The organism is Microtetraspora fusca (assembly GCF_001570365.1).
GTDB lineage: Bacteria > Actinomycetota > Actinomycetes > Streptosporangiales > Streptosporangiaceae > Microtetraspora > Microtetraspora fusca.
This window is the reverse complement of the sequence record NZ_BBYK01000046.1, coordinates 170,818-275,004: the sequence shown is the minus strand read 5'-3', so window position 1 is coordinate 275,004 and position 104,187 is coordinate 170,818. Positions and strand designations below refer to the sequence as shown.

Here is a 104,187-nt window from a genome sequence, read left to right as displayed (position 1 = left end):
CCCACACCCCCCACGCCCCGAACCCCCCGCGCACCGCGTACGTCTGAGAGGGGCCGGTCGTGACCGGCGCCCCCGCGGTCAAGGCGATCAACCTCGTCAAGATCTACCAGTCCGGGGGCGTGCCGGTTCCGGCCGTTCGCGGCATCGACATGCAGGTCGAGAGCGGGGAGTTCGTCGCCATCATGGGCCCGTCGGGTTCGGGCAAGTCCACTCTCGTCCACATGCTCGGCGGGCTCGACGTCCGTACGAGCGGGGAGATCTGGCTCGACGGCACCCGCGCCGACACCCTCTCCGAGAGCGGGTGGGCGATGCTGCGGCGGCAGAAGGTCGGCTTCGTCTTCCAGTTCTTCAACCTGGTCGCCAACATGACCGTCGCCGACAACGTCGAGCTGCCCGCGCTGCTGGGCGGGGCCTCTCCCCGCCAGGCCCGGGAACGGCGCGAGTACCTCCTCGGTGAACTGGGGCTCACCGAGCGGGCCTCGGCCGCTCCCGCGCAGCTCTCCGGCGGCGAGCAGCAGCGGGTCGCGCTGGCCCGCGCGCTGGCCAACCAGCCCCGGCTGCTCCTCGCCGACGAGCCCACCGGCAACCTGGACAGCCGCAACACCAAGGACGTGCTGCGCCTGCTGTCCGACGTGCACAGGAAGGGCCAGACGATCGTCCTCGTCACCCACGACGCGCGGGTGGCCAGCATGGCCGACCGGGTGGTCAGCCTCCTGGACGGCGAGATCGTCGACGACGGCGCCCTGCCCAGGACGCGCCGCCGCCCGATGGGCACGGTCGGCGACGTCGTCGAGCTGCGAGGCTGAGGCGTGCGGGCGGAGCTGCGCTGGATCCGCGCCGACCTGCGGGCCCGCCGGGGGCAGGCGCTGCTCACGATCCTCACCGTCGCCGGGATCGTCACCGCGCTCGTCACCGCGGCCACCCTGCTCGAAGACGGCACGAACCCCTGGCGCGGCCTCTTCACCCGGGGGAACGGCGCGCACATCTGGATCCACACCAAGGACACCCCCGACGTCGGCGCCCTGCGGTCGCTGGACGGCGTCACCGACCTCGCCGGGCCGTACCGGAGCGCGCCGGCGACCCTGGCCGCGCACGGGCGCAAGGTGCCCATCGCCCTGCAGGAGACGCCCGCCGCGTTCCAGTCCGTGGCGCGCCCGCTGCTGCGCGAGGGGCGCTGGCTCGACGTGCGCGACCCGGACGCGGTCGTGGTCGAGCGGTCGTTCGCGCGCGAGCTGGGGCTGCGCCCCGGCAGTCCGTTCCCGGTCACCGGTCTGAACGGCGCCTCGCACGCCTTGGTGGTGGCCGGCCTGGCCGAGAGCGGCGACCAGGGCTTCTACCCCGACTGGGCTCCGGGCCTGGTCTGGACGCTGGCCGGGACGCTCAACGTGGTCGAGCCCGCCGCCGGTCGCACCGAGAGCGTCGTCGGGTTACGGCTCGCCGACCCCGACGACACCGACCTCGTCGTGCAGCGGGCGGTCACCGTGCTGGACAACCAGGTGCAGCGGGTGTCCACCTGGCGCGAGGTGCGGGCCTCGATGGAGCTCGACAACCGGCTGCTCGGCCTGCTGCTCGCGCTGTTCGGCGCCGCGGGCCTGGTCGCCGCGGCCCTCGCCCTCGCCAACGCCACCGGCGGCCGGGTGCTCGGCCAGGTGCGCGACATCGCCACGCTGAAGTCGCTCGGGTTCACCCGGCGCCAGGTGACCTTGACCCTGGTCGCCGAAAACGGCGTCCTCGGCCTGCTCGGGATCGTGCTCGGGCTGGTCGCCGGCCGGCTGATCACCGTGTACGCGCTGCCGGACACCGTGGTCGTCCCGCTCTCGCCCGGGCCGTTCGCCGCGATCGCCCTCGGCACGGGGCTGGTGGTCCTGGGCTCGGTCTGGGTGCCCGCCTGGGGCGGCGGCCGGACGCCGCCGATCCCCGCCGCGCCGGCCGCGCCTCCGGGCGGCCACCTGTCCCGGCTGGCCCGGGTGGCCCTGCTCGTACGGCTGCCGCCCGCGCTGGTGCTCGGCGCGCGGGACGCGTTCACGCGGCGGACGCCGGCGGTGCTGACGGTGTGCGGGGTGGCCATCCCGATGATGATGATCGCCATCGGGCTCGGCTGCTGGGCGACGCTCGACGACTTCATCCGGCATCCCGAGCGGGTCGGCCAGGCGGCCGCGCTGACCGCACGCCCGGGAGACCTGGCGGCGGACGAGGCGCTGCGTCGGGCCACGGCCGACCCTGACGTGGCGGCGGTCTATCCCGGAGCCGAGCCGGACGCGCTCGTGCCGTGGCAGACCAGGACGGTGCGCACCCGGGCGCTCGGCCGGTCCGCCGACCCCTATCCGTTCCCCGTCGTGGAGGGCCGGATCTACCGGGACCAGGGCGAGGCGGTGGCCGGGCAGGGCCTGCTCGACCTGCTCGGCGTCCACATCGGCGACCGGGTGCGGATGACGATCGGCGGCACCCCGCTGATCGTCAGGATCGTCGGCCGGGTCGTGGAGCCGGAGCACGACGGCGAGGTGCTGTCGTTCGGCCTGGACAGCCTGGCGCCCAAGGACGCGGTGCCGCAGTTCTACAGCATCGTGCTGCGCGACGGCGCCGACCCCGCCGAGGTGCGGACGCGGCTGCTCGGCATGTCGCTGGAGGTCTCCCCGGTGGTGAACCCGGCCGATCGGCTGGCGATCATCAGGGTGATCATCATCGCGCTGGTCGCCGTGCTGGCGCTGATCGGCCTGGCGAACCTGCTGACCGCGAGCGCGCTCGGCCTGCGCGACCACGCGCCGGATCTCGCGGTGCTCAAGGCGATGGGGCTCACCCCGCGTCAGGTCATGGCGACACTGATGACCGGCACCGGCCTGCTCGCCGTCAGCGGCGTGGTCATCGGCACTGCGGCGGGCGCGCCGCTCGCGGCCGTGCTGATCGATCTGGAGGGCCGGGAGAGCGGGGTCGGGGCAGGGATCGGCCGCGCCCCCACAGCCGGGATGCTCGCCGCCTCCGTGCTGGTCGCGGTGGGCGCGTCCCTGCTCGTCACGCTGATCCCGGCCCGCCGGGCGGCGCGCGCCCGGGTGCCGCACAGCGCACGCTGACAGTCCGTACGGCCCGGCGGACGCGTCGCGGAAGGCGACGATCAAGGGGATTGCAAGGGGTCCGTCGCAGACTGCGCCCAACGCAGCCTGAGAGGATCTTTCCGATGGCCATCCCCCGCGCCCGATCCGGCGGCCCGACCGCCGGCGCAGCCGTCCCTCCGCAGTTCTCCGCCGGCCGTCGGAGACGGCGAAAGGTGACGCGAGCCGCACTCGCCCTGGTCCTTCCGATCGCGGCCGCATCCATGATCAACGGCGGGGTCGCGGAAGCCGCGGCCCCGCAGTGGCGGGTCGTCCCGGGCACCGCCCTCGGGCCGCACGGCAGCGGCCTGGTGGAGGTGGCCGCGACCGGCCCGCGGGACGCCTGGGCCGTGGGGTACGCATGCACGGTGGAGAAGCACGTGCCGTGTCCGGCGATCGCCCGCTGGAACGGCGTGCAGTGGAAGAACGCGACCATGCCCGCCTACCGCTATCCGGCCGGGTACGACACGGACATCTACACGTTCGACGCCGTCAGCGCGGCGTCCCGAGACGACGTGTGGGTGGTGGGCAACGGAAGCAGGGTGCGGGTCGGGCACTGGAACGGCGGAAGCTGGCGCATGTACCAGCCGTTCGGCTTGGCCGAGAACTACCGACTGTCCGACGTCGAGGTCGCTCGGGAACGGGTGTGGTTCGCCGGGACCACCAACGACGACCGCGGCATCATCCTGAGCTGGAACGGGCGCACGGGCTTCACCAGCGAGTCCATCCAGAACGGCGGCTTCGCCGCGGTGTCGGCCCGCAGCAGGACCGGAGAGACCTGGGCGGTCGGTCACTCGCTGAACACCGACGGGCCCCTCGTCGTACGGGGAACCGGGAAAGCCGGTGCGATGGACTGGAGGGCGATCTCCGTCCCGGCGACACCCGAGGGCAGTCTCACCCAGGTCTGGCCGGTCAGTGCCGACGACGTCTGGGCGATCGGCCACATCGGCCCCGGTGCCCGCGCTGATCTCACGATGTCGCAGCCGCTCGTGCTCCACTACGACGGCAGGTCGTGGAGCCGGGTGCCTCTCCCGGTGAAGAAGGGCCGCCTCACCGGCATCACCGCCGACGCGTCCGGAGGCATCTGGGTGGCCGGCATCGACGCGTCCCACCCGAAGCAACCCCTCTTCCTGCGGCAGTCGCGGGGCCGATGGACCGCGACGTACGGCCCCGACTTCCGCTTCGGCGAGGTGTACTCGGTGTCCATCACCCGGATCCCCGGCTCGAACGGCATGTGGGCCGTCGGCCGCAACGGCGATGGCGACAGGGACGGGGAGAAGACGACCATCCTCCGGTACGGCTGATCACCTGACCCCCGGCCGACCGCGCGGGCGGCCGGCCGGGGCCATGCGCAGCCGGGCCCGCGAAGGGGTCCCGGCTGCGCCTCACGTCCGTCCGGAGACGGCCGTCAGGGGCGGATCGAGAACCAGTAGAACCCGTGGCCCGGCAGGGTCAGCAGGTACGGCAGCTCGCCGATGACGGGGAAGGGGACCCCGCCGCGGCACTCGACCGGAGTCATGCCGGCGAACCTGCGCAGGTCGAGCTCGACCGGCTGCGGATGCTTGGACAGGTTGTTGACGCACAGCATCCGGTCCTCGCCCTCCTCACGGAGGAAGGCCAGCACGGCCGGGTTCGGCGACCACAGCTCGATGTAGTCGCCGGTGCCGAACACCGGGTGCTCCCGCCTGATCTGCAGCATCCGCCGGGTGAAGTGGAGCAGCGACGACTCGCTCTTGAGCTGCGCCTCCACGTTGACCGACTGGTACCCGTAGATCGGGTCCATCACGACGGGAAGGTACAGCCGGCCCGGGTCCGCCTGGGAGAAACCGGCGTTGCGGTCCGGGCTCCACTGCATCGGCGTGCGGACCGAGTCGCGGTCCTCCAGCCAGATGTTGTCGCCCATGCCGATCTCGTCGCCGTAGTACATGACCGGCGAGCCCGGCATGCTCAGCAGCAGCGCGGTGAACAACTCGATCTGGTCCCGGTCGTTCTCCAGTAGCGGGGCCAGCCGGCGCCGGATGCCGAGGTAGGCCCGCATCCGCGGGTCCTTGGCGTACTCGGCGTGCATGTAGTCGCGCTCTTCCTCGGTGACCGTCTCGAGCGTCAGCTCGTCGTGGTTGCGGAGGAAGATGCCCCACTGGGCGTTCTCCGGCAGCTTCGGCGTGCGCGACATGATCTCCGAGATGGGCTCCCGGTTCTCCCGGCGCACGGCCATGAAGATGCGCGGCATCAGCGGGAAGTGGAAGGCCATGTGGCACTCGTCGCCGCCGGTCGTCGGGTCGCCGAAGTACTCGACCACGTCCTCGGGCCAGCCGTTCGCCTCGGCGAGCAGCACCCGGTCCGGGTAGAGCCGGTCCACCTCGGCCCGCACCCGCTTGAGGTACGCGTGCGTCTCGGGCAGGCCCGAGCAGGAGGTGCCGTCACGCTCGAAGAGGTACGGCACGGCGTCCAGCCGGAACCCGTCCACGCCCAGGTCGAGCCAGAAGCGGAGCACCTCCAGCATGGCGTCCTGCACGGCCGGGTTGTCGTAGTTGAGGTCCGGCTGGTGGTGGAAGAACCGGTGCCAGTAGTACTGGCCGCGCACCGGGTCGTACGTCCAGTTGGACTCCTCGGCGCCGATGAAGATGATCGGCGCGTCGGGGTAGCGCGTCGGGTCGTCGGACCAGACGTAGAAGTCGCCGAAGGGCCCCTCCGGGTCGTGCCGGGACGCCTGGAACCACGGGTGCTTGTCGCTGGTGTGGTTCATGACGAGGTCGGTGATGACGCGGAGGCCGCGTTCGTGGGCGGCCTCGATCATCTTGATGAAGTCACTGAGATCGCCGAACTCCGGAAGGATCTTCAGGTAGTCCGAGATGTCGTATCCGCCGTCGCGCAGTGGGGACTCGTACAGCGGCAGCAGCCAGAGGCAGTCGATGCCCAGCCACTTGAGGTAGTCCATCTTTTCGATGAGCCCGCGCAGGTCGCCGGTGCCGTCGCCGTTCGAGTCGGCGAAGCCGCGGACCAGCGCCTCGTAGAAGACCGCCCGTTTGTACCAATGGGGGTCCTGGGAGGTGAAGTCCTCAATCTCCGGGGTGGGCATGAGGGTGCCGCCACCGGGAGCCTCGCGAGCCGGCACGGGGGCGTGGCGGCTCGTGGACCCAGCGGTCGGCTGTGAAGCCGGGATGAGGTTGCTGGGCGCCGTGACCTGGGGGGACAGGTCGGCGGCAGCCTCGGAAACGGGTTCCGGGCATGGCGAAGCAGCGTTCATCTGGTCTCGCTTGATGAAGAAGGGGTGGGGGTGGCCTGGTCACACTCCGCAGCTGTATGCCAGCTCATGCCATATACATAACAAGAAACTACCACCCGCCCGGGTTTGACAAGGAGTCGTTACCCCGCCCTGACAAGTGCTTTTCGTCTGTTGCCGTCTGATCGCGGACAGTGATCCCGTCGCCGCCCGGCAGAGTCGTGCGCGGGCGACGGCGAGGCCGCCGGAACGGTGCCAGCGGCGGACGAGACGTCGAGGTGTGGGGCGGGTCAGCCGAGGCTCCCCGCCCACGGCGGCGTGAGGTCGCCGAGGACGTCCTCGTAGTCGGCCAGCCAGGCGCCGAACAGCACCAGGCCGCGCAGCCAGAACCGGGAGTTCCACGAGCCGAACGACGCCAGCGCGTCCGGCCCCTCGGCCACGACGTCCAGCATCTGCGGCGACATCAGGCCGGGGATCGTCGCGGCCCTCAGCAGCATCCGGTGGTTCCACTCCCGGGCGACCGGGCCGTTCGAGCGCAGCGGCACCCGGCGGTGCGGGAGCGCGCCGTTGGTGGACGGCAGCGTCGCGACCTTGGGATTGGCCGCCCGCAGGATCTCCCGGTAGAACTTGCCCCCCTCCTTGCGGGTGACGGGCACCGAGAGGGCCGCGTCGAAGAACTCCGGGTGCAGGAACGGGAACACCGGCGTGGCCTCGGGGCCCACCAGATTGACCGGGGAGCGGGCGATGCCCCGGGCGGTGCGCGTGTGCAGCACGCTGAGCGGCAACTCGGAACGGTGGCCGTGCAGCATCGAGGTCGCCCGGGTGAAGGCCGCGCGGACCCTGCCGTCCATCCAGCCGAGCGCGGCCTCGCCGAGAACAGGCATGTGCGGCTCGCCGGTCGCCAGCGCGGCCAGGAGCGCCTCGCGGCGGGAGGCGCCGGTCCCGGCGTCCACCGCGTCGGCGGTGATGAGGAAGTTCTTCATCAGCGGGCCGCCGGCCAGGCCGTCCACCACCGGCCGCCCCGCCGCGTGGACCTCGCGGGCGAAGGGGGAGTACCAGGCGTGGTGGCTGGTCAGGTACTCCAGCCGCCGAGCCGCCCACAGCGCCTCTTTCGGGTATTTCTCGGGATATTGCGGGATGATTCGGTGCGGCAGGCCGAGTTCCCGGGTGATGTAGCGCGCGAAGTCGATGTCGTTGTCCAGCCCGTCGTCCGGGCTGGTCGTCCACGACTCGACGTCCATGTTCCTGGCCACTGCGACGCTCGCCAGCAGCCGCGAGTCGTACCCGCCGCTCACCGGGACCAGCACGCGGTCGTACGGCTTGAGCGCGTCGTGCAGCAACTCGACCAGGTCGCCGCCGGTCACGCCTCGGTCGAACGGCTCCTCGCGCACCCAGCGCGGCGCCCGCCGGTCCACCCGCATCCGCCGGTCGGTCCGGGACCAGATCAGCGCGGACGCCCCCGGCAGCCGCTTGACCTCCAGGTAGGGGGTGTCCTCAAGCAGCGGGTAGGTCAGCTTGAGAATGGCGGCCCAGGCGTCCCAGTTCACCTCGTACGGCGTGCGCGCCAGGGCGAGCAGCGGCTCGATCAGGCCCGCGAAGTAGATCGCGTCGCCGTCGGCCAGGTAGTAGACGTCGTCCAGGCCGAAGGCCCCCGTGTGCAGGATCACCTCGTCCGGCTCGTCGATCAGGCCGGGCGTCTCGTAGGTCTCGGCCACGGACAGCCAGCCCGGTCGCGCCCCCGTCCCGGCGGGCACGCCCGATTCTCCGGGACTCGCCGGCAGGCGGCCACCCCAGGCGAAGGCGGCGTGGCCGGAATCGCCCGCCTGGCCCCGCTCCTGAACGTCCGCCGCGTCTGTCCCCGTGCCCGTGCCGTACGGGCGGATGGGCGCGGAGGTGAGGAGGGCCGCGTCCGGCGTCCGGTGGACCAGCCGCACGGCCGGGCCCGAGCGGGCCAGCGCGTCCAGCCTGGCCGGGTCGAAGGGCCCGATGGCACCACACACGTACGGCCTGGCCTGGTATCGCGGCCACTCACCTTTGCGCACCGTTTGCCCTCCTTCTACTTCGACGGGAGAGTCTACGGATCCGGGCCACCACCCAACGACCCGCGAAAACCGCGAGGCCCGCTCGGCCGCCGCCCTCGCGAGCTCACCGCCCCACAGAGCACTCACCGGCACGGCCCGGAGTTTCGGCCCGGAAGGCAGCGTCTGCGTACCCGTGTGGAGGACGACCCCCACGACGAAGTCCTCACCCGGCCGGTCCGCCAGGTGGGATGGCCGGAGGCGTGTGGACAGATGGTCGCCGGGGGCGTGGAGAGATGGTCGCTGACTGTGTGGAGAATTCGTCGCCGGTGCGGTGGACGGTTCGTCGGCGGGCCTGGGCGGGGTGTACGGCCGGATTCGCGGGGTATGTCGTGGCGCTTCGCCGGTAAGTTTGTGGTCAGCGGGATCTTGGGAGCGGTGGAGAGCTTTGTGGCGGTTCGGGGAGCGGAGATCGATCCGAGTGATCTGCGAATATTGTGGCTCCCGCCTTTTCGGACTACCGCGGAGTGACCCATGAGCGAGACGAGCGACCTCGAGAGCGTCAGGCGCGCATTGGCGCAGGCCGTCGAGGAGGCCGCGGGGGCGGCGGAGCTGTCCCGGCTCCTCACCGAGTACGAGCGACGGCTCGACGAGGTGGCGCGCTCCGAGGCCGAGGCGCTGACGCGGATGCGCGAGGCCGAGGTGCGGGCGCGGAGGGCCGAACGGCAGAACACGCAGCTCGCCAAGCAACTGGCCGAGCAGCGCTACCAGACCGAGGTCGCCAACTGGAAGCTCGCCTCGGTGCAGGACAGCCGCTGGCTCAAGCTCGGCGACGCCCTGCACACCAAGAATCCCGGCACGGTGGCCCGGACCCTCAAGGAGCCGGTGAAGAAGCGGCCCGCGCCCAGGCGTTCCGAATTCAAGCCGGAGCTGCCGGACGTCGGTGAGCCGCCCGCGACGCCGGCCGCGCCCGACCCGCGCGCGCCGCAGGTCTCCGCGCCCATGGCCGACGGCTTCGAGGTGCCCAAAGGGCCGCTGGCCCGGCCGTACCTCACCGTGGCGGCGATCGTGGACCGGCAGACCGAGGCGCTGCTGCGCTACGAGTGGCGGCAGGTGACGAACTTCGGCCCCGAGAACTGGGCCGCGATGCTCGACCAGCACCAGCCGCACCTGCTCTTCGTCGAGTCCGTACAGCCCGGCCCGCGGCAGGGCAACGGCGGGCGCTGGCTGGAGGCCCTGGCCGGGGAGTCGCGGGCGCTGCGCGACCTCGCGGAGGCGTGCCGCAAGCGCGGCGTCAAGACGGTCTTCTGGCACTCCGGCGGCTCCGTCTCCCGCGGGGTCCCGGCCGCCGAGCACTTCGAGTACGTCCTGACGACGACCGAGGCCCGGGCGAGGGAATGGCGGGCCGCGCTGCGCCACGATCGCGTCGGCGTCCTCCCGCTGGCCGTCCAGCCGCGCATCCACAACCCGATGCCCGCGATCGGCGGGCGCACCTCCGACGTCTTCACGCTCGGCGCGGTGGCGCTGCCGGCGCCGCCCGCCGAGGAGAGCGAGCCGGATCAGGCCGACGCGGCGCCGCGGGCGGAGGCCGCCGAGCCCGTCCTGGGCGGCCGCGTCTGGCGGCCGCTCCCCGGGCAGGACGAGGACAAGACGTCCTACGACGACGTCCTGACCGCGTACCGGCGGGCCGGGCTGGTGGTCGCGGTGGCCGACGCGGACGCGCGGGTGGTCGCGGAGATCGCCGCCTGCGCCACGCCCGTGCTCAGGCTGGCCGCGGGCGTCAAGCCCGAGGTGACCGTGGCGCAGGCCGAGGCGCTGCTCGCGGACGCCGCGGGCCTCGAACGCGAGGCCCACCTGGGCTGGCGTCGGACCGTTCCCGTCACGCCACTGCTCGACCCGCTGTTCGACGTGGTCGGACTGCCCAACGTCCGTAACATCGGCACCGTCTCGGTCATCGCGGCCGTCCACGGCGCGGCCGAGCTGGAGCACCTCCTGGACCAGATCGCGCGCCAGGCCCACGTGCCGGGGCAGCTCGTCATCATGGCCGAGGGGCTGGACGCCGGGCTGGTCGAGAAGAGCGCCCGCCAGATCCTCACCCCGCTCCAGACCTCCGCCGAGGACGCCCCCGGGCTGTCGCTGCCGCAGGGCGTGGCCGTCCTCCAGGACCTCGTCGTACGGGTGCCGGACGCCCCGATGACGCGCGGCGCGGCGCTCGACCGGGCGCTGCGGCTGGCCGAGGGCGACTACGTCGCGGTCTTCGACCCCCGGGACGTGTACGGCCAGCACTACCTGTCCGACCTGATCCGCTACTTCGGCTCGACGGACGCCGAGATCGTCGGGAAGGCGTCGTTCTACGCGCACCTGCCCGAGGTGGGGGCCACCCTCCTGCGCCAGCCGGGCGCCGAGCACAGGTTCCTGCCCGAGATCGGCGGCGGGACCCTGCTGGGCCGCCGCCAGGCGCTCGCGGACCTCGGCTTCGCCGACGTCTCGGACGACTGGGACGAGACGCTCATGCGCCAGTGCCGGGCCGACGGGGTCCGGGTGTACTCGGCGGACCGGTACTCCTATGTCTGCGTGCGCGAGTCCGCCGTCGGCCGCCTGCTCGGCTCGGCCACGCTCCAGGGCTACTTCCCCGTCGAGCCCCTCGCCCTGATCTAGGTCGGCACTAGGCTGCCGGGGTGACTCCTGACCAGCTCGCCGAGCTTCTCGGTGCGCCGCCCGCGCCATGGGGATCGTGGGTGAGCGAGGCGGTCTACGGCTCGCCGGTCGCGTTCCGGGCCGCGTCGGGGCGGCCGCCGCGCGAGGTCGCCGAGGAGATCGCGGAACGGCTGCGTGAGCACCACGGGATCAAAGCGGTCACGGTACGGCCCGACGGGTTCCTGCTGATCACGGTGACGGCGCCGGGCGAGGTCGCGGGTGAGATCGTGCGGAAGGGGCCGCCGGAGATCCGCGAGCCCGCCGCGCTCGCCCCGGACTTCCCCCGTACGTGGGACAACCCCGGGTTCGTCGTCCGGTACGCGTACGCGCGGGCGGCGGCGGTACGGCGCTGGGCGCGCGATCTCGGCGTCCCCGAGGAGGGGTTCCGGCCCGAGGCGCTGGACGATCCGCACGACCGCGCCGTGCTGCGGCTGCTCGCCGAGCTGCCGAGCCGTACGGCGAGCCGCGACCCGGCGTGGGGGGCGTACGCCGGGCAACTCGCGCTCGCCTACCACGACGCGCACGAGCACTGCCCGGCCGTGCCGTGGGGAGACCGGCCCGCGAGCGACGTCCACACCGCGCGGCTCCGGCTGGCGACCGCCGTACGGACCGTACTGGCCGCGGTCGTGACGCCCGCTCTGCCCGAACGGCTGTGACGGCGTCGGGCGCCGGTCCACCCGTCCTTACACGGTCGTGCACCGCCGCCACGACCGAGGCCGGAGCGGAGGCGGTCGGGGAACACCGCAGGGGCGGGCGCTCCCGAGCCACGGAAAAGGAGGTCCACCATCTTCGGGGCTTTGCAACGAATTTTTCGTTGGAACGATGAAATCGCCGCATTTCATATGGTCGGCTGTCTCGCCTGTCGGTCATCCGTCTCGCCGTGCCGGTGGGGTCGGATAGCCTCGTTCGGGTGAGCCGATTCGCCCATTCCGCCGGTGACGGGCATGCCGAAGCGCTGCCCGAGGTACGTCCACCGCACACCCCCACTGATCTGAACACCCTCGACCCGGCGATCTGGACGCGAACGTCCGGCCGGATCGACGGTGCGATCACGATCGGCGGCGTCGACGTGCGTGATCTGGCGGCGCAGTACGGTACGCCCCTCTACGTCGTGGACGAGGAGGACTTCCGCTCCCGCTGCCGCGACTATCGTGGGGCGTTCGACGACGGCGAGGTCCACTACGCGGGCAAGGCGTTCCTGTGCAGGGAGATCGCCCGCTGGATCCAGCAGGAGGACCTCGGCCTCGACGTGTGCAGCGCGGGTGAGCTCGCGGTCGCGCTGAGCGTCGGCTTCCCGCCCGAGCGCATCACGATGCACGGCAACAACAAGTCGCTTGCCGAGCTGGAGCGGGCCGTCGACGTCGGGGTCGGCCACATCGTGGTCGACTCGTTCGAGGAGATCGCCCGGCTCGGGTTCCTCGCGGACAAGTACGGCACCCGCCCCAAGGTCATGATCCGGGTGACGGTGGGCGTCGAGGCCCACACGCACGAGTTCATCGCCACGGCGCACGACGACCAGAAGTTCGGCCTGTCGCTGAACAGCGGCGCGGCGGCGGAGGCGGTCCGGCGCATCCTGGCGCTGCCCCAGCTCGAACTGGTCGGTCTGCACTCCCACATCGGGTCCCAGATCACCGACACGGCCGGCTTCGAGGTGGCGGCGCGCCGCCTCGCCGCCCTGCTCGTCCAGGTGAAGGAGGAGCACGGCGTCGTCCTGCCCGAGCTGGACCTCGGCGGCGGCTACGGCATCCCGTACGTCCAGGGCGACGACGCCCTGGACGTGAAGGAGCTCGCGGACGGCCTGCGCGACATCGTCACCAAGGTGTGCGAGGCGGCCGGCCTGCCCATGCCGCGGCTGACCGTCGAGCCCGGCCGGTCCATCGCCGGGCTCGCCGGCGTGACGCTGTACGAGGTCGGCACGGTCAAGGACGTCGAAGGTCTGCGCACCTACGTCAGCGTCGACGGCGGCATGAGCGACAACATCCGCACTGCCCTGTACGGCGCGGACTACACCGCGGTGCTCGCCTCCCGCGAGAGCGAGGCCGAGCCGATGCTCTCCCGCCTCGTCGGCAAGCACTGCGAGAGCGGCGACATGGTCGTGCGTGACCTGTGGTTCCCCGCCGACCTCGCGCCGGGCGACCTGGTCGCCGTGGCCGGGACCGGCGCGTACTGCCGGTCGCTCGCCAACAACTACAACTACCTGCCCAAGCCGGCCGTCGTGGCGGTGGCCCACGGCCAGTCGCGCGTCATCGTGCGCCGGGAGACCGAGGACGACCTCCTGAGGGGACAACTGTGACCAAACCGCTGAAAATCGCGTTGCTGGGCTGCGGGGTCGTCGGCTCGCAGGTCGTCCGGCTCCTGCGCGAGCAGGAGAGCGACCTCGCCGCGCGCGTGGGCGCCCCGCTCGAACTCGCCGGGGTGGCGGTGCGCAAGCTCGGCCGCAAGCGCGACACCGACATCGACCCGGCCCTCCTCACCACGGACGCCGAGAGCCTGGTGACCCGTGACGACGTCGACATCGTGGTCGAGGTGATCGGCGGCATCGAGCCGGCCAGGTCGCTGATCCTGGCCGCGATGGCCTCGGGCAAGTCCGTGGTCACCGCGAACAAGGCGCTGCTCGCCGAGGACGGCGCGACCATCCACCGCGCCGCGCGCGAGAACGACGCCGACCTCTACTTCGAGGCCAGCGTCGCGGGGGCGATCCCGCTGCTGCGCCCGCTGCGGGAGTCGATGGCCGGTGACCGCGTCCAGCGGGTGCTCGGCATCGTGAACGGCACCACCAACTACATCCTCGACAAGATGGACTCCACCGGCGCGTCGTTCACCGACGCCCTGGAGGAGGCCCAGGCGCTCGGCTACGCCGAGGCCGACCCGACCGCCGACGTCGAGGGCTTCGACGCCGCGGCCAAGGCGGCGATCCTCGCGGGCATCGCCTTCCACAGCCGGGTCACCGCGGCGGATGTGCACCGCGAGGGCATCACCGAGATCACCGCGGCCGACGTCGCCTCGGCCAAGGCCATGGGATACGTCATCAAGCTGCTCGCCATCTGCGCGCGCTCCGAGGACGGCAGGTCCGTGGGCGTCCGGGTCCACCCCGCGATGATCCCGAGGTCGCACCCCCTCGCGGGCGTCCGCGAGGCGTACAACGCGGTCTTCGTGGAGGCCGAGTCGGCCGGGCGGCTGATGTTCTACGGCGCGGGCGCGGGCGGCGCGCCCACCGCCTCGGCGGTGCTCGGCGACATCGTCGCCGTCGCGCGCAACCGCATCGCGAACACCCGGGGCCCCGAGGAGTCCACGTACGCGGACCTGCGGGTGCACCCGATGGGCGAGAGCATCACGCGGTGCCACGTCTCCCTCGACGTGGCGGACAAGCCGGGCGTCCTCGCCAGGGTGGCCGACATCTTCGCCAAGCACGACGTCTCCATCCAGACCGTCCGCCAGGAGGGCAGGGGCGACGACGCCCAACTCGTCATCGTCACCCACCGCGCCACCGACGCCGCGCTCCAGGCGACGATCGAGAGCCTGCGTGAGATGGACACCGTCCGCGCGGTCGCCGGCGTGATGCGGGTCGAAGGCGACGAGGCCCCGTAACGAGGCTCCCTCGCATCTCCTGCCGCTCGTGCCTCACAATTCCGATATATCTGGGAATGTGAGGCACGAGGTGTGCCGGAAAGCCTGACGCGGCGGGGATGTGAGATGCGAAGAACACTCTGGGCGACACTCGCGCTGTCCGCTCTCGTCGTCCCGGTGTTCGCGGGGCAGGCCGCCCACGCGGCGTCCCGTCCCGCCGTCCAGGCCGCGAGCCGTCCCGCCGTCACGGCTGGGATCGCGGCCGCCGCCGTACCGGCGGCCAAGCCGACGGCGAAGCCCGGGAAGAGCCCCACGACGGTCGTCGCGCTCACCTTCGACGACGGCGACCGCAGCCATGCCATGGCCGCGAGGCTGCTGGAGAAACACGGGCTGCGCGGCACGTTCTACGTCAACAGCGGCGATCTCGGGACGCCGGGCAAGCTCTCCCGCCGCCAGGTGGCCGCGATCGCGAAGGCGGGCCACGAGATCGGCGGCCACACGGTGAACCACGAGCGGCTGACCGACCTCGACCCCGAGGAGCAGGCGGCGACGATCTGCGCCGATCGCCGCGCCCTCCTCGGAACGGGCCTCAGGGTGCGGACCTTCGCCTACCCGTACGGAGCGGTGGACGCGACCGCCCGGCAGGCCGCGCGGGACTGCGGCTACAACGCCGCGCGGACCATCGGCGGCATCGCCCAGCGGCCGTGCCGCGACTGCACCGTGGCCGAGCCCGCCCGGCCCGAGCGGGTCTACGAGATCCGCACGCCGGGATCGGTCCGCGAGAGCGCCACGCTGGCGGACCTGAAGGGCTACGTGATCCGCGCCGAACAGGGCGGCGGCGGCCTGCTCCCGCTGGCCTTCCACAAGGTGTGCGCGCGAGGATGCGGCACCTTCTCGGTCCGTACGGACGTGCTCGACCGGTTTCTGAGCTGGCTGGCCAAGCGCGAGCGCCACGGCACGGCCGTGCGCACGCTCGGGGACGTCACCGGGGGCCGGGTGCGTCCGGCACCCGCCGAGGTGCCCGGCGGGTGAATCCACGTCGGGAAGGTAGCCGTGCCGGATGTCAGGTCGATGGAGGTTCGCCGCGTTTGCGGAACAGGTGATCGGCCTTCCTGATCGCCCGGCGTACGACCGTCAGGTCGCGCTCGCGTCGCAGGCGGACCGCCTCGGCCCGCCACTGCTCGGCCTTGGCCCGCCACCGATCGGTGTCCCGGCGGCCCTTCGCGGCCTCCTTGCGCAGCGTGGCGGCCTCCTTCTCCAGCGCCGCCAGACGTGACCGCAGCCGCCCTCCGTCGACCTTGCGCTGGACGGCCAGCGCCTTCCAGTGGGCCGCTTCCGTGTTGCGGCTGCTCCGGGGCGGCCGGACGGCCGGGTCGAGCCGGGCGAAGCCCCACGTCTCGCCGTCGAGCCACTCCACGCCGAAGGTCTCGTGGATCACGTCGTCGACGTGCTCGCCGTCCTTGACCAGGCGGAGCGCCCGTGCCACGGACGAGGTCCGCTCCAGGCGGGCGCTGAGCACGCCGCCCCCGTCCTCGTCCAGGGCCACGCACAGCAGCCCGAGATCGTGCTCCTCGGCGTACCGGACCAGCCGGTCCACGGTGTCGGCGGCGACGCTCCAGCCGGGCGGGCAGACCAGCCGGAACGGCGCGGGAGTCGCCGTCGCGGGGGCGGAGGCGGCGAACCCGACCCGTCCGTCGTGCGCGTAGCGGCCGCGGACGAGCCGCAGGTCGAGCAGCGGGTCGTCCAGCGGCGCCCGCCGCCCGCCGTCCAGCGCGTCCCACGGGCCGGTGAGGGTGACCCGCACGTCCGGGAGCGTGCTGACGAGTGCGGCGTCCACGGTCCCCGCCACGCTCTCGTAGCCCGCCGTCGACGCGTCCACGAGCACCTCGACGTACGGCACGAGCCACTGCCGGCCGCCCTCGATCCGCAGGAAGCGCCGGTAGGGGATGCGGTCCGCGACGAACGGGGAGTTGTACCGGCGGACCTCGTCCCCGCGCCGCATGGCGGTCGGCGTGCCGAGATGCCAGCTCCGCGCCGCCCTGTCCGGCACGAACACCGCCCCCGCCTGGGTGAGGCGATATCCCAGCTCGGTGTCCTCGGCGAGGACCAGCGACGTGTCCAGCCCCCCGGCCGCGCGCAGCAACTCGGCGGGGAGCGAGGCCGTCGCCCCGACGTGGACGCGGTGCAGGACCGAGCTGGGCGCGTTCCTGAACCCGTCGTACCGGTCGACCAGTTCCTCCCACCAGTCGTGCGCCACGCTGGAGGGCAGGTCGAAGAGCGCGTCCTCGTGGCCCGCGGCCACCGTGTCGCGTACGTCCGGGGGAGCGGGCAGCCCGGCCGCCACGTCCGCGAACCGCAGCGTCCCGAGCACGACGAGGTAGTCGGCCAGGTGATGCCACCGCATGTGCGCCTCGACGTGCTCGCGGTACGGCACGATGTCGGCGTCGATGCGATGGATCACGTCGCCCTCGGCGAGTGCCACGGCCGTGTCGAGCGCCCAGGCGATGCCCCAGCCCCCGGGACGCGTGGGCACCACGCGGGTACAGCTCGGCGCGATCGCGGGCACCCGCAGCGGCGGGCCGCTGCCGTCGTCCACGACGATCACTTCCAGGAGGCGGTCGGGGTAGCTCTGCGCGGCCAGCGCCGCCAGGAGGAGATCCAGCTCCGCCTGGCAGTCGCGGGCCGGGACGACCACGCTGACGGTCAGGGAGGGCTCCCAGGCGCCCGGGGCGGGCGGCGCGAGCGCCGCATGGTCGTTCCGCCGGATCCGCGGGACGCCGCTCTCGGGGACGGTGTACGGGCTCATGGCGTGGCCTCCGGCGCTTCCATCAGGGCGCTCGGCCGGAAACCGCGCCACTGCCGCTTGTTCCGCCGGAGGAAGGTGCCGATCGGCTCGCGCCAGGTGTGCTGGGACGCCGGGCCGCGCCGCAGCACGTACCCGAGGCCCTGGGTGCGGTACACCTGCCCGCCCGCGCTCTGCACGGCGTGCTGGAACTGGGTGTCCACGGCGCGGGGGAGCGGGCGGAAGCCGCCGACCGCGTCGAACGCGGCCCGCTCGGTGAAGATCGTGCCGCCCGCCACGAAGTTGGTGATCTGCTCGGTGACCTGGTCGCGGCGTACGGTGACGTCGATCGACGCGAGGTAGACGAACTCCAGGGCCGCGCCCAGCACGTTCGCGCCGGTGTAGGAGTGGGCGAGCAGCAGGTCGGCCAGGAAATCCGGGCCGTACCAGTCGTCGTCATCCATCTTGAGCAGGAACGAGCCGGACGCGCGGGCCGCCGCCCGGTTGAGCAGCGCCCCGAACGCGAGCGACGCCGCACCCTCGACGACCGTGATCGGCCGCTCGAACGAGGCGACGGCCGGGGCCACGGACGGATGATCGCGCGGGATCCCGTGCAGGGCCAGAACGACCTCCAGCTCCGCGTCGCGCTGCCGGGCCGCCTGGCCGAGGGCGAAAGGCACCATTTCGGGGCGGCGGGTGGTCAGCAGCACGGACGTGAGCGGCCGCTGCCGGGCGGGGGCGCCGAGCCGCTCCCATCGGGCCTCGACGCCGTGGTCCCGGAGGGCGCGCCTGCGGAGCCGGATGCTGTGCTCCTCACGTCGCAGGTCGTCGTCCAAGTCCTCGGGCGTGGCCGCGCGGAGCAGCCCGATGAGCCCGTCGCCGAGCGCCCCGGCCCACGGAGGGATCTCGCCGGTCAGCATCGGCACGCCCGCCGCCGCCAGCGAGGCGACCACCCGTACGGCCGCGATCGGCCCCGTGTGGCCGTTCCGCCAGTCGATCCGCAGCCCGCGCAGCTGCCTGAGACGGGCGACGTCCGTGACGGTGACGCACCCCGACGCGGCGAAGCGGGTGAGCACCTTCCCGTCGTGGACGGCGTTCCAGCGGCCGTCGGCCAGTTCGAGGCGGCCGACGCCCAGCGTGGGCGTGGTGACGAAGCCCATCGGATTCACCGACCGGTCGTCCACCGGGGGAAGCAGCCGGACATCGTTCACATGTACGGCAGGCCGCCCGTTCGCGGCCTCCGTACCGGCACCCAGAGGCGCGGCGCCTCCGGGCTCGCCGAGGCGCTCCCAGCTCAGCTCCTCCAGGGCGGGGAGATCCACTACGGCCTCGTCCCCTTCCCAGGTGGGCAGGCCGTCCGGGAAGGAGGTGCGGAGCACCACGTCGCCGCCGGGAGCGCCGATACGTATGGGCAGAGGGCCGCCCGGCTCCACCGGGGACGCATTGGGGTCCCCAGGCCGCCAGTGGGCCGCGCCCGGCCCGGCCAGCGCCGCCACGGGGGCGGCGATGCCGTCGAGACGGTTCCCCGCGAACGCGCGGGCGGTCGCGGCCACGGTCCGCCCGGCCGGCGTGGCGGCGGAGAATCTCGCGTCCACCGCCCACGCGCCGCTCGCCGGCCGGTGAACCCTCAGCTCCGTGAGGGCCCGCCAGCGGTGGGCGGGCGTGAGCGACGGCGCGGGCGCCGGGTACCAGTAGGGGGTCTCGGCGGTGACCACGATCACCCGCTCGGCGCGGGGCAGCAGCGCGTGCATGGTCGCGGCCCGGCGCAGATCCGTCGGAGTGCGCGCGAGCACGAGGACCTCCGCCACCTCCTCGTCCGGCGACGGAGCCGCGGTTCCGTCCGGCGCGGGGCTCTCCGGAGACAGGGCGAGCCGGGGGTCGCCGTCGAGGTTCACGAGGTGTCGGACGCCCTTGGTGGCGAGGCTCTCCGGGGACTCCACTCCGACGCAGTACACGGCGACCCGCCGTCCCACGCCGCGCCGTACGGCCTCGCCGACGATCCGCTCGAACATCACCGCCGCCTGAACCTCCGGCCGCGAGCGGCGCCGACCGGCTCCGCGTCATGGGCGTGCCGGAGTTCGGCCTTCAGCCGGGCCACCTCGGCCCGCAGCCGCGTGGCTTCGGAGCGCCACCTGGCCGCGCTCGCCCGCCACTTGGCCGGGTCGCCGCCAACCGGCTCGGCGTCCTCGTCCCGTACGACGCCGAAATCCTCCGCCGCGACCCAGATCGACCCGTACATCTCGTCCACCAGCGCGTCCAGGACGCCGGGACCAGGGGAACGGCGAGCGGGGCCGGTGGCACGCGGCACGCGGTCAGGGGGAGCCGTTCTCGTCCCGCCGGCGACCAGCGCGGCGCGGGAGAACGCGGCGGTCCGTTCCAGCCGCAGCGCCGTCACCCCCGCCGGAGTCTCCTCCACGGCCGCCGACACGAGGCCGTACCCCCGGCGTTCGGCCAGCTCGACGAGCGACGCCAGGGAGTCGGGGCCGAGCACCCATCCGGCGGGACAGACGAGCCGGAACGGCGTGGGCGCGCAGCTCTCCGCCGCCGCCCGCGCGAAGCGCACCCTCGGCTCGTGCTCGTACAGGTTGTACGCGAGCCGGGTGTCGAGCATCGGCTCGTCGAGCGAGGCCCGGCGGCCCGGGGGCAGCTCGTCCCAGGGGCCGAGGAGCACCACCGAGGTGTCGGCCAGGGTCCCCGCCAGGGCGGCGTCCACACTGGCGCGCACCTGCTCGTACGTCGCGCCGTGCGCGTCGATCACCACCTCGACGTACGGCACCGCCCAGTGGCGGCGGGGATGACGGCGCAGCCACCGCAGGTCGGGGATCAGGTCGCCGAGGAACGACCAGTTGTGCTGGTGGACGTCGGCCTCCCGGCGCATGACCGTGGACGTGCCGAGGTGCCACGCCCGGGCCTCGGGGTCCGGGATGAAGACCGCTCCCTGCTGCGCGAGCCGATATCCGAGGTCGGTGTCCTCGGCCATGTTCAGCGACGTGTTCACGCCGCCCGCCGCCTTCAGCAGCCACGCGGTGACCGACGTCGTCGCGCCCGAGTGCAGCCGGTACGCCCCGGAGACCTCGTCGCGCAGCTCCCGGGTCGTGCCGAGCACCTCGGCGGTCCAGCTGTGCGGCCGCGCCCCCGCGAACGCCGCCGCGCCCTCGTACGTACCGGCGAAGACCGCCTCGGGCGAGGGCGGTGGCACGTCGTCGGCGACGAACCCCACACTCCCGTGGACCACGGCGTAACTCGCCAGGTGGTGCCACCGCATGTGCGCCTCGATGTGGTCCCGCGCGAGGATCATGTCGGAGTCGACCCAGTGGACGACGTCCCCGACCGCCGCCTCAGCGCCCGTCTGCCTGGCCCAGCCGCGTCCCCACCGGCCCTCGGGCACGCGTACGATCCGGGTCGCCTCGGGGGCGATGCGCGGGAGGCGCAGCGCCGGGGCGCTGCCGTCGTCGGCGACGACGACCTCCATCAGATCGCGGGGGTAGGTCTGCGCGGCGAGCCCGGCGAGCGTCCGGTCCAGCGCCTCCTGGCACTCGTACGCGGGGATGACGACGCTGACCGTCAGCCGGGGCTCCCAGGCGCCGAGCGCCGGGGGACGCAGAGTGCCGTAGTCGTTGCGCCGGACGCGTGGAGCACCCGGAGCGAGGGCGTCAAGAGCATCGACAGTCGGTCCGGCGTCAGGGGTGGGGGCATCAACGGCACCAACAGCACCAAATGGCATGTGCGGAACCGTCATGGCGTGCTGCGGGTGAGCGTCACGAGCCCCTTCTCGGCCTCGTGATCCACGGCTTCCAGGGGGAACTCGTCCAGCCAGCGCCGGACCGCCGCCCGCTCGTCGGCGCGGGCGGCGTCGTCGACGAGGATGCGCACGTCCTGCGTGCACCGGTCCAGCAGGGCGGGGACGGCCGGGTAGCGCGCCTGCGGTCCGGTCGCGCCCGGCGGGCCGTCCACGAGGAGCAGGCCGATCCCGTCGAGATCCCGCGTGGCGTCCTCGTCGTACCAGTTCCAGGACTCGGCGCCGTGCCGCCAGGGGCGCAGCGGGGCATGCCGCACCTCCACGATGTGGGACAGTCCGTGGGCGCGCACCAGGTCGCGGGAGAGCTCGAGATAGCGCTCGTCGTGCTCCAGGGAGACGACCCGGCCGCCGCCGTAACGTTCCACGGCGTAGCCGAGCCAGACGCTCGACGAGCCGCTGCCGCACTCGACGACCAGCCGGGGCCGGTGCTCGCAGATGTGCCCGACGAGCCGGCGGAGCAGGTCGGGCGAGGCGGCCCACCCTCTCAGCTCGGGCAGCGGCGCCCTCGGCTCGATCAGCGACCGGAGATCGACGTACGCCTCGACCTGGCGGTACCCCTGCCGGAACTCCCTGGTCAGGGCCTTCTCGACGCGATCCAGCCGAGTGCCGACGAGCGAGCCGACGCCGTCGACGGCCTTCTCGATCTCCTGCCGGGCGAGCGTCGCGTTGACACGGTCCTCCCCGAGCGAGGCGAGGATCGCGCGCAGGTCCTCCTCGCGGCGCGGGCCACGCGCCTCGGCCGCCGCCGTGACCTGCTCCAGCCGCCCGGCGACGTTCGCGAGGGCGTTCGCGGCCTTGGCGAGGGCGGCCTCCTGGCGCTTGACCCGGCCGTCGATGCGCAGCGCCTTCCCGTCCACACGGCGTACGGAGAGGGCGACGAGGAACATCAGGCCGGTCGCGCAGACGAGGAGGCCGAGGGTCAGTCCGGCGAGGATTTCGACGATCTCCAGCAGGATCAGCACGGTCAACGCCGCCAGCGTCAACGCGCCGACCGCCGCGGCGGCCACGATGAGCCGACGGGTGGTGGGCATTCGTTGTCTACCTCCGTGGTACGCCCCGACGGCTCGCCTGCGAGCGCGGGGCACCTCCCCGGATCTGCCCGCGCGCGGTGCCAGGAGGGCCTCGGCGGCGGTGCCGCCGCTCGCACGCGCGTCGCGCGCCCTCTCTCCCCGCCTCGTGGCGTGTCCGTCCGGATCCGCTCTCGGCGGCGGATCCGCGGAACAGTACCGAAATGGTCTACGGGACTGTTGCAGTCACGACTTCAGTGGAATTCTAATGATCACCGAACATTGCGGATTCTTCCGGCCTTCGGCGTATGTGTATGTTCTAGCGGTGCTTTGTAGGTAAACCATGGGTAATCCCTGAGAGTTTCCTGATAGGACGGTCATGACGAGCCCCCAGGGGTTCCTGAGCAGTGCGGATGCGGAGCCGGCGCAGGCCACATGGGACGGCGCCCGGTGGATGATCGCCGGGACGCCATTTCCCGAGGAATCGACCGGGGAGGCGGTGGCGCGGCTGCGCGCATTCCAGAGCGTGGGCCTCGCCTGGCCCGGCATCATTTCCCCCGACGCCGCCCCCTCGCCCGACGGCGATACGCCGTACGACGCCGACGCCCGCCGATCTCTCGACGCCGTGCTGGCGCTCGCGGCGGCCGGGGTGCCGCTGCACGCGGAGGCGGTCCCGCGGTGGCTCGCCGCCGAGGATCCCGCGCTGGCCGAGCTGCTCACCTCGGCCGGCTGGCTCGAACCGGAGACCGACACGTCCGGAGTCTCCGTGGCCCCGCTCCGCCGGGAGGAGCACAGCGTACGGCTCCGCCGCCACGCCCTCGCCGCCCGCCGTACGCGGCCGAGCGTCAGCGTGATCGTGGCCAGCAGACGGCCGTCGATGGCGGGGTGGGCGCTGTCCCAGATCGCCCGGCAGCGGCACGTGGACGTCGAGGTCGTCTTCGCCGCCCACGGCTACTCCGCCGACGTCGTACGGCGGGCCGCCAAGGGGCTGGACATCCCCGTCGAGGTGATCGAGGCGGACGGCGGCACGGTGTTCGGAGACGTGCTGAACGAGGCCGCGCGCCGGGCGAGCGGAGACCTCCTCGCCAAATGGGACGACGACGACTGGTACGGCCCCGAGCACCTCGCCGACCTCCTGCTCGCCCGCTCCTACTCGGGCGCGGACATCGTCGGCACGACGGCCGAGTTCTTCCATCTCGAACCGCTCAACCTCACCATCCGGCGCACCGACTACAAGAGTGAGGTCTGGAACCGGCACGTCGCGGGCGGCACCATCATGCTCGACCGCGCCGCGTTCACCGGTTTCCCCTCGGTGCCGCGCGCGGTGGACGAGGGGATGCTCACCGCGGCCGAGGCGGCGGGCGCCCGCATCTACCGCACGCACGGCCTCGGCTACATGCTCAGGCGCTCGACGGCCGACCGGCACACCTGGCGGCTGCCGCTCGCCCACTTCCTGAAAGTCGCGACCAACCAATGGCGGGGCGTGAGGCCCAGCCGCATCCTGGAGCCGGCTCATTGATCGAAACGCCCGTAAGCACCCCCCGCGTCAGAGGAAACGACTATTCCGTCCTGACACCCCCTGAGATCGGCTCCTGGACGCCCCGGCTGACGGTCAGCGTCGTCATCCCCGCGTACGGCGGGCAGGACAAGCTCGACCTCGTGCTCGCCGCGCTGGCCGTCCAGACCTATCCGGCGGAGCTGACCGAGGTCGTGGTCGTGGACAACGGCACCTCCCCGCCGCTGCGCCTCCCCGAGCCGAGGCCCGCCGGCACCCGGCTGATCAGATGCGAGACGCCGGGCCGGGCCGACGCCAGGAACGCCGGGCTCGCTGCGTCCGGCGGGGACGTCGTCCACTGGCTGGACTCCGACGTCGTGCTGGAACGGGACGCCGTCGAGGCGCAGATGCGCTGGCACCACCTCGCCCCCTACCTCTCCGTGACCGGATATCTGCGGTTCAGCGAGGCGCGGCCGCCCCAGCCCGCGGAGATCGCGGACGCCGCCGAGCTCGCCCCGTTCTTCGAACCCGCCGAGCCGCACTCCTGGATCGTCGACCTCGTCGGGCGCACGGACGGCCTGCGCGACGCGCGCCGGGCCTTCAGCCTGCACGTCGGGGGATCGACCTCGGTCAACCGGCGGCTGATCGAGATGACCGGTCCGATGGACACCGGCCTCATGCTGGGCCAGGACACCGAGATGGGATATCGCCTGGCCCAGGCGGGCGCGGTCTTCGTCCCCGAGCCCCGCTCCCGGGCCTACCACCTCGGCCCCACGATGCGGATGCGCGACATGGACCGGGTCACCCGGGTCAGCCACGCGTTCATCCCCGACCGCGTCCCGCAATATCGCTGGCTCCGCTCCCACCCCGGCCGCCAGTGGCTCGTGCCGTACGTCGAGGTCGTCGTGGACGGCGCGGACGCCTCCTACGAGGACGTGCGGGCCACGGTGGACACCGCCCTCGCCGGCACCGTCCCCGACGTGGGCGTGGTGGTGACCGGGGTGCCCGAGCCGGAGACCCGCGAACGGCGGGCGCCGCTGACCGACCCCTGCCTCGACCGCACGCTCGTCCACGGCCTGTACGCCCACGAGGCGCGCGTACGGTTCACCGCGTCGACCGCGCCCGCGCCGTTCCGGTTGCGCGTCCCGGCCGGGTGGGCGTTGGGGGAGGACACCCTGGCGACGCTCGTCGACCTGATCGAGGAGCGCGGGCTGGGCATGGTCGGCCTCCTCCTGTCCGAGGACGGCGAAGGCCCCGGGGGAGGGGTGACAGTCGCGCGCCTGGAGCGTACGGCGGCGTTCAACCGGGCGACCTTCGTCCAGGAGCCCGGAGCCGCCGGGGAAGCCGGACGGGCGGCCGACGCCGGGAGAGGCGGCGGGGAGACGGAGGCGCTGGACGACGCCGTGGCCGAGATGTTCGGCGCGGTGTGGATCGACGGGGCGCCCGTCGGCCTCCTCCCGGCGGAGCAGGCGCCGGTTCCCGTCGGACGGCGCAGCGCCTACCGGGCGAGGGCCGAGGCGCAGGCCGAGGCGGCCAAGCTCGCCAAGGAGGTCGAACGGCTGCGCGCCCAGGTGGGGAAGTGGCGCGACGAAGCCGCCAAGTGGCGCAAATCCACCGTGGAACTGCGCCGCGAGGTGGGCTCCCTCCGCAAGGAGGCCGCAACGTTACGCCGCAAGCGGAGCATCAAGGCCATCGTCCGCCGCGTGATCTACCGCTAGTCCGCTGCCCGCGACGTTCACCGGGACCGAGGGAGCGGAGCGGAAGGGAGCGAGGATCGGAGCGAAGGCCCGGCGAAGCGGGCTTCGCGAGGATCGGAGGTGCCTCCCGGCGAAGTGACCGACTCGGCCGAGGTTCGTGCAAATCCACTGGCGACCCCTGGCGGGATGGATCGAGCTCTCTGGCTGTCGCCGGCGACAGCCAGAGAAGACCACCCGGCGGCTCCGCCACGCATGGACACCCGCCGGAGCACTACGGACGAATCCGGTATCGGGTCCGGATGGCGGTGCGCAGCCGCCGGACCCACGAGCGCTTCCCTCGCGGGCGCCCGCCGCGCCCGCGCGCCTCGGTGAGACCCGCCATCGCCGACCTCATGTCCGTCTGAGGAGCCGCGGGCCGGGCGGGTGCGGCCGGCCGTTCCTGCGCCGAGGGCCAGAACGCCTCCGCCGGGCTGTGCCGTACGCCGTGAGTCTGCCGGATGACGTCCGAGAGGGGCTCGCCCGGGCGGGCCAGCAGCAGGGCCCGTCCCACGGCCTCGGTACGCTCCACGGTCGCGGTGCGGCCGTCCGGGAACGTGACGACGAGCATGCCGAGCCGCTCGTCGAGCACCGTCTTGACCATCCGCTCCAGCGTCTCCGGCGCGAGCGGGACGTCCACCGGCCCTGAGTAACGGAACGGCACCGGCGTCGCGCTCGGCGACACGTCCTCGGCCAGCCGTACCCGGGGGTCGTCGGCGAACCCGGTCCGCAGCATGCGCAGATCGAACCCGGGCGCGGTCAGCACCGGGTGGCGGCCGGAGGGCAGCGCCGACCACGGCGCCACCAGCGTGACGGCGACGTCGGGCAGCGACCCGTCGAGCGCCGCGTTCACCGCCGCGCGGGTGACCCGCTCGCTCGCCCCGGCCACGTCCAGGACCACCTCCACGTACGGCACGCGCCAGTGGCGGCCCCGCTCCTTGCGCAGGTCGCGGCGGAGCGGCACGCGATGGGCCAGGTAGGGCTCCACGGTCCGCACCGTCGCCCCGCGGTCGCGCCGCTGCGCGGGCAGGCCGAGATGGACGGCGCGGGCCGCGAGATCCGGCACGAAGACGGCGCCCGCCTGGGCCAGCCGGTACCCCAGCTCGGTGTCCTCGCCCCGCTGGACCTCCGCGTCGAAGCCGCCGACGTCAAGGAAGAGCGTCCGGTGGAGGGACAGCGTGGGGCCGGTGCAGACGTGGTACGGGTTCTTGCTGCCGCGCATCCCGTCCAGGCGGAGGATCGTCATCTCCGTCGTGCTGGGGATGGTCTTCTCGGGGTCGAACAGGTGCGTCAACGTGTCGCCGGCCACGGCCTCGTACACCTCGGCGGCCGTGACGGGGGTCTCCTCGATGAACCGCTTGCCGCCGATCGTGACGAGATAGTCGGTGAGGTGGTGCCAGCGCAGCAGCGCCTCAAGGTGATCGCGGTGGAGGACCATGTCGGCGTCGAGACGCTGCACGACGGTGCCGTCGGTGGCGGCGACGCCGGTGTTGACCGCGTGTCCCGGTCCCCAGCCGTCCGCGGTCGTGACGATCCGGGTGTTCTCGGGGCGCATCTCCGGTAATCGCAGCGGCGGGACGCTGCCGTCGTCCACGATGACGATCTCTGTCAGATGGGCGGGGTAGGTCTGCGCCGCGAGCGAGGCCAGGGTGAGATCGAGCCGGTGCTGGCCGCCGTACGCGGGGATGATCACGCTGACCGGCACTTCCGGATGCCAACCGCCGATCGGCGCGGGGACCAGGGGAGAATAGTCGTTGTGCCGGATCCTCGGCCGGACCTCGTCGCCCGCCACGTGCCCCTCCTCGGTTGTCACCTGTCGAGTCAAGTCAGGGGATCGACCCTAACGAAGCAAACTCCTAGTTCGCTGAGAGCGCGAAGCGCTGCTCGTCCCCATATATCGGCCTCGTGTCCGGAAATATGTCCATAAGCTGGACGGTGGATCCCGCAGGTAGAGCGGTTGGCCGTAAACTCGGTGGCCAATACCGCAGGTGGGCCCGTGTGGCGGAGCCCGCGTAGAAGGAGCGATCATGACCAGGGCTTGGCGTGGCCTCATCGAGGAGTACCGTGACCGGCTTCCGGTGACCACGACGACGCCCGTGGTCACCCTGCTCGAAGGCGGCACGCCGCTCGTGCCCGCCAGGCGCGTCTCCGAGATGACCGGCTGCGACGTCTATCTGAAGGTCGAGGGGCTCAACCCGACCGGCAGCTTCAAGGACCGCGGCATGACCATGGCCATCAGCAAGGCCGTGGAGGACGGCGCGCGGGCCGTGATCTGCGCCTCCACCGGCAACACCAGCGCCTCGGCCGCCGCCTACGCCGTACGCGCCGGGCTGACCTGCGCGGTGCTCGTGCCGCGCGGCAAGATCGCCATGGGCAAGCTGGCCCAGGCGCTCGTCCACGGGGCCCGGCTGCTCCAGGTCGAGGGCTCCTTCGACGACTGCCTCGACATGACGAGGAAGCTCGCGGAGAACTACCCCATCGCCCTGGTCAACTCGGTCAACCCGTACCGGCTGCAGGGGCAGAAGACCGCGGCGTTCGAGATCGTCGACACGCTGGGCGATGCCCCGGACGTCCACTGCATCCCCGTCGGCAACGCCGGCAACATCTCGGCGTACTGGATGGGGTACAAGGAGTACGCCGCGGACGGCGTCGCCACCAAGACCCCGCGGATGCTCGGCTTCCAGGCGAGCGGCGCCGCGCCCATCGTCGGCGGCGCCCCGGTCACCCACCCGCACACCATCGCCACCGCGATCAGGATCGGCAACCCCGCCTCCTGGAAGCTCGCCGAGGCGGCGCGGGACGAGTCCGGCGGCGACATCCAGGCAGTGACCGACCGCCAGATCGCGGCGGCGTACAAGCTGCTCGCGCAGAGCGAGGGCGTCTTCGTCGAGCTCGCGTCGGCGGCGAGCGTCGCGGGCCTGCTGCAGGCCCACGAGCAGGGGCTGCTGACCCCGGGCCAGCGGGTCGTCTGCACCGTGACCGGCAACGGCCTCAAGGACCCCGACTGGGCCATCTCCGGAGCGCCCGCCCCGGTGACGATCCCGGTCGACGCCTACGCGGCGGCCACCGCGCTCGAACTGGCCTGACCCCTGAGCGGTCGCGTGAACGGCGCCGGCCCCGCCCGCGCCGTTCCCGACCGCGTACGGCTCGCGTACCGCCTCAGGCGCCCGTGCGGCACGGCTCGTCCGTCGTGTCATGTCGGGCCGGGGCGTCACGTCGAGCCGGTCGCGGCACGGCCGCGTGCCGCGCGCCCTCCCCGTGGCGGCTGCCCGGGGACTCCATCTCACGAGGAGTTCGATGACAGGTAGCAGCAGCGTGGTCGTCCGGGTTCCGGCGACGAGCGCCAACCTCGGTCCCGGATACGACACCCTCGGCCTGGCGCTCGACCTGTACGACGAGGTCGAGGTCGCGCTCTCCGACGACGGCGTGACGGTCGAGGTCGAGGGACAGGGCGCCGGGGAGGTGGACCCGGGCGAGGGACACCTGATCGTCAAAACCATGCGGGCGACCTTCGACCGCATGGGCGTCCCACAGCCCTCCGGCGTCACACTCCGCTGCCGCAACCGCATCCCGCACGCGCGCGGCCTCGGCTCGTCCTCCGCCGCCATCTGCGCGGGCATCCTCGCCGCCAGGGCGCTCGCGCCGGCACTCTCCGGCACGGCCGGCGGCATTTCGGACGACGACGTGTTCGCGCTGGCCACCGAGTTGGAGGGCCATCCCGACAACGTGGCGCCGTGCCTGGCCGGAGGGCTCACCATCGCGTGGTCCGAGCGGTCCGGCACTCCGCGTATGGTGAAACTGCCCCTGCACGAGGACGTCCGGCCGGTCGTGTTGATCCCGCCCTTCCGGTCGTCCACGAAGGAGGCGCGCGGGCTGCTGCCGAAAGAGGTGCCGCATTCCGACGCCGCCGTCAACGCGGGGCGGGCGGCGCTGCTCGTCGCGGCGCTGACCCGGATGCCGGAGCCCGGCCTGCTTCTCGCCGCCACCGAGGACCGTCTTCACCAGGACTATCGCGCGCCTGCCATGCCGCAGACCGCCGACCTGGTGCGACGGCTGCGCACCGCGGGGGTTCCCGCGGTCGTCTCGGGAGCGGGTCCGACGGTCCTTGTCTTTTCGACATCGGACACCGAGGATTTGATCGCACCAGAAGTGGGTACGGACTGGCTCATCCAGCCCTTGAACGTCCACCTGCAGGGTGCGGGCGTTCAGTTTCCCGAGACACGCTGATGCCTCTTCGACCTCCAGGGAATAGCCGTGTGCGCTGGTGATGTTAGGCTGATAGCCGCACCAGGTGCCCCCATGTTGGGTGCGTGCTTGTCATTCGCACATCGCTGCACTTCGCTCCGCGTCCTTCGACGCGGGCAGGGCGATTTTCCCGAAACCGCTTCCTCCCGTTGCCCCGATCGGCGCGGCGAGAGGTGGGGTTCTCGGAGGCATGCGCGTTCGAACCACTTCGACATCTGGCAGTTCGCGATTCCGGAGCGTCACCAACACCTGAGATTCGCGAAGCCCGACCCGGTCTGTCCCGCCGGGTCGCACCACCGGGACACCAGGACGCACGAGTCCGGTGCCCGACCCCTGGGAAGGACCCTTAGTTGAGCGACACCACCGAACTCCTCTCCGACGGCCAGGCCGCCGGCGACACCCCCACCACTGCTCCGGCTCGACCGCGTCGTCGCTCCGGCACCGGCCTGGCCGGCATGGTGCTGCCCGAGCTGCAGGCCATGGCCACCGGGCTCGGCATCACCGGGATCGGGCGGATGCGCAAGAGCCAGCTCATCGCGGCCATCCAGGAGAAGCAGGGGGCGACGGGAGAGGCGCAGGCGGAGCCGAAGCCGGCCGCGGAAGCGCCGGCCGCCGTCGCCGAACGCCCCGCTCGCGGTCGCAGGGAACGTTCCCGCGCCACCGCGGCCGCGCCCGTGGCCGAGAGCCGCGAGGAGCAGCCCGCCGCCGAGCGCGTGGACAGCGCTCCCGCCGCGGCCCCCGCCGTCGCCGCCTCCAGCGCCGTCACCGCGAGCGCTCCCGCCGTCGCGGACGCCCCGGCGGTCACCGAGGCCCAGGGCGACGCCCAGAACGAGACGCGCGGCGAGAGCCGCGGCGAGCGCTCCGACCGCCGTGAGCGCCGCGGCCGTGGCGACCGGCGTGAGCGTTCCGACCGCTCCGGCGACCGCGAGAGCCGTACGGACCAGCGGGCCGCGGACGCGGGCGACGCCCAGACGCGTGGCCGTGACCAGCAGGGCCGCGACGGTCGCAGCGACAACCGTGGCGACCGCGCTGACCGTGGCGACCGCGCTGACCGTGGCGACCGCGCTGACCGTGGCGACCGCGCCGACCGTGGTGACCGCGCCGACCGTGGTGACCGCGCCGACCGTGGTGACCGCGGCGACCGTGGTGACAGCCGGGGCGACAGCCGTGGTGACCAGGGCGACGACGCCCGCGGCCGCCGCGGCAGGTTCCGCGAGCGCAACCGCCGTGGCCGCGACCGCTTCGACAGCAACGAGCCCGTGATCAGCGAGGACGACGTCCTCATCCCGATCGCCGGCATCCTGGACATCCTCGACAACTACGCGTTCGTCCGCACCAGCGGCTACCTGCCCGGCGCGAACGACGTGTACGTGTCGCTGGCGCAGATCCGCCGCAACGGCCTGCGCAAGGGAGACGTCATCACCGGCGCCGTCCGGCAGCCGCGCGACGGCGAGCGGCGCGAGAAGTTCAACGCGCTCGTCCGCCTCGACACGGTCAACGGCATGGAGCCGGAGCAGGCCCGGCAGCGGCCCGACTTCAACAAGCTCACGCCGCTCTACCCGCAGGAGCGCCTGCGCCTGGAGACCGAGCCGAACGTCCTCACCACGCGGATCATCGACCTGGTCTCGCCGATCGGCAAGGGCCAGCGCGGTCTGATCGTCTCGCCGCCGAAGGCCGGTAAGACGATGGTGCTGCAGTCGATCGCCAACGCGATCACCCGCAACAACCCCGAGTGCCACCTGATGGTCGTCCTGGTGGACGAGCGTCCGGAAGAGGTCACCGACATGCAGCGGTCGGTGAAGGGCGAGGTCATCCACTCGACCTTCGACCGTCCCGCCGAGGACCACACCACGGTCGCCGAGCTCGCCATCGAGCGGGCCAAGCGCCTGGTGGAGCTCGGTCACGACGTGGTCGTGCTGCTGGACTCGATCACCCGTCTGGGCCGCGCCTACAACCTGGCCGCGCCCGCGTCGGGCCGCATCCTGTCCGGTGGTGTGGACTCCACCGCGCTGTACCCGCCGAAGCGCTTCTTCGGCGCCGCCCGCAACATCGAGAACGGCGGCTCCCTGACGATCCTCGCCACGGCGCTGGTCGAGACCGGCTCCAAGATGGACGAGGTCATCTTCGAGGAGTTCAAGGGCACCGGAAACATGGAGCTCAAGCTCAACCGGTCCCTCGCCGACAAGCGGATCTTCCCCGCGGTGGACGTCGACGCGTCCGGCACCCGCAAGGAAGAGATCCTCATGTCGAAGGACGAGCTCCAGATCGTCTGGAAGCTGCGCCGGGTGCTCCACGCCCTCGACATGCAGCAGGCGCTCGAACTCCTCCTGGAGAAGATGCGCGAGACCAAGTCGAACGCCGAGTTCCTGCTCCAGGTGCAGAAGACGACGGTCAGCAACGACCGCGACTGAGTTCCTGTACGGCGAAACGCCCCGGGTGGTTCCGACCACCCGGGGCGTCTCCCTTTCCGGAGCGTCCCCCGACGCTGTGGTCGTGGGACGTGTCAGGAGAGCCGCGGCGAAGGGGCGGCCCGGCCGTCCTCCGCCGGAGGGGCGTCGTCGCCGGGCCCTCCGGCCCCGACAGGGGCGGTACCCGTTTCCGAGCCCGTGCGCCCGGCCGTGAGGAACTTGACGTCCTTCCGCTGCCCGAGGACCTCGCCCGCCTCGCCGTACGCGGTGACGGTGACGTCGGGGGAGTCGACGACCATGCCGCCCAAGCCGTCGTCTGGGCCGGGAACGGACGCGGCGGGCACCCGTCCGACGAAGAAGCCATTGTTCACCTGTGCGGCGGCGCGCCGACCGCCCGCCCAGTCGATCTCGACCCGGCGCACGTCGGATGTGACGCGTCCGGCGACGACACGGTAGCTGCCGCCGGATTGGTCGTCGTCCCGCATTGCGTGCGAATCGGTCTGCACCTCGTACGCGTCCACGGTGAGGGCCCCGGTCAGGCCCGCCTCCAGATCGCCGGGTGGGGCGTAACCCCAGTACGTGAACACCGGACGGTCGGCGAAGTTCGGGTTCTTCTGCGGCGTGCACAGGACGAATCCGGCGGTGCTGCCGACGAGTGCCGTCGATCCCACGTCGTCGCGATACTCCGCGAGGACGCGGAAATCGCCGACCTTGCCGTGCTCCGGGATGCGCTTACGGCTGTCCATTTCGTGCACGGGGCCACCCAAGGGCATGCAGTCGCGTATGAGCTTCACCTGCTCGGGGGTGTTGTCCGGCAGCTCGTGGACGCTCGCCGCGATGTCCTTGCCGCCGGACGCCGGCAGTACGACCCCGACCACGGAGGCCGCGGCGACCGCGAGCCCCGCGAGTGACCACGACAGGCGGCGCCGCCCCGACCGGACCAGTGCCCGTGAGGCGTAGACGTGCGCGTCCACCGGCCGGGCCTCCCGCGCCATGAGGTGGAGTTCCTGGGCGATCTTCTGCTCATCGAGATCCATGATCAGCTCTCCTGAGTTGCGGGGGCGCCGACCAGACCGCGGAGCCGGACGATCGCCTGGTGGGCCTGGCTGCGGACGGTTCCCACCGAGCAGCCCATGATCTTTGCGACCTCCGATTCCGGGAGGTCCTCGTAGTAGCGCAGCACCAGCACGGCGCGTTTGCGCGCGGGGAGGGCACGCATGGCCCGGGCGAGGGTGACGCGCGTGTCGATGTCCCCGCTGTGGTCGCCGATCGGCAGCTCGGGAAGGACGTCGGTGGCACGTTCACGCCCCCAGCGCGGACTTCGCCACCGGTCGACCTGCTCGTGGTACATGACCCGGCGTACGTACGCTTCGGGGTTGTCGCGGATCTTCCGCCACCGTCCCGCCGTCTTGGTCAACGCGGTCTGCAGCAGGTCCTCGGCCGCGTGCTGGTCGCCGGTCAGGAGGTACGCGAGCCGGATGAGGCTGTCCGACCGGCCGGCCACGAACTCCGTGAAATCGTCTCGTCTGCTGGGGTGCAAAGGTTCTCCTCGGGTCTCATCACTCATGGGGACGAGCGCGAGGTCCCGGTTCTATGGCGCCCTTCTCGTCGCCGGACGCGAAAAGGCCCGCACGGTGTGAACCGTGCGGGCCTTCCCTGGTGCTGTACGGCTTGCGCCAGGGGTTGGTGACGCGAGGCGTGCAGATCCCCTGAGCCGCTACTTGACCGTCACGAGCTTGTAGTTCGAGTAGGAGCCGTAGGTCGTGCTGGTGCCCGTGGCCGCCAGACGCCAGTAGCCGGTGTACTTCGGCTTGACGGTCTTGCTGAACTTACCGGTCGAGCTGGAGCCGACGTAGCCCACGAACGACCACTTCGAGGAGCCCTTCTTCTTGAAGTAGAGCTTCATGATCTTCTTCTTCCACGCGCCGGAGCCGCGGTAGACCTTGCCGGAGAGCTTGGTCGTCTTGCCCTTCTTCAGCGAGGTGGGCGAGGCGGTCAGCGTGATCTTCGAGCTGGCCTTGGAGGAGCCGGACTTCTTGACCTCGAAGCCCTTGACGAAGCTGTAGGTCTTCGAACCACGGGTGACCGTGATCTTCAGCTGCCAGGCGCCGGTCGAGGTGCTGTAGTCGAAGGAGGCCGAGTCGTGGTACGACTTGCCGTCCGACTCCATGCCGGTGCTGAGCGAGATGTAGTCGTCGTAGCTCTTGCTCTCCAGCCGGACGTCGGTGAGCTTCTCGTCGCCCGACTTCTCCAGCTCGAACGCGACGAAGACGTCGACGTCCTTGCCCGACTTCAGCGTGACGGGGTTCGGCGAAACGCTCGCCCCGTTGACCCGCGTCGCCGCCTTGACCTCGAAAGTCTCATCCTTGGTCACAGCGTCGCCACCATCGGGCTTTACCGTGACCCTCAAGGTCCACTTGCCAGTGGAGGTGGTCGGCTTGTCGCTCGACGAGACCGGAATGGTGCCCTTGACCTCAACAGGACTTGTCGGCGGCGTCGGGGCCGGCGTGCTGTTGGCCAGATCCGTCAGCTGAGTGACCGAGGCAGAATGACCCGCGCTGGTGGTCTGCTCTCCCTCCTTCCAGAACTCCGCCTTGATGGTCGGCGCCTTGTTGCCGACATAGGGGTCATTGACCTTGATCACGAAGGGAATCGTGTCGCTGCCGGTGGGCGGGATGAAGGCCACCGACGTGTCCACCTTGATGTCGGCGATGCCCAGTGCGCGAAGGGCGACGGCCGATACGGCGTTAGCGGGGGAGGCTACGGTGATGGCCGCACCGGTAGCGAAGAGTGCCGCCCCCGTTGCGGCTGCTACTGCAAGCCGCAGGCTCTTCCTCATGGATACCCCTAACATTGGTAAAATTGAGGGAAAAGTCGGGTTTGAACACCGGAGCCTAGTGGTGCCTGTGTGACTCGTCCACCCGGATGGTGAGGTTGCACCTCATTTACCGAGCCCTTTCCCGAACGTTCCACAATGTTGGGATATGGGCCATCACCTGGGAACTCGAGAGTTATCCACATCCTGAGAGGTCTCTGAGAGGCATTCCGACAAGCGCCGCAGAAACTGATCTTCGGCGTCGAAAGTGGCATAGGACACATCGCGACACGCCGATGGCGTCCCGCTTTCCGGCGCTTCCCGCGGAGTCTGGTCAGGCCGCCTACCAGAGGCCGTGACGCCCCCGGGAGGCGGGTCGGCGCGGCACGCCGACAGCCCGGAGGACGCCGCGTGTACAGGCGGGGAATAGCCGACGGCGTGGAGCGGTTTCACGATCTGGCACACTGGTAGCCGAACCGCAGCGGTACCGGTTCCCGCGCGCGCGTCCGTATGTGCCCGACGCGCGCAAGCCTGCACGGGCGATCCTGCAAGGTGAACAAGCGACCCGGCGACCGCGCCTAGCGTTAGGACTGAACAATGAAGCCCGAGATTCACCCGGACTACGTCGTCACCCAGGTGACCTGCACCTGCGGGAACAGCTTCACCACCCGCAGCACCGCCAAGAACGGCGTCATCCACGCCGACGTCTGCTCCGCCTGCCACCCGTTCTACACGGGCAAGCAGAAGATCCTCGACACGGGCGGCCGGGTGGCGCGCTTCGAGGCGCGCTTCGGGAAGAAGGCCCAGAAGGGCCAGTAGCTCTTCGCGGACGCCGGCTCGGACCGTCTCTTTCGATTTCGACAAGAGGCGTGCCCGGGTCGGCGTTCTTCGTGATGGAGGCCAAATCCCGAAAGCCGTACCCAAGGAAAGGATCGCGGTGAATCTCGACGAGATCATCAGTGAGTACGCGGATCTGGAGTTGAAGCTCGCCGATCCCTCCGTGCACGCCGACCAGGCCAAGGCGCGGACGTACGGCAAGCGCTACGCGACGCTCACGCCCATCGTCACGACGTACCGCGAGCTGGAGGGCGTCCGGGAGGACCTCGCGGCGGCGCGGGAACTGGCGGCGGAGGACTCGGCGTTCGCCGACGAGGCCACCGAGCTGGAGGGTCGCATCCCGGCGCTGGAGGAGCGGCTGACGCACCTCCTGGTCCCGCGCGACCCGAACGATGACAAGGACATCATCATGGAGATCAAGGCGGGTGAGGGCGGCCAGGAGTCGGCCCTGTTCGCCGGCGACCTCCTGCGGATGTACCTGCGATACGCCGAGCGCGTCGGATACAAGACCGAGATCATCGACGCCCAGCACTCCGACCTCGGCGGCTACAAGGACGTCACGGTCGCGATCAAGGGCAGAGAGGGCGTCTGGGCCCGCCTCAAGTTCGAAGGTGGCGTCCACCGCGTCCAGCGCGTCCCGGTGACCGAGTCCCAGGGCCGCATCCACACCTCGGCGGCGGGCGTGCTCGTCTACCCCGAGGCCGAAGAGGTGGACGTCCAGATCGACGCCAACGACCTGCGGATCGACGTCTTCCGGTCGAGCGGCCCCGGTGGCCAGAGCGTCAACACCACCGACTCCGCCGTCCGGATCACCCACGTCCCGACCGGCGTGGTCGTGTCCTGCCAGAACGAGAAGAGCCAGCTCCAGAACAAGGAGTCGGCGATGCGCATCCTGCGGGCCCGCCTGCTCGCGATGGCCCAGGAAGAGGCCGAGGCGGCGGCCATGGCCGAGCGCAAATCGCAGGTGCGTACGGTCGACCGTTCTGAGCGGATCCGTACTTACAACTTCCCTGAGAATCGCATTTCCGACCATCGGGTGGGCTTCAAGGCCTATAACCTCGACCAAGTCCTGGACGGGGATCTGGACGCGGTGATACAGGCATTGCTCGACGCCGAACTGGCGGAAAAGCTGGCTGCCCATTCGTAAGTGGACCGATGACCTTCCTGCTTGACGAGATCGCACTCGCCACCGCCCGGCTCGCCGAGGCGGGCGTGCCGTCACCGCGAACCGATGCCGAGGAGATCGCGGCCTTCGTGCACGGCGTGCCGCGCGGCAAGCTGCACACCGTCAAGGACGCGGACTTCGACGCCCTCTTCTGGGAGGGCATCGCGCGTAGGGAGGCCCGGGAGCCGCTGCAGCACATCACCGGCCGGGCCTACTTCCGCTACCTCTCGCTCGAAGTGGGCCCCGGTGTGTTCGTTCCTCGGCCCGAGACCGAGGTCGTGGCCGGCTGGGCGATCGACCGGCTGCGCGAGATGGACGTCGCCTCACCCGTCGTCGTCGACCTTGGCACGGGATCCGGCGCCATCGCGCTGTCGATCGCACAGGAGGTGGCGCTCGCCCAGGTCCACGCCGTCGAGATCGACCCCGTGGCGTACGGCTGGGCCAAGCGGAACATCCTGGAGCACGGCCAGGGTCGGACGACGCTGCATCCGGAGGACCTCACCGACTGCCTGCGGGAACTGAACGGCAAGGTCGATCTGGTGATCTCCAACCCGCCGTACATCCCGCCGGGAGCCGTCCCGCGCGACCCCGAGGTACGCGACTACGACCCGTCGCGCGCCCTGTACGGTTCCGGAGAGGACGGCCTCGACGAGGTCAGAGCGGTCGAACGCACGGCACGGCGGCTGCTGCGGCCGGGCGGGTTCGTCGCGGTCGAGCACGCCGACGAGCAGGGCAACGCCGTCTACTGGCTCTTCTCGGAGGACAACGGCTGGCGTGACGTACGGCTGCGCCAGGACCTCACGGGGCGGGACCGTTTCGTCACCGGGCGCCTCGGACAGGAGTGAGAGCCGTGCCGTACCTGAGAAGGAGATGGGACGCATGAGCAGTAGGCGCTATGACTGTGCGAAGCAGGGCGAGCGCACCTCCGGGCTGATCGACGCGGCGTCGGCCGTACGCGGGGGCGAACTGGTGGTGTTGCCGACGGACACGGTGTACGGCATCGGCGCCGACGCCTTCACCCCGTCGGCCGTGGCGGCGCTTCTGGAGGCCAAGGGACGCGGCCGCGACATGCCGGTCCCTGTGCTCGTCGGCACGGTACGCGCGGCGACCGCCCTGGTCGAGGACCTCGGTCCGTACGGACAGGACCTGGTGGACTCGTTCTGGCCCGGACCGCTGACGTTGATCTGCCGGGCCAACCGGTCGCTGTCGTGGGACCTCGGCGACACCAAGGGCACCGTCGCCGTGCGGATGCCGCTGCACGCCATCGCGCTCGACCTGCTCAAGGACACCGGCCCCATGGCGGTTTCCAGCGCCAACCGGTCCGGCGCCGCGCCCGCCACCACCGCCGAGGAGGCGGAGGCGCAGCTCGGAGACTCCGTCGCCGTCTATCTGGACGGCGGCAAGTGCGCCGACGACGTGCCCTCCACGATCGTGGACCTGACCAGCGCGGTGCCCCGGGTGCTACGCAAGGGTGCGCTCTCCGTGGAGAAGCTGCGCGGTGTGGTGAGCTACATCGCCACGGGGGATTGACTCAACACCAGCAAACCGGGTCAATCATGCCGTCTGGCTATCGAAGGCATGTCGGGCTAACGTCGCGGTTACGGTAAGTGCGCCGATGTCTTCGTGGAGGCGTGCCCATGCCCAAACTGGACGGGATGGACCCGAAGCTGGTCCGCGAACTGCTGGCCCACGTCAAGCAGGCCGCGAAGCAGATGGACGGCATCGAGGCCCAGGTCACGCGGCTCACGCGCGCCGCCGGCGTCGCCGTACAGACGACCCACCGTCCCGCCCAGGTGGCGGACGCCTGCGGCGCGATGGTGAAGGACGTCGCCGTACGGCTCGACCTCCTGGAGAAGAAGGAGAAGCAGTCGTCCGGGGCGGCCAGGCCGTCGTCGGCGTCCTCCGGTGCCGAGCGCGACATCACGAAACCGGCGGACGACCCCAAGGACGACACCGCCAAGAAGACGCCTACGGACAAGGACCCGCATTCCGGTAAGGGATCGGACTCGGCCAAGGGGGCCGACAACGGGCCCGATAAGGGCGCGCACGGCACATCCGATGATTCGCCGCACAAGAAGACAAAGTCTCCGGACCATGGCACGTCCAAGGGCACCGACGCCGAACCGGACATCACCCGACCGGCGGACGACCCCAAGGACGGCGCGGCCAAGGACCCCAGCCACGACTCCGGCAAGGAGACCGCCAAAGAGCACGGGAAAGCGTCCGGCAAGGAATCCGGGAAGGATGCCGGGCACGGATCCACCGGCAAGGAGACCGACGGTCGGGGGAGCGCCGACAATCCCGGCAAAGACCCCGGGAAGGCCAAGGAACACGCGCCGAAGACCGGCGGTTCCTCCGGCGGGGGCAAGACGGACGAAGAGCCCATCCGGGTGGACATCGCGTCAGAGGACGTCGCCCCGAAAGCCACCACCGCCGCCCCCGCCCCGAAGATCGCCGTCGACAACCCCCATCCGGACGCCGTCTACGACACCTGGAACGGCACCGACACCGGACACGCCTCCACCGGCACCGGAGGCGCGTCCAGCGGGACGACGGGTACCGGACATGCTTCGACCGGGACGGCCACCGGTGCGGGAAGCACCATCACGACCGCGGGTGCCGGCGACGTTTCGAGCGGCTCGGCAACAGGTGCCGGAGGTTCCTCTCCTGGTACGGCGGCTGGAGACGTCTCTGCCGGGACGACGACGGGTGCCGTCGATGCGTCCACCGGAACGACGGCAGGTGTCGGCCACGCTTCGACGGGCACAGCCGCCGGTGCCGCCGGGACGGGAAGCACCATCACGACGGCAGACGGCGGCTCCGTGGGGGCGGCAGGAGATGCGTCCGCGAGCGCGGCCGGCACCACCTCGACCGGCACCCCGGCGGCGGGTACGGCCTCCGCGGGCGCCGGCTCAGGAGGAATTCCGGTCGGCACGACCGACGGAGCGGCCACGAGCACGACAGGGGCCGTAACGTCCGGCAGCACCGCGACACATGCGCCCGGCGTGCCCCTCGGCGGTGCTGACGGCGCGTCCACCGCCGCATCCCCTGCGTACGGCGACGCCGGGGCCGGGGTGCACGCGGCCTCCTACGGCGAAACGGCGGCTGCCCCCGGCGCGGGGGTGTCGTCCGGCGGCATACCCGGTGTGGGGGGCGGTGGCGATGCGGGCGTCACGGCTACCGGCCAGGCCGGGGACGTGTCGGCCGGCACGTCCTCAAGCGCCCCAGCTGCCACAGGCGGCGGTGCGGGTGCGGCCTCGTCCGCGAGCGGTACAGGGGACGCCTGGGGGAGCTCGATCATCGGCACGACCGGGGAAGCGTCATCTGCCTCCTCCCCAGGGACAGCGACTACGGTCTCCGGTGATACCGGGACGGCGTCGCACGGCGTCCCGGCTACTACGGGCGCGGTGGCACACGGTGCCTACGGAGGGGACGGCGCATCGGCCGCCGGCGGCTCAGGCCTTTCGCGGGACGATTCCCTCATCATCGACACGCCGTGGAAGGACCATCCGGACGACATCGATCAGACCGTCGGGCGGCAGGTGATCGTCGTGGACGGCGTGAAGGTCGTCTCCACGCCCATGAACCACGTCGCCGACGCCGCTCTCACCTCGGTGGACGGCGGCGCGGCCCAGCCCACGACCGCGCACGTCACGGCCGGTGCCGCTACAGGAACCCCGGACACAGGCGCCGTCGGCGGCCCCGGCTCCGGGCACGCGCCGGATGCGGGTAGCGCTGGAACAGGGGCTACGACGACCGGAGCAGGCGCGGGGGCGGGCACGGTGACCACCGGAGCCGCGACCGGGACAGCCGGACACGCATCAGGAACCGGCACGACAGGCGCCCAAGGTTCCGGCGACCTCGGCTCCGGCGTTCATGGTTCAGGCGGCCAGGGATCGAGCGTTCACGCGTCGGGAACCGGCGGTGCGGCCATCCAAGGGGCCGACGGGTCAGGCGGCCACGGATCGGTCGCCCACGCATCGGGTGGCCACGGATCGGGAGCTCACGGATCGGGAGCTCACGGATCGGGAGCTCACGGGACCGGAACGCAGGGGAGCGGAGCTCACGGGGCGGGTGTTCATGCGGTAGGGGTTCACGCGGCGTCTGGCACGTCGCCCGGGCCGCACCCCGACGGCCCGCCGGGATTCGTCGAGCCCCTGGAGCCGACCCGGCAGAGCGTACGTCATCCGGGGTTGGCCCCCGGAGACCCTCTCGGAGATTACGTGGGAACGCCGGAGGACAACGTTACGGAAGATCCGTTCGCCACGGGTGGCGGTGACGCCGTTCACGGCACGCCGGACTCCGTGGACGCGGCGAGAGAGAAGGCCAAGGGAGGAAAGACGTGATCTATGGGGATCCGCCCGCGCCCACACCGCTCCAGGCGGGAGAGACGCCGCCCGCGCCGTCGGCCACGGATCTGCTCGCGCCCGGCGGCCAGCACACGACGTGGGTGTTCAACCCCGAATACCAGCGGCTCGTCGATCTCTGGCTCCAGGTTCTGCCGCTCATGGAACAGCTCACCGGATCTCTGGACAAGCCGTATCAGATGGCGCGGAGCACCGACGTCTGGGACGCGCCCGTGGCCAAGCGGTACGTGGACGACGTGGCCGAGTGGCGCAACCGGCTGGCGATGTACCGGCAGGCCGTGCTGACCGCCATCAGCGACCAGGCCGCCGACACGCCGCGGTGGATCCCCAGGGGCGTCGGCGCGCCGCCCGCGTTCTCCTGACACCTCGTCACCTGGACGGCGCCCACGTCGGCCCGTCTTCCCCAAGCCGGGCTGTCCCCACCAAAGCGGGTCACCAAAGCGGGTCACCAAAGCGGGCCCCCAGGCCGGTCGCCCTACCGTCTGTGGCCGTCGTCGCCCGCCCCGACGTGTATACGGACCCTGGCCTTGTCTCCGTCGATTTCGGTTCCGGCTTCATCGATCGAGGCCCGTCCTCACCCACTGCGGCGTTGTCTCCACCGGTCCGGGGACGTCTTCACCGACCGCGATGGTCGGCCGGTCTGGGCATGTCTTCGGTCTCCGTCGCCCCGGGTCCACCTTCGCCGATGTCAGCGATGGTGCCGGTGCACACGGTGGCCTCGGACGGAATGCGACGGGCCGGAGGGCGCTGGGGCGTCCAAGGTCACCGGGGAGAAACCAGGTGCGCGTAGACGATCACGTTGTTGAGGTAGTGCCCGCTTCCCTGGTCGAAGGTTCCACCACAAGTGATCAGTCGCAGACCTGGGAAATCCGTCATTCCGTACACTTTCCCCGTCGGAAAACGATCTTTTCGTACGCTTTCTAGGGAATCGACGCTAAATGTGGCCTGTGTCCCGTCCTGTCGGGACACCTTCACGGTGTCGCCCGGCCGCAGGTCGCCGAGGCGGAAAAAGACCCCCGGCCCCTGCTTCGAGTCCACGTGCCCGACGATCACGGCCGGTCCGGTCGCTCCCGGCGCGGGGCCGAGCCGGTACCAGCCCGCTTCGTCCACCCGGGAGAGTGGCGGCACCTCCAGCGTGCCGTCCGGGTTCTTGCCGAGCGTCATGAGGCCCGTACGCACGCCGATCCGCGGGATTTCCAGCCGTACCGGAGGCGAGGCGGGCATCGCCTTCGCGGTCGGCCTCGCCGGTTTGGCGGCCGTCGGCGCCGCCTCCGGGGTGGCCGCGCTCAGGGGCGGAGCGGGCGGCAGAGACGGGGCGGCGTCGGGGGAACAGCCGAGCGCGAACGCGGCGACGGACACGGTGACCAGGGCGAGAGCCGCGACTCCGCCCGCAAACCCGCGCCGCATCAAAATGCTCCGATTTGCAGCGTTTGCTGTGATTTAAGCAACACGACAGCGTTCTGTCCCATAGGCCACAAATATACCTTTAAGATCATATGGAACGGTCTATAGAGTTTGTTCGGGACGGTCAGTGATGGTTCGGGTGGGGACCCGGCGCGCCCCTCACCAAATACGGCGCCTCGGTGGCAGGGCGCGCGCGTACGGCGATCCCGGCCGGCATCGGGCCTCCTCGCGGGCGGACGGCGGCCGCGACCTGCCCCCGGTGGACATCTCCGAGATGCGGGTCATCGTGCTCGTCCCCGCGCACAACGAGGAAGACCAGATCGCGGAGACCATCCAGTCGCTCCACCTCCAGCAGCGCAAGCCCGACAAGGTCATAGTTGTCGCGGACAACTGCACCGACGCGACCGAGGAGATCGCCCGATCGTACGGCGCCGAGGTGATCAGGACGGTCGGCAACCGGCACAAGAAGGCGGGCGCGCTCAACCAGGTGCTGGAGGGACTGCTGCCGGACCTGGACGGTCGGCACGCGGTGCTCGTCATGGACGCGGACTCGGCGCTCCATCCCGGGTTCATCCACAATGCGGTCGCCAGGCTGGCGCCCGGGAAGCTGGCCGCGATCGGCGGCACGTTCACCGGAAAGCCCGGCGGCGGCCTCGTGGGCATGTTCCAGCGGAACGAGTACGCCCGCTACGCCCGGGACGTGCGCAGGCTTCAGGGGAAGGCCCTTGTGCTGACCGGTACGGCGACGCTGTTCCGCGCCCTCGCGCTCAAGGAGGTCGTGTCCGCCCGGCGCGCCGGCCGCCTGCCCGGACGCGACCGGGTGTACGACGTGCGCGTCCTGACCGAGGACAACGAGCTGACCCTGGCCCTCCTGCACCTGAGGTTCCGCATCCTCTGCCCCGCCGAGTGCACGCTCACCACAGAGGTCATGGAGACCTGGGCGGACCTCTTCAAGCAGCGTCTCCGGTGGAAACGTGGGGCGCTGGAGAACCTCACGGACTACGGCTGGACGCGGGTGACCCTGCCCTACTGGGGGCGCCAGCTCCTGTCGCTCGTCGGCATCATCGTGATCTTCGCCTATCTCGGCGCGACGACATGGTCGATCGTCGTCGCGGGCGGACTGGTGATTCATCCTCTCTGGCTGGCCATCACGGTCATCTTCATGATCGAGCGGGTCGTGACCGTCAGCAGCAGGGGCCCCAAGCAGATGGCGATCGCGAGCCTGCTGTTCGTCGAAATGGTTTTCGACGTATTCCTGCAGATCGCTCAGGCGAAAGCCTTCTGGGACGCCGCATGGCGTAGAGAAAGGAAATGGTAAATGTACAACAATCCCCCTATCGGTGGTGTTGCCGCCGGTTTCGGAGGCGGCGCGCTGTCGGCCCCCTTCGTCGGCTGGAACGCTTTCTGGATCGCGCTGGGCGCGTTTACGCTGGTCTCCGCGGCCGTCGCGATCAAGCGGATCATCCCGAAGCGGCAGTCGTGATCGCCGTTCGGTAATGGCCGACAGCGTGTTCACGTAAACGGCCGCCGCGGCGATCCCGCGGTGCTCTGCCGCAATTTCCCTGATATTCGGTAGAGCTTCCGTAAAGCCCGTTGAGGGCAGCCGTGGCGGCCATTTCCGGGCTTACATTGGGAGAACGGTCGTTCCTGCGATGTGAGCCCGGTCGATGAATGAGACGCACCCGTTCTACGGACCCGATTTCTCCCAACTGGCGCGGCAGGATCCCGAGGTCGCGCAACTGCTTCTGGACGAGCTCGCCCGGCTGCGCGGCGGGCTCCAGCTCATCGCGGGCGAGAACTTCACCTCGCCCGCCGTGATGGCGGCCCTCGGCTCCACGCTCACCAACAAGTACGCCGAGGGATACCCCGAACGGCGGTACTACGCCGGCTGCGAGGTGGTCGACCAGGCCGAGCGGCTCGCCGTCGACCGGGCCAGGCGGTTGTTCCGCGCCGATCACGTGAACGTCCAGCCCCATACCGGGGCCTCGGCCAACTTCGCCGCCTACGCCGCGCTGCTCAAGCCCGGCGACACCGTGCTCGCGATGGCGCTGCAGCACGGCGGCCACCTGACCCACGGGTCCAAGGCCAACTTCTCCGGCCGATGGTTCGACGTCGTCTCCTACGGCGTGCGCCGGGACAACGAGCTGATCGACTACGACGAGGTCCGCGACCTCGCGCTCAGGCACCGCCCCAAGCTGATCATCTGCGGCGCCGCGACCTACTCCCGGCTGATCGACTACGCGGCCTTCCGGGGGATCGCCGACGAGACCGGCGCCTGGCTGCTGGTGGACGCCGCGCACACGATCGGGCTGATGGCGGGGGAGGCCGTCCCGTCCGCGGTGCCGTACGCGGACGTGGTCACGTTCACCACCCACAAGACGCTGCGCGGGCCGCGCGGCGGCGGCATTCTCTGCACCGCCGAACTCGCGCAGCGGATCGACCGAGCGGTCTTCCCTTTCGCCCAGAGCGGCCCGCTGATGCACTCGGTGGCCGGGAAGGCGGTCGCGTTCGGAGAGGCGCTGCGGCCCGAGTTCCGCACGTACGCCGCGAGAGTCGTGGAGAACGCGGCTGCCTTCGCCGAGGCGGTCACCACCGAGGGGTTGCGTCCCGTCTCGGGCGGCACGGACACCCACCTGGTTCTGCTCGACGTACGCGGTGCCGGTGTGACGGGAGCGGAGGCGGAGGGCCGCTGCGAGGAGGCGGCGATCATCCTCAACCGCGGCGCCATCCCGTACGACCCGCAGCCGCCCACCGTCACCTCGGGCATCCGGATCGGCACGTCCTGTGTGACCACCCAGGGCATGGAGCCGGGGGAGATGAAAGAGATCGCCTCAGCAGTCGTGCAGGCCGTGTGCAAGCCTGGTGCTATAACGTCAGTGATCGAACGGGTAAGGGCGCTGACCGCCGCGCATCCGGCTTATCCCGGCGAATGAGGCGCTTCGCCGCCTTTTCCCGTCACAACTGGTCCGCCCAAGCGAGAAACTAGGTCCGTGCGCGAATATCTGCTCCTGGCGCTCGTCACGGCCGCGGTCACCTACCTGCTGGTGCCTCCGGTCCGGGTGTTCGCACTGCGCATCGGCGCGGCGCCCGAAGTGCGGGACCGGGACGTGCACACGGTGCCGATCCCGAGGCTGGGGGGCCTGGCGATGTTCGGCGGGATGGCCGCCGGACTGCTGCTCGCGACACACCTGCCCTACGTCGGAGGCGCGCTCGCCACGGGTCAGGCAGGGCAGACGGTGACCGCGCTTCTGGTGGCGGGCGGCGTGATCGTGCTGACCGGCTTCCTGGACGACTGGCTCGGCATGGACGCCCTGGTCAAACTGGGCGGCCAGATCGCGGCGGGCGGTCTGCTCGTCTATTTCGGGATGTACCTGCCCTGGCTGCCACTGCCCAAGGACATGGGCGGCTCGACCGGGCTCGACGCCAACCTGCGCACGATCATCACGATCATGATCGTGGTCATCGTGATCAACGCGGTCAACTTCGTGGACGGCCTGGACGGGCTCGCGGCGGGCATCGTGGGCATCGGGGCATTGGCGACGTTCGCGTACTCCATCGCGCTCTCGCAGAACAGCAGCGGGTCGCGCATCAACGTGACGGCGGCCATCGCGGCGATCCTGATCGGGATGTGCCTCGGCTTCCTGCCGCACAACTTCAACCCGGCCAAGATCTTCATGGGCGACACCGGGGCGATGCTGATCGGGATGCTCCTCGCCACCTCCCTGATCACGATCATCTCCTCGGTCGACTCGGGCGCCATCGACCGGATGAACAAGTTCCCGGTCGTGCTGCCGCTGCTGCTGCCGATCGCGGTGATGGTCCTGCCGTTACTGGACCTGGTCATGGCGGTGGTCCGCCGCACGTCCGCCGGCCTGTCGCCGTTCGCGCCCGACCGCGGCCACCTGCACCACCGGCTGCTCGACATCGGCCACTCGCAGCGCCGCAGCGTCCTGATCATGTACGGCTGGACGTTCCTGTTCTCGTTCACGCTGGTCGGCCTGTCGATCGGCGGCGTGCCGCTGATCCTGTTCCCGATCACCGTCGTGCTGGCGATCGCCGTGCTCATCCTGATGGCCTCGCCGCGGTGGCGCTCGCGCAAGGGCGGGCGCCGCGAGCGGCGGCGCGGCAAGGACGAGCCCGGGGCCGGCGGCGCGAGCCGGCCGGGCGGCCACTCCTCCGCGTTCGGCGCCGGCCCCTCCGATCCCGGTACGGCCGAGGCGAGCGCGACGAGGCGCGCCCGTGCCACCCCCCTCTGACCGCCGTACCGAACTCCTGATCGCCGCCGCGAACCGGCAGGTAAAGGCAGCCCCCGCTGAGCTTGTGATAGCTTTCACTAGCAGGGAGTTCCACATGCTGGAATCTCTCTGGAAGCAATCGCTCGCTTGACAACCGGTTCATGGAGTTCCGATGCAGGCCAACGACGTGCGCGTGCTCAAGGGCGCCGCCCTCCCCACCCTCGCGGTGGGCCTGGTCGCCGTGGTCGTCGCGGTGATTCTCGCCGGTGTTCAGGGCGCGATCGGCGCGCTCATAGGCATCGCCCTGGTCGCGGTCTTCTTCACCGTCGGCCTGGTCGCCGTCTCGTGGGCCGGTCGGATCTCGCCGCAGATGATGATGCTGGCCGCGATCGCGAGCTACGCGGTCAAGGTCCTGCTCATCATGGCCCTGCTGAAGGCGTTCGAGGACGCGACCGCCTTCAACCCGCGCGCCTTCGCGCTGACCGTCGTGGCGTGTACCGTTGCATGGACCGCGGGGGAGATGCGCGGCTTCATGAAGTTGAAGCTGCTTTACGTCGAGCCCGAGGCCGGAGTTTCCGGGCAGGGAAACCCGTGATCCGCGTCGCGGCGCAGTCCGATATGACTAGTCCGCTCCCTGCCTGCTATCGTCGTGCCCGCGATGAGCGAAATGAAGCGCAGCCCAGAAGAGGACGGCCGCGACTTCGCCAATGCCGCCTGGTCGATTCCCAGCTATCTGATCTCGGGAATGATTATCTGGGGCGGCTCCGGCTGGTTGCTGAGCCGTTGGACGGGCGTGCACGCTTTCATTCCCGCCGGCATCCTCATCGGGGTAGTGCTCGCGATCTACCTCGTCTACTTGAAGTACGGTCGCTGAACTCAGCCGACGGTCATCCCTCTGGGCAAGCCATCCTGATCCATCTCCACGTTGAAGGGAACGCCGCGTGAGCGCGCTGACGGTTCTCGCCGCCGACGAGTTCAAGGCCCCGGGGCTTGAACTGTTCGACTTCCCCCCGCTCTGGGACGGGGCGCCCTTCTGGCTGACGAAGCCGGTGCTGCTCGCGCTCCTGAGCTCGCTGGTCGTCATCGTCTTCTGCTGGTCGGCGTTCGCCAACCCCAAGCTGGTGCCGAGGGGCGTCCAGAACGTGGCCGAGATGGGCTACATGTTCGTGCGGGACCAGGTGGCCCGGCCGTTCCTGGGCAAGGACGCCGACCGCTACATGGGCCTGCTGCTCAGCCTCTTCTTCCTGGTCTGGATCTGGAACCTGATGGGCGTCATCCCCGTCCTGCAGTTCCCGGTCGCCTCACACATCGCCTTCCCCATCGTGCTGGCGGTGTCCGTCTACGTGTTGAAGATCTACCTGGGCATGAAGCACCAGGGCGGTCTCGGCTACTTCAAGAACATGATGTTCCCGCCCGGGCTGCCGAAGCCGATCTACTTCCTGCTGGCTCCGATCGAGTTCCTCTCGAACATGATCGTCGCCCCCTTCACGCACGCGGTGCGACTGTTCGCGAACATGTTCGCCGGTCACATCATTATCGCGTTCTTCAGCATGGTGGGCTTCTGGTTCCTCTTCGAGAAGCTGACCCCGCTCGGAGCGCCGGTGGGAGTGCTGGGTGTCCTCTTCACGATCGCCATGACTGGCTTCGAGTTGTTCATCCAGTTCCTGCAGGCCTTCCTGTTCGCGCTGCTCGCCGCCATGTACATCGGCGGCTCCCTGCACGCCGAGCACTAAGACCCCTTCCCGCCTAGTCCAGACCGGTGACACCCTGCACCGGCCGTCCAGTAAAGGAAAAGCAATGAGCGTTCTCGCTGAGGTCTCCGGCAACATCGGTTCGATCGGTTACGGCCTGGCGACCCTTGGCCCCGGCATCGGCGTCGGCCTCATCTTCGGCAACGGCCTTCAGGCCATCGCGCGCCAGCCGGAGGCCTACGGCCTGATCCGGCAGAACATGCTCCTCGGCTTCGTTCTGGTCGAGGCCCTCGCGCTGATCGGCCTCGTCGCGCCGTTCATCTACTGACGGAAGACCCCTGACGGAAGGCTGCATCCATGAAAGCGGCAGCTACGCTTCTCGCGGTTGAGGGCAACAGCCCGATCATGCCGCACCTGTACGAGCTCGTCGTCGGCGTCTTCGCGTTCCTTCTCGTCCTTGTTGTCGTCGGCAAGATCCTGACGCCGCGCATCCAGAAGACGCTGAACGAGCGCACGGAGGCGATCGAAGGCGGCATCAAGAAGGCCGAGGACGCCCAGGCCGAGGCCCAGCGCACGCTGGAGCAGTACCGCGCCCAGCTCGCCGAGGCCCGCCAGGAGGCGGCCCGGATGCGGGAAGAGGCGCGCGAGCAGGGCGCCCGGATCAAGGCCGAGCTCCGCGAGGAGGCGCAGGAAGAGGCGCGTCGCCTCATCCAGGCGGCTCACGCGCAGATCGAGGCCGACCGGCAGCAGGCCATGGCGCAGCTGCGCGGTGAGATCGGTCGCCTGTCCACCGAACTCGCCGGCCGCATCGTGGGTGAGTCCCTGGAGGACGAGGCCCGGCAGCGCCGTGTCGTCGACCGGTTCCTCGAGCAGCTCGAGGGAACGCAGGCGGTTCGCTGATGTCGCGGCGAACCCGACGCGCTGAGCGCGGCGAACGAGGGGCGGTGATCGGTCGATGAGAGGTCTGAGCAGGGCTTCGCTCGCCGAGGTCGAGGAGCGGTTCAACACTGTTGCCGGCTCCGCCGACCTCGGCACGCTCGCGGACGAGCTCATCGCGGTCGCCGGCCTGCTCGACCGCGAGCACGGCCTGCGCCGCAACCTTTCCGACCAGGCCCGCCCGGCCGCGCAGAAGGCCGACATCGTGCGGTCGCTGCTGTCGGACAAGGTGAGCACGGCCACGCTGGAGACCGTGGTCGCCGCCGTCGAGGCCAAGTGGTCCCGGCCGGGCGACCTGGCCGACGCGCTGGAGCGGCTCTCGGTGATCGCCGCTTCCGCCGAGGCCGAGGGCCAGGGCCGTCTCGACGACGTCGAGGACGAGCTCTTCCGCTTCGGCCGGATCCTCGCGGCCAACCCGGAACTGCGGCGCACGGTGAACGACGCCACCATTCCGGGCGACCGCAAGCGAGAGCTTCTGAACTCGCTGCTGTCCGGCAAGGTCGCGCCGACGAGTCTCCGGCTGGTCACGCAGCTCGCGGCACATCCGCGAGGACGTAGCCTGGAGTCGGGCCTCGACGAGTACGGCTTGACCGTCGCCCAGCAGCGGGAACGTCTGGTCGGCGTGGTGCGCAGCGCCATTCCGCTCGACGAGACCCAGAAGCAGCGTCTCGCCGCCTGGCTTCGTGCCACGTACGGACGTGATGTCCACCTGAACGTCGAGGTGGACCCCAAGGTGCTCGGTGGGTTCTCGATCCGGATCGGCGACGACCTGATCGACAGCACCATCGCAGGACGTATCGAAGAAGTACGCCGCCGGTTGGCCGGCTAGGCGAATAGGGAGACAGAAGAGAGATGGCGGAGCTTACGATCCGGCCGGACGAGATCCGGGACGCGCTTGAGCGCTTCGTCCAGGCGTACGAGCCGGAAGGTGCCGCGCGCGAGGAGATCGGGACCGTCGTCGACTGTGGCGACGGCATCGCCCATGTCTCCGGCCTGCCCTCGACGATGGCGAACGAGCTGCTCGAGTTCGAGGACGGCACGCGTGGCCTGGCACTGAACCTGGACGTCCGGGAGATCGGTGTCGTTATCCTGGGCGACTTCAGCAAGATCGAGGAAGGGCAGCAGGTCCGCCGTACCGGCGAGGTCCTCTCCGTTCCCGTCGGTGACAACTACCTCGGCCGCGTCGTCGATCCGCTGGGCAACCCGCTGGACGGCAAGGGCGCGATCGAGGCCGAGACCCTGCGCGCCCTGGAGCTGCAGGCCCCCTCGGTCGTGCAGCGCCAGCCGGTCAAGGAGCCCCTTGCCACCGGCATCAAGGCGATCGACGCCATGACCGCGATCGGCCGTGGCCAGCGCCAGCTGATCATCGGTGACCGTGGCACCGGCAAGACCGCGATCGCCGTTGACACGATCATCAACCAGAAGGAGAACTGGCTCTCCGGCGACCCGTCCCGGCAGGTCCGGTGCGTCTACGTCGCCGTCGGCCAGAAGGGCTCCACCATCGCCCAGGTGAAGGGCCGCCTCGAGGAGGCGGGCGCGATGGAGTACACCACCATCGTCGCCGCTCCGGCGTCCGACCCCGCGGGCTACAAGTACATCGCGCCCTACACGGGCTCGGCCATCGGCCAGCACTGGATGTACCAGGGCAAGCACGTCCTGATCATCTTCGACGACCTGACCAAGCAGGCCGACGCCTACCGCGCCGTCTCGCTGCTGCTGCGCCGTCCGCCGGGCCGCGAGGCGTACCCGGGTGACGTCTTCTACCTGCACTCGCGTCTGCTGGAGCGCTGCGCCAAGCTCTCCGACGACATGGGCGGCGGCTCGATGACCGGTCTGCCGATCATCGAGACCAAGGGCAACGACGTGTCGGCGTTCATCCCGACCAACGTCATCTCCATCACCGACGGCCAGGTCTTCCTCGAGACCGACCTGTTCAACGCCGGTGTCCGCCCCGCCATCAACGTCGGTGTGTCGGTCTCCCGAGTCGGTGGCTCGGCGCAGACCAAGGCCATGCGGAAGGTCGCCGGCACGCTCCGTCTGGCGCTCTCCCAGTACCGCGACCTGGAGGCGTTCGCCGCGTTCGCCTCCGACCTCGACGCCGCGTCCAAGGCGCAGCTCGAGCGCGGTCAGCGCCTGGTCGAGCTGCTCAAGCAGCCGCAGTACAGCCCCTTCCCGGTCGAGAAGGAGGTCGTCTCCATCTGGGCCGGCACCACCGGTGAGCTGGACGACGTCCCGGTCGAGGACATCCGCCGCTTCGAGGGCGAGTTCCTCGACTACCTCGCGAGCCAGCACAAGGGTGTGTTCGACGGCATCCGCGAGACCAAGGAGCTCTCGGACGACACGATCACGGTCCTCAAGGACGCGATCACCGAGTTCAAGAAGGGCTTCACGACCTCGTCCGGCGAGCTGCTGGTCAGGGACGTGCCGGTCGAGGCGCTCGAGGCCGGCGAGGTCGGCCAGGAGAAGATCGTCAAGCACGTCCGCAAGTCCGAGAAGAAGTAACTCATGGGTGCCCAGCTGAGATTGCTGCGGCGGCGGATCTCGTCGGTCAAGTCCACCGCGAAGATCACCCGTGCGCAGGAGCTCATCGCCTCGTCGCGCATCGTCAAGGCGCAGCAGCGCATGCAGGCGGCGGTGCCGTACGAGCAGGAGATCACGCGGGCGGTGTCCGGCGTCGTCAGCAACACGTCGAGCGTCGACCACCCGCTGACCGTCGAGAAGGAGCAGCCGCACAGCGCGGGCGTGCTGATCGTCACCAGCGACAGCGGGTTCTGCGGCGGCTTCAACGCCAACGTCCTGCGTGAGGCTGAGGCGCTGCGCGGGCTCCTTGAGGAGCGCGGCATCCGGGCCGTGCCGTTCGTCGTCGGCCGGAAGGGTGTCACCTGGCACACCTTCCGCAACCGCGAGATGGGCGGCCGCTGGGAGGGCTTCTCACGGAAGCCGTCGTACGCCGACGCCAAGACGATCGCCGACACGCTGATCGAGTCGTTCAAGGAGGAGAACGGGATCGACGAGATCCACATCGTCTCCACCGAGTTCGTCTCGATGCTCACGCAGAACGTCGTGGTCAAGCGGGTCCTGCCGCTGGAGGTCGTGGAGTCGGAGGCGGAGTCCGACGACGTCATCCCGCCGTACTTCGAGTTCGAGCCGAACGCCGCGGAGGTGCTCGACTCGCTGCTCCCGCGGTACGTGGAGTCGCGTATCTTCAGCGCCCTGCTCCAGTCGGCGGCCTCGGAGGAGGCCTCGCGCAGGCGGGCCATGAAGTCGGCGACCGACAACGCCAACGAGCTCATCCGCGTGTTCACCATGCAGATGAACCAGGCTCGGCAGGCTGAGATCACCCAGGAAATCAGCGAGATCGTCGGTGGCGCCAACGCGCTCGCTGACGCCGCAGCGGGGAAAGAGTGAGTAACCACAATGACTGTTGAGACCGCCGTGGCCACCGTTGGTCGCGTGGCGAGCGTCAAGGGTCCCGTCGTCGACGTGGAGTTCCCCGTCGAGGCGATGCCGGACATCTACAACGCGCTGAACGTCGATGTGACCATCGGCGGCGAAACCAAGACCCTCACCATGGAGGTCGCCCAGCACCTGGGTGACAACCTGGTCCGGGCCATCTCGATGCAGCCCACCGACGGCCTCGTTCGCGGCGCCGCGGTGACCGACTCCGGTGCGCCGATCTCGGTGCCGGTCGGCGACGTCGTCAAGGGCCACGTGTGGAACGCCCTCGGCGAGTCCCTCGACGTGCCGACCGCGTCGCTCCAGGTGACCGAGAAGTGGGGCATCCACCGTCCGTCCCCGGCGTTCGACCAGCTCGAGTCGCGCACCGAGATGCTGCCCACCGGCATCAAGGTCATCGACCTGCTCACGCCGTACGTCAAGGGCGGCAAGATCGGTCTGTTCGGCGGCGCGGGCGTCGGCAAGACCGTTCTGATCCAGGAGATGATCCGCCGCGTCGCGCTGAAGTTCTCGGGCACCTCGGTGTTCGCGGGCGTCGGCGAGCGCACCCGTGAGGGCAACGACCTCTGGCTGGAGATGGATGAGGCCGGCGTTCTCAAGGACACCGCCCTCGTCTTCGGCCAGATGGACGAGCCGCCGGGCACCCGTCTGCGGGTCGCGCTGTCCGCTCTGACCATGGCGGAGTACTTCCGCGACGTGCAGAAGCAGGACGTGCTGCTGTTCATCGACAACATCTTCCGGTTCACCCAGGCCGGTTCCGAGGTGTCCACCCTGCTCGGCCGTATGCCGTCCGCGGTGGGTTACCAGCCGACCCTGGCCGACGAGATGGGCGTTCTCCAGGAGCGCATCACCTCGACCCGCGGTCACTCGATCACCTCCATGCAGGCGATCTACGTTCCCGCGGACGACATCACCGACCCGGCGCCGCACAACGCGTTCGCGCACCTCGACGCCCAGACGGTGCTTTCGCGTCCGATCTCGGAGAAGGGCATCTACCCCGCGGTGGACCCGCTCGACTCCACCTCGCGGATCCTCGACCCGCAGGTCGTCGGCGACGAGCACTACGCGGTGGCCCAGGAGACCAAGCGAATCCTGCAGAAGTACAAGGAGCTGCAGGACATCATCGCCATCCTGGGTATCGACGAGCTCTCCGAAGAGGACCGGGTCACGGTCAACCGGGCCCGCCGCATCGAGCGGTTCCTCTCCCACCCGATGTACGCCGCCGAGGCGTTCACCGGCCAGCCGGGTGAGTTCGTGCCGCTGGACGAGACCATCGCCTCCTTCAAGGGCCTCTGCGCGGGTGAGTACGACCACCTGCCCGAGCAGGCGTTCTTCATGGTCGGCGGCATCGACCAGGCCATCGCGAAGGCGAAGGAACTCGAGCGCTAAGACGCCTCCGACGCCTGTACGGCTCCGCCTGAGCCGTACAGGCGTCTATCGAAAGGGAGCCCTGAAGTGGCAAAGCTTCGCGTTGGCGTCGTGTCGCCGGAACGTGAGATCTGGTCGGGCGAGGCCGACATGGTGATTGCGAAGACCGTGGACGGCGAGATCGGTATTATGCCGGGACACGCTCCCGTACTCGGGGTCCTCGTCGAGGGCGGTGTTCTTCGCGTCAAGCGCGGTGGCGAGAGCGATCTCGTCGCCGCGGTTCACGGCGGGTTCATCTCCGTCGCGAACAACGATGTGTCGATCCTGGCCGAGGCGGCCGAGCTCGGCTCCGAGGTCGACGTGGCCGCCGCGAGGGACGCGCTCCAGCGGGCGCAGTCCTCGATCGAGGCCGGTCAGGAGGACGCGGACATCCGTCTGGCGGCCAAGCGTGCCAGGGCCCGGCTGCGCGCAGCCGGGGAAGAGGTCTGATTCTTTTCTGAAGGAGGGCGGCGATGGCGGCGCTCGACGTTTTCGCTGGCGTTTCCCTTGTCGCTGCCCTCCTCGTCGTACGCGGTGTCGCCCTGGCCATGAGCCGGGGCAATGTCGTCTGCCGGGTACGCACGGGAAACCAGGGCTGGAAAGCCGGAGTAGCCCGCTACGCCGGGGGAGAGCTGCACTGGATCCCGTTCTTCGGACTCCGCCTGAGGCCGCGCCACGCGATTGCGAGGCGCGGCCTCACGGTTTCCCGGCGCAGACGCCTCGGCAGCGGCGAGGGGCCCGAAGGCTACTGGGCGGTCGAATGCTCCGCCGAACGCGGCCCGCTCGCCCTCGCCATGAGCGAGGACGCCCTCACCGGCTTCCTCGCCTGGCTCGAATCCGCCCCGCCCAGCGCCTACCTGGACGCGGCTTAGCATCTGCCGCGCCTTCGGCGCGGCAGGCTCGGGGCGCCCTCAGTCGATGTCTTCCCTCGTCTCTCGGGGCCTCGTCCCTCAGCCCGCTCGCTCCTCAGTCCAGACACCGCCGCGCCCGTGTCTATTTGCGCTCGCTCCGCTCGCGCGGGCTCGGGGCGCCCTCAGGCGATGTCTTCCCTCGTCGCTGTGTCTATTTGCGCTCGCTTCGCTCGCGCGGGCTCGGGGCGCTTTCAGTCGATGTCTTCCCTCGTCGCTCGGGGCTTCGTTCCTCAGCCCACTCGTTCCTCAGTCCAGACACCGCCGGGCCCCTCGCGGAGTCGCTCGTTCCTCGCTCCCCACTCGCTCCTCAGTCCAGACACCGCCGCGCCCCGAGCGTGATGGTTCGGCGCCGTAATGATTGACGGCGCTCGCGCGATTCAGCGCCGTGTGCTGCCGGGGGTCCAGAGGATCTCGTCGCCGCCGGCGGCGATCCGGCACAGGATGAACATCAGGTCCGACAGCCGGTTGAGGTATTTCGCGGTCAGCGGGTTCACGTCGTCGTGGGCCTCCAGGGCCGCCCAGGCGGACCGCTCGGCCCGGCGGACGATCGTACGGGCGAGGTGCAGGAGCGCGACGCCGGGGGTTCCGCCGGGCAGGATGAAGCTCCGTAGCGGCTTCAGATCCGCGTTGAACCGGTCACACTGCTCCTCCAGCCACGCGATGTAGGACTGCTCCACCCGCAGCGGGGGGTACTCCGGGTTCTCCTTGACGGGGGCGCACAGGTCGGCGCCGAGGTCGAAGAGCTCGTTCTGCACCCGCCGGAGGACGGCCGGGATGTCGTCGGGCAATGCGCCGATCGCCAGCGCGACGCCGATCGCGGCGTTGGCCTCCTCTACGTCGGCGTACGCCGCGAGCCGCGGATCGGTCTTGGACGTGCGGCTCATGTCTCCGAGGGCGGTGGTCCCGTCGTCGCCGGTCTTCGTGTAGATCTTGGAAAGAACGACCGGCTTGTCGTTGTCAGCACGCGTCATACGGGCCAGCGTAACGGTGCGCTCCTGGCGGCTCGGAGGCGCGATCCTCCGTCTCGGCCGACCTTCCCGTGACCGCGCTCTCGCGCCCGGACCCGACGCTCCCCGGCAGTTCGATCATGCCTGACCAGGGCCGACGAATTATCGGTATCGCTTACCGATGACCATACGGATTTCCACGCGGCGGCGCGGAGCCTAGCGTCTGGCGGCAACGAGGCGCGAAACGGTTCGCTCACCTCGTCGTCATGTTCTTTCACCCCCCAATTCCCCGTCTCGTCACCGCGTGACCCTCGGCCCGCGCCGGCAGGCGCGCGCTCAGCGGTGGCGGGCCCGGGGAATCCGCCGAAAGGAGCACGACAGCGTGAAGCGCTTACTCGCGGCCGCCGTCGGCGTGGCGACCGCCGCGTCGATGGCCCTGCTGGCCTCCCCGGCCAGCGCCGCCCCACCGGGCCCCTCGAAGGACCGGTTCAAGGCCCCCGAGCGGATCGCCGCGGACCCGGCGGCGATCGCCGCGGCGGATCCGGCATCGCTCGCCGCGGCGGTGGCGGACAAGGCCGTCGCCAGCGGAATCGACGACCTGAGAAGGGGACCCGATGAGGCGTACCGCCGCACGGCGGTGACACCGAGCGCGGGCGACATGTACTTCGTCGCCTACGAGCGCACGTACAAGGGACTGCCGGTGGTCGGCGGCGACGCGGTCGTCGTGACGGACGCGGCGGGGCACGTCCGCGACACCGTGGCGGCGACGGGACCGAACGCGGCTGACGTGCCGATCACCCCCAAGATCAGCGCCGCGCGGGCCGTCGACGTGGCGAAGTCCAGGCTGTCCCGCGTGGACGACTCCGCCGAGCCCCGCCTGGTCGTGCTGGCGTGGGGCGATCAGCCACGGCTCACGTGGGAGGCGACCGTCTCCGGCCTGGCCGGCGGCAAGCCCAGCGTCCAGCACGTCTTCGTGGACGCCCGGACCGGCGAGGTCGCCGACTCCTACGACCTGGTCCGCGAGGGCACCGGCAACGGCTACTACTACGGCCAGGTCACCATCGGCACGAGCGGCTCGGGCAGCTCGTACTCGATGACCGACACGAGCCGGCCCGGCATCCAGTGCGGCGGCCAGAACGGCTCGGCCTACACCGGCACGGACGACGCGTGGGGCAACGGCTCGGGCACCAACCTGGAGACGGCCTGCGTGGACACCCTCTACGCCGTCCAGCGCGAGTGGGACATGCTGCGCGACTGGCTGGGCCGCAACGGCATCAACGGCTCCGGCAGGGGCTTCCCCGCCCGGGTCGGGCTGAGCGACGTCAACGCGTACTGGAACGGCAGCTACACCAACTTCGGGCACAGCCAGGACAACGCGCGGCAGGCGACGACCATCGACGTCGTGGCGCACGAGTTCGGCCACGCGATCTTCCAGACGACGCCGGGCGGCGCGGGTTCGAGCAACGAGAACGGCGGGCTCAACGAGGCCACCGGCGACATCTTCGGCGCGCTGACCGAGCACTACGCGAACAACCCGAACGATCCGCCGGACTACCTGGTCGGCGAGAAGGTGAATCTCGTCGGCAACGGGCCGATCCGGAACATGTACAACCCGAGCGCGCTCGGCGACCCGAACTGCTACTCGTCCTCGATCCCGAGCACCGAGGTCCACTCGGCGGCCGGGCCGCTGAACCACTGGTTCTACCTGCTCGCCGAGGGCAGCAACCCCGGCGGCGGCAAGCCGTCCAGCCCGATCTGCTCCGGCGGGCCGTCGTCGGTGACCGGCGTCGGCATCCAGAACGCCGGAAAGATCTTCCTGGGCGCGCTGAACCGCAAGACGTCCACGTGGCGCTACACCGACGTCCGCGCCGCGTCCGTGGCGGCGGCCATCGAGTTGTTCGGCGCCAACAGCGCCGAGTGCAACACCACCAAGGCGGCGTGGAGCGCGATCAGCGTGGCGGCGGCGTCGAACGAGCCCGCCTGCGGCACGGCCACCAGCGACTTCTCGCTCACGCTCACCCCGACGTCGGGCGGCGCGCAGCCCGGCGGGCAGGCGACGGTCACGGTGAACACGCAGACCACCTCGGGCTCCGCCCAGACGGTCACCCTCTCCGCGTCCGGTCTGCCCAGCGGTACCACGGCGTCCTTCAACCCGTCGTCGGTGACCTCGGGCGGCTCCTCGACGCTGACGCTGTCCGTCGGATCCTCCACCGCGCAGGGCTCGTACCAGATCACGGTGACGGGAACCGGTTCGACCTCGCACAGCGCCACCTACAGCCTCCAGGTGGGGCAGGGGCCGGGCGGCAGTGAGCCGCCGGATGTCAGCGTCACCAACATCAAGAGCCATCTGACGCAGCTCCAGAGCATCGCCACGAGCAACGGCGGCAACCGCAGGTCCACCGGCAACGGCTACCTGCAGTCGGTGCAGTACATCGAGGACAAGCTGAAGGCCGCGGGCTACGCCGTGACCAGGCAGAGCTGCACCTCGCGCTGCACCAGCGGAGCCGGCCCGAACCTGATCGCCGACTGGCCGGGCGGTGACGAGAGCCAGGTCATCATGTCCGGCGCCCACCTCGACAGCGTCTCGGCCGGTCCCGGCATCAACGACAACGGTTCGGGTTCGGCCACCCTACTCGAGGTCGCGCTCACCCTGGCGAGCAAGAACCCGAGCCTGGCCAAGCACGTGCGGTTCGGCTGGTGGACCGACGAGGAGCAGGGCCTGAACGGCTCGGCCTTCTACGTCAACTCGCTCAGCTCCACGGAGCGGTCGAAGATCAAGGTCTACTACAACTACGACATGGTGGGCTCGCCCAACGGCGGCTACTTCATCAACAACATCACCACCACCGCGGCGCAGTACCTGAAGGAGTTCTACGACAAGCTGAACCTCCAGCCCGAGGAGAACACCGAGGGCGCCAACCGCTCCGACGACGCCTCCTTCCGGAACGCGGGCATCGCCAGCTCCGGCGTGGCGGCCGGCGCCAGCTACACCAAGACGGCGGCGCAGGCGGCCAAGTGGAGCGGCACGGCGGGCCGGGCGTACGACTCCTGCTACCACTCCTCGTGCGACACCACGAGCAACATCAACGACACCATCCTCGACCGGGCGGCCGACGCGGCCCTGTACGCGGTCTGGAAGCAGGCGGTCGGCACCGGAACGCCGCCGACGCGCGACTTCTTGATCTCCGCCAACCCGGCGTCCGGGACGGTGAAGGCGGGCGCGCAGGCCACCTCCACGATCGGCACGGCCACCACGGCGGGCACCGCGCAGACGGTGAACCTGTCCGCGAGCGGCCTGCCGACCGGGGCCTCGGCCTCGTTCAGCCCGCAGTCGGTGACCTCGGGCGGCTCGTCCACCCTGACGATCTCGACCTCGGCCACCACACCGGCCGGCTCGTACACCGTGACGGTGACGGGCACCGGCGAGACCGGCACCCGCACCGCCACGTACGCGCTGACCGTCCAGAGCACCACGGACGGCAGGACGTTCACCAACAACACGCGCGTCGCCATCCGGGACTGGTCGAACGCGCAGAGCACGATCACGTCCACGGCGTCGGGCGCGGCGGTGTCGCCGGTCAAGCTGTCCCTCACCATCAGTCACCCCTGTGCCGAGGACCTGGACATCTGGCTCCGCGGCCCCAACGGCACCTGGTATCTGGTGGACGCGTACGGCGGCACGACCTGCACCCCGTACGGCACCAGGACCTTCTCGGTCCCGGTGAACCAGAACGCGTCGGGCACGTGGGTGCTCGACATCGAGGACGTCTACCTGGGTGACCAGGGCTACCTGGACTCCTGGAGCATCACTCTCTGACCGCGACTAGGGAGTGTCAGACACGACCTAGTGGTCGGGCCCCGGCCGGTCGTCCGGCCGGGGCTCGCGCACGTCGTTGCGGGTGCGCACGCCGAGCTTCTGCAGCACCCGGGCGACGTGGGTGTCCACCGTGCGGCGGGACAGGAACAGCACCTCGGCGATCTCCCTGTTGGTACGGCCCAGGGCCACCAGCCTGGCCACCTCGGCCTCCCGAGGTGACAGGACGCCGCCGCCCGCCCTCCTGGTCCTGCGCGCCGGTCCGGCCGCGCCGATCTCCCGCAGCAGGCGGCGGCAGCGGGCCGCGTCGCGGGTGGCGTCGAGCGCCGCGTACCGCTCGGCCGCGCGGGCGACGAGCTTGGCGGCCTCCTCGCGCTCGCCGAGGCCGAGCCGGGCGCCCGCCTCCGCCTCCGCGGCCCGCGCGGCGGCGTGTGGGCGGGGCATCCCCTCGTAGGCCGACTTCGCCCGCGCGTAGTGTCCCGCCGCCTCGTCGCGCCGTCCCTCGTGCTCGGCCAGCGCGCCGCGGGCCAGGTCGAGGGCCGCGTGCGCGGATGGTGCGGTCCTGCCGTCGACGCCCGCAGCGAACTCGGACACCAGATCGGCGGCCTCGCCCGCGCGTCCGGCCCTGAGCAGCGCCGCCACCGCCTGTGGGGCGACCTGGTCGCCCCACACCCACAGGCCCTTGCGGCGCAGCCGGCCCACCGCCCACTCGGTTTCGGCCAGGGCGGCGTCCAGCGCGTCGCGGGTCAGATGCAGCTCGATCAGGCCGGCGGACGCCGGCGCGGTCACCGGCAGGTACCCGGAGTCGGGGTCGCGGACGCCCGTGGCGTCGAGCTGCTCCCCGGCCTCCTGCCATTCGCCCCTGGCCAGGGCGAGCATGCCGAGCGCCAGCCGCGCCTCCACCGCCAGCAGCGGCGCCTCCGCCGTCATCTCCACCGCCGCGACGGCGCGCTCCCGCAGCCCCTCCCACCGTCCGGTGAGCCAGTCGAGCCTGAGCGACGACATCTCCACCAGATAAACCGGGTAGAGCGCCCCGCTCTCGTCGGAGATCCTCCTGCTGCGCGCCGCGAACTTCTCGGCCGCGCCGTAGTGGCCGAGTGCCGTCGCCGCGTCGCACAGGTTCGAGTACGCCCGCGCCGCCTGCCTGCGAACCGCCGCAGAGGGATGGTTCTCCGGCAGCGCCGAGGCCATGGTGAACGCGTCGGGCGAGCCCACCAGCATGGCCATGGTGACCTTGTTGGCGTGGACGGCGGCGGCCAGCTCGGGGTCCTGGTCCTCGACGGACGACAGCAGCTTCTCCGCCTCGTCCATCCACGCCTTGTGGATGTCCAGCGGCTCGCCGCCCCACGCGGGCAGCCCGAGCAGGGCCAGGCCGCGGGCGGCCAGGTCGGGCCGGTCGTGCAGGTCGGGCAGCGCGGCCAGGATCTCCTGCCGTCCCGCCGGGTTCGCGCCGGCCTGGTTCGCCAGCAGCACGCCCAGATTGAGCCGCGCCTCGCCGCGGACGTGGCGGGACAGAAAGTCGTCCGACAGCAGGTGCCGCAGCAGCCGCACCACCCGCCGGTACGACAGGCCGACGGCGGCGATCCTGCTCAGTCGTAGTGCGAGTGGGCCGCGGGCGTCGCGTGGCAGCTTCCGGTCGGCCAGCATGCCTTCGAGCACCTCGACCGCGAGGGGCACGTCGCCGACGGCGGCGGCGTGGTCGGCGGCGGCCGCGCCGTGGCGCCGCCAGGCGTCCAGGTCGCCCGCGTGCCTGGCGTGGTAGGCGAGCCGCACCAGCGGCGGCGGGTCGAGCGCGGAGAGCGCGGCCATCGCCCGCCGGTGGATGGGCCGCCGGTCCGGCCCCGGGATCGCGTCGTAGGCGGCCTGCTGGGCGAGCGCGTGCCGGAAGCCGTACTGGCCGTCGGGGTGTTCGAGCAGGACGCCCGCCCGGAGCGCCTCCGACAGGCCGTTCTCGTGCGCGTCCGCGTCCGGTTCCTCCGCGCCGGCCACCGCGGCGAGCAGCGGTTCGTCGGCGGGCATCCGGAGTACGGCCGCCGCGCGGACGGCGCGCAGGGCGGCGGGGGAGAACCCGGCGAGCCGCTCGGCCATCGCCTCGCGCAGCAGCAGCGGCACGGGGATGCGGTCGAGTACCTCGGGCGCGTCCTCGCCGCCGGGTAGCCGGCCCGCGTCGTCGCGCAACGAGCGCACCACCTCCTCGATCACGAACGGCACTCCGGCGGTGCGCTCGTGCAGCCGGGCGGCGAACTCCTGCGGCACCGGGGCGCCGTCGAGCAGCGCGCTGGTAAGGCTCCGCACCGCCTCGACATCGAGCGGGGCCAGCGAGATCACCTCGCTGCGAACGCCGGGCCGGCGGCGGTAGGCGCGCCCGAACGGCAGGCCGGGCACGGGGAGGTCCTCCCTGCGGAAGGTCACCACCAGCGCCAGGCCCTCCGGTGGCTGGTCGGTGAGAAAGCGGAGCAGGTCCCGCGTGCCGTCATCGGCCCAGTGCAGGTCCTCGACGACGAGCGCGGCGGGTGCCGCGGCGGCGAGCAGCGCATGCACCGCCCGGAACAGCCGGTGCCGCTCGGCACGCGCGTCGTCGAGCGGCGGTGGCGAGGGGGCGGGCGGCAGGTGCCCGGTGAGCTCGGGCAGGTACCCGCGCAACGCCCCGGTCACGGGGTTGAGCCGGTCGCCGGCGGGCAGCGCGGCGGCGGCGTGGCGCAGCGCGTCGAACACCGGGCCGTACGGGAACGGCTCCCTGAGCTGCTGGCAGTGGCCGAGCAGCACGGTGCGGCGATCGGCGCGCAGCCGCTCGATCGCCGTGTGGACCAGGCGGGTCTTGCCGATGCCTGCCTCGCCCTGCACCAGGATCACCGCGGGCGGGCTGCCGACCGCTTGGAGGAGGGTCCGTAGCTGGGCGTCGCGGCCCACCGGGGCCAGGGAGGCAGGGCCGGTCATGGGCGGCTCCATAACAGCGCGGGTTTACTCCCCCTGTCGGAACTCAGTTATCCAATACCGATCAAGCATGGTCAACCCTCCGTATCTCCGGAAATCCGGTCGGTGCCGGATCCCGCGGAGTTGCGGCGTGATCCCGATCAGGCACTCGCAACCGTCGTCTTGACCGAGCGCCCGTGTGATGGATGACCGCTTTGTCGTCGGCGGACACGTCAAACGGGCCCGGCGCCATCGGATGACATATGTCATCCGGAAGGTCTGATATCGACGTCTTCAGGCGTCCGGTAGAGCGCGAAATGATCGGTCACATGTTGGAGACGCAGGAACTGCGCAAGACGTTCGGGACGGGCAAGGTCGCCCTGGACCGGGTGAGCTTCGCCGTACGGCCGGGCGAGATGTTCGGTTTCGTCGGCGCGAACGGCGCGGGCAAGACGACCACGATGCGGATCGTGATGGGCGTCATGCAGGCCGATTCCGGTGAGGTGCGCTGGAAGGGCGCTCCGCTGGGTTTCGCGGAGCGGCGGCGGTTCGGCTACATGCCGGAGGAACGCGGCCTGTACCAGAAGATGCGGGTCGCCGAGCAGATCGAGTACTTCGGGCGGCTGCACGGGCTGTCACCGGCTGCGGCCAGGAAGGCGACCGGTGACCTGGTGGAGCGGCTCGGGCTGACCGAGCGCACGAAAGACGCGGTCGAGTCGCTTTCGCTGGGCAACCAGCAGCGGGTGCAGCTCGCCGTGGCCCTGGTCCACGACCCCGACGTCCTCGTCCTGGACGAGCCGTTCTCCGGGCTCGACCCGCTGGCGGTGGACGCGCTGGCCGAGGCGCTGCGCGAGCGGGCGAGGAGCGGTGTACCGGTGATCTTCTCCAGTCACCAGCTCGAACTCGTGGAGCGCCTGTGCGACTCGGTCGGCATCATCTCCGCCGGGCGGATGGTGGCGAGCGGCACCGTGGACGAGCTGCGGGCCGCCGAGGGGCGCAAGCTGCGCGTGGTCGTCGCCGACCCCGAGCCGGGATGGGCGCAGGACCTGGCCGGCGAGCTGACCGTCGAGGGCGGTCGCGAGGTGCTGGTCACGCGGGACGACGACGATCAGCGTGTGCTGCGCGCCGCGATGCGCGCGGGACGGGTCGAGCACTTCGGGGTGGAGCGTCCGACGCTCACCGAGATCTTCAAGGAGGCGGTGGCGTGAGCGCATTGTTGCTGGTGGCCCGGCGTGAGATCCGGACCCAGGTGCGTTCGAAGGGGTTCATCGTCGGCCTCGTCATCACGGCGCTGCTGGTCGGGGCGGCCGCGTTCGCGCCGAAGATCGTGGGCGGCCCGGACTCGTACAAGGTGGGCGTGGTCGCCTCCCAGCGCCTGCAGATGTGGGGCGACACCAAGGTCGAGTGGCAGGACTACGCCGACGAGGACGCGGCCAGGCGGGCCGTGCTCGACGGCGACGTGGACGCGGCGCTCGTCGGCGGCACCAAGGTGCTGACCGACGGCGAGATCGACGACCAGCTCGGGCTGCTGCTGCAGAGCGCGCACCGCGAGGCCCAGATCGGCGCCGCCGGGGTCACGGTCACCCCGCTCGACATGCAGTCCGTCGGCGCCGACACGCGCTACCAGAAGACTCGCACCGGCATCGCGGTCGTGCTGGTGATCATTCTGTTCATGCTGGTCATCGGTACGCCGATGATGGTCGCGATGGGCGTGGTCGAGGAGAAGAGCAGCCGCATCGTCGAGATCCTGCTCACATCGGTGCGCCCCGCGCAGCTCCTCGGCGGAAAGATCCTGGGGCTGGGGGGCGTCGGCCTGATCAATCTGGTCGTCGCCATCGCGGCGGGGCTGGTCGGCGCGCTGGCCTCCGGGCTGGCGCTCGACTTTCCACCGGGGATGGCCGGGATCGTGGCCGGCGTGATCGTGTGGTTCGTCCTCGGCTACCTCTTCTTCGCGGCGTTCGCCGCCATGCTGGCGTCGCTCGTCTCGCGGCAGGAGGAGGTCGGCAACGTCCTGTCGCCGATGACCATGACCATGATGGCGACGTACGGTGTGGCCTTCTACTCGGTCACCGACCCCACCGGCACCGTGGCCACGATCGCGTCGTTCGTCCCGCCGTTCTCGTCGATGGTCATGCCGGTGCGGGCGGCCGCGGCCGAGATCCCCTTCTGGCAGGTGGCGGCCTCCGCCGTCCTGATGGCCGCCGCCGTCGCCGCGGTGGCGCTGCTGGCCGCGCGGATCTACGAGCGGGCCGTGCTGCGCACGGGCGCGCGGGTGCGGCTCCTTGACGTGGTCAAAGGCCGATAAAGTGGAGTAAATGGTGGTTGACGGGCTGAGACGCGCACGCAGGGTCGTCCGGTGGGTGCTGATCGGGACGCTGCTCCTCACCTGGTTCCTGGCCGTCCTGACCAGCGCCGGGGCGCTCGGTTTGGGGGTCCTGGCGTGGCAACGCGCCCTGCTCGCCGCCGCCGGGCTGGCGATGTTCAGCGTCGTCTTCGTCCGGATGACGGACGCGGTGCTCTCCCATGGCATCTCCCGGCGCGAGAGGGTGGTGTCGGGCGCCCTGGCGCTGGCCGTCATGGTGACCGGCGGCGCCCAGATGACGGGGTGGGGGTTCGTGCCGCTGGCGTGGCTGTCGATCGCCGCGGTCGGGGTGTCGCGGAAGTCCGCGGTGCTGCTCGGCGCCGGGACGGCCGTGGTGGTGACCCCGCCGGCCGTCTTCGCCACGCTGGCCGGCGGCGACCCCACCTTCGCCACGGATGTGCCGAGCACCGTCGGCGCGGTCGTGGGCGTGAGCTTCTACTACGTGGTGATGTGCGCGCTCTTCCCCTGGACCAACCGGCTCTGGGTGTGGATCTGGCGGCTCGCCGAGGAGGCGCACGCCGGGCGCGAGGCCCAGGCGCGACTGGCCGTCGCAGAGGAGCGGCTGCGGTTCGCCCGCGACCTGCACGACATGGTCGGCCACCAGCTCTCCGCCATCGCGGTCAAGAGCGAGCTCGCCGTACGGCTGTCCGCCGCCGACGCGGGCGCGGCCAAAGACGAGATGGCCGAGGTCCGCGGCCTGGCCCGTACGGCGTTGCGGGAGCTGCGGGAGACGGTGCGCGGCTATCGGCGGCTCGACCTGGGCGCCGAGCTGGCGACGGTGCGCGGCGTGCTGGAGGCGGCCGGGGTGACCTGCCGTCTGCATCTGCCGCACAGGGAGGTGCCCGAGGAGGTGGCACCGGTGTTCGCGTGGGTGATCCGCGAGGCGGCGACGAATGTGCTCCGGCACAGCTCGGCGTCGCGATGCGACATCACCGTGCGCCACTCGGAGGAGGAGGCGGTGCTGGAGGTGCGCAACGACGGCGTGGCCCGCCGGGCGGCGGAGGACGTCGGGAGCGGCCTGGCCGGGCTGGGCGAGCGCATGGCGGCGGTCGGGGGCACACTGGAGGCGCGGCCCACGGGATCGGGCGAGTTCGTCCTGCGCGCGGTCGCCCCGCTGCCCGTGGAGGTCGGGGCATGATCCGTGTCCTGCTCGCCGACGACGAGCGGCTCATCCGGCAGGCGATCGCCATGCTGCTCGGTCTGGAGGCCGACATCGAGGTCGTCGCCCAGGTCGGCAGGGGCGACCTGGTGGCCCAGGCCGTACGGGAGCACGAGCCGGACGTGCTGGTGCTGGACGTCGAGATGCCGGGGATGGACGGGTTGTCCGTGGCGGAGAGCATGCCCGGCCGGGCGATGCTGATCCTGACCAGCTTCGGGCGGCCCGGATACCTGAGGCGGGCGCTCGCGGCCGGGGTGCGCGGATTCGTGCCCAAGGACGCGTCGGCCGAGGAACTGGCCCGCGCCATCCGGAAGGTGCACGCGGGTGGCCGCTACCTCGATCCGGAGATGGCGGCCGCCGCGATGACCGCAGGGGAGAACCCGCTGACGGAGCGGGAGCGCGACGCGCTGGCCCTGGCGGCCAAGGGCGCGTCGGTGGCGCGGATCGCCGCCGAGCTGCACCTCACCGAGGGGACCGTCCGGAACTACCTGTCCAGCGCCATCGGCAAGCTGGGAGGGGGGAACCGCATCACCGCGATCCGCGCCGCTCAGGACATGGGGTGGATCTGAGGCCGTCCCCGGGCTCCTGTGCCGCGCTCGCCGGCGTCAGGGGTGGAACGAGCTGCGGAAGATGTGGATCGCCGCGGCGGTGAGCCGGTCCACGGAGGGAGCCGGGTCGCTCAGGACCCATTCGATGAGCAGCTCCGTGATGGCCCCGATCACGCCGAGCGAGAGCAGGTGGGGCTCCAGCGGGGGGCGGTGTCGTACGTCGTCGACCGCGCGCTCTATCACCTTGCTGAACTCCAGCACGGAGCGCTGCCGCGCGCTGCTGAGGACGTCGCCCGCGCGGCGGACCTCCACGTGCATCACGCGGGCGCGCCGGACATCCTTCGTCACAAACCGGACGTACTCGCCGATGCCGGCCACGATGCGGTCGTCCAGCGTAGGCGGCGCCTCCTCGATGGCCGCCGACACGGAGGCGAGCGTCTCCTCCACGCATCGGTCGTAGACCGCGCGCATGAGGTCGTCGCGCCCCGAGAAGCACTCGTAGAACGCGCGGTTGGAGATGCGAGCGGTCGCGCACAGCCGCTCGATCGTCGTGCCATGGAAGCCTGGGTTGGCGAACAGCGTGTATGCGGCCGTGATCAACCGCTCTCTTCGGTCGGCCAGCCGTTGTTCGGCCGACATCCCCCGGTATTCCCGTCCCACCACTACTTCACCTCGCGCCGTCAATGGCCCCCCAGGAGGAACCATTATGGACGCAAGATCCTTTATGCGAAAGTATCTATAAATTAGCGCTTTCGGCCGCCCGAAAGGAAGGTCATTTACTTGACAAGCCGGTCAAGTGGGGCCTGTATTCGATCTTGATTCGGCCTTTTACGGTAGGTAACCATGGCTAGATGAGGCCGCGGCCGAGCGCGGTGGTGACGGCCGCGGTGCGATCGGAGACGCCGAGTTTGGCGAAGACGCGGAGCAGGTGGGTCTTCACCGTCGCCTCACTGATGAACAGCTCGGTCCCGATCTCCGCGTTCGTCAGCCCGCGGGCGACGAGCGAGAGCACCTGCGCCTCGCGCGGCGACAGGGACTCCGCGACGGGCGCGCGCATGCGCGTGACGAGCTTCGTGGCGACGGACGGGGCCAGCACGGTCTCTCCCCGCACCGCCGACGCGACCGCGGCGAGCAGGTCGGCGCGGGAGATGTCCTTGAGCAGGTAGCCGGCCGCGCCCGCCTCGACCGCCCGCACGATGTCCTGGTCGGTCTCGTACGTCGTCAGCACGATCACCCGGCTCTCCGGGCGTTCCGCCAGGATGCGCCTGGTCGCGTCGACGCCGTCGCCCGACGGCATCCGCAGATCCATGAGGATGACGTCCGGCCGCAGCTCACGGGAGCGTACGACGGCCTCGTCGCCGGAGCCGGCCTCCCCGACCACGTCCACGCCGGGGTCGGACTCCAACATGCCGCGCAGGCCCTGGCGTACGACGGGGTGGTCGTCCACGATCATCAGGCGAACCACGGAAGGTCACTCTCCATCTCGGGAATCGGGCGGCGGCGCCGGCGAGGGCAGGGTGACGGTCAGGGTCGTCCCCGGTCTGGTGGCCGCGTCGGCCGCGGGGATCGCGTCGGTCATGGAGCCGGTCACGGTCAGCGCGCCGCCTTCCTGCTCGACGCGGCTCCGCATGGCGCGCAGGCCGTACCCCGAGGTCGGGCCGGGGCCGAGGCCGCACCCGTCGTCGCGGACCGTCAGCGTCACCTCGGCCACGCCGTACACGAGGCGGACCTGGACGGCCGACGCGGCGGCGTGCTTGCGGACGTTGGCCAGGGCCTCCTGCGCCGCCCGCACCAGCACCACCTCGGTGTTGGCCGGCAGCGCGCGCGAGACGCCCTCGACCGCGAAGGACGCCTGGAGGCCCAGCTCCTCGCCCAGCCGGGCGGTGAGCCGCCGCAGCGCCTCGTCCAGGGTGGAGCCGTCCAGCGGGGCCGGGCCGAGCGCCGCGACGAGGGCGCGCGCCTCCGCCAGGTTCTCCCTGGCGGTCTGTACGGCCAGCGCCAGATGCCGTGATCCCGGCGCCGGCCCCGGCTGCGCCTCGGCGGCCTGGATGAGCATGATGATGCTGGTGAACCCCTGGGCGAGGGTGTCGTGGATCTCCCGGGCCAGCCGTTCGCGCTCGGCCAGCGCGCCACGCTCGGCGGACAGGCGGGCGACCTCGGCGCGGCTGGCGGACAGCTCCTCGATGAGCCGCGCGCGTTCGGTGCTTTGGGTGATGATGCGGCTGATCCACGACCCGAGGACGGCGGCGAACGCGATGCCGATCAAGACGATGGAGACGAACCCGAGGTGCCCGGTCGTGCCGTACGCCGCCAGGAACATGGTCACGGGGCCGGCGTTCAGCGCCAGCAGTACCGCGACGGCGTATCGGTCACGCAGGAGCATGAACGCCTGCGGGCAGAGCGCGAACAGCCCCATGGTCGCCGAAGTCGTGATGATGGTGGCCGGGACGAAGGTCGCGATCATCACGCCCACATAGAGCAGGCCGCGGCGGTCGCGGGCGCCGCCGTCCCCGAGCGCTGGGCGGCCGAGGAGCAGATACCCGGCCGCGCAGCAGCCGAGCAGCGCGAGCGCGACCGTCCTGGCGGCCGGGGTCAGGTCGTGGTCCGCGAACACGAGCGCGATCGTGACGGCCAAGACCACGGAGTACAGCGTCTCCCAGCCGCGGAACGCCTTCCACGCGTGGCCGGCGCCGGGCTCGCCGTCCCCGGAGGGGGCGGCGACGCCCTCGGCGAGGGAGCGCCGGTTCCGGCGCCAGGCCGTGCTCATCCGTCGCGGCGGCCCTTCCAGCGGAAGGTCGTCAGGCACAGCACCAGACCCCCGATCACCCACGCGGCGAGGACCAGGGCCACCCGGTCCAGCTCGTACGACTTCGTCAGCTCAAGCGTGGCGCCGTCGTCCCCGAGGAACACCGCGCGGAACCCCTGGCACATCCACTTCAGCGGGAACACCGAGGCGACGTTGATCAGCCACTCGGGCATCTGGGTGAACGGGATGAAGACTCCCGAGATGAACTGCAGCACCACGAACGGCATGCTGATGACCGCGGCGGCGCTCTTGGCCGAGCGGGGGAGGCTGCTCGCCGCCGTGCCCAGCAGCGCCGCGGCGGTGACCCCGAGCACGAACACCCAGGCGAAGGTCACCCAGCTCGACACCTGGCCGGGCAGGTCCAGGTCGTACATCAGGACCCCGATGGCCAGCAGGATCGCGACCTCCAGGAACGCGATCACCAGCACGTTGATGATCTTGCCGATGAAGTAGGCGCTGCGCGGCATGGGCGTTCCGGCCAGCCGCTTCAGCGTGCCGTCGTCGCGGTCGCCCGCGATGCCGATGCCCAGATTCTGGAAGCCGGCGCCCATCACACCGGCCCCGATCAGCCCCGCCGTGTAGAGCTGCGAGACGGTGACCCCGGTCCCCTCCAGGCTGCCGGCGAAGATCGAACCGAACAGCATGAGCAGGATGATCGGGAAGGCGAAGGTGAACACGACGGCGTCCTTCTCGCGGAAGAACATCTTCGTCTCCACCATGCCCCGGGACAGGCCCAGCTTCAGGGCGGAGGGCATCGCGTGGGCGGGGGCCGCAGGGGGAGCGGTCTCGGTCAGGGTCTCATTCACGGCGTCACTCACTGATTCATTCACTGCGTCATTCACCGGGGGCCTCGATCAGCTTGAGGTAGACGTCTTCGAGCGTGGGACGGGCGACGGACAGGCCGGGGACCTCCCCGTCGTAGCGGCGGCTGAGCTCCAGGACCGTCTTGGTCGGCGTGTCCGTCTCGACCGAGCCCTCGTCCCAGCTCACGAGGGCCTTCGCGGTGGCCCGGCCGCCCAGCGTCGCGGGCTCGCCCTCGGCGACGATCAAGCCGCCCGCGATGACCGCGACCCGGTCGGCCAGCGCCTCGGCCTCGTCCAGGTAGTGGGTGGTCAGCACGATCGTGCTGCCCGTGTGCGCCAGCCCCGCGATCAGCTCCCAGAACTGCCGCCGGGCCTCGGGGTCGAAACCGGTGGTGGGCTCGTCCAGGAAGATCAGCTCCGGGTTGCCCAGGACGCCGAGGGCGACGTCCACCCGCCGCCGCTGCCCGCCGGAGAGCTGGCGGATCCGCTTGTTCGCGCTCTCGGAGAGCCCCACGGCGGCGATCACCTCGTCGGGGTCCCTCGGGTTCGGGTAGTAACCCGCGAAGTGGCGCACCGTCTCGCGCACGCTCAGCTCGGCGGCGTCGTTCGCGGTCTGCAGGACGATGCCGATGCGGGAGCGCCATTCCCGAGTAGGCCGGCCCGGGTCGACGCCGAGCACCGACACCTCGCCCGCGTCCCGCTTGCGGTACCCCTCCAGGATCTCGACGGTCGTCGACTTGCCCGCCCCGTTGGGGCCGAGAATGGCGAAGACCTCGCCCCGCCTGATGTCGAGGTCGATGCCCCTGACCGCCTGAACGTCGCCGTACCGCTTGGTCAGGCCGCGGACCTCAATGGCGTTTGTCATGCTGCAAGGATCTACCGGCGCTTTACGCCAGGACACCCCTGGTCGACTGAATCCCGGTGTCCACCGTTCGGTGGACACGCGGCCGTCAGAAGAGCGTGGGATTCTCCGGCTCGATGCCGCGGAGCGCGTCGTAGTCGAGGGTGACGCAGTCGATGCCGCGGTCGACGGCCAGCACGCGGGCCTGGGGCTTGATCTCCTGCGCCGCGAAGACGCCCTTGACCGGGGCGAGCAGCGGGTCGCGGTTGAGCAGCTCCAGATAGCGGGTCAGCTGCTCGACGCCGTCGATCTCGCCGCGGCGCTTGATCTCCACCGCCACCGTGCCGCCGAGGTGGTCGCGGCAGAGGATGTCCACCGGGCCGATGGCCGTCATGTACTCGCGGCGGATCAGCGTCCAGCCGTCGCCCAGTGTGGTGATGTGCTCGGCGAGCAGCTCCTGCAGGTGCGCCTCGACGCCGTCCTTCTGGAGCCCCGGATCGACGCCCAGCTCGTGGCTGGAGTCGTGCAGCACCTCCTCGATGGTGAGGATGAGCTTCTCGCCGGTCTTGCCGTGGGTCACGGTCCAGGTGCCGTCGTCCTCGCGCAGCTTGCACGGGGGGTTCATCCAGTTGAGCGGCTTGAACGCCCGGTCGTCGGCGTGGATGGAGACGCTGCCGTCCGCCTTGACCAAGATGAGGCGGGGCGCCATGGGCAGATGGGCCGTCAGCCTCCCCACGTAATCCACGCTGCACCGCGCGATGACCAGCCGCATAGCGGCCAACCCTACCGGTCGCGCCGCCTGCCCTCTGCCGGATCGGACCCCTCTGGGAGACTGACCCCATGGCGCAGACGTTTGAGACTGTCGGTGTGGTGGGACTCGGCACCATGGGCGCGGGGATCGCCGAGGTCTTCGCCCGTTCGGGCCGTCGAGTGATCGGTGTCGAGGCCGACGACGCGGCCCTGGAGCGCGGTCGCGGCCACCTGGAGCGCTCGACCGGCAAGGCCGTCGCCAAGGGCAAGCTCACTGAGGACGCGCAGCGCGAGATCCTCGGCCGGGTCACCCTCACCACCTCGCGTGAGGACCTGGCCGACGCCGACCTGGTGATCGAGGCGATCCCGGAGATCATGGAGTTCAAGCGCGGCCTGTTCGCCGACCTGGACCGCATCTGCAAGCCGTCCGCGGTGCTCGCCACCAACACCTCGTCGCTGTCGGTCACGGCGATCGCCGCCGGCACGTCGCGGCCCGGTCAGGTGATCGGGATGCACTTCTTCAACCCCGCCCCGGTGATGAAGCTGGTCGAAGTCGTCCACACCGTGGTCACCGACGACGGTCTCGCCGACGACGTCGCCGCGCTCGCCCGGAGCCTCGGCAAGACCCCGATCACGGCCGGCGACCGCGCCGGGTTCGTGGTCAACCGGCTGCTGCTCGGTTATCTCAACCACGCCTGCGCCCTGCTGGAGTCGGGCGTCGCCGGCCGCGACGACATCGACGCCGCCATGAAGCTGGGCGTCGGGCTGCCGATGGGGCCGTTCACGCTGCTCGACCTGATCGGCCTGGACACCTCCTACGAGGTGTGCGAGGTCCTGTTCCGCGAGACCCGCGACCGGCGGCACGCGCCCGCGCCCGTGCTGCGCGAGCTGGTCACCGCAGGGCTCCTCGGCCGCAAGACCGGCCGCGGGTTCTACTCCTACGGCGAAGCCGCCCCCGCCGCGCCGAAGGCCCGCCGGGCGGCCTCCGTGTCCACGGTCGGGATCGTCGGCGGCGGGCCGGACGCGGCGGCGCTCGCCACCGCCCTCGAGCGCGCCGGGTTCAAGCCCGTGGTCGCCGAGAGATCCGACCTGACCGCGGTCGGCGAGGCCGACGTGGTCCTCGCCCTGTCCGACCGCCCGGTCGTCGAGCTCGCCGTACGGCTGCCGCACCCCGAGCGGCTCGCCGGGCTGCACCTCGTGGGCGACGGCGTGGCCGAGGTCGCCTCCACCGTGCTGACCTCGCCGGAGACCGCCGCGGCCGTACACGACCTGGTGAAGATCCTCGACCGCACCCCGGTGATGTGCGGGGACCGGGCCGAGTTCGTCGTCAACGCCCTGCTGTACGCGTATCTCAACGACGCGGTCCGCATGCTGGAGTCGGGGTACGCCTCCGCGGGCGACATCGACACCGGGATGCGGCTCGGCTGCGGATATCCGGCGGGGCCGCTGGAGATGCTCGACGCCATCGGCCTGGAGGCGGTCAGGGACGGGCTGCGCGCCCTCTACGCGGAGTACCGCGAGCCGGCGTTCGCTCCCGTGCCGCTGCTCGACCAGCTCGTCACGGCCGGCGTGCGGAGCATCCGGGAATACGCCGGCTGACCGCTCGTTCTGACTGACATGACCCCCGTCGCGCCCTCTCCGCCCCCTGCCGTGCCGTACTCTTCCGTCCGTACGCGCCCCGAGTGGGTCGCGCGCGTCCGCGAGGAGGCCCCGTGAGCCCGCGCCGCGCACGCCGTTCCGACGGCTCCTCGCGCCGCTCAGGGCGTCCCGGGTACGGCGGACGCGGAGCCGAGGCCGACGAGGAGGGCCTGGGCTTCGCCGGACGGTTCGGCATCGGCCAGGTCGAGGAGTGGCCCGACGGCGAGTGGCAGGTGCGGCGCATCGTCGGCGGGGCGGCGGACAAGATCTACCGCTGCCCCGGCTGCGACCAGGAGATCAGGGTCGGGCTCGCGCACCTCGTCTCCTGGCCCAACTGGACCGGCGGCGAGAACGAGCGGCGCCACTGGCACACCGCCTGCTGGCGCAACCGGGTCAACCGCGGCCCCGGCCGCACCCGCTACTGACGGCCACGACCGTCGGCGGGTTGTCGCGGGCTTTTCAGAGGAACTGTGCAGGAGGTTTGGGGATGGTGGCGGAGATCCGGGCGTCGACGGTGCTGCCCGCGCGGCGGGAGGACATCGAGCTGCACACGGCCGACGGACTGACGCTGGTCGGCGAGATCGCGCTGCCCGAGGACAGGCCCCCCGCGGCCACGCTGGTCTGCCTGCATCCGCTGCCGACCCACGGCGGCATGATGGACAGCCACGTGCTGCGCAAGGCGTCGTACCGGCTGCCCGCGCTGGCCGACCTCGCGGTGCTGCGCTTCAACACCCGGGGCACCACCTCGGATCGCGGGACGTCCGAGGGCTCCTTCGGCCACGGTGAGGACGAGCGGTTCGACGTGGCGGCGGCCCTGGAGTACGCCGAGTTCCACGACCTGCCCCGCCCGTGGCTCGTCGGGTGGTCGTTCGGCACCGAGCTGGCGCTGAAGTGGGGCCGGGACCCGCTCGTCGAGGGCGCGATCCTGCTCTCGCCGCCGCTCCACCGTGCGACGGACGCCGACCTGGACGCCTGGGCGGAGTTCGGCCGGCCCCTGGTCGCGCTGGTGCCGGAGCACGACGACTACCTGCGGCCCGATGAGGCGCGTACGCGGTTCGCCCGGGTGCCGCAGGTCGAGGTGGTCGGCGTGGAGGGCGCCAAGCACCTGTGGGTGGGGGAGCCGTACGTGCGGATCGTGCTCGACGAGATCGTCAAGCGGGTGAACCCGGCCGCGGGCCCGCTGCCCACCGAGGTCTGACATCCGGGCCGGATGCCACCGTGGGTGCCGAAGCGGTATAAATCAGGAACAGTAGAGCTATGTTCTGTTCCAGTGGAGGCACCGTGCAGGCGTTCGATCTCTCGGGCAAGAAGGCGTTCGTCACGGGGGCGTCCCGCGGCATCGGCCGGGCCATCGCCCTCACGTTCGCCGAGGCGGGCGCGGACGTCGCGCTCGTCTCCCGCTCCGCCGAGAGCCTCGCCCAGGTGGCCAAGGAGATCGAGGACCGCGGGCGCTCGGCCCACGTGATCCCCTGCGACGTGACCGACCGCGACGCCGTGGCACCCGCCGTCCAGGCCGCGATCGAGGCGCTCGGCCACGTGGACGTCGTCGTCAACAACGCCGGAGGATCGAGCTTCCTCGCCGAGTTCAAGGACCTGCGGCTGACCGGCTGGGACAAGCTCATGCGGCTCAACCTGGACTCGGCGATGGCCGTCCTGCACGCGTTCGCCCCCCACCTGCTGGAGCGCGGCGGCGGGTCCGTCATCAACGTCGCCTCCGTCGCCGCCAAGGGCGCGCCGTTCCTCGCGCCGTACGGTGCGGCGAAGGCGGGGCTGGTCGCCCTCACCAAGACCCTCGCGGTCGAATGGGCGTCCCGCGGCGTACGGGTGAACGCGCTGTGCCCGGGCTGGACGGCGACCGACCTCAACCGCAACCTGTGGGAGGACGAGAACGCGAGCAAGGCCACCATCAGCGGCGTCCCGATGGGCCGCTGGGGGACCGCCGAGGAGATGGCCCAGCCCGCGCTGTTCCTCGCCGGCCCGGCGTCCGCGTACATGACCGGCCAGGTGCTCTTCGTCGACGGTGGCCAGACCGCGATGTCCTGACCGTTCGCTCTCGGCGGGTCGACCTTCCTAGAGGCCCGGACAACCGCGGGGTGGGGGGCTCGCCACGCCGTTCGTACGAGCGCGTGGCGAGGGGCCAACGGGTTCATTGACGGCGATCGCGGGTTACGTTGGCCAGATGCGGCTCTACTCGCGATCAGCCGGCTCCGGGACGCCTGTGGTCCTGCTCCACGCCTTCCCGCTCTCCTCGGCGATGTGGCAGGCGCAGCGTGAGGGGCTCGCGCGCGCCTGCACGGTGATCACTCCAGACCTGCGCGGCTTCGGCGGCTCACCCCTCGGAGACGACGCGCCCTCGCTCGACGTCATGGCCGACGACGTGGCGCGGCTCCTCGACAGCGAGGGGATCGAGCGCGCCGTGGTCGGCGGCCAGTCCATGGGCGGGTACGTCACGATGGCCTTCTGCCGTCGCCACGCCGACCGCCTGCTCGGCGTGATCCTCGCCGACACCAAGGCGGCCGCCGACCCCGCGCCCGCGAGGGAGAACCGCGAGCGGATCGCCGAGGCGGTCCTCCGGGACGGCCCGGCCATCCTCGTGGACGAGGTCCTGCCGCCGCAGCTCGGTGCCACGACCGCGCGGCGCAGGCCCATGGTGTCCGGCCGGGTACGCGGCCTCGTCCAGTCCGCGCCGCCTCCGGCCGTGGCGTGGGCGCAGCGCGCCATGGCGGCCCGCCCGGACTCCTTCGACACGCTCCGCGCCCTGACGGCGCCCGTGCTGGTCATCGTGGGCGACGAGGACGAACTGTCCCCGCGGGCCGATGCGGAGGCGATGGCCGGGGCCGTGCCCGACGGCAGGCTCGCCGTCGTCCCTGAGGCGGGCCATCTGTCCGCGATGGAGAATCCCGAGGCGTTCAACCACGCCGTCGCCGACTTCGTCCGTTCCCTGCCCTGAACGGGGAGACGCGGGAAACCGAGACGCACAAGGCGGAGGACGAGCTAAGCGGAGGGGGCGGACGAGGCGGACGGGGTCACCGTCCAGGCCTGCGTCCCCTCCCTCTGCTTTCCTCCCTCAGGAGCTCGCGGAGGCAATACTCCGCGTTGGCTCCATGTCGCTACCTTTGCGATGCGACACGACGATTGTGATACAAACATGTGACCTGATCCGGCCAATGACCGGAACATGCCACGGAGGTGCCACGTTGTGGGACGCCATCGGTTTGGACGTCCTGGAAGAACGGATCTACCGCCTGCTGCTCCGTGACCCCCGCTGCTCCGTCGAGGAGTGCGCGCGGCGGCTGGAGGCGTCGCCCGACGCGGTCCGCGCCTCGGTGGACCGGCTCATGGAGCTCGGCCTGCTGGAGTCGGCCGAACGGCGCGGCCTGCGCGCGGCCGACCCCAGGATCGGCCTCGGCGGGGCGATCCGCCGCCGCCGGGCCGAGCTCGACCGGCTCAGCCTGGTGGCCGACGAGCTGGCCGCCGACTTCCAGGAGGGGCTGCTGCGCGCCGACCCGGAACGGGTGATCGAGGTGGTCGAGGGCAGCGCCGCCGCGAGCCGCCGGGTGGGGGAGCTGCTGGCCGGCGCGTCCAAGGAGGTGCTCGCGCTGGACGCCCCGCCGTACGCCGCCTCCTCGGGGACGTCGATCAGCGCCGAGGAGTCCGCGCTGGCGCGGGGCGTGCGCTGTCGCGCGATCTACTCCTCCGCCGTGCTGGACCTGCCCGCCAAGCTCGATGAGATCCGGCAGATGATGAGCCTGGGCGAGCAGTCGCGGGTCCACGCCAACCTGCCGATCAAGCTGGTCCTCGTCGACGGCGCGACCGCCCTGCTGCCGCTCACCGGCAACGAGGAGGGCGTTCACTTCACCTCCGTCGTCGTACGGCACAGCGCCCTCACGGACGCCCTCGTCGCCCTGTTCGAGACGCTGTGGCGCGAGGCGGCCCCCCTGGCGGGGACGTCGTCCGTACCGGCTCTGGACGCGGTGGACCGGCAGATCCTGGAACTGCTCGCGGTGGGGATGAAGGACGAGGCGATCCTGCGGCACCTCGGCATCTCCGAGCGGACGCTGCGGCGCCGGATCGCCTCCCTGCTCGGCCGCCTGGGCGCCACCGGCCGCTTCCAGGCCGGCGTCCAAGCCGCCCGCCGCGGCTGGATCTGACGCCCCCACCCGAGCGCCCCGAGCCCGCGCGAGCGAAGCGAGGCAAATGAGCAGGGCCCGGCGGAGGTGATCCGCCGGGCCCTGCTCATGGTGTCGCTATAGCCGTCGCCTGCTCCCCCGTAAGCGCCGGTTGTTACTCCTGCCACCACTCGGCGTCGTCGTCGGCCTTGCTGCCGGCCTCGACGGGCTTGGAGACCGAGACCGGCTTGTCGGCGCTGGGTGCGGCCGACAGCGCGGGCTTGGCCGGGGAGGCCGCGACCGGCGCCGGCTCGGCGTCCATGCCCGGCAGCGGGGCGCCACCGAGGAGCTGCCGAAGCTGGGCGAGGTGGCTGGTGATGCTGTCGCGCTGGCGGGTCAGCTCGTCGACCTGGCGCTGCATGGCGGTGCGGGTGCGCTCGGCCTCGTTCTTGGCGTCGGTCACGATCGACTCGGCGCTGGACTTGGAGTCGGCCACGAGCTGGTCGGCGTTCTTCCGCGCGTTGGCGAGGAGCTGCTTGGCGTGCGCGTCGGCCTCGCGCCGGGTCTGCTCGGCCTGCTGGGTGGCCTTGCTGGCCCGCTGCTCGGCCGTCGCGGCGCGCTGCTCCGCCTCGGCGACGAGCTTCTGCGTGTTGGCCTGGGCGGTGGCGTGGCGCTCGGCCTCCTGCCGCTCGGCCTCCTCGCGCCGGGAGGCGAGCTGGATCTCGAACTCCGCCTCCTCCTGGGCCCGCTTGGCCTCGGACTCCTCCAGGACGCGCTGCGCCTGGGCGCGCATCTCGTCCGCCTGGCGCTTGGCGGTGGTGAGCACCTCGTCGCGCTCGCGCTTGGTGGAGGCCCGGAGCTGGGCGACCTCGCGCTCGGTGGTGGTGCGCAGCTTGGCGATCTCCCGCTCGGCGTCCGCCCGCTTCTCCGCGACCTCGTGGTCGGCGGTGGCCCGGACCTTCGCGACCTCGCGCTCGGTGGTCGAGGTCAGCTCGTCGGCCTCCCGCTTGGCGGTCGCGCGGATCTCCTCGGCGTCGCGCTCGGCCGTGCTCCGCATGTCCTCGGCCTCGCGGGCGGCGAGGGCGCGCTTCTCAGCGGCCTCGTTCTCGGCGGCGGCGCGCATGTCGGCGGCGTCCACCTTGGCCTGCGCCTTGATCTCGTTGGCCTCCGACCTGGCGGCCTGGACGAGCTCGGTGGCCTGTTCCTCGGCAAGACGAAGCAACTGCTCAATGCGGGCGCCGAGACCGGAATAGGTCGGACGCTCCTGCTCCTGCAACTGACGCTGCGAGTCGGAAAGCTCTCGCTGGAGCCCGCTCACCTGTTCACGCGCCTGACGCAGTTCTGTGTCGAGCGTCTTCAAGTGGTCGTGGACCTGGTGCCGGTCGTAGCCGCGGAGCACCACGTCGAATTCCCGAGAAGGGGCGTCTTCAAAGAAATTGTTGAGTTGGGCGTCGATGTCGGACTGCATGAGGCTCGATCCTGGGTTGTCGAGACGGCTACACGGGCCGGACGGGGGGTTCGGACAGCCGAGGCGGGGAGCCCATCCGGGTCCACGTCCGGTGGTACGCCAGCGTACTCCGGTACTGCCGCGTTGGCGGCCCCCTCCGACTTTATGCGCGACTTGTTACGTGTGAACCTTTCTTGCGTTCAGAGGGTCAATGCCGCGCCGTCTCGACCAGCTCCGTCAGGACTCCTCCCACGTCTTTCGGGTGGAGAAACGCGATTGACGCACCCATTGAACCGTGCCGCGGACGCTCGTCGATGAGTTTTATGCCCTTTGCGGCGATATCCTGCAGAGCTTGCGTGACATCGGCCACTCCATAGCCAATGTGGTGCACGCCCTCGCCGCGCTTCGCCAGGAACTTGCCGACGGCGGTGTCGGGGTGGAGCGGCTCCAGCAACTGCACGTACGACGCCCCGCTCGGCGCGTCGGTGACGTGCAGCATCGCCTCCTTGACGCCCTGCTCCTCGTTGACCTCCCGGCTCACGACGGTGAGCCCGAAGGTCGTCTCGTAGAACTCGATCTTCTCTTCGAGGTTGTGGCACGCGATGCCCACGTGGTCGATCCTGAGCAGCATTTCCTCACTCCTCCGCGTCGCGATCCGCGCTCTCGCCACTCTGCCAGGCCCGGAAGATGTGGGCGACCACCATGGCGATCACTCGGACACTCCTGGGTATCGTGACATCGTCGCCCAGATCCCGTGATGGAGGCCCCATCCAATGTCCGGTTCCGTGATCGTCGCAGGAGCTCGTACGCCCATCGGGCGCTTGCTCGGTTCGCTCGCCGGCCTGTCCGGCGCAGACCTCGGCGGCATCGCCATCAAGGCGGCGCTGGAGCGCGCAGGCGTCGCCCCCTCAGACGTGCAGTATGTGATCATGGGGCAGGTGCTCCAGGCGGGCGCCGGCCAGCTCCCGTCCCGGCAGGCCGCGGTCAGGGCGGGCATCCCCATGGCCGTCCCGTCGCTGACGATCAACAAGGTGTGCCTGTCCGGGCTCGACGCCATCGCGCTGGCCGACCAGCTCATCCGGGCCGGCGAGTTCGACATCGTCGTCGCCGGCGGCATGGAGTCCATGACCAACGCGCCGCACCTGCTGCCCGGCCTGCGCAAGGGCGTCAAGTACGGCCCGGCCGGCGTCGTCGACTCCATGGCCTACGACGGGCTCACCGACGCGTTCGACCAGCTCGCCATGGGCGAGTCCACCGAGCGGCACAACGCCAGGTTCGGCATCACCCGCGAGGAGCAGGACGAGTTCTCCGCCCGCTCGCACCAGCTCGCGGCCAAGGCCACCAAGACCGGCGTCTTCGAGGACGAGATCGTGCCGGTCACCCTCCCGGGCCGCAAGGGCGCGGAGCCCATCGTGTTCTCGGCCGACGAGGGCATCCGCGGCGACACCACGGCCGAGACGCTCGCCGGGCTGCGGCCCGCCTTCGCCAAGGACGGCACCATCACGGCGGCCTCCGCCTCCCAGATCTCCGACGGCGCCGTCGCGGTCGTCGTCATGTCCCGGGCGAAGGCCGAGGAGCTCGGCCTGGAGTGGCTGGCCGAGATCGGCGCGCACGGCAACGTCGCCGGTCCGGACAACTCGCTGCAGTCCCAGCCCGCCAACGCGATCAAGCACGCGCTGGCCAAGGAGGGCCTGACCGCCGACGACCTCGACCTCATCGAGATCAACGAGGCGTTCGCCCAGGTCGTGCTCCAGTCCGTCAAGGAGCTCGATGTCCCGCTGGACAAGGTCAACGTCAACGGCGGCGGCATCGCCCTCGGCCACCCGATCGGCGCGTCCGGCGCGCGGATCGTGCTGACGCTGGCCCACGAGCTGAAGCGGCGCGGCGGCGGCGTGGGCGCGGCCGGCCTGTGCGGAGGCGGCGGCCAGGGCGACGCCCTGATCGTCCGGGTGCCCTCCCGCGGCTGATCCGCCAGCTTTCCGCCGCCTCTCCGTGTCCGCCTCTCCGTGTCCGCCTCGCGGCCCGGCGCGCGCCGTACGCGCCGCCGGGCCGGCCTGAGATCGCGTGTCTAGGCTTGAACCGCGGGCGGCGAGCGATGCGGAGGTCTGATGGACATTGGGACGCTCGTGGCGGACGCGCGGCGCGGGCGGCCGCGGGCGGTCGCCCGGCTGATCACGCTGGTCGAGAACGCCGCCGCGACTCCGGGCGGCGACGAGCGGCTGCGCGAGGTGATGGCGGCGTTCGCCACCGCGTCCGGCCCCGAGGCCGAGGGCGGCCGCAGGCCGTACGGCGCGCGCGTGATCGGGCTGACCGGCTCTCCGGGCGTGGGGAAGTCGACCTCGACCGGGATGCTCATCCGGGCGTTCCGCAGGCGCGGCCGGCGGGTGGGCGTCCTGGCCGTGGACCCGTCCAGCCCGTTCACCGGCGGCGCGCTGCTCGGCGACCGGGTGCGGATGCAGGAGCACGCGACCGACCCCGAGGTCTTCATCCGGAGCATGGCGAGCCGCGGCCACCTCGGAGGGCTCGCCTGGGCCACCCCGCAGGCCCTGCGGGTGCTGGACGCCGCCGGGTGTGACGTCATCCTGGTCGAGACCGTCGGCGTCGGCCAGGCCGAGGTGGACGTGGCCCGGCTGGCCGACACCACCGTCGTCCTGCTCGCGCCGGGGATGGGCGACGGCATCCAGGCGGCCAAGGCCGGCATTCTCGAGGTCGCCGACGTGTTCGTCGTCAACAAGGCCGACCGCGACGGCGCCCAGGCCCTGGTCCGCGATCTGCGGAGCACGGTCGCGCCTCTGCGCGGGCCATGGCGGCCGCCGATCGTCTCCACGGTGGCCTCGAAGGGCGAGGGGGCCGACGACCTGCTCGCCGCGCTCGACAAGCACGCCGCGTACCTCGACGAGTCGGGGGAGCTGCGCCGCCGCCGGCTGGCCCGCGCGCGGGACGAGATCGAGACCATCGCGCTGGCGCGGCTGCGCGCCCGGTTCGCGCCCGAGGGCCGCGAACGGCGGCTCGACCGCCTCGCGGAACGCCTGCTGGCGGCCGAGACCGACCCCTACACCGCCGCCGACGAGCTGCTCGCCGACCTCGGCTGAGCCGTCCGGCGGCGTCAGGGCTCGGAGGAGTACTGGATCATGACGTCGGTGAAGCCGAGCGTCCGCAGCATGCCCTCCAGCATCGACCGGGTGTTCTCGTCGGCCCGTGCGCGCAGGTCGCTGGACGCGGCCGCTTCGGCGATCTTCTTCTCGGCCAGCACGTACAGCTCCTGCTGGTTCTGCGGCGAGGACGAGAGGAAGTCCGACACGCGGTCGAGCAGGCCGCGCTGCTGGGCGAACACGTACGACCGCTTGTTGTCCAGGTTGGGCTTCTCCAACTGGGCGTGCGGGAGCCGTACGGTGACCGAGGTGCGGTCGGGTGAGACGGTGATGGCGTTCTTGGCGAGCGCGCCGAAGTCCACGTAGGCGTCGACGTTCCCCGCGCCCACGAAGAGGGTTCTGGTGCCTTTGATGGCGTCGGGCAGGAAGGCGGCGTCCTTCTCCAGATCGACGACGACCTGGAAGTTCCCGGTGGCGGCCTCGAACCGGCTCAGGTTCTGGATCGACCGCAGCAGCACGGGGCCGCTGCGGTCGACGGTGCGCTCGCCGAACGGGTCGAGCCAGGAGAGGGCGAGCCGCGCGCCGACGACGAGGATCAGCACGGCGAAGAGAAGCCCGGCGAGCAGTCGCCAGCCGCGCCGGGAGCGCCGGGCCGGGGGTTCTGGGGCCGGCGAACCCTGGGGGGCTTGAGTCTGGCGGTTCACGGAGGGAATCTTCCCGTGATCGGCCATGTCTCACCTTCGCGCTGCATGTAGTGATAACGCGGGGTTCAGTGGGCGCCGGAGGGCTGCCGGGCCGTCTCGTCCGCCTCGGGAGTGGGGGTCTCGCGGCGCGACGGAGCGGTGTCCTCGTGCTCGTACGGGGGGTTCATGGGGTAGCTGGGGGCGGCGGGGGCGTCCCGGCGGACGTCTCCGCCGAAGTAGCGGCTCTGCAGCCGGCAGGTGGCGAAGTCCGTGTAGAACATCCGCAGCCAGTCGCGGCGCTGCGTCTCGGTCAGCCGGGCGAACCAGGCGGCGGCGTGCCGGTGCTCGGGCAGCGGACCCGAGGGCAGCGGCTCGTCGCGCAGCCAGGCGAGGACGATCGCGCGGTATCCGTCGGCCGGGGAGCCGGGGCACGGCCGGGCCAGCCTCTCGACGAACTCGGACGCCGCCCGGTCCGCGTACCCGGGGTCGAGGTCGTCGACGTGGATGGGCACGATGCCCTGGCCGGCCTCCTCGGTTTCGGAGCGCGTCCGCTGCTCGACCCGGTTGAACGCGGCGGGAGTGCCGGCCAGGCGGGCCGCGATCGTGGTGAACGTGCTGCCCAGCTCGCCGAGCCCGCCGCGCATCCCCGGATGCACGCACACGACGATCGGCCACTCCTGGCAGGTGTAGGCGATGTTCTCGCTCGCCGAGACCGCCTGCGGCTCGCTCAGCAACCGGGCCACCCCCGTGCCCGCGGCGAGCAGCGCGATCATCGCCGCGGCCAGCGCGAGCGCCTGCCGGGTGATCAGTGCCGCCCATCCCAGCAGGATCGCGATGGTGATGCCGACCAGCCACAGGGCCTGGTCGGTGAGCGTCGCCGCCGGCATCATCCGCAGCGCGTCGTACGGATCGCGCACCGCCGGCGCCAGCCGGTCGGCCCAGGGCGCGCCGCCGGCGAGCCACGTGAACAGCGCGTACGTGCCGAAACCGGCGATCAGCGGCGCGAGGGCGACGGGGGCCACCCAGCCGACCACCCAGCCCGCGACCACATAAAGGGAGAGGCCGGCGGCCCCCATGGCGACCCCGCCGGGTAGCGGGCCGTCGCCCTCCCCGGTGATCAGGGCGCGGATGGTGAGCACGGTCATGGTGGCGGCGAAGGAGCCCACCACGACCATGAGGATCGCGAGCGGCGGCCGCACCGCCTGCCACGTGGTGAGCGCGCGCAGGCGGTCGGCGCGGCGGCGGCGCGCCGCGACCCACGCGGCGAAGGCCGCGGCGACCGGACCGGTCAGCCGGAGCGACCCGATGACCGCGACCACGATGTTGTCCCAGTCCATGACGCCCGGAATGAGGACGCTCCACGCGCTGACGAGCCCAAGCACGAGCAGCACGGCCAGAAGCACGACCGCGCCCTGCTTGAGTTCCTCGCGTGAAACGCCTCTCCGGCTATCCACGGCCGGGCGCGGCCCCCGGCCACGCCCACGGCCGTGCGCGGCGCGACTTCCGCGCCGTCACATGCTTGTTGCCCATCGAACAAACCCCCCGTGCGGGTGGGCGGCGGCGCGGACCGCGCCGGTCCCCGTGGCGCTGGTCGCAGGGCGTGCCCGCCGTGGCCTGCCGGCTAGCAGACTTGGCTCGCGTTGCCCTCCGGGTTTGCCGCCGCCTCACCTTTTGACGTGGCAACCATAACGGAGCGTGATGTTTGACGCCGGAGTTCTGGGGTCAAGGAATCAATTTGGTTACACAGCGTACGCAGCGCAAACGGGACTAAGGTCGCGCTAACGTATCGCTGTGTTCATCTCGAAGCCGCTCAACCTGCCGTTCGACCCCATTGAAAGGGCCGCCGAGAGCTGGCGAGCGAACTTCGGGCCGTCCTCCGCGATGGCCGCCGTAACTTCGATCATGAGAGCCCACCAGATACTCCTGGCGCAACTGGACGCGCTGCTCAAGCCGTACGATTTGACCTTTGCGCGCTACGAGGCGCTGGTGCTGCTCACGTTCAGCAAGGCGGGCTCGCTGCCGCTCTCCAAGATCGGCGAACGGCTCATGGTGCATCCGACGAGCGTGACCAACACGGTGGACCGGCTGGAGCGGGCCGGGCTCGTGCGCCGGATGCGCAACCCGCGCGACGGGCGCGGCGTGCTCGCCGAGATCACCGACAGGGGCCGCGATGTCGTGCGGCTCGCCACCGCCGACCTGATGGCCGCCGACTTCGGCCTCGCGATGTACGGCGAGAAGGAACTGGGCGAGATGTTCGACGTGCTGCGGACGCTCAGGGTCGCCGCCGGGGACTTCGCCGACTGAGGGCTCGGCCGGCGCCGGACGGCCTCCCGGCCCCGACGCGCCGGCGGACCGTGCGGTCCGCCGGCGGTCAGAAGAGGGACGCGGTCTATCGGCGGACGGCGTTCAGGGCGTCGACGATGCCCTTGCCGTAGAAGCCGTTGCCGCCCGTGCCGCCCTCGCACGTGTGCGTGACGGTCACGGTCGAGCCGGACGGCAGGTGCCGCGTGTAGGTGAGCGCCGCCGGGTTCGGGCACGCCATGGGCGTGGCCGTCCCGAGCAGGATCTGCTCCACGGCGGCGGGGTCCATGGCCAGACGGCCCGGGTGCCGGGTGCTGGGCCTGCCGTACTTGCTGACGATCAGGGCGGCGACGCCGGCGGCGCGCGGCGAGGCCATCGACGTGCCCTGGAGGTACTGGTAGTAGCCGCAGGTGGAGCCCTTGCAGTCCTTCACCACGTAGGGGACGGTCGGCTCGCCGTTCTGGTCGATCTCGCCGTTGGCGACGGCGAGCGCCTTCGGGTACGCGGCGAGGGTCGCCTTGCCGATGTCGCGCGTGTTGTCGGGCGTGTCGTACACGTCGCCGCCCGGGGAGGCGACGTCCACGAAGCCGTTGCCGTAGTTGGAGTAGTACGCCTTCCGCTTGCTGACGCCGGTCGACGAGACCGAGATCACGTGGGCGCCCTGGCCGGGCATCGACTTGCAGCTGGTCGGCGTGATCGTGCGGGGGTACGGCGCCCGGCCGGGCACGCTCACGAAGTCCGGGCTGGTCGTGTCGACGTTGGTCTTGGTGTAGTCCATCGCCTCGTTGCCCGCCGCGCTGACCAGGGTCACGCCCTTGTTGTGGGCGTAGTCGAGCGCCCGCTGGGTCGCCTTGATGACGGTGGCCTGCTCGAGCTGGTTCTCGGGGGAGTCGGCCGGGTTGTCCACGCAGTTGAACAGCCACGGGTCGACGTAGTAGCTCATGTTGACCACGTTGATGCCGATATCGCCCGCGTAGGTGAGCGCGTCCACGGTCGGCTGCAGGAAGAAGTAGCCGGAGTCCTGACCGGCCCGGATGTTCACGATCGTGACATTGGGGGCCACGCCCGAGACGCCGAGCTTGTTGATCGGGGACGCGATCGACGACGCGACGTGCGTGCCGTGGCCGTCGCCGTCCACGTCCACGGGGTCGACGCAGGAGGCCACCTCGCAGGGGCCGTCCACCTCGTTGCCGTCGGCGTCCGTGGGGATGTCGACGGTGAAGTTGCGGCTCAGCGCCTTGTTGAAGTTGGGGGCGATGTCCGGGTGGGTGCCGTCCACTCCGGTGTCGATGATGCCGACGAGCACCCGCTTGTCGCCGCGCTCGTACTTGTGCGCCTCGTTCGCGTGGATCTGGTCGAGGTCCCACTGCAGGTCGCTGAGCGGCTCGTTCGTGGGCTTCTTGCCCCTCTTGGCGTGTGCGGCGTCGGCCCTGCCCTCCTTCTCGACCGCCTTGGACCGGATGGCCTTGCCGACGCCCGGCTGGACCTTGGCGGTCTTGGGCGCGACGCCGATGGCGCGGTTGCGCGCCACCCCTTCGATCGCGGAACTGCCCCTGATCGCGGCGACGAATCCGTTGTTGGTCGTGGTGACCGTCGCCACGCCCACCGCCTCGTTGACCTTCACGATGGAGCCGCCGGCGGCCTCGATCGCCTTCTGGGCGTCGGCCGCGTTCGTGCCTTCCTTGTAGAGGACGACGTACTCGGTCTGCCCGGCCGGCTCGGCCGTGGTGCGCACCGCCTGTGCCGGCGACGCCAGAGCGGCCGCGGCGAGTGCCGCGGCCGCGGCGACGACAATGACGCGCTTCACATCCACCTCCTGTGTGGACATCAACCATGCGCGTCTCATGTTTCGGTATTGACGGCCCCTGTCATAGATCCGTGCTGATTTGCAGCCAAGGTGTGATCTTTGGCGCTGCCGTTACCCAGCGGTCGGTGCTATGGCGGGATTTAGTAGGACGTCCTAGTATTTTTCTGATGGGGGTGGGGACATGAACGCGGACGAGATCGAGGCCGGACGCGCCCGCTGGCAGGCGCGGTACGACGCGGCGATGGCACGCGGCCCCCGGAAGGAGCACCGGACGCTGTCCGGGCTGGAAGTGGCGCCCGTCTACGGGCCGGAGGGCGACGACCCCAGGTTCGAGCGCGTCGGCTGGCCGGGGGAGTACCCCTACACCCGAGGTCTGTACGCCACCGGATACCGGGGGCGCCCCTGGACGATCCGGCAGTTCGCCGGGTTCGGCAACGCGCGCCAGACCAACGAGCGCTACAAGATGATCCTCCGCAACGGCGGGGGCGGCCTCTCCGTGGCCTTCGACATGCCGACCCTGATGGGCCGCGACTCCGACGACCCACACGCCCTCGGTGAGGTGGGCCACTGCGGGGTCGCCGTCGACTCCGCGGCCGACATGGACGTGCTCTTCGACGGCATCCCGCTGGGCGAGGTGACCACCTCGATGACGATCAGCGGCCCCGCCGTACCGATCTTCTGCATGTACCTGGTCGCGGCCGAGCGCCAGGGCGTCCCCGCAGCGCGGCTGAACGGGACGCTGCAGACCGACATCTTCAAGGAGTACATCGCGCAGAAGGAGTGGCTGTTCCCGCCCCAGCCCCACCTGCGGCTGATCGGCGACCTGATGGAGTACTGCGTGGCCGAGATCCCGGCGTACAAGCCGCTGTCGGTCTCCGGCTACCACATCAGGGAGGCCGGGGCGACGGCCGCGCAGGAGCTGGCCTTCACGCTCGCCGACGGCTTCGGATACGTCGAGCTCGGGCTCTCGCGCGGGCTCGACGTGGACGTCTTCGCCCCCGGGCTGTCGTTCTTCTTCGACGCGCACATCGACTTCTTCGAGGAGATCGCGAAGTTCCGGGCCGCGCGCCGCATCTGGGCCCGCTGGATGCGCGACGTGTACGGCGCCCGCACAGAGAAGGCCCGGTGGCTGCGGTTCCACACCCAGACGGCCGGCGTCTCGCTCACCGCCCAGCAGCCGGACAACAACATCGTCCGTACGGCGATCGAGGCGCTCGCCGCGGTCCTCGGCGGCACCAACTCGCTGCACACGAACGCGCTGGACGAGGTGCTCGCGCTGCCCTCGGAGAAGGCCGCCGAGATCGCGCTGCGCACCCAGCAGGTGATCATGGAGGAGACCGAGGTCGTCAACGTCGTCGATCCGCTGGGCGGCTCGTGGTACGTGGAGGCGCTCACCGACCGCCTGGAGGCCGAAGCCGAGGCCATCTTCACGAAAATTCGGGATATGGGCGGCGACGGCACGATGACGTCCGGCATCCTGCGCGGGATCGAGGACGGCTGGTTCACGACCGAGATCGCCGAGTCCGCCTTCGACTACCAGCGCAAGCTGGAGAAGGGCGACAAGAAGATCGTCGGCGTGAACTGCCACACGTCCACGGTCGAGCAGCCGCTGGAGATCCTGCGGATCAGCCACGAGGTCGAGCGGGAGCAGCACCGCACCCTCGCGGCCCGCCGTGCCGTACGCGACCGGGCCGCCCTGGACGGCGCTCTCGCCGCCCTCGTCGCCGCCGCCCGGTCGGACCGGAACGTGATCCCGCCCATGCTGGACGCCGTACGGGCCGAGGCCACGCTCGGTGAGATCTGCGACGCCCTCCGGGAGGAATGGGGCACCTACTCCGAGCCCGCCCGCTTCTGACGCGGTTCCCGCCGCCCGCGACAGAGCCGTCGTGGGGCAGTTCAGCGCTGGGCGGAGCCGCCGGGCGCGGCGAGGGACCCGGGTTGGCATGGAACAGCCGCGCGCGTACGGCAGGATTGGACTTATGGCAGCGGACTTCACACGACCTGGATCGCTCTACGGCGCCGTGGACCTCGGCGCGCGCAAGCAGGCTCTGGAAGCGCAGGCGCGGCGTGAGGCCGCCGCGCGTAACCCGGACGCGGCGGCGGCCACCGTCGTCGAGGTCACCGCGGCGACCTTCACCGCCGACGTCGTCGAACGCTCGATGAGCGTTCCCGTGATCGTCGAGGCCACCGTGCCACGCGCCGAGCAGGTCCAGCAGTTCAGCCAGACGCTGGAGAAGCTGGCGGCGGAGGCGGGCGGCGCGTGGATCCTGGCCCGCGCGGACGTCGAGGCCAGCCCGGAGCTGGCGCAGGCGCTGCGGATGCGCGCCGTGCCGACCGTTTATCTGGCCGTCCAGGGGCAGCTCATGCCCCTGTTCGAGGGCCCGCTCCCCGAGGCGCAGCTGCGTCAGGCGCTCACCCAGGTGTTCGAGCAGCTCGGCGTCGAGCTGGCCGCCCCGGGCGGGGCGGAGGAGCCGGCGGAGCCGCCGCTCGACCCGGACCTGGCCGCCGCGGACGACGCGGTGGAGAAGGGCGACCTGGACGCCGCCCAGGCCGCGTTCGAGCGGCTCCTCGCCCGGGAGCCCGGAAACCCGGAGGCGAAGATCGGTCTCGCGGGCGTGGGGCTGGTGCGCCGCACGCAGGGCCTCGACCCGGCGGACGTGCTGGGCCGGGCCGCCGAGCAGCCCGGCGACGTCGCCCTCCAGACGCAGGCGGCCGACCTGGAGATGCTGGCCGGCGACGTGGACGCCGCCTTCGACCGGCTCGTCGGCGTCGTACGGCGCAGCGCCGGAGACGACCGGGACCGGGTCAGGACGCACCTGCTCGGCCTGTTCGACACGCTGCCCGCCGACGACCCGTCCGTCTCCAAGGCGCGGCGCAACCTGGCGAGCGCGCTCTTCTGACCCACGGGCGGCCCGTGCCGACTCCGGCACGGGCCGAGAGCGGCGGCACCGCGCAGGCCGCATCGAGCGGCCTGCGCCGAACGCGTGCTACGCGCGTGTCCAACGCGGCCCTGTCGCGAGCAGGTCCTGCTGTCCGGACGTGACCCCGGCCGGGACGCTCCGCGCGGAAGTCTTCGCCGCGACGATTCCGCGACGTCGTGTCTTCTGAGAAGCAGATGCATTCCGCCGGGAGCTGTAATGTGTGGGCACTGGTGCGTCCCCGGCGCCGTCACGGACCGACAACGTCACGGTCTCCGGAGACGCGCATGCGCAGACAGCACATGACAACAGGAGCGTATTCACGTGGCCACCGTGCCGAGCGTCTCGTACTCGATCACCGTTCGTCTTGAGGTGCCGGCAGGCGGCAAGGCCGTCAGTCTCCTCACCCACGCGGTGGAGAGCGCCGGTGGTGTGATCACCGCGCTCGACGTCAGCACGGCCGGTCACGAGAAGCTCCGCATCGACGTGACCTGCGCCGCGAGGGACACCGATCACGCACAGGCCCTCGTCGACGCCCTCGGCACGGTCGAGGACGTCGCCATTCACAAGGTGTCCGACCGCACCTTCCTCATGCACCTCGGCGGCAAGATCGAGATGCAGTCGAAGGTCCCGCTGCGCAACCGCGACGAGCTCTCCATGGCGTACACGCCGGGTGTGGCGCGGGTCAGCATGGCCATCGCGCGCAACCCCGAGGACGCCCGCCGGCTCACCATCAAGCGCAACTCGGTGGCCGTGGTCACCGACGGCTCGGCCGTCCTCGGCCTCGGCAACATCGGCCCGGCCGCGGCGCTGCCGGTGATGGAGGGCAAGGCGGCGCTGTTCAAGCGGTTCGCGGGCATCGACGCCTGGCCGCTCTGCCTCGACACCCAGGACGTCGACGAGATCGTGCGCACCGTCCAGCTGATCGCCCCCGGCTTCGGCGGCATCAACCTGGAGGACATCTCCGCGCCGCGCTGCTTCGAGGTCGAGCGTCGGCTGCGTGAGCTCCTCGACATCCCGGTCTTCCACGACGACCAGCACGGCACCGCGATCTGCGTGCTCGCCGCGCTGACCAACGCGCTCAAGGTGGTCGGCAAGGAGATCGGCGACGTCCGCGTCACGCTCGCCGGAGCGGGTGCGGCCGGGACGGCGGTGCTGCGCCTGCTGCTCGCCGGCGGCGTGCGCCACGTGGTGGTCTGCGACTACCTCGGCGCCGTCCACAAGGGGCGCGACGACCTCGACGAGTCGCTGCGCTGGATCGCCGAGCACACCAACGCCGAGGGATACAGCGGCGACCTGCGCGGCGCGGTCAAGGGCGCCGACGTCTTCGTCGGCGTCTCCGCCCCCGGCATCCTCACCGGTGACGACATCGCGTCCATGGCCGAGGGCTCCGTGGTCTTCGCGCTCGCCAACCCCGAGCCGGAGGTCTCGCCCGACGACGCCCGGGAGCACGCGGCCGTGGTGGCGACCGGCAGGTCCGACTACCCGAACCAGATCAACAACGTGCTGGCCTTCCCCGGCGTCTTCCGCGGCCTGCTCGACGCCCAGGCCAACGTGGTCACCCCGGAGATGCTGCTCGCCGCCGCGAAGGCGCTCGCCGCCGTCGTGACGGACGAGGAGCTCGGCCCCAACTACATCATCCCGAGCGTCTTCCACCCCGACGTGGCGGGCGCGGTCGCCGCCGCCGTGCGGGAGTCGGCGGGCGGGCGGGCCCGCGGTTTCACGGAGGCCTGACCGGCTCCCGGCGGATCCGGCTCCCGGCGGGCACCGGATCCGCCGGGAAAGGCGAAGACGATGCCCGGGGCGGCGTGCGTGATTCCCGTCTTCTCCCTCATGATGGAGGGTATGGCGGAAGGGATCTACGTCGGCCGGCTGCTCGTCGCGACGCCACTGCTGGAAGACCCCAACTTCCGGCGCAGCGTCGTCCTCATCCTCGAGCACGACGAGAGCGGTGGGTCGCTCGGCGTCGTGCTCAACCGCCCGAGCGAGATCTCGGTGACGCAGGTGCTCCCTTCGTGGGACGCGCTGGTGACCGGTCCCTCCGTGCTCTTCGAGGGCGGCCCGGTGCAGACCGACAGCGCGCTGGCGCTGGCCGCGGTGCAGAGCGGCGGCGAGCCGCTGGGCTGGCGCCGGCTGCAGTCGGGCCGGTCGCCCGCGTACCGGCTGGGCACCGTCGATCTCGACGCGCCGCCCGAGATCCTCGCCGGTGAGATCTCGCAGATGCGCATCTTCGCGGGGTACGCGGGCTGGACGGCGGGCCAGCTGCGCAACGAGGTCGAGGAAGGAGCCTGGTATGTCATCGACTCCGAGCCGGGCGACACCTTCCACTCCGACCCGACGGCGCTCTGGCGTGCCGTGCTGCGCCGCCAGCAGGGGGAGCTCTCCTTCGTGGCGACCTATCCCGACGACCCCGAACTGAACTGACCGCCGAGCCGTATTGGTGAACGCGCCAAGGCCGGGCGCGCGGGGAGCGCGCCCGGCGGATGGCCCGCTGGGTCAGGCGGCGGTGCAGCTGAGGGACGGCGTGCCGTTCGGGCCGTTCCACGAGCCGAGGAAGCCGAACGTCGTGCTCGCCCCGGCGCCCAGGCCGCCGTTGTAGCTCACGTTCTTCGCGGTCACGCCCGACCCGCTCGATGCGATCGTCGCGTTCCAGGACTGCGTCACGGTCTGGCCGTCGGCGTAGGTCCACTTCACGGTCCAGCCGCTGATCGCGGCGCCGCCCGCGGTCACCGTGACCTCGCCCTGGAAGCCGCCCTGCCACTGCCCGACCACGGTGTAGGTCGCGGAGCACGACTTCACGCCGGCGCTCGGAGAGGTCGACGGGCTCGGGGACGGTGAGGGGCTGGGGGAGCTCGACAGGCTCGCCGAGGGGGAGGGGCCGGGCGTGGCGCCGCTGTAGATCGTGGCCTCCTTCGCCGTCTCCCTGATGCCGTTCGCGCCGTTGAACAGGCGCTGTCCCCAGGAGGTGAGCTGGTTGACGTTGAAGTTCGTCACCTGGTCGAGGTACTCGACGCCGCCGCCGTTGCCGCTCCACGACCAGCCGAGGTAGCCGATGCCGCGCGCCTGTGCCTGCGCCATGATCGTGTCCTCGTCGGGGTCGCCGTCGGAGTGCAGGTTGCCGAACTCACCGATCACCAGCGGCAGCCCGGCCGTCTGGAACGCCTGCAGGTACGCGGTGATCTTGGCCGCCGTGTCGAAGGCGCCGTACATGTGGATGGAGAAGACGGTGTTCTTCTGCGGGTCGGCGGCGAAGACGGTCGCGGCGGTGTCCCGCATGACGAAGCCCCAGTCCTGGCCCCAGTGGGGCGCGTCGACCATGAGCATGTGCTGGAAGCCCGCCGCGCGCATCCGGCCGATCGCGTTGGACGTCGCGGCGGTCCACGCGGAGACGTTGTTGTTGCCGTACGGCTCGTTGCCGATGTTGATGATGACGTGGTTCTCCTGGCCGGTCAGGACGCTCTTGAGGCCGATCCAGTAGTCGACGGCCTGGTCCAGCGTGTAGGCGCCGCCCTGCTCGCCGTACCCGGTGGTGTCGTGGTTCTCCAGCACACAGATCAGCCGGTTCTGCTTGCAGAGGGCGATGACGTTGGAGACGTCGTTCGCGCTGTTGGCGGTCCATCGGCCGCCGCTCAGGACCACCCGTACGGTGTTGGCGCCGAGCGACTTGATCCCGGCGAAGGAGCCGGTCTGGTTCGGATACCACGTGTGGGCGTGGCTGGTGCCGCGCATGATGAACTGGCTGCCGCCGGCCTCGTAGATCTTCCCGCCGCTCACCCGGAGGCCCGCCGCGGCCTGCGCGGGCGCGGTGAAGGAGAGCAGCGAGATCAGGAGTGCGGCCAGGGCGGCGGCCGCGGCGGCGAATCGTTTACTCATGACCCACCTTCGGTCGTGTCCTATGGGAGCGCTCCCAGGACGATAGGCGCGGCCCCTGCGCCCGTACAGGCGACGCGGGGCCGAGGCCGGGACGACCGGAGGCTGACCAGCGGGATCGGGGCGGCCGCCGATGAACCGTACATTGATCGAATTCGGCTGAGGGGCGAGCCGGGACCGGGGGCCTTCGAGCGCCCGCTCAGCGGTCCCAGCCGGGACGCAGGCAGCGTTCGGCGATGGCGATGGTCCGCTCCATGCGTTCGAGCAGGGGCGCGGGATCATCCGGGCCGTGTTCCAGGCAGACCCGGTTGATCGTGGTGAGGACCGAGACCACGAACTGGGTGTGCAGGTCGTCCACGTCGGTGCCGCGACGGCGCGCCACCTCCTCGGTCAACCGCCGCTCGCTCTGCGCGATCATGCACATCTGGCCGGCGATCAGGGATGGGGTCTCCTTCATGAGCCGCCGCACCTTGACGAAGCGGTCGGCCTCGGCGGGGTCGCCGTCACGCACTGTGGCCAGGGTGGTGCGCATCGCCCGCATCACCGCCTGGTACGGTGACTCGTCCCCCGGCCGGGCGGCGAGCTCGCTCTCGAAGATCTCCTGGCCGTCGCGGCACGGGGAGAGTGCGACCTCCTCCTTGGAGGCGAAGTAGCGGAAGAAGGTCCGCGGCGAGACGTCCACGGCGGCCGCGATCTGGTCGACCGTCGTTATGTCGTACCCCTCTGCTAGGAACAGGTCGAGGGCGGCGTCGATCAGCGCGATCCGGGTCTTCTGCTTCTTGCGTTCCCGCAGACCCACGGTTGTCATCTTCACGAAACCCTCGCTTCATACTCTGTCAGATGGCACCATATGCCGGAAAAAAGCGTTTGTCATTTGTCATGGGGTGACATAAGTTACTCCGGTTGTCTTCTCTGGAATGGGGGATCTCGATCATGGCTCAGGTGTTAGCCGTACAACCAGACGCGCCCGCGGGGCGCGGCAAAGGCCATCCGTGGATGACGCTGCTCGCGGTCTCGCTGGGCGTCATCATGGTGATGCTCGACGGCACCGTGGTCTCGATCGCCAACCCCGTGATCCAGGCGGAACTGAAGGCGTCGCTCTCCGACCTCCAGTGGGTCACCAGTGGCTATCTGCTCGCGCTGGCGGTCTTCCTCATCACCGCCGGCAAGCTTGGCGACCTCTTCGGCCACAAGCGGGTCTTTCTGATCGGCGTGGCCGGCTTCGCGTTGACGTCGCTGGCGATCGGCCTCAGCGGCTCGGTCGGCGCGCTGATCGCGCTCCGCGTGCTGCAGGGCCTCTTCGGCGCGATGCTGCAGCCCGCCGCGCTCGCGCTGCTGCGCAGCGCCTTCCCGGGTGAGAAGCTCAACATGGCGATGGGCGCGTGGGGGGCGATCATCGGTCTGTCCAGCGCCGGCGGTCCGATCATCGGTGGCCTGCTCGTGGAGAACGTGAGCTGGCAGTCGGTCTTCTTCATCAACGTGCCCGTCGGCGTCGTCGCGCTCGCCGCCGGTCTGTGGGTGCTTCAGGAGAGCAAGGCGCAGACGCTGTCGCGGGTCGACTGGCTGGGCGTCGTGCTGCTGTCCGGCACGATGTTCTCGCTGGTGTGGTCGATCATCAAGGCCCCCGATTGGGGCTGGGGCGACCCCTGGACCATCGGGTTCCTCGCGGCCACCGTGGTGATCGGCGGGATCTTCCTGTTCTGGCAGTCCCGCGCGCCGGAGCCCCTGCTGCCGCTCAGCCTGTTCCGCAACATCTCGGTCTCCATCGGCACCGGTCTGATGATCATGGTGGCGTTCTCGATGTTCGGCGCCATGTTCTTCCTCACGTTCTTCTTCCAGGGCGTGCACGGGCTGTCCCCGATGGACTCCGGTCTGCGGATGCTGCCGATGAGCGCCGGCATGATCGTCGCGTCGCCGCTCGCGGGCGTCCTCATCGGGAAGCTCGGTCCGAAGATCACCATCGCGGGCGGCATGCTGGTCACCGCGGTCGCGATGTTCCTGATGTCCCGGCTGAGCATGGACGCCGCGTTCATCGACACGGCGATCCCGTTCGTCCTGCTCGCGTTCGGCCTCTCGCCGGTCTTCGTCGGCGCGACCGAGATCATCGTGGGCAACGCGCCTGAGGACCTCAGCGGCGTCGCCGGCGGTGTGCAGCAGTCGGCCATGCAGGTCGGCGGCGCGCTCGGCACCGCCATCCTGGGCGCCGTCGTGTCGTCGAAGGTGGCGGAGGTGTTCCTCAACAACATCGGTCCGGCCGCGTCGTCGATCCCGCCGAAGGATCTCACCCTTCTGGAGAAGGCCGCCGCCGTGGGCGTGGCCCCTCAGGGGCTTCCCGAGCCGATGGGCAGCCTCATCACCAAGGCGTCGCACCTGTCCTTCATGGAGGGTCTGCACCTCGGCTTCACCGTGAGCATGGGCGTCGCCGTCCTGGCCGCTCTCCTCGCCCTCTTCGTGAAGGCGGGCCGCAAGACGGAGGGCGCCCCCGTCCACGTGGGCTGACGCCGTCCCCTGTGGCGTTCACCCGCCCCGCCGGTCCTCCCTCTCCCGGGTGTGACCGGCGGGGCGGTTTCCTTTCCCGCGTAAAATCGGTACTCGTGAGCGACACGAAGATTCTTCCCGAGAGCGATGTCACTCCGAGGCTCTCGCACGGGGACGGCGACCACGAGCGGTTCTCGCACTACGCCGACAAGAACAAGATCACTGAAAGCATGGTGACCGGCACGCCGATCCGCGCCCTCTGCGGCAAGGTCTGGGTGCCCAGCCGGGATCCGAAGAAGTACCCCGTCTGCCCGGAATGCAAGGAGATCTACGAGGGGCTGCCCAAGGGAGAGCCCTCCGGCGAGTGAGTGTCGATCCGGGATGACCGCTCCCGGTGCGGCTAGCGTCAGCTGTCTGTCTGACCAGTCGTATCGGGGGAGCGAATGGCCCGGCGCGTGCTCGCCGTCTGTTTGGCATGTCTGTTCACGGTGTGCGGGTTTCCCGCCGAGAGCCGGGCCGGGGCCACCGGCGCCAGAGATGAGTGCCGGGCCCGACCGCACCACCACGCCCCCGCCAGACTGGCGGAGCCGCGCGCTCCGGACACCCGGCAGGTCCGCCGGATGTCCGCCGACCTTCGCCGCCGCCTGGTGCGGGTGAAGGCCGGGAGGCGGAGCGGGCATGCCCGGAAGGCCGTCGAGGTCATCACCGTGCCGCTGTGGGTGCACGTCATCAAGGACGGAGCGCTCGGCGCGCCGGACTCCGCGGTCCGTCGGCAGGTAGACGCGCTCAACGCCGCCTACGGCGGCAAGGTGGGCGGCGCCGACACCGGCTTCCGCTTCGAGCTCAAAGGCATCACCCACACCGCCAACTCCCAGTGGTTCCGCGATCCCGTCGCGAACGAGGATCCGATGAAGCGCAAGCTCCGGACCGGCGGGCCGGAGACGCTGAACCTCTACGTCGGCCAGCTCAGCCAGCTCGTTCTCGGATACGCCACGTACCCGTACTGGTACAAGGACGAGCCGCAGCTCGACGGCGTGGTGATCGACTGGCGCAGCATGCCCGGAGGGCCGCTGGTCAACTTCGACCGTGGCTACACCGCCGTGCACGAGATCGGCCATTGGTTCGGCCTGCTGCACACCTTCGAGAACGGCTGCGAGCCTCCGGGTGACTTCGTGGACGACACGCCTCCGGAGGCGTCGCCCAGCTCCGGTTGCCCCGGGCGCAGAGACTCATGCCCCTCCCCGGGCGAGGACCCGGTCCACAACTTCATGGACTACGGATACGACCGGTGCATGTACGAGTTCACCGCGGGACAGGCGGCCCGGATGCACGAGATGTGGGACGCCTACCGCCGGTCCCAGGGCTGAGCCTGTCGGCGGCGAATGTCGCGATTTCCGTTGACGGGCGGCCGCGGGCATGACTAACTCCTGATCAGCGCTCGTGCCGCCGGGCGCGGTTCAGGAGGCGCCGTGGACGAGGATTGGACGCGCCGGGTGTGGCCGCCCTCCGACCAGGACGACACCGTCCGGGCCGAGCCCTTGCGCGGCGGTGCCGTCCCGCCCGGTGCCGCCCCGGACGCCGCCGGAGGCGGTGTCGCCGGGCGTGCTGGGCAGGGCGCCGCCGTGGGGCGTCACGCCGTGCCGGGTGGCTTCCTTGACGACGACCCCGACGAGACCTTGCCACCGTCGGCCAGCCGGTACGGCACGCCGACCCCGCCGCCACGCCGCATGCCCCGCTGGATGGTGCGCCTCGTCGTCGGCACCCTCGCCTCGGCGGCGGCCGGCCTGGTGATCGGCGTGCTGGTCGTCACCGTCATGGGCGGCACGGGCGGCGCCCCCGCCGGCACGGTTCACGACCCGCTGGCCCGTGTCGCGTACGACCTGCCTCCCGGATGGCGGGAGGGCGTCGTCGCTCCGGTCACCGGGTTCACGTCGGTGGCCGTCCACGAGCAGGCCACGGTGATGGCCAGGCATGGCGAGCGGGCGGACCCGGCCGATCCCCGCCCGGCGGTGGTCTCCCTGACCGATATGTACGGCCGGCTGCTGCTCCGCGGCGACAAGATCGACGTGGTGGACGACAGGGCGGTGACCACAGGCTCCCGCCGGGGCTACACGCGTGCCCTGCGCGCGGAGTACCGGGACGCGGTGAACCAGCCCGCCTTCCTCCGCGTGACGTTGCTCGTGGACGCCGAGGGCACCACCACCGTGCTCCTGGGGCTCGCTCACCCCGACGAACCCGTTGCCCGCGCGGAGATCGACGCCGTCATGGGCGCCGTGCGCTGACGGATTTCCGGCCGTCCGGCATTCGGGCGGCCCCGAGCCCTGACCACGTAAGCGGCGTCCATTCGTGAACATCGCCCCACGGGGTGAAGGCCGCATCCCGGCCTCGCCGAGCAGGGGTGAAAGCCATGGATATCCGGAGGGTGTGAGGCATCTCTCAGTGCCGCGGGCGCAGTAGCACAGCGGGACAATCCCCGCCAGGATCTCGACGGGTCGGCACGTCTTGTCGGTCGGTCGGGCTACTCTGAGGTCACTGTGAGGGAGCGAACCGATAGATACAGCATTGTTCCAACGGGATGGGGGAGGCGTCGTTGAGCGTATCCGCCGCATCGCACCTCTCGCCCTCCTATCCCGACCGCGCCGCATGGGGCACCGCGCCCAAGCTGCGCGCCTGGCAGCAGGAGGCGTTCGACCTCTACTTCCGGCATGAGCCGAGGGATTTCCTCACCGTCGCGACGCCGGGCGCGGGAAAGACCACATACGCCCTGCGGATCGCCAGCGAACTGCTCTCGCGCGGCGTCATCAGGGCCGTGACCATCGTCACCCCCACCGAGCACCTCAAGCGGCAGTGGGCCGACGCCGCCGCTCGGGTCGGCATCGGCATCGACCCCGAGTTCAAGAACAGCCAGGGCGCCACCTCGCGCGACTACACCGGCGTCGCCATCACGTACGCCCAGGTCGCGATGCACCCGGCGTTGCACCGGGCGCGCACCGAGGCGCGCAAGACACTGGTCATCTTCGACGAGATCCACCACGCGGGCGACGCGAAGTCGTGGGGTGACGGCGTCCGAGAGGCGTTCGAGCCGGCCAGCAGGAGGCTGTCGCTGACCGGCACGCCGTTCCGTTCCGACGACAGCCCGATCCCTTTCGTCACGTACGTCGAAGACGGCGACGGCACGATGCGCAGCGCCTCCGACTACTCGTACGGATACGGCCCGGCGCTGCGCGACGGGGTCGTGCGCCCGGTCATCTTCCTCGCCTATTCCGGTGAGATGAAGTGGCGGACGCGGGCGGGCGACGAGATCGCCGCCACGCTCGGCACCCCGCTGACCAAGGACCAGCTCTCCCAGGCGTGGCGGGCCGCGCTCGACCCGAAGGGCGACTGGATCCGCCAGGTCATCCACGCGGCCGACCGGCGGCTCACCGAGGTGCGCCGAGGCGTCCCCGACGCCGGAGGGCTCGTGATCGCCTCCGATCACGAGTCGGCCCGCGCGTACGCCCGGCACATCAGGACGGTGACCGGCGAGGGCGCCACGATCGTGCTCTCCGACGACCCGGGCGCCTCCAAGAAGATCAAGGACTTCTCCGCCTCCCAGGCGCGCTGGCTGGTCGCGGTCCGCATGGTGTCCGAGGGTGTGGACATCCCCCGGCTCGCCGTCGGCGTCTACGCCACCAGCACCTCCACGCCGCTGTTCTTCGCGCAGGCGGTCGGGCGTTTCGTCCGGGCCCGCAAGCGGGGCGAGACGGCGTCCGTCTTCGTGCCCAGCGTTCCGGTCCTGATGGGCCTGGCCGCCGAGATGGAGGAGGAGCGCGACCACGTCCTGGGCCGTGCGCAGCCCGAGGACGGGCTGGACGACTCCCTGCTCGAACGCGCCCAGCAGGATCGCAAGCAGCCGGACGCGCTCGGGGACGAGTTGCCGTTCCAGACGCTGGAGGCGTCCGCGACGTTCGACCGGGTGCTGTTCGACGGCGGCGAGTTCGGCACCGCGGCCGCGCCCGGCTCTCCCGAGGAGGAGGACTTCATCGGCCTCCCCGGGCTGCTGGAGCCCGACCAGGTGGCGTCCCTGCTGCGCAGGCGGCAGGCCGACCAGCAGGCCGCCAAGCGGCGGAAGGGCGCCCAGGAGCCCGCGCCCGCCCTCGCCCCGCACGAGCAACTGCACGAGCTGCGTAAGGAGCTCAACGGCCTGGTCGGCGCGTGGAACCACCGCACCGGCCAGCCGCACGGCGTCATCCACGCGGAGCTGCGCCGCGCCTGCGGCGGTCCGGCGATCGCGCAGGCCTCGGCGGAGCAGATCAAGGAACGCATCGCCATGATCAGAAAGTGGGCCACCCAGCGGAGGTGAGCCCCCGCGCCTGATCACAGCAGGCGGTGGATCGGCTGTTCGGTGGGGCGGCACGACGCGGCCCCACCGGCATGCCGCCGTCCCGATGGCAAACCTCGGTGGCGGGCGGCAGGAGACGTCAGCTGTTTGACGGGCGCCTCTCCGGGATGCGGTCGCCGGTGCGGCCGTCGACGGCCAGGAGCCGGACGCCGGGGCGCAGCGGCGGCATGAGCGTCAGGTCGAGCGCCGCCCGTCCTTCGGCGACGTGCACGGGCAGCGTCCGGGACTGCCGTCCCTGGACGTCGTCGCCGCGCGCGGGCCCCTCGTCCAGCCAGATCCGCACCTGGCGGCCGGTGCGCCGGAAGGTCACCGTCGCCGTCCCGCACTGCTGGGGCGCCGCCGTCCAGTAGATCGTCATGCTCCGTACGCCTTCGTGGCTGCGGCGGGCCGGTCGTACGAACTCCGGGGCGGGGGTGCGGGCCGCGCAGGCGGGGGAGGCGGACGCGGACGGCGTGGGGGTGTGCGCCACGACGCTCCCGGACTCCCCGGCCATGCCGCGTGCGGACATCTCGTGCGGCGGCTGGTCCGTCCAGGCGACGGCCAGCGTGGCCGCCTCCAACGTCGCCAGCGTCAGTACTCCGGTCAGGCGGGCGAGCCTGGTCTGGTCGCGGCCGAAGAGCCGCCAGATGCAGATGGGAGTGAGGACGAGCCAGGACAGGCCGAGCAGAAACGCGAACATCGACGCCGCCAATCGCGAGGAGTTGTCACTCTACGTAACACACATCTCGCGCACCGTGTGGGGCATATTGAACATTCGCTCGCCGTTCCCGCCCGTACGCCCTGCGGAAAAGCCGGGAGAAAGGGCACCGCGACCCTCAGCGGCGTTCCGAGGGCTCGGGGGCGACGGCACGTCCTCAGGACGTCTTCCGGACGTCTCACGGACGTCCTCCACTCTCCACGTCGTCTCCTGGCACGTCTCCAGGACGTCCCGGGACGGCTTCGCCCGTCCTCGGGACGTCCCAAGACACCTCCGGGACGTCCCGCGGGCCGTGGGGGAGGGTCAGCGGCGCACGATCGGGGTTCCGGTGAGCCGCACGCCGGCCTTGGCCATCTCATCCAGCGCGGCCTCGGTCGTCTCCGGCGCCACCCCCGCGGTGAGGTCGAGCAGCACCTGTACGGCGAAGCCCTCGCACGTGCCGTCCACAGCGGTGGCCCGTACGCAGTGATCGGTGGCGATGCCGGCGATGTCCAGCGTGTCCACGCCACGCCGGCGGAGCCAGTCGGCCAGGGTGGTGCCGTCGTCGGCGACGCCCTCGAAGCCGCTGTAGGCGGCCGTGTGGGCCCCCTTGCTGAACACCTCCTCGACCGGGGCGATGTCGAGTGACGGGTGGAATCCCGCGCCCGCCGTGCCCGCGACGCAGTGGGCCGGCCAGGTGTCCACGTAGTCGGGCCGCTCGGCGAAGTGGGTCCCGGGGTCGATGTGGTAGTCGCGGGTCGCCACCACATGGTCGTAGCCATGTTGCCGTGCGTGCCGGCCGATCGCGGCGGCCACCTCGGCGCCGCCGTCCACCGCGAGGCTGCCGCCCTCGCAGAAATCGTTCTGCACGTCCACGATGATGAGCGCGGATTTCATGCGAAACAGACTAAATCGACCACGGGGGGACCGGCGTCGTCCTCATGCGCCGGTCCCCCCGGGGATCAACTGAAGATAGTAGGGATCGCGGGGTCTCCGGGGGAGAGGCTGTGTGCCATCGTCGGCAGCTCCGCCACCGTCGCGCGATGGCGCGCCCGCCCGTCCTCCAGCGGCTCGCGGCCCACGATCTCGCCGTCCCGGACGAGCTCCGCGAGCAGCGGCCGGTGCCCGCCCTCCTCCGGCTCGCCGGTGACGATCTCGGCCACGGCCGTGCCGTCCTCGACCGCGCGGTAGGCCCACTTTCGGCCGCCCCTGCTGGGCTTGCCGACCGACTGCTTGGCCACCGGACGCAGCACTCCGCCGGCGTCCTCGCGGGCGACCAGCTTGTAGACGAAGTTCGCCGTCGGGTGGCCGGAGCCGGTCACCACGGAGGTGCCCACGCCGTACCCGTCGACGGGGGCGGCGGCGAGCGCCGCGATGGCGAACTCGTCGAGGTCGCCGGTCACGACGATCCTGGTCCGGTTCGCGCCGAACGCGTCGAGGATCCGCCGCACGTCCAGGGCGACCTCGGCCAGGTCGCCGGAGTCGATCCGCACCGCGCCGAGGTCGGGTCCGGCCAGCTCGACCGCCGTGCGCACCGCCTTGGCCACGTCGTACGTGTCGACGAGGAGGGTCGTGCCGACGCCGAGCGAGTCGAGCTGGGCGCGGAACGCGTCCTCCTCGGAGTCGTGCAGCAGCGTGAACGCGTGCGCGGCGGTGCCCGCGGTCGGCACGCCGTACAGGTGCCCGGCCATCAGGTTCGAGGTGGAGCCGAAGCCGCACAGGTACGCGGCGCGGGCGGCGGCGACGGCGGCGAGCTCCTGGGTGCGGCGGGAGCCCATCTCGATGATCGGCCGCCGGCCGGCCGCCTGGACCATGCGGGAGGCGGCCGAGGCGACCGCGCAGTCGTGGTTGAGGATCGAAAGGATCACGGTCTCCAGCAGGACCGCCTCGGCGAACGTGCCCTCGACGACCAGGACGGGTGACCCGGGGAAGTAGGACTCGCCCTCGCGGTAGCCGTACACCTGGCCGGTGAAGCGGTATCCGGCGAGGAACTCCAGCGTGGGCTCGTCGACGACGCGGGCGGCGCGCAGGAACTCCAGCTCCTCGTCGCCGAACCGGAAGTTCTCCAACGCGTCGAGCACGCGGGCCGTCCCCGCGACCACTCCGTACCGCCGGCCTCCGGGCAGGCGACGGGCGAAGACCTCGAAGACCGCCCGGCGGTGCGCGGCTCCCCCGGCGAGGGCGGCCTGCAACATGGTCAGTTCGTAGTGGTCTGTGAGCAAGGCGCTGCTCATGGTCATCTGCACGTGTCGAGACTACGGCGGGTGTGGTGCAGGATGGTTACGTGGGTGCTACCGCTCCGATGGAGGTCCAGCGTCCGTCGTCGGACGTGCGGCCGGATCTGCCGTGGCTGACGATTGTCTGGAACGACCCGGTCAATCTCATGTCGTACGTCACATATGTCTTCCAGACGGTCTTCGGCTATCCACGCGAGAAGGCGGAGAAGCTGATGATGGACGTGCACCACAAGGGCAAGGCGGTGGTCGCCAACGGCAGCCGCGAGGAGATGGAGCGCGACGTCCAGATCCTGCACTCGTACGGCCTGTGGGCCACGGTCCAG

The 104,187-nt window shown here is 71.0% G+C and carries 87 protein-coding genes (1 of these 87 only partly in view); 58 read left to right on the top strand and 29 right to left on the bottom strand.

What is annotated here, in order from left to right:
- The first annotated feature begins 59 nt into the window (after nucleotides 1-59).
- The 3 genes from AWQ68_RS16590 (at nucleotide 60) to AWQ68_RS16580 (ending at nucleotide 4,390) form a co-directional block, all read left to right on the top strand.
- Complete coding sequence (locus AWQ68_RS16590) at nucleotides 60-806, top strand: ABC transporter ATP-binding protein (RefSeq protein ID WP_066941294.1); 747 nt, start codon at nucleotides 60-62, stop codon at nucleotides 804-806.
- Nucleotides 807-809: 3 nt separating this feature from the next.
- Nucleotides 810-3,068, top strand: a complete 2,259-nt coding sequence (locus AWQ68_RS16585; protein ID WP_066941292.1) for an ABC transporter permease — start codon at nucleotides 810-812, stop codon at nucleotides 3,066-3,068.
- 194 nt (nucleotides 3,069-3,262) lie between these two features.
- Nucleotides 3,263-4,390: a hypothetical protein gene (locus AWQ68_RS16580; RefSeq protein WP_157545355.1), complete on the top strand. Its 1,128-nt coding sequence runs from the start codon at nucleotides 3,263-3,265 to the stop codon at nucleotides 4,388-4,390.
- A gap of 104 nt (nucleotides 4,391-4,494) precedes the next feature.
- On the opposite strand, the gene treS is transcribed toward AWQ68_RS16580, so the two are convergent.
- Both treS and AWQ68_RS16570 read right to left on the bottom strand, forming a co-directional pair.
- Nucleotides 4,495-6,165, bottom strand: a complete 1,671-nt coding sequence (treS, locus tag AWQ68_RS16575) for a maltose alpha-D-glucosyltransferase (protein WP_066941351.1) — start codon at nucleotides 6,163-6,165, stop codon at nucleotides 4,495-4,497.
- A 434-nt stretch (nucleotides 6,166-6,599) separates the two neighbouring features.
- The gene (locus AWQ68_RS16570) at nucleotides 6,600-8,351 is read right to left on the bottom strand and encodes an adenine nucleotide alpha hydrolase family protein (protein ID WP_066941288.1); all 1,752 of its coding nucleotides are present in this window, start codon (nucleotides 8,349-8,351) and stop codon (nucleotides 6,600-6,602) included.
- 510 nt (nucleotides 8,352-8,861) lie between these two features.
- Here AWQ68_RS16570 and AWQ68_RS16565 point away from each other — a divergent pair.
- The 5 genes from AWQ68_RS16565 to AWQ68_RS16545 all read left to right on the top strand — a co-directional run bounded on the left by AWQ68_RS16565 (nucleotide 8,862) and on the right by AWQ68_RS16545 (nucleotide 15,623).
- Complete coding sequence (locus tag AWQ68_RS16565) at nucleotides 8,862-10,985, top strand: glycosyltransferase family 2 protein (protein WP_066941286.1); 2,124 nt, start codon at nucleotides 8,862-8,864, stop codon at nucleotides 10,983-10,985.
- A gap of 20 nt (nucleotides 10,986-11,005) precedes the next feature.
- Nucleotides 11,006-11,680, top strand: coding sequence for a DALR anticodon-binding domain-containing protein (locus AWQ68_RS16560; RefSeq protein ID WP_066941284.1), 675 nt, complete (start codon nucleotides 11,006-11,008; stop codon nucleotides 11,678-11,680).
- 254 nt (nucleotides 11,681-11,934) lie between these two features.
- Nucleotides 11,935-13,317, top strand: coding sequence for a diaminopimelate decarboxylase (gene lysA / locus AWQ68_RS16555; protein ID WP_066941282.1), 1,383 nt, complete (start codon nucleotides 11,935-11,937; stop codon nucleotides 13,315-13,317).
- Nucleotides 13,314-14,612, top strand: coding sequence for a homoserine dehydrogenase (locus AWQ68_RS16550; RefSeq protein ID WP_169808930.1), 1,299 nt, complete (start codon nucleotides 13,314-13,316; stop codon nucleotides 14,610-14,612). Before lysA ends, AWQ68_RS16550 begins: the two co-directional genes overlap by 4 nt.
- A gap of 105 nt (nucleotides 14,613-14,717) precedes the next feature.
- Nucleotides 14,718-15,623 (top strand): polysaccharide deacetylase family protein, encoded by a 906-nt coding sequence (locus AWQ68_RS16545; RefSeq protein WP_066941281.1) that lies wholly within the window; start codon nucleotides 14,718-14,720, stop codon nucleotides 15,621-15,623.
- A gap of 31 nt (nucleotides 15,624-15,654) precedes the next feature.
- Here AWQ68_RS16545 and AWQ68_RS44975 read toward each other — a convergent pair whose 3' ends face one another.
- From AWQ68_RS44975 to AWQ68_RS16525, 4 genes are read right to left on the bottom strand one after another with little or no spacing between them, the layout of a single operon-like run.
- A complete protein-coding gene (locus AWQ68_RS44975) occupies nucleotides 15,655-17,397 on the bottom strand; it encodes a glycosyltransferase family 2 protein (protein ID WP_066941279.1) in 1,743 nt (580 codons plus the stop codon).
- Nucleotides 17,394-19,385 (bottom strand): glycosyltransferase, encoded by a 1,992-nt coding sequence (locus AWQ68_RS16535; protein ID WP_066941277.1) that lies wholly within the window; start codon nucleotides 19,383-19,385, stop codon nucleotides 17,394-17,396. The genes AWQ68_RS44975 and AWQ68_RS16535 overlap by 4 nt, the downstream gene beginning before the upstream one ends.
- Nucleotides 19,385-21,097 (bottom strand): glycosyltransferase, encoded by a 1,713-nt coding sequence (locus tag AWQ68_RS16530; protein WP_169808929.1) that lies wholly within the window; start codon nucleotides 21,095-21,097, stop codon nucleotides 19,385-19,387. Before AWQ68_RS16530 ends, AWQ68_RS16535 begins: the two co-directional genes overlap by 1 nt.
- A gap of 11 nt (nucleotides 21,098-21,108) precedes the next feature.
- Nucleotides 21,109-22,203, bottom strand: coding sequence for a class I SAM-dependent methyltransferase (locus AWQ68_RS16525; protein ID WP_066941274.1), 1,095 nt, complete (start codon nucleotides 22,201-22,203; stop codon nucleotides 21,109-21,111).
- 355 nt (nucleotides 22,204-22,558) lie between these two features.
- On the opposite strand from AWQ68_RS16525, the gene AWQ68_RS16520 reads away from it, so the two are divergent.
- Complete coding sequence (locus AWQ68_RS16520; protein ID WP_066941273.1) at nucleotides 22,559-23,698, top strand: glycosyltransferase family 2 protein; 1,140 nt, start codon at nucleotides 22,559-22,561, stop codon at nucleotides 23,696-23,698.
- The gene (locus tag AWQ68_RS16515) at nucleotides 23,695-25,392 is read left to right on the top strand and encodes a glycosyltransferase family 2 protein (protein ID WP_245655948.1); all 1,698 of its coding nucleotides are present in this window, start codon (nucleotides 23,695-23,697) and stop codon (nucleotides 25,390-25,392) included. Before AWQ68_RS16520 ends, AWQ68_RS16515 begins: the two co-directional genes overlap by 4 nt.
- Before the next feature lie 250 nt (nucleotides 25,393-25,642).
- On the opposite strand, the gene AWQ68_RS16510 is transcribed toward AWQ68_RS16515, so the two are convergent.
- Nucleotides 25,643-27,220 (bottom strand): glycosyltransferase, encoded by a 1,578-nt coding sequence (locus AWQ68_RS16510; protein ID WP_084464066.1) that lies wholly within the window; start codon nucleotides 27,218-27,220, stop codon nucleotides 25,643-25,645.
- Nucleotides 27,221-27,434: 214 nt separating this feature from the next.
- Between AWQ68_RS16510 and thrC the strand changes: the two genes are divergently transcribed.
- From thrC to rho, 3 genes are all read left to right on the top strand, one after another.
- Nucleotides 27,435-28,493: a threonine synthase gene (gene thrC, locus AWQ68_RS16505; RefSeq protein ID WP_066941270.1), complete on the top strand. Its 1,059-nt coding sequence runs from the start codon at nucleotides 27,435-27,437 to the stop codon at nucleotides 28,491-28,493.
- Between the two features lie 211 nt (nucleotides 28,494-28,704).
- The gene (thrB, locus tag AWQ68_RS16500; RefSeq protein ID WP_066941267.1) at nucleotides 28,705-29,634 is read left to right on the top strand and encodes a homoserine kinase; all 930 of its coding nucleotides are present in this window, start codon (nucleotides 28,705-28,707) and stop codon (nucleotides 29,632-29,634) included.
- Between the two features lie 368 nt (nucleotides 29,635-30,002).
- Nucleotides 30,003-32,063: a transcription termination factor Rho gene (rho, locus tag AWQ68_RS16495; RefSeq protein WP_066941265.1), complete on the top strand. Its 2,061-nt coding sequence runs from the start codon at nucleotides 30,003-30,005 to the stop codon at nucleotides 32,061-32,063.
- Between the two features lie 92 nt (nucleotides 32,064-32,155).
- Here the strand turns inward: rho and AWQ68_RS16490 are convergent, their stop codons facing one another.
- From AWQ68_RS16490 to AWQ68_RS16480, 3 genes are all read right to left on the bottom strand, one after another.
- Nucleotides 32,156-33,097, bottom strand: a complete 942-nt coding sequence (locus AWQ68_RS16490; RefSeq protein WP_066941263.1) for a hypothetical protein — start codon at nucleotides 33,095-33,097, stop codon at nucleotides 32,156-32,158.
- Nucleotides 33,098-33,099: 2 nt separating this feature from the next.
- Nucleotides 33,100-33,600 carry a SigE family RNA polymerase sigma factor gene (locus tag AWQ68_RS16485; RefSeq protein WP_174554112.1) on the bottom strand — a complete coding sequence of 167 codons (501 nt, stop codon included), beginning with the start codon at nucleotides 33,598-33,600 and terminating at the stop codon, nucleotides 33,100-33,102.
- Nucleotides 33,601-33,777: 177 nt separating this feature from the next.
- Nucleotides 33,778-34,899, bottom strand: a complete 1,122-nt coding sequence (locus AWQ68_RS16480; protein ID WP_157545353.1) for a hypothetical protein — start codon at nucleotides 34,897-34,899, stop codon at nucleotides 33,778-33,780.
- Nucleotides 34,900-35,472: 573 nt separating this feature from the next.
- On the opposite strand from AWQ68_RS16480, the gene rpmE reads away from it, so the two are divergent.
- From rpmE to AWQ68_RS42505, 6 genes are all read left to right on the top strand, one after another.
- A complete protein-coding gene (rpmE, locus tag AWQ68_RS16475) occupies nucleotides 35,473-35,694 on the top strand; it encodes a 50S ribosomal protein L31 (RefSeq protein ID WP_066941258.1) in 222 nt (73 codons plus the stop codon).
- Between the two features lie 118 nt (nucleotides 35,695-35,812).
- Nucleotides 35,813-36,859, top strand: coding sequence for a peptide chain release factor 1 (prfA, locus tag AWQ68_RS16470; protein WP_066941255.1), 1,047 nt, complete (start codon nucleotides 35,813-35,815; stop codon nucleotides 36,857-36,859).
- Nucleotides 36,860-36,867: 8 nt separating this feature from the next.
- On the top strand, nucleotides 36,868-37,722 hold the full coding sequence (gene prmC, locus AWQ68_RS16465; RefSeq protein WP_066941254.1) for a peptide chain release factor N(5)-glutamine methyltransferase: 855 nt from the start codon (nucleotides 36,868-36,870) through the stop codon (nucleotides 37,720-37,722).
- Nucleotides 37,723-37,756: 34 nt separating this feature from the next.
- Entirely contained in the window at nucleotides 37,757-38,407 is a 651-nt protein-coding gene (locus AWQ68_RS16460; RefSeq protein WP_066941252.1) for an L-threonylcarbamoyladenylate synthase, read from the top strand.
- A gap of 107 nt (nucleotides 38,408-38,514) precedes the next feature.
- Nucleotides 38,515-41,223 (top strand): beta strand repeat-containing protein, encoded by a 2,709-nt coding sequence (locus AWQ68_RS16455; protein ID WP_066941250.1) that lies wholly within the window; start codon nucleotides 38,515-38,517, stop codon nucleotides 41,221-41,223.
- Nucleotides 41,220-41,606: a hypothetical protein gene (locus AWQ68_RS42505; RefSeq protein ID WP_245655947.1), complete on the top strand. Its 387-nt coding sequence runs from the start codon at nucleotides 41,220-41,222 to the stop codon at nucleotides 41,604-41,606. The genes AWQ68_RS16455 and AWQ68_RS42505 overlap by 4 nt, the downstream gene beginning before the upstream one ends.
- Nucleotides 41,607-42,006: 400 nt before the next feature.
- Here the strand turns inward: AWQ68_RS42505 and AWQ68_RS16445 are convergent, their stop codons facing one another.
- Complete coding sequence (locus tag AWQ68_RS16445) at nucleotides 42,007-42,603, bottom strand: class F sortase (RefSeq protein WP_218006896.1); 597 nt, start codon at nucleotides 42,601-42,603, stop codon at nucleotides 42,007-42,009.
- A 175-nt stretch (nucleotides 42,604-42,778) separates the two neighbouring features.
- On the opposite strand from AWQ68_RS16445, the gene AWQ68_RS16440 reads away from it, so the two are divergent.
- The 15 genes from AWQ68_RS16440 to AWQ68_RS16375 all read left to right on the top strand — a co-directional run bounded on the left by AWQ68_RS16440 (nucleotide 42,779) and on the right by AWQ68_RS16375 (nucleotide 55,245).
- The gene (locus AWQ68_RS16440) at nucleotides 42,779-43,966 is read left to right on the top strand and encodes a glycosyltransferase family 2 protein (protein ID WP_218006895.1); all 1,188 of its coding nucleotides are present in this window, start codon (nucleotides 42,779-42,781) and stop codon (nucleotides 43,964-43,966) included.
- Entirely contained in the window at nucleotides 43,967-44,131 is a 165-nt protein-coding gene (locus AWQ68_RS43560; protein WP_169808928.1) for a hypothetical protein, read from the top strand. It abuts the gene before it with no gap.
- A gap of 184 nt (nucleotides 44,132-44,315) precedes the next feature.
- The gene (gene glyA / locus AWQ68_RS16435) at nucleotides 44,316-45,581 is read left to right on the top strand and encodes a serine hydroxymethyltransferase (RefSeq protein WP_066941246.1); all 1,266 of its coding nucleotides are present in this window, start codon (nucleotides 44,316-44,318) and stop codon (nucleotides 45,579-45,581) included.
- A gap of 57 nt (nucleotides 45,582-45,638) precedes the next feature.
- Nucleotides 45,639-46,904 (top strand): glycosyltransferase family 4 protein, encoded by a 1,266-nt coding sequence (locus AWQ68_RS16430; RefSeq protein ID WP_084464064.1) that lies wholly within the window; start codon nucleotides 45,639-45,641, stop codon nucleotides 46,902-46,904.
- Between the two features lie 151 nt (nucleotides 46,905-47,055).
- Entirely contained in the window at nucleotides 47,056-47,478 is a 423-nt protein-coding gene (locus AWQ68_RS16425) for a Cg1360 family ATP-synthase-associated protein (protein WP_066941244.1), read from the top strand.
- Between the two features lie 63 nt (nucleotides 47,479-47,541).
- Nucleotides 47,542-47,757, top strand: a complete 216-nt coding sequence (locus tag AWQ68_RS16420; RefSeq protein WP_066941342.1) for a hypothetical protein — start codon at nucleotides 47,542-47,544, stop codon at nucleotides 47,755-47,757.
- A gap of 67 nt (nucleotides 47,758-47,824) precedes the next feature.
- Nucleotides 47,825-48,616, top strand: coding sequence for a F0F1 ATP synthase subunit A (gene atpB, locus AWQ68_RS16415; protein ID WP_066941242.1), 792 nt, complete (start codon nucleotides 47,825-47,827; stop codon nucleotides 48,614-48,616).
- A 64-nt stretch (nucleotides 48,617-48,680) separates the two neighbouring features.
- Complete coding sequence (gene atpE / locus AWQ68_RS16410; RefSeq protein WP_066941240.1) at nucleotides 48,681-48,902, top strand: ATP synthase F0 subunit C; 222 nt, start codon at nucleotides 48,681-48,683, stop codon at nucleotides 48,900-48,902.
- A 29-nt stretch (nucleotides 48,903-48,931) separates the two neighbouring features.
- Nucleotides 48,932-49,474 carry a F0F1 ATP synthase subunit B gene (locus AWQ68_RS16405; protein ID WP_066941238.1) on the top strand — a complete coding sequence of 181 codons (543 nt, stop codon included), beginning with the start codon at nucleotides 48,932-48,934 and terminating at the stop codon, nucleotides 49,472-49,474.
- Between the two features lie 55 nt (nucleotides 49,475-49,529).
- Complete coding sequence (locus AWQ68_RS16400; RefSeq protein WP_066941236.1) at nucleotides 49,530-50,339, top strand: F0F1 ATP synthase subunit delta; 810 nt, start codon at nucleotides 49,530-49,532, stop codon at nucleotides 50,337-50,339.
- Nucleotides 50,340-50,362: 23 nt separating this feature from the next.
- Nucleotides 50,363-52,012 carry a F0F1 ATP synthase subunit alpha gene (gene atpA, locus AWQ68_RS16395; protein WP_066941234.1) on the top strand — a complete coding sequence of 550 codons (1,650 nt, stop codon included), beginning with the start codon at nucleotides 50,363-50,365 and terminating at the stop codon, nucleotides 52,010-52,012.
- Between the two features lie 3 nt (nucleotides 52,013-52,015).
- Nucleotides 52,016-52,918, top strand: coding sequence for a F0F1 ATP synthase subunit gamma (locus tag AWQ68_RS16390; RefSeq protein ID WP_066941232.1), 903 nt, complete (start codon nucleotides 52,016-52,018; stop codon nucleotides 52,916-52,918).
- Between the two features lie 9 nt (nucleotides 52,919-52,927).
- Nucleotides 52,928-54,355, top strand: coding sequence for a F0F1 ATP synthase subunit beta (atpD, locus tag AWQ68_RS16385; RefSeq protein WP_066941230.1), 1,428 nt, complete (start codon nucleotides 52,928-52,930; stop codon nucleotides 54,353-54,355).
- 66 nt (nucleotides 54,356-54,421) lie between these two features.
- On the top strand, nucleotides 54,422-54,823 hold the full coding sequence (locus AWQ68_RS16380) for a F0F1 ATP synthase subunit epsilon (protein ID WP_066941228.1): 402 nt from the start codon (nucleotides 54,422-54,424) through the stop codon (nucleotides 54,821-54,823).
- A gap of 23 nt (nucleotides 54,824-54,846) precedes the next feature.
- The gene (locus tag AWQ68_RS16375; protein ID WP_066941226.1) at nucleotides 54,847-55,245 is read left to right on the top strand and encodes a DUF2550 domain-containing protein; all 399 of its coding nucleotides are present in this window, start codon (nucleotides 54,847-54,849) and stop codon (nucleotides 55,243-55,245) included.
- A gap of 416 nt (nucleotides 55,246-55,661) precedes the next feature.
- Here AWQ68_RS16375 and AWQ68_RS16370 read toward each other — a convergent pair whose 3' ends face one another.
- Entirely contained in the window at nucleotides 55,662-56,255 is a 594-nt protein-coding gene (locus tag AWQ68_RS16370; protein WP_066941224.1) for a cob(I)yrinic acid a,c-diamide adenosyltransferase, read from the bottom strand.
- A gap of 358 nt (nucleotides 56,256-56,613) precedes the next feature.
- Here AWQ68_RS16370 and AWQ68_RS16365 point away from each other — a divergent pair, with 358 nt between their 5' ends.
- The gene (locus AWQ68_RS16365; RefSeq protein WP_245655946.1) at nucleotides 56,614-60,048 is read left to right on the top strand and encodes a M28 family peptidase; all 3,435 of its coding nucleotides are present in this window, start codon (nucleotides 56,614-56,616) and stop codon (nucleotides 60,046-60,048) included.
- A gap of 27 nt (nucleotides 60,049-60,075) precedes the next feature.
- Here the strand turns inward: AWQ68_RS16365 and AWQ68_RS16360 are convergent, their stop codons facing one another.
- Nucleotides 60,076-62,982, bottom strand: a complete 2,907-nt coding sequence (locus AWQ68_RS16360; RefSeq protein WP_066941222.1) for an ATP-binding protein — start codon at nucleotides 62,980-62,982, stop codon at nucleotides 60,076-60,078.
- A gap of 305 nt (nucleotides 62,983-63,287) precedes the next feature.
- Here AWQ68_RS16360 and AWQ68_RS16355 point away from each other — a divergent pair, with 305 nt between their 5' ends.
- The 4 genes from AWQ68_RS16355 to AWQ68_RS16340 are packed head-to-tail and all read left to right on the top strand — an operon-like array spanning nucleotide 63,288 to nucleotide 67,048.
- Nucleotides 63,288-64,166: an ABC transporter ATP-binding protein gene (locus AWQ68_RS16355; protein ID WP_066941220.1), complete on the top strand. Its 879-nt coding sequence runs from the start codon at nucleotides 63,288-63,290 to the stop codon at nucleotides 64,164-64,166.
- Nucleotides 64,163-65,263: an ABC transporter permease gene (locus tag AWQ68_RS16350; RefSeq protein ID WP_066941218.1), complete on the top strand. Its 1,101-nt coding sequence runs from the start codon at nucleotides 64,163-64,165 to the stop codon at nucleotides 65,261-65,263. The genes AWQ68_RS16355 and AWQ68_RS16350 overlap by 4 nt, the downstream gene beginning before the upstream one ends.
- A 10-nt stretch (nucleotides 65,264-65,273) precedes the next feature.
- Nucleotides 65,274-66,458 carry a sensor histidine kinase gene (locus AWQ68_RS16345; RefSeq protein ID WP_066941216.1) on the top strand — a complete coding sequence of 395 codons (1,185 nt, stop codon included), beginning with the start codon at nucleotides 65,274-65,276 and terminating at the stop codon, nucleotides 66,456-66,458.
- Entirely contained in the window at nucleotides 66,455-67,048 is a 594-nt protein-coding gene (locus tag AWQ68_RS16340) for a response regulator transcription factor (protein ID WP_066941214.1), read from the top strand. Before AWQ68_RS16345 ends, AWQ68_RS16340 begins: the two co-directional genes overlap by 4 nt.
- A gap of 36 nt (nucleotides 67,049-67,084) precedes the next feature.
- Here the strand turns inward: AWQ68_RS16340 and AWQ68_RS16335 are convergent, their stop codons facing one another.
- The 6 genes from AWQ68_RS16335 to nucS form a co-directional block, all read right to left on the bottom strand.
- The gene (locus tag AWQ68_RS16335; RefSeq protein WP_245655945.1) at nucleotides 67,085-67,690 is read right to left on the bottom strand and encodes a TetR/AcrR family transcriptional regulator; all 606 of its coding nucleotides are present in this window, start codon (nucleotides 67,688-67,690) and stop codon (nucleotides 67,085-67,087) included.
- Between the two features lie 184 nt (nucleotides 67,691-67,874).
- Nucleotides 67,875-68,492: a response regulator gene (locus tag AWQ68_RS16330; RefSeq protein ID WP_066941211.1), complete on the bottom strand. Its 618-nt coding sequence runs from the start codon at nucleotides 68,490-68,492 to the stop codon at nucleotides 67,875-67,877.
- A gap of 6 nt (nucleotides 68,493-68,498) precedes the next feature.
- Entirely contained in the window at nucleotides 68,499-69,794 is a 1,296-nt protein-coding gene (locus AWQ68_RS16325; protein WP_084464062.1) for a sensor histidine kinase, read from the bottom strand.
- On the bottom strand, nucleotides 69,791-70,639 hold the full coding sequence (locus AWQ68_RS16320) for an ABC transporter permease (RefSeq protein ID WP_245655944.1): 849 nt from the start codon (nucleotides 70,637-70,639) through the stop codon (nucleotides 69,791-69,793). The genes AWQ68_RS16325 and AWQ68_RS16320 overlap by 4 nt, the downstream gene beginning before the upstream one ends.
- A 28-nt stretch (nucleotides 70,640-70,667) precedes the next feature.
- Nucleotides 70,668-71,501, bottom strand: coding sequence for an ABC transporter ATP-binding protein (locus tag AWQ68_RS16315; RefSeq protein ID WP_066941209.1), 834 nt, complete (start codon nucleotides 71,499-71,501; stop codon nucleotides 70,668-70,670).
- An 85-nt stretch (nucleotides 71,502-71,586) separates the two neighbouring features.
- Complete coding sequence (gene nucS / locus AWQ68_RS16310) at nucleotides 71,587-72,249, bottom strand: endonuclease NucS (RefSeq protein WP_066941207.1); 663 nt, start codon at nucleotides 72,247-72,249, stop codon at nucleotides 71,587-71,589.
- Between the two features lie 68 nt (nucleotides 72,250-72,317).
- Between nucS and AWQ68_RS16305 the strand changes: the two genes are divergently transcribed.
- The 6 genes from AWQ68_RS16305 to AWQ68_RS16280 all read left to right on the top strand — a co-directional run bounded on the left by AWQ68_RS16305 (nucleotide 72,318) and on the right by AWQ68_RS16280 (nucleotide 78,016).
- On the top strand, nucleotides 72,318-73,826 hold the full coding sequence (locus tag AWQ68_RS16305) for a 3-hydroxyacyl-CoA dehydrogenase family protein (protein WP_066941205.1): 1,509 nt from the start codon (nucleotides 72,318-72,320) through the stop codon (nucleotides 73,824-73,826).
- Between the two features lie 113 nt (nucleotides 73,827-73,939).
- A complete protein-coding gene (locus tag AWQ68_RS16300) occupies nucleotides 73,940-74,290 on the top strand; it encodes an Rv1322 family protein (protein ID WP_084464061.1) in 351 nt (116 codons plus the stop codon).
- 62 nt (nucleotides 74,291-74,352) lie between these two features.
- Nucleotides 74,353-75,063, top strand: a complete 711-nt coding sequence (locus tag AWQ68_RS16295; RefSeq protein ID WP_066941203.1) for an alpha/beta hydrolase — start codon at nucleotides 74,353-74,355, stop codon at nucleotides 75,061-75,063.
- Nucleotides 75,064-75,146: 83 nt separating this feature from the next.
- Nucleotides 75,147-75,908, top strand: a complete 762-nt coding sequence (locus AWQ68_RS16290) for an SDR family NAD(P)-dependent oxidoreductase (protein WP_084464076.1) — start codon at nucleotides 75,147-75,149, stop codon at nucleotides 75,906-75,908.
- Between the two features lie 136 nt (nucleotides 75,909-76,044).
- Entirely contained in the window at nucleotides 76,045-76,815 is a 771-nt protein-coding gene (locus tag AWQ68_RS16285) for an alpha/beta fold hydrolase (protein ID WP_066941199.1), read from the top strand.
- Nucleotides 76,816-77,032: 217 nt separating this feature from the next.
- Nucleotides 77,033-78,016: a helix-turn-helix transcriptional regulator gene (locus tag AWQ68_RS16280; RefSeq protein ID WP_218006894.1), complete on the top strand. Its 984-nt coding sequence runs from the start codon at nucleotides 77,033-77,035 to the stop codon at nucleotides 78,014-78,016.
- A gap of 133 nt (nucleotides 78,017-78,149) precedes the next feature.
- Here AWQ68_RS16280 and AWQ68_RS16275 read toward each other — a convergent pair whose 3' ends face one another.
- Both AWQ68_RS16275 and mce read right to left on the bottom strand, forming a co-directional pair.
- Complete coding sequence (locus AWQ68_RS16275) at nucleotides 78,150-79,442, bottom strand: DivIVA domain-containing protein (RefSeq protein ID WP_066941196.1); 1,293 nt, start codon at nucleotides 79,440-79,442, stop codon at nucleotides 78,150-78,152.
- Between the two features lie 187 nt (nucleotides 79,443-79,629).
- Nucleotides 79,630-80,052, bottom strand: coding sequence for a methylmalonyl-CoA epimerase (gene mce / locus AWQ68_RS16270; RefSeq protein ID WP_066941194.1), 423 nt, complete (start codon nucleotides 80,050-80,052; stop codon nucleotides 79,630-79,632).
- A 142-nt stretch (nucleotides 80,053-80,194) separates the two neighbouring features.
- On the opposite strand from mce, the gene AWQ68_RS16265 reads away from it, so the two are divergent.
- Nucleotides 80,195-81,388, top strand: coding sequence for an acetyl-CoA C-acetyltransferase (locus AWQ68_RS16265; protein WP_066941192.1), 1,194 nt, complete (start codon nucleotides 80,195-80,197; stop codon nucleotides 81,386-81,388).
- 141 nt (nucleotides 81,389-81,529) lie between these two features.
- Nucleotides 81,530-82,513, top strand: coding sequence for a methylmalonyl Co-A mutase-associated GTPase MeaB (meaB, locus tag AWQ68_RS16260; protein WP_066941191.1), 984 nt, complete (start codon nucleotides 81,530-81,532; stop codon nucleotides 82,511-82,513).
- 14 nt (nucleotides 82,514-82,527) lie between these two features.
- Here the strand turns inward: meaB and AWQ68_RS16255 are convergent, their stop codons facing one another.
- Both AWQ68_RS16255 and AWQ68_RS16250 read right to left on the bottom strand, forming a co-directional pair.
- On the bottom strand, nucleotides 82,528-83,217 hold the full coding sequence (locus AWQ68_RS16255) for a DUF4230 domain-containing protein (RefSeq protein WP_245655943.1): 690 nt from the start codon (nucleotides 83,215-83,217) through the stop codon (nucleotides 82,528-82,530).
- Nucleotides 83,218-83,282: 65 nt separating this feature from the next.
- Nucleotides 83,283-84,599, bottom strand: a complete 1,317-nt coding sequence (locus AWQ68_RS16250) for a hypothetical protein (RefSeq protein WP_066941189.1) — start codon at nucleotides 84,597-84,599, stop codon at nucleotides 83,283-83,285.
- Nucleotides 84,600-84,993: 394 nt separating this feature from the next.
- On the opposite strand from AWQ68_RS16250, the gene AWQ68_RS16245 reads away from it, so the two are divergent.
- Nucleotides 84,994-85,500 carry a MarR family winged helix-turn-helix transcriptional regulator gene (locus tag AWQ68_RS16245; RefSeq protein WP_066941331.1) on the top strand — a complete coding sequence of 169 codons (507 nt, stop codon included), beginning with the start codon at nucleotides 84,994-84,996 and terminating at the stop codon, nucleotides 85,498-85,500.
- 85 nt (nucleotides 85,501-85,585) lie between these two features.
- Here AWQ68_RS16245 and AWQ68_RS16240 read toward each other — a convergent pair whose 3' ends face one another.
- Complete coding sequence (locus AWQ68_RS16240; RefSeq protein ID WP_066941187.1) at nucleotides 85,586-87,304, bottom strand: S8 family serine peptidase; 1,719 nt, start codon at nucleotides 87,302-87,304, stop codon at nucleotides 85,586-85,588.
- Between the two features lie 181 nt (nucleotides 87,305-87,485).
- Between AWQ68_RS16240 and icmA the strand changes: the two genes are divergently transcribed.
- From icmA to AWQ68_RS16220, 4 genes are all read left to right on the top strand, one after another.
- On the top strand, nucleotides 87,486-89,159 hold the full coding sequence (gene icmA, locus AWQ68_RS16235) for a coenzyme B12-dependent isobutyryl-CoA mutase large subunit (RefSeq protein ID WP_066941185.1): 1,674 nt from the start codon (nucleotides 87,486-87,488) through the stop codon (nucleotides 89,157-89,159).
- A 124-nt stretch (nucleotides 89,160-89,283) separates the two neighbouring features.
- On the top strand, nucleotides 89,284-90,204 hold the full coding sequence (locus tag AWQ68_RS16230; RefSeq protein WP_066941183.1) for a tetratricopeptide repeat protein: 921 nt from the start codon (nucleotides 89,284-89,286) through the stop codon (nucleotides 90,202-90,204).
- A gap of 342 nt (nucleotides 90,205-90,546) precedes the next feature.
- Nucleotides 90,547-91,956, top strand: coding sequence for an NAD-dependent malic enzyme (locus AWQ68_RS16225; protein ID WP_066941182.1), 1,410 nt, complete (start codon nucleotides 90,547-90,549; stop codon nucleotides 91,954-91,956).
- 111 nt (nucleotides 91,957-92,067) lie between these two features.
- On the top strand, nucleotides 92,068-92,646 hold the full coding sequence (locus tag AWQ68_RS16220; protein ID WP_066941180.1) for a YqgE/AlgH family protein: 579 nt from the start codon (nucleotides 92,068-92,070) through the stop codon (nucleotides 92,644-92,646).
- A gap of 72 nt (nucleotides 92,647-92,718) precedes the next feature.
- Here AWQ68_RS16220 and AWQ68_RS16215 read toward each other — a convergent pair whose 3' ends face one another.
- Nucleotides 92,719-94,095, bottom strand: coding sequence for a cellulase family glycosylhydrolase (locus tag AWQ68_RS16215; protein ID WP_066941178.1), 1,377 nt, complete (start codon nucleotides 94,093-94,095; stop codon nucleotides 92,719-92,721).
- A gap of 196 nt (nucleotides 94,096-94,291) precedes the next feature.
- Complete coding sequence (locus tag AWQ68_RS16210; protein ID WP_066941329.1) at nucleotides 94,292-94,900, bottom strand: TetR family transcriptional regulator; 609 nt, start codon at nucleotides 94,898-94,900, stop codon at nucleotides 94,292-94,294.
- A gap of 125 nt (nucleotides 94,901-95,025) precedes the next feature.
- On the opposite strand from AWQ68_RS16210, the gene AWQ68_RS16205 reads away from it, so the two are divergent.
- The 5 genes from AWQ68_RS16205 (at nucleotide 95,026) to AWQ68_RS16185 (ending at nucleotide 100,912) form a co-directional block, all read left to right on the top strand.
- The gene (locus AWQ68_RS16205) at nucleotides 95,026-96,591 is read left to right on the top strand and encodes a DHA2 family efflux MFS transporter permease subunit (protein ID WP_066941176.1); all 1,566 of its coding nucleotides are present in this window, start codon (nucleotides 95,026-95,028) and stop codon (nucleotides 96,589-96,591) included.
- A 95-nt stretch (nucleotides 96,592-96,686) separates the two neighbouring features.
- On the top strand, nucleotides 96,687-96,938 hold the full coding sequence (locus tag AWQ68_RS16200) for a DUF3039 domain-containing protein (protein WP_066941174.1): 252 nt from the start codon (nucleotides 96,687-96,689) through the stop codon (nucleotides 96,936-96,938).
- 252 nt (nucleotides 96,939-97,190) lie between these two features.
- Entirely contained in the window at nucleotides 97,191-97,937 is a 747-nt protein-coding gene (locus AWQ68_RS16195; protein WP_245655942.1) for a zinc metalloprotease, read from the top strand.
- A 102-nt stretch (nucleotides 97,938-98,039) separates the two neighbouring features.
- Nucleotides 98,040-98,852: a hypothetical protein gene (locus AWQ68_RS16190; protein ID WP_066941172.1), complete on the top strand. Its 813-nt coding sequence runs from the start codon at nucleotides 98,040-98,042 to the stop codon at nucleotides 98,850-98,852.
- 308 nt (nucleotides 98,853-99,160) lie between these two features.
- Nucleotides 99,161-100,912, top strand: a complete 1,752-nt coding sequence (locus AWQ68_RS16185; RefSeq protein WP_245655941.1) for a DEAD/DEAH box helicase — start codon at nucleotides 99,161-99,163, stop codon at nucleotides 100,910-100,912.
- 118 nt (nucleotides 100,913-101,030) lie between these two features.
- Here the strand turns inward: AWQ68_RS16185 and AWQ68_RS16180 are convergent, their stop codons facing one another.
- From AWQ68_RS16180 to AWQ68_RS16170, 3 genes are all read right to left on the bottom strand, one after another.
- Nucleotides 101,031-101,630, bottom strand: coding sequence for a hypothetical protein (locus AWQ68_RS16180; protein WP_157545347.1), 600 nt, complete (start codon nucleotides 101,628-101,630; stop codon nucleotides 101,031-101,033).
- A 321-nt stretch (nucleotides 101,631-101,951) separates the two neighbouring features.
- Entirely contained in the window at nucleotides 101,952-102,524 is a 573-nt protein-coding gene (locus AWQ68_RS16175) for a nicotinamidase (protein ID WP_066941168.1), read from the bottom strand.
- 65 nt (nucleotides 102,525-102,589) lie between these two features.
- Complete coding sequence (locus AWQ68_RS16170) at nucleotides 102,590-103,867, bottom strand: nicotinate phosphoribosyltransferase (protein WP_066941167.1); 1,278 nt, start codon at nucleotides 103,865-103,867, stop codon at nucleotides 102,590-102,592.
- A gap of 62 nt (nucleotides 103,868-103,929) precedes the next feature.
- Between AWQ68_RS16170 and clpS the strand changes: the two genes are divergently transcribed.
- A protein-coding gene (gene clpS, locus AWQ68_RS16165) for an ATP-dependent Clp protease adapter ClpS (protein WP_373281525.1) crosses the window boundary here: on the top strand, nucleotides 103,930-104,187 show its 5' portion. It continues 12 nt past the right edge of the window; 258 of the gene's 270 nt are visible here — the first part of the coding sequence; the start codon lies at nucleotides 103,930-103,932; its stop codon lies beyond the right edge, outside the window.

Bases quoted from the DNA above. Each gene is read 5' to 3' on its own strand.
- AWQ68_RS16490 (WP_066941263.1), bottom strand. From the start codon at position 33,097: ATGGATCTCGATGAGCAGAAGATCGCCCAGGAACTCCACCTCATGGCG.
- AWQ68_RS16370 (WP_066941224.1), bottom strand. From the start codon at position 56,255: ATGACGCGTGCTGACAACGACAAGCCGGTCGTTCTTTCCAAGATCTAC.
- AWQ68_RS16180 (WP_157545347.1), bottom strand. From the start codon at position 101,630: ATGTTCGCGTTTCTGCTCGGCCTGTCCTGGCTCGTCCTCACTCCCATC.
- icmA (WP_066941185.1), top strand. From the start codon at position 87,486: ATGAACGCGGACGAGATCGAGGCCGGACGCGCCCGCTGGCAGGCGCGG.
- AWQ68_RS16205 (WP_066941176.1), top strand. From the start codon at position 95,026: ATGGCTCAGGTGTTAGCCGTACAACCAGACGCGCCCGCGGGGCGCGGC.
- treS (WP_066941351.1), bottom strand. From the start codon at position 6,165: ATGCCCACCCCGGAGATTGAGGACTTCACCTCCCAGGACCCCCATTGG.
- AWQ68_RS16530 (WP_169808929.1), bottom strand. From the start codon at position 21,097: ATGCCATTTGGTGCTGTTGGTGCCGTTGATGCCCCCACCCCTGACGCC.
- AWQ68_RS16315 (WP_066941209.1), bottom strand. From the start codon at position 71,501: ATGACAAACGCCATTGAGGTCCGCGGCCTGACCAAGCGGTACGGCGAC.
- AWQ68_RS16545 (WP_066941281.1), top strand. From the start codon at position 14,718: ATGCGAAGAACACTCTGGGCGACACTCGCGCTGTCCGCTCTCGTCGTC.
- AWQ68_RS16360 (WP_066941222.1), bottom strand. From the start codon at position 62,982: ATGACCGGCCCTGCCTCCCTGGCCCCGGTGGGCCGCGACGCCCAGCTA.
- AWQ68_RS16440 (WP_218006895.1), top strand. From the start codon at position 42,779: ATGGTTCGGGTGGGGACCCGGCGCGCCCCTCACCAAATACGGCGCCTC.
- AWQ68_RS16175 (WP_066941168.1), bottom strand. From the start codon at position 102,524: ATGAAATCCGCGCTCATCATCGTGGACGTGCAGAACGATTTCTGCGAG.
- AWQ68_RS16525 (WP_066941274.1), bottom strand. From the start codon at position 22,203: ATGCCCACCACCCGTCGGCTCATCGTGGCCGCCGCGGCGGTCGGCGCG.
- thrB (WP_066941267.1), top strand. From the start codon at position 28,705: ATGACAGGTAGCAGCAGCGTGGTCGTCCGGGTTCCGGCGACGAGCGCC.
- AWQ68_RS16420 (WP_066941342.1), top strand. From the start codon at position 47,542: ATGAGCGAAATGAAGCGCAGCCCAGAAGAGGACGGCCGCGACTTCGCC.
- AWQ68_RS16400 (WP_066941236.1), top strand. From the start codon at position 49,530: ATGAGAGGTCTGAGCAGGGCTTCGCTCGCCGAGGTCGAGGAGCGGTTC.
- AWQ68_RS16210 (WP_066941329.1), bottom strand. From the start codon at position 94,900: ATGACAACCGTGGGTCTGCGGGAACGCAAGAAGCAGAAGACCCGGATC.
- AWQ68_RS16535 (WP_066941277.1), bottom strand. From the start codon at position 19,385: ATGTTCGAGCGGATCGTCGGCGAGGCCGTACGGCGCGGCGTGGGACGG.
- AWQ68_RS16230 (WP_066941183.1), top strand. From the start codon at position 89,284: ATGGCAGCGGACTTCACACGACCTGGATCGCTCTACGGCGCCGTGGAC.
- AWQ68_RS16480 (WP_157545353.1), bottom strand. From the start codon at position 34,899: ATGAGGAAGAGCCTGCGGCTTGCAGTAGCAGCCGCAACGGGGGCGGCA.
- nucS (WP_066941207.1), bottom strand. From the start codon at position 72,249: ATGCGGCTGGTCATCGCGCGGTGCAGCGTGGATTACGTGGGGAGGCTG.
- AWQ68_RS16285 (WP_066941199.1), top strand. From the start codon at position 76,045: ATGCGGCTCTACTCGCGATCAGCCGGCTCCGGGACGCCTGTGGTCCTG.
- glyA (WP_066941246.1), top strand. From the start codon at position 44,316: ATGAATGAGACGCACCCGTTCTACGGACCCGATTTCTCCCAACTGGCG.
- AWQ68_RS16195 (WP_245655942.1), top strand. From the start codon at position 97,191: ATGTCCGCCGACCTTCGCCGCCGCCTGGTGCGGGTGAAGGCCGGGAGG.
- AWQ68_RS16375 (WP_066941226.1), top strand. From the start codon at position 54,847: ATGGCGGCGCTCGACGTTTTCGCTGGCGTTTCCCTTGTCGCTGCCCTC.
- AWQ68_RS16425 (WP_066941244.1), top strand. From the start codon at position 47,056: ATGCAGGCCAACGACGTGCGCGTGCTCAAGGGCGCCGCCCTCCCCACC.
- AWQ68_RS16295 (WP_066941203.1), top strand. From the start codon at position 74,353: ATGGTGGCGGAGATCCGGGCGTCGACGGTGCTGCCCGCGCGGCGGGAG.
- AWQ68_RS16220 (WP_066941180.1), top strand. From the start codon at position 92,068: ATGGCGGAAGGGATCTACGTCGGCCGGCTGCTCGTCGCGACGCCACTG.
- AWQ68_RS16265 (WP_066941192.1), top strand. From the start codon at position 80,195: ATGTCCGGTTCCGTGATCGTCGCAGGAGCTCGTACGCCCATCGGGCGC.
- AWQ68_RS16325 (WP_084464062.1), bottom strand. From the start codon at position 69,794: ATGAGCACGGCCTGGCGCCGGAACCGGCGCTCCCTCGCCGAGGGCGTC.
- mce (WP_066941194.1), bottom strand. From the start codon at position 80,052: ATGCTGCTCAGGATCGACCACGTGGGCATCGCGTGCCACAACCTCGAA.
- AWQ68_RS16390 (WP_066941232.1), top strand. From the start codon at position 52,016: ATGGGTGCCCAGCTGAGATTGCTGCGGCGGCGGATCTCGTCGGTCAAG.
- thrC (WP_066941270.1), top strand. From the start codon at position 27,435: ATGACCAGGGCTTGGCGTGGCCTCATCGAGGAGTACCGTGACCGGCTT.
- AWQ68_RS16405 (WP_066941238.1), top strand. From the start codon at position 48,932: ATGAAAGCGGCAGCTACGCTTCTCGCGGTTGAGGGCAACAGCCCGATC.
- AWQ68_RS16355 (WP_066941220.1), top strand. From the start codon at position 63,288: ATGTTGGAGACGCAGGAACTGCGCAAGACGTTCGGGACGGGCAAGGTC.
- AWQ68_RS16170 (WP_066941167.1), bottom strand. From the start codon at position 103,867: ATGACCATGAGCAGCGCCTTGCTCACAGACCACTACGAACTGACCATG.
- AWQ68_RS16305 (WP_066941205.1), top strand. From the start codon at position 72,318: ATGGCGCAGACGTTTGAGACTGTCGGTGTGGTGGGACTCGGCACCATG.
- AWQ68_RS16455 (WP_066941250.1), top strand. From the start codon at position 38,515: ATGCCCAAACTGGACGGGATGGACCCGAAGCTGGTCCGCGAACTGCTG.
- AWQ68_RS16460 (WP_066941252.1), top strand. From the start codon at position 37,757: ATGAGCAGTAGGCGCTATGACTGTGCGAAGCAGGGCGAGCGCACCTCC.
- atpD (WP_066941230.1), top strand. From the start codon at position 52,928: ATGACTGTTGAGACCGCCGTGGCCACCGTTGGTCGCGTGGCGAGCGTC.
- atpA (WP_066941234.1), top strand. From the start codon at position 50,363: ATGGCGGAGCTTACGATCCGGCCGGACGAGATCCGGGACGCGCTTGAG.
- AWQ68_RS16280 (WP_218006894.1), top strand. From the start codon at position 77,033: ATGACCGGAACATGCCACGGAGGTGCCACGTTGTGGGACGCCATCGGT.
- AWQ68_RS16215 (WP_066941178.1), bottom strand. From the start codon at position 94,095: ATGAGTAAACGATTCGCCGCCGCGGCCGCCGCCCTGGCCGCACTCCTG.
- AWQ68_RS16275 (WP_066941196.1), bottom strand. From the start codon at position 79,442: ATGCAGTCCGACATCGACGCCCAACTCAACAATTTCTTTGAAGACGCC.
- prmC (WP_066941254.1), top strand. From the start codon at position 36,868: ATGACCTTCCTGCTTGACGAGATCGCACTCGCCACCGCCCGGCTCGCC.
- meaB (WP_066941191.1), top strand. From the start codon at position 81,530: ATGGACATTGGGACGCTCGTGGCGGACGCGCGGCGCGGGCGGCCGCGG.
- AWQ68_RS16520 (WP_066941273.1), top strand. From the start codon at position 22,559: ATGACGAGCCCCCAGGGGTTCCTGAGCAGTGCGGATGCGGAGCCGGCG.
- AWQ68_RS16565 (WP_066941286.1), top strand. From the start codon at position 8,862: ATGAGCGAGACGAGCGACCTCGAGAGCGTCAGGCGCGCATTGGCGCAG.
- atpE (WP_066941240.1), top strand. From the start codon at position 48,681: ATGAGCGTTCTCGCTGAGGTCTCCGGCAACATCGGTTCGATCGGTTAC.
- AWQ68_RS16345 (WP_066941216.1), top strand. From the start codon at position 65,274: ATGGTGGTTGACGGGCTGAGACGCGCACGCAGGGTCGTCCGGTGGGTG.
- AWQ68_RS43560 (WP_169808928.1), top strand. From the start codon at position 43,967: ATGTACAACAATCCCCCTATCGGTGGTGTTGCCGCCGGTTTCGGAGGC.
- AWQ68_RS44975 (WP_066941279.1), bottom strand. From the start codon at position 17,397: ATGAGCCCGTACACCGTCCCCGAGAGCGGCGTCCCGCGGATCCGGCGG.
- AWQ68_RS16340 (WP_066941214.1), top strand. From the start codon at position 66,455: ATGATCCGTGTCCTGCTCGCCGACGACGAGCGGCTCATCCGGCAGGCG.
- rpmE (WP_066941258.1), top strand. From the start codon at position 35,473: ATGAAGCCCGAGATTCACCCGGACTACGTCGTCACCCAGGTGACCTGC.